84 protein-coding genes, 6 tRNA genes and 5 pseudogenes (2 of these 95 running past the window's edge) are annotated in these 115,343 nt (G+C 37.0%); 35 read left to right on the top strand and 60 right to left on the bottom strand.

All coding sequences use genetic code 11. The features are described 5' to 3' along the window. Positions 1 to 113: the beginning of a phosphatidylcholine synthase gene (gene pcsA, locus BN200_RS06680; RefSeq protein ID WP_034989224.1), read on the bottom strand. Its footprint begins 691 nt before the window's first position; only the first 113 of its 804 coding nucleotides appear in the window; the start codon lies at positions 111 to 113; the stop codon falls past the left edge of the window. 177 nt (positions 114 to 290) lie between these two features. Here pcsA and BN200_RS06675 point away from each other — a divergent pair, with 177 nt between their 5' ends. The 4 genes from BN200_RS06675 (at position 291) to sodC (ending at position 3,555) form a co-directional block, all read left to right on the top strand. Beyond that, a complete protein-coding gene (locus BN200_RS06675; protein WP_019221770.1) occupies positions 291 to 1,517 on the top strand; it encodes a UbiH/UbiF family hydroxylase in 1,227 nt (408 codons plus the stop codon). Positions 1,518 to 1,906: 389 nt separating this feature from the next. Further along, positions 1,907 to 2,251 carry a hypothetical protein gene (locus BN200_RS06670; protein ID WP_034989286.1) on the top strand — a complete coding sequence of 115 codons (345 nt, stop codon included), beginning with the start codon at positions 1,907 to 1,909 and terminating at the stop codon, positions 2,249 to 2,251. Then, positions 2,229 to 2,588 (top strand): hypothetical protein, encoded by a 360-nt coding sequence (locus tag BN200_RS06665; protein WP_019221768.1) that lies wholly within the window; start codon positions 2,229 to 2,231, stop codon positions 2,586 to 2,588. Before BN200_RS06670 ends, BN200_RS06665 begins: the two co-directional genes overlap by 23 nt. A gap of 439 nt (positions 2,589 to 3,027) precedes the next feature. Next, complete coding sequence (gene sodC, locus BN200_RS06660) at positions 3,028 to 3,555, top strand: superoxide dismutase family protein (protein WP_019221767.1); 528 nt, start codon at positions 3,028 to 3,030, stop codon at positions 3,553 to 3,555. Between the two features lie 332 nt (positions 3,556 to 3,887). Here sodC and BN200_RS09735 read toward each other — a convergent pair whose 3' ends face one another. The 11 genes and pseudogenes from BN200_RS09735 to BN200_RS06620 form a co-directional block, all read right to left on the bottom strand. Beyond that, positions 3,888 to 4,379: a hypothetical protein gene (locus BN200_RS09735; RefSeq protein ID WP_019221766.1), complete on the bottom strand. Its 492-nt coding sequence runs from the start codon at positions 4,377 to 4,379 to the stop codon at positions 3,888 to 3,890. Positions 4,380 to 4,557: 178 nt separating this feature from the next. Then, complete coding sequence (locus tag BN200_RS10010; protein WP_341871749.1) at positions 4,558 to 4,770, bottom strand: hypothetical protein; 213 nt, start codon at positions 4,768 to 4,770, stop codon at positions 4,558 to 4,560. A gap of 45 nt (positions 4,771 to 4,815) precedes the next feature. After that, positions 4,816 to 5,010, bottom strand: coding sequence for a hypothetical protein (locus BN200_RS10005; RefSeq protein WP_341871748.1), 195 nt, complete (start codon positions 5,008 to 5,010; stop codon positions 4,816 to 4,818). Beyond that, the gene (locus BN200_RS10000) at positions 4,979 to 5,722 is read right to left on the bottom strand and encodes a site-specific DNA-methyltransferase (RefSeq protein WP_341871747.1); all 744 of its coding nucleotides are present in this window, start codon (positions 5,720 to 5,722) and stop codon (positions 4,979 to 4,981) included. The genes BN200_RS10005 and BN200_RS10000 overlap by 32 nt, the downstream gene beginning before the upstream one ends. Then, a complete protein-coding gene (locus BN200_RS09995) occupies positions 5,691 to 6,038 on the bottom strand; it encodes a hypothetical protein (protein ID WP_341871746.1) in 348 nt (115 codons plus the stop codon). Before BN200_RS09995 ends, BN200_RS10000 begins: the two co-directional genes overlap by 32 nt. An 84-nt stretch (positions 6,039 to 6,122) precedes the next feature. Next, entirely contained in the window at positions 6,123 to 6,524 is a 402-nt protein-coding gene (locus tag BN200_RS06645) for an SUF system Fe-S cluster assembly protein (protein WP_019221765.1), read from the bottom strand. Continuing rightward, positions 6,517 to 7,761: a cysteine desulfurase gene (locus BN200_RS06640; RefSeq protein ID WP_034989282.1), complete on the bottom strand. Its 1,245-nt coding sequence runs from the start codon at positions 7,759 to 7,761 to the stop codon at positions 6,517 to 6,519. Before BN200_RS06640 ends, BN200_RS06645 begins: the two co-directional genes overlap by 8 nt. An 18-nt stretch (positions 7,762 to 7,779) precedes the next feature. Next, positions 7,780 to 9,039 (bottom strand): annotated as a pseudogene (gene sufD / locus BN200_RS06635) (Fe-S cluster assembly protein SufD); the annotation flags it as partial. 11 nt (positions 9,040 to 9,050) lie between these two features. After that, entirely contained in the window at positions 9,051 to 9,806 is a 756-nt protein-coding gene (gene sufC / locus BN200_RS06630) for a Fe-S cluster assembly ATPase SufC (RefSeq protein ID WP_019221763.1), read from the bottom strand. 56 nt (positions 9,807 to 9,862) lie between these two features. Beyond that, positions 9,863 to 11,374 carry a Fe-S cluster assembly protein SufB gene (gene sufB, locus BN200_RS06625; RefSeq protein WP_019221762.1) on the bottom strand — a complete coding sequence of 504 codons (1,512 nt, stop codon included), beginning with the start codon at positions 11,372 to 11,374 and terminating at the stop codon, positions 9,863 to 9,865. Between the two features lie 142 nt (positions 11,375 to 11,516). After that, the gene (locus tag BN200_RS06620) at positions 11,517 to 12,677 is read right to left on the bottom strand and encodes a cysteine desulfurase family protein (protein WP_019221761.1); all 1,161 of its coding nucleotides are present in this window, start codon (positions 12,675 to 12,677) and stop codon (positions 11,517 to 11,519) included. A 183-nt stretch (positions 12,678 to 12,860) separates the two neighbouring features. Here BN200_RS06620 and BN200_RS06615 point away from each other — a divergent pair, with 183 nt between their 5' ends. The 3 genes from BN200_RS06615 to BN200_RS06605 all read left to right on the top strand — a co-directional run bounded on the left by BN200_RS06615 (position 12,861) and on the right by BN200_RS06605 (position 15,813). Continuing rightward, positions 12,861 to 13,541, top strand: coding sequence for an alpha/beta hydrolase (locus BN200_RS06615; protein ID WP_019221760.1), 681 nt, complete (start codon positions 12,861 to 12,863; stop codon positions 13,539 to 13,541). Positions 13,542 to 13,808: 267 nt separating this feature from the next. Beyond that, on the top strand, positions 13,809 to 15,062 hold the full coding sequence (gene tyrS, locus BN200_RS06610) for a tyrosine--tRNA ligase (protein WP_019221759.1): 1,254 nt from the start codon (positions 13,809 to 13,811) through the stop codon (positions 15,060 to 15,062). 262 nt (positions 15,063 to 15,324) lie between these two features. Continuing rightward, complete coding sequence (locus BN200_RS06605) at positions 15,325 to 15,813, top strand: peroxiredoxin (protein ID WP_019221758.1); 489 nt, start codon at positions 15,325 to 15,327, stop codon at positions 15,811 to 15,813. A gap of 361 nt (positions 15,814 to 16,174) precedes the next feature. Here BN200_RS06605 and prfB read toward each other — a convergent pair. From prfB to BN200_RS06590, 3 genes are all read right to left on the bottom strand, one after another. After that, positions 16,175 to 17,303 (bottom strand): peptide chain release factor 2 gene (gene prfB, locus BN200_RS06600; RefSeq protein ID WP_154645984.1). Its coding sequence is split into 2 segments (ribosomal slippage): positions 16,175 to 17,233 and positions 17,235 to 17,303, totalling 1,128 coding nucleotides; the frame shifts between segments, so codons are not numbered across the junction. A 194-nt stretch (positions 17,304 to 17,497) separates the two neighbouring features. Beyond that, positions 17,498 to 19,963 (bottom strand): penicillin-binding protein 1A, encoded by a 2,466-nt coding sequence (locus BN200_RS06595; protein WP_034989279.1) that lies wholly within the window; start codon positions 19,961 to 19,963, stop codon positions 17,498 to 17,500. Positions 19,964 to 20,119: 156 nt separating this feature from the next. Next, positions 20,120 to 21,343 (bottom strand): N-acetylmuramoyl-L-alanine amidase, encoded by a 1,224-nt coding sequence (locus tag BN200_RS06590; protein ID WP_019221755.1) that lies wholly within the window; start codon positions 21,341 to 21,343, stop codon positions 20,120 to 20,122. A gap of 578 nt (positions 21,344 to 21,921) precedes the next feature. Between BN200_RS06590 and BN200_RS06585 the strand changes: the two genes are divergently transcribed. After that, entirely contained in the window at positions 21,922 to 24,567 is a 2,646-nt protein-coding gene (locus BN200_RS06585; protein ID WP_019221754.1) for an Rne/Rng family ribonuclease, read from the top strand. A 99-nt stretch (positions 24,568 to 24,666) separates the two neighbouring features. Here BN200_RS06585 and BN200_RS06580 read toward each other — a convergent pair whose 3' ends face one another. Beyond that, positions 24,667 to 25,284 (bottom strand): invasion associated locus B family protein, encoded by a 618-nt coding sequence (locus tag BN200_RS06580; RefSeq protein ID WP_019221753.1) that lies wholly within the window; start codon positions 25,282 to 25,284, stop codon positions 24,667 to 24,669. Between the two features lie 321 nt (positions 25,285 to 25,605). Here BN200_RS06580 and BN200_RS06575 point away from each other — a divergent pair, with 321 nt between their 5' ends. Then, the gene (locus tag BN200_RS06575; protein ID WP_019221752.1) at positions 25,606 to 27,417 is read left to right on the top strand and encodes an extracellular solute-binding protein; all 1,812 of its coding nucleotides are present in this window, start codon (positions 25,606 to 25,608) and stop codon (positions 27,415 to 27,417) included. A gap of 1,363 nt (positions 27,418 to 28,780) precedes the next feature. On the opposite strand, the gene mfd is transcribed toward BN200_RS06575, so the two are convergent. The 22 genes from mfd to BN200_RS06465 form a co-directional block, all read right to left on the bottom strand. Beyond that, positions 28,781 to 32,275, bottom strand: coding sequence for a transcription-repair coupling factor (gene mfd / locus BN200_RS06570; protein WP_034989221.1), 3,495 nt, complete (start codon positions 32,273 to 32,275; stop codon positions 28,781 to 28,783). 4 nt (positions 32,276 to 32,279) lie between these two features. Continuing rightward, positions 32,280 to 32,570 carry an FAD assembly factor SdhE gene (locus BN200_RS06565; protein ID WP_019221750.1) on the bottom strand — a complete coding sequence of 97 codons (291 nt, stop codon included), beginning with the start codon at positions 32,568 to 32,570 and terminating at the stop codon, positions 32,280 to 32,282. Between the two features lie 75 nt (positions 32,571 to 32,645). Beyond that, positions 32,646 to 33,326, bottom strand: a complete 681-nt coding sequence (locus tag BN200_RS06560; protein ID WP_019221749.1) for an ABC transporter ATP-binding protein — start codon at positions 33,324 to 33,326, stop codon at positions 32,646 to 32,648. Beyond that, on the bottom strand, positions 33,326 to 34,594 hold the full coding sequence (locus tag BN200_RS06555; protein WP_034989219.1) for a lipoprotein-releasing ABC transporter permease subunit: 1,269 nt from the start codon (positions 34,592 to 34,594) through the stop codon (positions 33,326 to 33,328). The genes BN200_RS06560 and BN200_RS06555 overlap by 1 nt, the downstream gene beginning before the upstream one ends. Positions 34,595 to 34,605: 11 nt before the next feature. Continuing rightward, a complete protein-coding gene (proS, locus tag BN200_RS06550) occupies positions 34,606 to 35,931 on the bottom strand; it encodes a proline--tRNA ligase (RefSeq protein WP_019221747.1) in 1,326 nt (441 codons plus the stop codon). A 220-nt stretch (positions 35,932 to 36,151) separates the two neighbouring features. After that, positions 36,152 to 37,828, bottom strand: coding sequence for a ribonuclease J (locus BN200_RS06545; RefSeq protein WP_019221746.1), 1,677 nt, complete (start codon positions 37,826 to 37,828; stop codon positions 36,152 to 36,154). 48 nt (positions 37,829 to 37,876) lie between these two features. Then, on the bottom strand, positions 37,877 to 38,686 hold the full coding sequence (locus tag BN200_RS06540) for a biotin--[acetyl-CoA-carboxylase] ligase (protein ID WP_019221745.1): 810 nt from the start codon (positions 38,684 to 38,686) through the stop codon (positions 37,877 to 37,879). Beyond that, complete coding sequence (nuoN, locus tag BN200_RS06535) at positions 38,686 to 40,140, bottom strand: NADH-quinone oxidoreductase subunit NuoN (protein WP_034989276.1); 1,455 nt, start codon at positions 40,138 to 40,140, stop codon at positions 38,686 to 38,688. Before nuoN ends, BN200_RS06540 begins: the two co-directional genes overlap by 1 nt. A gap of 18 nt (positions 40,141 to 40,158) precedes the next feature. After that, entirely contained in the window at positions 40,159 to 41,628 is a 1,470-nt protein-coding gene (locus tag BN200_RS06530; RefSeq protein WP_034989216.1) for an NADH-quinone oxidoreductase subunit M, read from the bottom strand. Then, positions 41,628 to 43,592: an NADH-quinone oxidoreductase subunit L gene (nuoL, locus tag BN200_RS06525; RefSeq protein WP_019221742.1), complete on the bottom strand. Its 1,965-nt coding sequence runs from the start codon at positions 43,590 to 43,592 to the stop codon at positions 41,628 to 41,630. Before nuoL ends, BN200_RS06530 begins: the two co-directional genes overlap by 1 nt. Positions 43,593 to 43,598: 6 nt before the next feature. After that, the gene (nuoK, locus tag BN200_RS06520) at positions 43,599 to 43,907 is read right to left on the bottom strand and encodes an NADH-quinone oxidoreductase subunit NuoK (RefSeq protein ID WP_019221741.1); all 309 of its coding nucleotides are present in this window, start codon (positions 43,905 to 43,907) and stop codon (positions 43,599 to 43,601) included. An 8-nt stretch (positions 43,908 to 43,915) separates the two neighbouring features. Next, positions 43,916 to 44,536 (bottom strand): NADH-quinone oxidoreductase subunit J, encoded by a 621-nt coding sequence (locus BN200_RS06515; protein ID WP_019221740.1) that lies wholly within the window; start codon positions 44,534 to 44,536, stop codon positions 43,916 to 43,918. 96 nt (positions 44,537 to 44,632) lie between these two features. After that, complete coding sequence (gene nuoI / locus BN200_RS06510; RefSeq protein WP_019221739.1) at positions 44,633 to 45,124, bottom strand: NADH-quinone oxidoreductase subunit NuoI; 492 nt, start codon at positions 45,122 to 45,124, stop codon at positions 44,633 to 44,635. A gap of 14 nt (positions 45,125 to 45,138) precedes the next feature. After that, positions 45,139 to 46,185: an NADH-quinone oxidoreductase subunit NuoH gene (gene nuoH, locus BN200_RS06505; RefSeq protein ID WP_034989273.1), complete on the bottom strand. Its 1,047-nt coding sequence runs from the start codon at positions 46,183 to 46,185 to the stop codon at positions 45,139 to 45,141. A gap of 22 nt (positions 46,186 to 46,207) precedes the next feature. Next, positions 46,208 to 48,277 carry an NADH-quinone oxidoreductase subunit NuoG gene (gene nuoG, locus BN200_RS06500; protein ID WP_034989214.1) on the bottom strand — a complete coding sequence of 690 codons (2,070 nt, stop codon included), beginning with the start codon at positions 48,275 to 48,277 and terminating at the stop codon, positions 46,208 to 46,210. Between the two features lie 65 nt (positions 48,278 to 48,342). After that, a complete protein-coding gene (gene nuoF / locus BN200_RS06495) occupies positions 48,343 to 49,650 on the bottom strand; it encodes an NADH-quinone oxidoreductase subunit NuoF (protein WP_019221736.1) in 1,308 nt (435 codons plus the stop codon). Between the two features lie 142 nt (positions 49,651 to 49,792). Next, positions 49,793 to 50,464, bottom strand: a complete 672-nt coding sequence (gene nuoE, locus BN200_RS06490) for an NADH-quinone oxidoreductase subunit NuoE (RefSeq protein WP_019221735.1) — start codon at positions 50,462 to 50,464, stop codon at positions 49,793 to 49,795. Next, the gene (locus BN200_RS06485) at positions 50,464 to 51,654 is read right to left on the bottom strand and encodes an NADH-quinone oxidoreductase subunit D (protein ID WP_019221734.1); all 1,191 of its coding nucleotides are present in this window, start codon (positions 51,652 to 51,654) and stop codon (positions 50,464 to 50,466) included. Before BN200_RS06485 ends, nuoE begins: the two co-directional genes overlap by 1 nt. 125 nt (positions 51,655 to 51,779) lie before the next feature. Beyond that, the gene (locus tag BN200_RS06480; RefSeq protein ID WP_081585552.1) at positions 51,780 to 52,388 is read right to left on the bottom strand and encodes an NADH-quinone oxidoreductase subunit C; all 609 of its coding nucleotides are present in this window, start codon (positions 52,386 to 52,388) and stop codon (positions 51,780 to 51,782) included. A 17-nt stretch (positions 52,389 to 52,405) separates the two neighbouring features. Continuing rightward, positions 52,406 to 52,987 (bottom strand): NuoB/complex I 20 kDa subunit family protein, encoded by a 582-nt coding sequence (locus tag BN200_RS06475; RefSeq protein WP_019221732.1) that lies wholly within the window; start codon positions 52,985 to 52,987, stop codon positions 52,406 to 52,408. Next, positions 52,978 to 53,343, bottom strand: a complete 366-nt coding sequence (locus BN200_RS06470; RefSeq protein WP_019221731.1) for an NADH-quinone oxidoreductase subunit A — start codon at positions 53,341 to 53,343, stop codon at positions 52,978 to 52,980. The genes BN200_RS06475 and BN200_RS06470 overlap by 10 nt, the downstream gene beginning before the upstream one ends. Before the next feature lie 311 nt (positions 53,344 to 53,654). Continuing rightward, positions 53,655 to 53,731, bottom strand: a tRNA-Asp gene (locus BN200_RS06465). A 174-nt stretch (positions 53,732 to 53,905) separates the two neighbouring features. On the opposite strand from BN200_RS06465, the gene BN200_RS06460 reads away from it, so the two are divergent. After that, positions 53,906 to 53,981 (top strand) — tRNA-Val (locus tag BN200_RS06460). A gap of 311 nt (positions 53,982 to 54,292) precedes the next feature. Continuing rightward, a pseudogene (locus BN200_RS09730) lies at positions 54,293 to 54,830 on the top strand (DNA adenine methylase); the annotation flags it as partial. Between the two features lie 119 nt (positions 54,831 to 54,949). Here the strand turns inward: BN200_RS09730 and BN200_RS06455 are convergent. After that, a tRNA-Ser gene (locus tag BN200_RS06455) sits at positions 54,950 to 55,039 on the bottom strand. Positions 55,040 to 55,395: 356 nt separating this feature from the next. Here BN200_RS06455 and BN200_RS08835 point away from each other — a divergent pair. Further along, positions 55,396 to 55,572 (top strand): hypothetical protein, encoded by a 177-nt coding sequence (locus BN200_RS08835; RefSeq protein ID WP_019221730.1) that lies wholly within the window; start codon positions 55,396 to 55,398, stop codon positions 55,570 to 55,572. Between the two features lie 851 nt (positions 55,573 to 56,423). Here BN200_RS08835 and BN200_RS09725 read toward each other — a convergent pair. From BN200_RS09725 to BN200_RS06425, 3 genes and pseudogenes are all read right to left on the bottom strand, one after another. After that, positions 56,424 to 56,612: a hypothetical protein gene (locus tag BN200_RS09725; RefSeq protein ID WP_244426891.1), complete on the bottom strand. Its 189-nt coding sequence runs from the start codon at positions 56,610 to 56,612 to the stop codon at positions 56,424 to 56,426. A 55-nt stretch (positions 56,613 to 56,667) separates the two neighbouring features. Further along, positions 56,668 to 57,464, bottom strand: a pseudogene (locus BN200_RS06440) (phage late control D family protein); the annotation flags it as partial. A 1,666-nt stretch (positions 57,465 to 59,130) separates the two neighbouring features. Next, the gene (locus BN200_RS06425) at positions 59,131 to 59,628 is read right to left on the bottom strand and encodes an Hsp20 family protein (protein ID WP_019221724.1); all 498 of its coding nucleotides are present in this window, start codon (positions 59,626 to 59,628) and stop codon (positions 59,131 to 59,133) included. Between the two features lie 284 nt (positions 59,629 to 59,912). Between BN200_RS06425 and BN200_RS06420 the strand changes: the two genes are divergently transcribed. From BN200_RS06420 to BN200_RS06410, 3 genes are all read left to right on the top strand, one after another. Beyond that, positions 59,913 to 60,815: a serine aminopeptidase domain-containing protein gene (locus BN200_RS06420; protein ID WP_019221723.1), complete on the top strand. Its 903-nt coding sequence runs from the start codon at positions 59,913 to 59,915 to the stop codon at positions 60,813 to 60,815. Between the two features lie 1,304 nt (positions 60,816 to 62,119). Further along, entirely contained in the window at positions 62,120 to 62,482 is a 363-nt protein-coding gene (gene cpdR, locus BN200_RS06415; RefSeq protein WP_019221722.1) for a cell cycle two-component system response regulator CpdR, read from the top strand. A gap of 98 nt (positions 62,483 to 62,580) precedes the next feature. Beyond that, positions 62,581 to 62,655: transfer RNA gene (locus tag BN200_RS06410), tRNA-Val, on the top strand. A 3,292-nt stretch (positions 62,656 to 65,947) separates the two neighbouring features. On the opposite strand, the gene BN200_RS06405 is transcribed toward BN200_RS06410, so the two are convergent. From BN200_RS06405 to BN200_RS06375, 5 genes are all read right to left on the bottom strand, one after another. Beyond that, positions 65,948 to 66,024 (bottom strand) — tRNA-Arg (locus BN200_RS06405). Between the two features lie 37 nt (positions 66,025 to 66,061). After that, complete coding sequence (locus BN200_RS06400) at positions 66,062 to 66,367, bottom strand: ETC complex I subunit (protein WP_019221720.1); 306 nt, start codon at positions 66,365 to 66,367, stop codon at positions 66,062 to 66,064. Between the two features lie 90 nt (positions 66,368 to 66,457). Beyond that, positions 66,458 to 66,534 (bottom strand) — tRNA-Pro (locus BN200_RS06395). 848 nt (positions 66,535 to 67,382) lie between these two features. Then, positions 67,383 to 68,072: a DnaA regulatory inactivator HdaA gene (gene hdaA, locus BN200_RS06380; RefSeq protein ID WP_019221717.1), complete on the bottom strand. Its 690-nt coding sequence runs from the start codon at positions 68,070 to 68,072 to the stop codon at positions 67,383 to 67,385. Continuing rightward, the gene (locus tag BN200_RS06375) at positions 68,069 to 69,280 is read right to left on the bottom strand and encodes an AI-2E family transporter (RefSeq protein ID WP_019221716.1); all 1,212 of its coding nucleotides are present in this window, start codon (positions 69,278 to 69,280) and stop codon (positions 68,069 to 68,071) included. Before BN200_RS06375 ends, hdaA begins: the two co-directional genes overlap by 4 nt. A gap of 156 nt (positions 69,281 to 69,436) precedes the next feature. Between BN200_RS06375 and purM the strand changes: the two genes are divergently transcribed. Both purM and purN read left to right on the top strand, forming a co-directional pair. Further along, a complete protein-coding gene (purM, locus tag BN200_RS06370; RefSeq protein ID WP_019221715.1) occupies positions 69,437 to 70,522 on the top strand; it encodes a phosphoribosylformylglycinamidine cyclo-ligase in 1,086 nt (361 codons plus the stop codon). Next, on the top strand, positions 70,519 to 71,130 hold the full coding sequence (purN, locus tag BN200_RS06365) for a phosphoribosylglycinamide formyltransferase (protein ID WP_019221714.1): 612 nt from the start codon (positions 70,519 to 70,521) through the stop codon (positions 71,128 to 71,130). Before purM ends, purN begins: the two co-directional genes overlap by 4 nt. A gap of 523 nt (positions 71,131 to 71,653) precedes the next feature. Here purN and BN200_RS06360 read toward each other — a convergent pair. After that, positions 71,654 to 74,190: pseudogene (locus BN200_RS06360) on the bottom strand (response regulator). A gap of 211 nt (positions 74,191 to 74,401) precedes the next feature. Between BN200_RS06360 and BN200_RS06355 the strand changes: the two are divergent. After that, complete coding sequence (locus BN200_RS06355) at positions 74,402 to 74,923, top strand: flagellar biosynthetic protein FliO (RefSeq protein ID WP_019221713.1); 522 nt, start codon at positions 74,402 to 74,404, stop codon at positions 74,921 to 74,923. Between the two features lie 53 nt (positions 74,924 to 74,976). On the opposite strand, the gene dksA is transcribed toward BN200_RS06355, so the two are convergent. After that, positions 74,977 to 75,393: an RNA polymerase-binding protein DksA gene (gene dksA, locus BN200_RS06350; RefSeq protein WP_019221712.1), complete on the bottom strand. Its 417-nt coding sequence runs from the start codon at positions 75,391 to 75,393 to the stop codon at positions 74,977 to 74,979. Positions 75,394 to 75,721: 328 nt separating this feature from the next. After that, positions 75,722 to 76,255: a flavin reductase gene (locus BN200_RS06345; RefSeq protein ID WP_034989200.1), complete on the bottom strand. Its 534-nt coding sequence runs from the start codon at positions 76,253 to 76,255 to the stop codon at positions 75,722 to 75,724. Between the two features lie 145 nt (positions 76,256 to 76,400). Here BN200_RS06345 and rpe point away from each other — a divergent pair, with 145 nt between their 5' ends. The 10 genes from rpe to BN200_RS06295 all read left to right on the top strand — a co-directional run bounded on the left by rpe (position 76,401) and on the right by BN200_RS06295 (position 85,540). Next, positions 76,401 to 77,075, top strand: a complete 675-nt coding sequence (gene rpe, locus BN200_RS06340; protein ID WP_019221710.1) for a ribulose-phosphate 3-epimerase — start codon at positions 76,401 to 76,403, stop codon at positions 77,073 to 77,075. Between the two features lie 11 nt (positions 77,076 to 77,086). Then, complete coding sequence (purB, locus tag BN200_RS06335) at positions 77,087 to 78,391, top strand: adenylosuccinate lyase (protein ID WP_019221709.1); 1,305 nt, start codon at positions 77,087 to 77,089, stop codon at positions 78,389 to 78,391. Positions 78,392 to 78,468: 77 nt separating this feature from the next. Next, positions 78,469 to 79,017 carry an RBBP9/YdeN family alpha/beta hydrolase gene (locus BN200_RS06330; protein WP_019221708.1) on the top strand — a complete coding sequence of 183 codons (549 nt, stop codon included), beginning with the start codon at positions 78,469 to 78,471 and terminating at the stop codon, positions 79,015 to 79,017. Between the two features lie 175 nt (positions 79,018 to 79,192). Further along, complete coding sequence (gene purC, locus BN200_RS06325) at positions 79,193 to 79,957, top strand: phosphoribosylaminoimidazolesuccinocarboxamide synthase (protein ID WP_019221707.1); 765 nt, start codon at positions 79,193 to 79,195, stop codon at positions 79,955 to 79,957. Between the two features lie 94 nt (positions 79,958 to 80,051). Continuing rightward, positions 80,052 to 80,291, top strand: a complete 240-nt coding sequence (gene purS, locus BN200_RS06320) for a phosphoribosylformylglycinamidine synthase subunit PurS (RefSeq protein ID WP_019221706.1) — start codon at positions 80,052 to 80,054, stop codon at positions 80,289 to 80,291. A gap of 11 nt (positions 80,292 to 80,302) precedes the next feature. Next, positions 80,303 to 80,974, top strand: a complete 672-nt coding sequence (gene purQ, locus BN200_RS06315; protein ID WP_019221705.1) for a phosphoribosylformylglycinamidine synthase subunit PurQ — start codon at positions 80,303 to 80,305, stop codon at positions 80,972 to 80,974. Between the two features lie 298 nt (positions 80,975 to 81,272). After that, entirely contained in the window at positions 81,273 to 83,483 is a 2,211-nt protein-coding gene (gene purL, locus BN200_RS06310; protein WP_019221704.1) for a phosphoribosylformylglycinamidine synthase subunit PurL, read from the top strand. Positions 83,484 to 83,549: 66 nt separating this feature from the next. Then, the gene (locus BN200_RS06305) at positions 83,550 to 83,783 is read left to right on the top strand and encodes a BolA/IbaG family iron-sulfur metabolism protein (RefSeq protein WP_019221703.1); all 234 of its coding nucleotides are present in this window, start codon (positions 83,550 to 83,552) and stop codon (positions 83,781 to 83,783) included. A 107-nt stretch (positions 83,784 to 83,890) separates the two neighbouring features. Further along, complete coding sequence (gene grxD, locus BN200_RS06300; protein WP_019221702.1) at positions 83,891 to 84,223, top strand: Grx4 family monothiol glutaredoxin; 333 nt, start codon at positions 83,891 to 83,893, stop codon at positions 84,221 to 84,223. Positions 84,224 to 84,292: 69 nt separating this feature from the next. Then, on the top strand, positions 84,293 to 85,540 hold the full coding sequence (locus BN200_RS06295; protein ID WP_019221701.1) for a multidrug effflux MFS transporter: 1,248 nt from the start codon (positions 84,293 to 84,295) through the stop codon (positions 85,538 to 85,540). Positions 85,541 to 86,522: 982 nt separating this feature from the next. On the opposite strand, the gene parC is transcribed toward BN200_RS06295, so the two are convergent. Then, positions 86,523 to 88,772: a DNA topoisomerase IV subunit A gene (gene parC / locus BN200_RS06290; RefSeq protein WP_019221700.1), complete on the bottom strand. Its 2,250-nt coding sequence runs from the start codon at positions 88,770 to 88,772 to the stop codon at positions 86,523 to 86,525. Positions 88,773 to 89,407: 635 nt separating this feature from the next. Beyond that, positions 89,408 to 91,198: an aspartate--tRNA ligase gene (aspS, locus tag BN200_RS06285; RefSeq protein ID WP_019221699.1), complete on the bottom strand. Its 1,791-nt coding sequence runs from the start codon at positions 91,196 to 91,198 to the stop codon at positions 89,408 to 89,410. A gap of 134 nt (positions 91,199 to 91,332) precedes the next feature. Here aspS and rnd point away from each other — a divergent pair, with 134 nt between their 5' ends. Next, positions 91,333 to 92,487 carry a ribonuclease D gene (rnd, locus tag BN200_RS06280; RefSeq protein ID WP_034989271.1) on the top strand — a complete coding sequence of 385 codons (1,155 nt, stop codon included), beginning with the start codon at positions 91,333 to 91,335 and terminating at the stop codon, positions 92,485 to 92,487. Between the two features lie 847 nt (positions 92,488 to 93,334). On the opposite strand, the gene ppx is transcribed toward rnd, so the two are convergent. Further along, positions 93,335 to 94,846 (bottom strand): exopolyphosphatase, encoded by a 1,512-nt coding sequence (gene ppx / locus BN200_RS06275; protein ID WP_019221697.1) that lies wholly within the window; start codon positions 94,844 to 94,846, stop codon positions 93,335 to 93,337. A gap of 6 nt (positions 94,847 to 94,852) precedes the next feature. Further along, positions 94,853 to 97,034: pseudogene (locus BN200_RS06270) on the bottom strand (RNA degradosome polyphosphate kinase). A gap of 274 nt (positions 97,035 to 97,308) precedes the next feature. Between BN200_RS06270 and BN200_RS06265 the strand changes: the two are divergent. Together BN200_RS06265 and BN200_RS06260 are read left to right on the top strand one after the other, a co-directional pair. Beyond that, positions 97,309 to 97,548, top strand: a complete 240-nt coding sequence (locus BN200_RS06265) for a zinc-finger domain-containing protein (protein ID WP_019221695.1) — start codon at positions 97,309 to 97,311, stop codon at positions 97,546 to 97,548. Positions 97,549 to 97,585: 37 nt separating this feature from the next. Continuing rightward, positions 97,586 to 98,818 (top strand): FAD-binding protein, encoded by a 1,233-nt coding sequence (locus BN200_RS06260; protein WP_019221694.1) that lies wholly within the window; start codon positions 97,586 to 97,588, stop codon positions 98,816 to 98,818. Positions 98,819 to 99,276: 458 nt separating this feature from the next. Here the strand turns inward: BN200_RS06260 and dnaE are convergent, their stop codons facing one another. Continuing rightward, positions 99,277 to 102,765 carry a DNA polymerase III subunit alpha gene (dnaE, locus tag BN200_RS06255; protein ID WP_019221693.1) on the bottom strand — a complete coding sequence of 1,163 codons (3,489 nt, stop codon included), beginning with the start codon at positions 102,763 to 102,765 and terminating at the stop codon, positions 99,277 to 99,279. Positions 102,766 to 103,177: 412 nt separating this feature from the next. On the opposite strand from dnaE, the gene recG reads away from it, so the two are divergent. After that, entirely contained in the window at positions 103,178 to 105,286 is a 2,109-nt protein-coding gene (gene recG / locus BN200_RS06250; protein ID WP_019221692.1) for an ATP-dependent DNA helicase RecG, read from the top strand. Positions 105,287 to 105,713: 427 nt separating this feature from the next. On the opposite strand, the gene glmS is transcribed toward recG, so the two are convergent. The 5 genes from glmS to BN200_RS06225 all read right to left on the bottom strand — a co-directional run bounded on the left by glmS (position 105,714) and on the right by BN200_RS06225 (position 111,263). Further along, the gene (gene glmS, locus BN200_RS06245; protein WP_019221691.1) at positions 105,714 to 107,537 is read right to left on the bottom strand and encodes a glutamine--fructose-6-phosphate transaminase (isomerizing); all 1,824 of its coding nucleotides are present in this window, start codon (positions 107,535 to 107,537) and stop codon (positions 105,714 to 105,716) included. Positions 107,538 to 107,709: 172 nt separating this feature from the next. After that, positions 107,710 to 109,056, bottom strand: a complete 1,347-nt coding sequence (glmU, locus tag BN200_RS06240) for a bifunctional UDP-N-acetylglucosamine diphosphorylase/glucosamine-1-phosphate N-acetyltransferase GlmU (RefSeq protein ID WP_019221690.1) — start codon at positions 109,054 to 109,056, stop codon at positions 107,710 to 107,712. Positions 109,057 to 109,072: 16 nt separating this feature from the next. Beyond that, on the bottom strand, positions 109,073 to 109,861 hold the full coding sequence (locus tag BN200_RS06235) for a cytochrome c biogenesis CcdA family protein (protein WP_019221689.1): 789 nt from the start codon (positions 109,859 to 109,861) through the stop codon (positions 109,073 to 109,075). Positions 109,862 to 109,907: 46 nt separating this feature from the next. Further along, a complete protein-coding gene (locus BN200_RS06230; RefSeq protein WP_019221688.1) occupies positions 109,908 to 110,927 on the bottom strand; it encodes a hypothetical protein in 1,020 nt (339 codons plus the stop codon). Positions 110,928 to 110,939: 12 nt separating this feature from the next. Further along, positions 110,940 to 111,263 (bottom strand): HesB/IscA family protein, encoded by a 324-nt coding sequence (locus tag BN200_RS06225; RefSeq protein ID WP_019221687.1) that lies wholly within the window; start codon positions 111,261 to 111,263, stop codon positions 110,940 to 110,942. Positions 111,264 to 111,376: 113 nt separating this feature from the next. Here BN200_RS06225 and BN200_RS06220 point away from each other — a divergent pair, with 113 nt between their 5' ends. From BN200_RS06220 to BN200_RS06210, 3 genes are all read left to right on the top strand, one after another. Continuing rightward, positions 111,377 to 112,579 (top strand): deoxyguanosinetriphosphate triphosphohydrolase, encoded by a 1,203-nt coding sequence (locus BN200_RS06220; RefSeq protein WP_019221686.1) that lies wholly within the window; start codon positions 111,377 to 111,379, stop codon positions 112,577 to 112,579. 30 nt (positions 112,580 to 112,609) lie between these two features. Then, positions 112,610 to 114,382: an arginine--tRNA ligase gene (locus tag BN200_RS06215; protein ID WP_019221685.1), complete on the top strand. Its 1,773-nt coding sequence runs from the start codon at positions 112,610 to 112,612 to the stop codon at positions 114,380 to 114,382. Positions 114,383 to 114,531: 149 nt separating this feature from the next. Next, positions 114,532 to 115,343: the 5' portion of an SPOR domain-containing protein gene (locus tag BN200_RS06210; protein ID WP_034989266.1), read on the top strand. Its footprint extends 1,711 nt past the window's final position; only the first 812 of its 2,523 coding nucleotides appear in the window; the start codon lies at positions 114,532 to 114,534; the stop codon falls past the right edge of the window.

Here is a 115,343-nt window from a genome sequence, read left to right as displayed (position 1 = left end):
GCTTGTGGCATTGTTACTTTTTTTTTACGCAAGAGATTTGCATTCGTTTTGATTTTTTTTGTTAGCTTCCGTTTCAAGGTTTTCTTATCCTCGTTTCTAAAATCTTCATTTATCTACCAACACGAGATTTTTCCATGGTACGATTCATCGTAAAAAAAAGCATAAAAAGGTTACTTTTTTATACTGCATTTTTTATTACATAATATAATAGGGAAATTTTATATAATAAAAAGGATTGTTCATTTAGAAACGTTAAAATATTTAGTAGATGAAAAAAGGCTTAATTAATTGTGATATTTGAAAAAAACGAGCATAAAAACATCGCTGTTATTGGAGCAGGCCCAGTTGGTATGCTAACAGCATTAAACCTTGCACATAAGGGCTATTCAGTTTGTCTTATTGGTCCGCATGTTGATAAAGACGAGTTGCGCACGACGGCCCTTATGATGCCAGCAATTCGTATGCTTCAAAAACTCAATATTTGGCATAGTGTCAAACCTCATGCAGCAGCTTTATCTTTCATTAGAATCATAGATATAACTTCTAGGATTGTGCGTGCTCCTACTGTAAATTTTTCTTCCGCTGAAATTGGTGAAGAGGCTTTTGGTTATAATATCCCTAATGTAGAATTAAACAATGCTTTAGTCGCTTCTGTCGCGCATACCCCTAATATCAAAAGATTTTTTTCTTCAGCACACTCTTTTCATCATCAACCAAATCATCTACACGTTACCCTTGCAGATGGTGGAGTTATTAAAGCATCACTTGTTGTTGCAGCTGATGGACGCGACTCTCAAACACGAGAAGCAGCAGGTATAAGTGTCAGAAAGTGGAATTATCCGCAAACAGCGCTTGTTCTCAATTTTTCTCATGATTTATCTCACCAAAATACATCGACTGAGTTTCATACAGAAAATGGTCCCTTTACACAGGTTCCACTCCCAGGACACAAATCTAGTCTTGTATGGGTTGTTAATCCTTCTCGTGCTGAAGAATTATTACATTTAAAATCAACAGAAATCGCCAAAGTGATAGAAGACCAGATGCACTCAATGCTTGGAAAGCTGACACTGGAAACACCAATTCAAGCATGGCCACTTTCAGGACTTATTTCTCATCGTTTTGCTGCCAATCGGACAATTTTAGTGGGGGAAGCAGCCCATGTCTTTCCTCCTATTGGAGCACAAGGATTAAATTTAGGGCTTCGCGATATTCAAACTTTGATTGATATTTTACCCAATAAAATATCCGATTCTAACTCTAAAATAATCGTTGCACATTATAACAAATGCCGAAAACCCGATATATTGATCCGAAGTGGATCTGTTCATATGCTCAATTCTGCTTTACTTTCTAATATGTTACCTGTTCATATCATGCGAAGCATTGGGCTTGGATTATTACGTAATTGCTCACCCTTACGCAATTTATTTACGAGAGAAGGAATGTATCCCGGATACGGATTAAAAGAAATAATGCAAACATTCCCAACCAAATCACCTAAGCATTTTCATTGATATTGTAGAGTGCGTTGTTGCACGTTACTACATTGATTTATCACATAAACAGATAAAACAGGAAAGTTCTGCTTTCATTCCATGACAAAGATTTGGACAGTGGAGTCATACAAAAGAGTAGCTCATTTTAAAAAATCTTTTTCCAAAGTTGCATTTATAAGAATCTTGCGAAAAATTTAGCAAAGAAAAAGACACGATCGTATAAAATAAGACAGATACTTTTTGCGTCTTCCTTTTTTACAAAAATAAAAAAGAAAAACGTTTTTAACTAATCACCATAAATTTTCAAAAATTTATGCCATTAAGTATAAACTAGAAAATAATCTCTTTCTGGAACCTGTTATCAATAAAAATGTTATTAAAGTATTGTTTTAAAAAATGGTAACATGATGAGATTAAGTAAAAAATTTAAATTAAGTATTATTTTTATGCTGGTTTTATGTATCTCGTCTATAGTTACAGTTTCAATAAGTGAAGTTTTCAATACTCCCTATTGTCAAATCTTTGCCTATGATTCCAAAACAGACATCAGTAAACCAGGACAAAATTCATTTACTGCTTCGCAAATTAAAAACTGCCTCATGCAAAATGGCTTTAAGGATATTAAACGATTGCGTTTAGATGACAAAGGTATTTGGCGTGCTTTAGTAGAATTTAAAAAGTGCCACTTTTTCGTATCTGTCGATTATTCTGGAACGGTTAGCATTCAAAATGAAAGACAAAAATGTGACTGATTTAAAAACTTATAGTGACGTTGCTTCTCATAGCCGTGAGAAAAGATTTTTTTTAAAAAAAATTTACCATTCTATTAAAGAGCCTGCTTTCATTGGAGGTTTAAATGGTAGCCTATCGGGAGCAATTGCAGCAATTCTAGCAGCCTATGGTTACATCGCTCTTCCAGGATTTGGTCCAATTATCGCCATGAGTATAAGTACAACACTTTCTACCGGAACGATAATTGGTGCAATAATAGGATCAATAACGGGTGTTTTTGTTGGTACATTTTGTATCTTATGGGAAACTTATATATATCACAATAATTATTTCTCTTACAAATTTCGTAATGAGTAAAAAATTTTTGTCACTTATTAGCTTGCCAAGAGACGGAAGTATTTTGTAAAAACAAAGATAATCAACAAGTTATATTTATGTATTTTAATTTTTATTAAATCAGCTATCTCAAGATGTTTAAAACGCTGATTAAGACTAAATTGTAAAAATTTTTTACCTGATTTTTCATTATATCTTAAAAAACTAATTTTCTAAGAGAATATCTTGAGGAAATATGAGTAAAATATAATTATCAATCTATAAAATCTGTATTGTCTGATAGAGAAGAGAAAGCATTTTAGCTTAAATTAATAGAAAAGTTATTACTTAAAATATAAAAATATTTTTAATTTTATTAAAATATTAATTTATAATTTTTATTTATAAAAATAATATTATTTAAATAATATTTTTCATTATATAAATATAAATTTTTAAAATAATAAGAGAAATGTGCATTATGAATAAACTTATATTTTTATTTTTAACTCAAATTGCATTTTTAAACTCTATACATAATGTATTAGCAGAATCTATGCAAGTAAAGATTTATGAACTAAAAGAAAAAAACATAAAGAGTCCTATTGGCACAATTAAAATTAAAGAAAATATATATGGTTTGATTTTTGCGCCAAATTTGTCTCATTTGCCAGAAGGTTTTCACGGTTTTCATATACATGTAAATCCTTCATGTGATACGAAAGATGGTGTAATTGGTGGAGCTGCAGGTGGACATTATGATCCTTACCATACTAACAAACATCTTGGACCTTACAATATCAACGGTCATCTTGGCGACTTACCAGCACTATATGTTGATAAGCAAGGAAGAGCGACGATGAGTGTTATTGCTCCACGTCTCAAAAAGCTTTCTGAAGTTAAAGGCCATTCAATAATAATTCATATAGGAGGAGATAATCAATCAGATAAGCCATCCCCCCTTGGCGGTGGTGGTGGACGTTTAGCATGTGGTATTATTGAAGAATAAGCCTACCCAAAACTATTTAAAGTCGTTGATATTTTTAAAGGATGAAAGAGCTTGTTTCTATTTCTGATATGTAAGAAATGAAGGTTTTTAATAATCCTCTGCTGTAAACAAAACATTTTCGGTAGTAAATTCAAAAGCTCTCCCCTTCTGATGTTAATTTTTTATTGCGCTAAAAAAACAATAAAATTTAGTAAAATTTTTTCTTTCAAGGGAGGTAAATAAAAACTTCTCAAAATGTAATTAGTAGCTTTAACGCTAATAATGTATTGCTTAAGAGCGATGAGAAATAAATTAAAAAGTTTGAAAATGATAGAAATCTGTAAGAGTAGTTCTTATGAGAAATTATTCCAATCAGACTGGCGAATCTCACCAGTTTGATAAAATTGGCGAATGAGTTTAATATAATGAAAAAAATCCTTGTTTGCCTCTAATAATCTATTAACGGTATCCCAATCAATTTCATTACGTTCTTTTGCTGGAATCATAATTTGACTCTCAGAAAAATTCTCCCTATCAAGTCTTATGAATCCAATTCCATGTAGGCTTGACAGCATTCGAAGCTCTTTTAATGTATCAACACCTGAAATTTCGCTAGCAACTAGATAACTAAAATTAGCCCATGAAGAATTGCTAACCGTTTGGAAAAATACTTGTCGTACATTTGAACGATTGATGAGGATTTTTACTTCAAAAGACCAAAGTTTTGTTTTTTTGTCAAAATAAAGCTTGATATTTTCTAAAATTCGCACCAAAATACTTAAGGCTTCATGTTGAGGATAACGGAACGATAAGCGCGCAGAAATCCTTTTTTCAACAGCGTTCATGAGAAACTCCACTTTTTACTATTCACCGAAATAAATCTAACTCTGCTTGTACAATATCTTTATCTCTTGAAGATTCTTTTACTACAGCCATTGGATTCAAGATTCGCTACATTTAAACTGTAATCATCCCTCCCCCATTCGCACTTTTCTAATACAGCACGAGGGATTTTGGTAAGTGTTAGATTTTCAAAAGATTCTGCTTTTGTATCAAAGGCTGCACAACAAATAAGCAAAGTACGATGAGGTCCAACCTCTCTTCACTGATAACACGTAGTTGTCCATGTGTCATAGCGTTTGTTGTCACATAAATATAATCTGCTTCGCTTGAATATCCTTGCATCCAATAATGATTATCATCAGGTGCATAGGTAAAGCCCATATGTTTGCACATAGCTTCTGAAAGCATAGCAGCATTATACTGGCGACTAATAATCCATTACTCCCATGGATCTTTTTGTAATAGAGAGGGCGCAAGGCGATAATAGCGAAATCCCCCACCACCTTGCCAATTGACATTTTTAGAAATACCTCCTTGATCAGTGCCATCGATCACCTGTTTCAAACGAGGAATAATATGGGTATGGCAATGCTCACCAAGTTCAATTGCGCCCCATTTTATGAGCAACGGCACCGGTAGTCCCAGAACCCGCGAAAGAATCCAATACAAGATCACCAGGATTGGTAGAAATAGTTAAAATTCTCTCTACTAACCGCTCCGGCTTAGGTGTTGAAAAAACATCTTCAGAGTTAAATTTTTTGACTTCTTGTTTTGCTTCTTGATTATGTCCGACTTTTTCTTTTAACCAAACCGTGATTGGTACTAAGCCATCTTGCACTTCTGTTTTAAAACGTTTATAGCGTGGGATGTTATCGCCATTCTGTCCAAAATAAATTCTGTTATCAGTAATTAATTCCTTCATTTTTTTCTTGCTAAAGCGCCAGCTAGTTCCAACTGGAGGCATTACTCTACGACCAGATGGAGTAATGATCTCATATATATCCTTTAGATTTGGAGTTTTAACATGACAGGGGCCTGATGCCCAAATGCCACGAGGATCATTATCAGGATTAGAATAATTTTTGCTGTTATTATCATTACGTGGAAGAAGATTTCTTTTCCAAAAATCTCTATTTTTAGCAAAAATTAATATATGATCATGGTTATCACTCAACCATCGACTATCATTAGAACGTGTATGCTTTTTTTGCCATATAACATTTGCGATAAAATTTTTACGCCCAAAAATTTCATCGCATATAACCTTAGCATAATGTGATTCACTATCGTCAAGATTAAGCCAAATACTCCCATCATCTGCAAGTAAACGATGGAGTAGTTCCAACCTGTCTCTCATAAATAAGGCTTAGCCATAAGGAATGTTCTAGACCATCTTCATAATGTTCAAATGCATTGCCTGTATTATAAGGTGGATCGATGTAGATACATTTTATCTTCCCTGTATATTCTTGTTCAAGAGATTTGAGAGCGAGTAAATTATCACCAAAAATGAGTTTATTATCAAAAATATCATCAACAGATATTTGATGCGGAGCGTGATAAGATTTTTCAAAATCTTCCAATAAAATATGGGGCTCAAGTTTTGGACGTCTTTCTTTTCCAATCCAAGTGAGTTCTAATTTTTGTTTATTATAACCCATTCAATGTCCTTAAATTTAAATGTTTACAGAAAGCCCATAAGCGCATTCATAGATTTGCTCAGTTAAACGACTTTAATAAATTATTTAATACCAGCCGACAGCAATTTGCGCTTCTTCTGACATACAATCAGGTGTCCATGGTGGATCAAATGTCATGATCACTTCAACATGCAAGACACCTTCAACGGCACTTACAGCATTTTCTACCCAACCCGGCATTTCACCGGCAACAGGACATCCAGGTGCCGTAAGCGTCATTTCAATTTTTACCGAACGATCATCTTCAATATCAATACGATAAATCAATCCTAACTCATAAATATCAGCAGGAATCTCCGGATCATAAACTGTTTTGAGAGCTGCGATAATGTCATTCGTCATACGATCAATTTCGTCTGCTGGAATTGCTGATATGTAAGATTTTTTATTTTCTCTTACAGTTTCCACAAGTTCTGTAGAATGACTCTGTTCAATTGATTCAGCCATTAAAAAATGTCCTTGTTTCCTTTAATGCCTCTACTAACTGATCAATATCTTCATAGGTATTATACATAGCTAATGATGCACGACAAACAGATGTTAAACCAAAGCGTTGTAATAAAGGCTGTGCACAATGCGTTCCTGCCCGGATAGCGACCCCTTTTCTATCTACAAACATTGCAATATCATGTGGATGAATACCTTCAATTGCAAATGATATAATAGCCCCTTTATCAGGAGAGTGACCATAAATACGTAATGAGTCAATGGTTTTCAGTTTTTCATGTGCATAAGTCAAAAGTTCCATTTCATGTGCATGAACTGTTTTTCGATCTTTCTTTTGCATATAATCAATAGCAGCAGCCAATCCAATAGCTTCAACTATAGGGGGAGTTCCCGCTTCAAAGCGGTAAGGAGGAGCATTATAAGAAACTTTATCAATTGTCACATCCTCGATCATTTCCCCGCCCCCTTGAAAAGGATGCATTTCCTCTAGCCTATGTTCCTTACCATAAAGAACACCAATACCCGTAGGACCATAAAGCTTATGACCGGTAAAAACATACCAATCACAATCAAGAGCTTGCACATCAACTGTTAAATGTATAGCTCCTTGGGAACCATCAACAAGAACAGGAATAGCATTTTGATGCGCTCGTTTAATAATTTCTTTAATAGGAGGTATAGTTCCCAATATATTGGACATATGAGTAAGAGTAACAAGCCGTGTTCTTTCGTTTAAAGCCTTTTCGAAATCTTCAATATGAAGAACACCATTTTCATCAACAGGGACAAAAACCAGCTTAACACCTTTTTGTTCACGAAGAAAATGCCAAGGAATAATATTTGAATGATGTTCCATGATAGTTAGAACAATTTCATCACCTTCCTTTAATTTCGGCATAGCCCAACCATAGGCAACAGTATTAATAGCTTCTGTTGCATTTTTTGTAAAAACAATTTCCCTAGCTGTTTGAGCATTTAAAAAAGTACGAACTGTTTCACGGGCATTTTCATAAGATTGTGTTGCTGCATTTGCTAAAAAATACATCCCTCTATGCACATTGGTGTAACTGTGTCGATAGCAATCATTCATTGCATCAAGCACTAATTGCGGTTTTTGTGCAGAAGCGCCACTGTCAAGATAAGCCAATCGTTTTCCATAAACATCACGATGCAAAAGGGGAAAATCACGTCGAATTTCTTCTACATTATAACTTAATGTCTGTACGTTATTTTCCATTTCCTCTACCTTAAACATTTTTTCTAACCATTTGCCAATGATCTTTCCCAAAACAGTCTGGATATTCTCCTGCTTTATGTCATCAATGAGCTCAGAAACAAATCCTCTAATTAAAAGACCACGAGCAGTTGTAAAAGGGATACCACGTGCCATGAGATAAAAAAGATGATCATAATTAATATTAGCAACCGTCGCGCCATGACCACATGCAACATCATCAGCGAAAATTTCTAGTTCAGGCTTTGCATTAAATTCTGCATCATCCGAAAGAATGAGACTATTACAAGCCATGCGAGCATCTGTTTTTTGAGCTTTTTGAGCAACACGTATTATCCCTTGAAACACACCAACGGCTTTATCCGTAACCACATTCCGTACAATTTCGGTTGAAGTTGATTTTTCTTCAACATGACGAACAGTCATCGTAAGATCGCTGTGTGTTTGTCCTGAGAGCAAATTGATGACCCGTAATTGAAAGTCAGACTCTTCTCCCTGTAATTCAACATCAATTTCCTGACGATTAAGTTGACTACCTATATTAATCACATAAAGCGATAATTTAGCACCTTGACTAAGGACAGCACGAAATTTACCAAACTGTGTAGAATCAAAGCCACGATTGCGAATGAGAATCCATGTAACATCACTATAAGCTGCAACATCTAATGAAAATATCGAACTGATAAAGGTCTCTTTATCATTGCCAATCTGATGTTCAACAAACACAGCTTGACTGTTTTTATCGACTTTTATATCGGAAAAGGTGTGAGATTGCCCACCCATTTGAATATTTTGTAATTCAATAGGAATATTTAATTTTGTATTTTCAGGAATATGAAAAAGCCAGCCATCCGTAACAAAAGCTGTATTTAATTGTCCAATAAAGTCTTCATCAGCAGTGACATCATCTATTTTTGCACAATTTCTTTCCAGCTCCTCTGCAAGACGTTTTACTGTAACACCTGATATGTCTGAGTATGTAAGTGTTTTACCGTTTTCAATGGAAAATACGTGACTTTCTGAAAGTAATCTGTCAACTAATTGCCCATTATTTTCTGGTGAAAAATGACTCACAGATTTTAATAATGTGCGCAAATTAGTATAGTGCCAATTTTCTATTTTACGTGAAGGAAGTCTTGAGGTCTGAAACAATTCAATAGCTTTTTTACGGACTTCTTGCACCGTCTTATCGCCAGGTAAATTGTTCACACACCGATTGAAATTACCAAGTATCTCTTCTTCAACCGTTAACAATTCTTGTTGCGAATTTACATTCATATTTGATGACCTCAAGCCGCTTGTCTGATAAGATCAGCATATCCGTTCTGTTCTAAATAAAGCGCTAATGATTTATCTCCGCTTTTAATAATGCGTCCTTTATAAAGAACATGCACTGTATCAGGAATAATATAATTAAGCAGCCGTTGATAATGCGTAATAACTAAAAATGAACGCTTTGGATCACGCAGCTTATTGACACCATCTGCAACAATTTTTAGTGCATCAATATCTAAACCAGAGTCCGTTTCATCTAAAATACAAAGTTTAGGTTCAAGAAGTGCCATTTGTAAAATTTCAGCTCGTTTTTTTTCTCCACCTGAAAAGCCTACATTTAACGGACGTTTGAGCATATCCATATCTATTTCAAGTTTGGAAGAAATTTCCTTAACACATTTTATAAATTCAGGAATTTTAAGCTCTTGGTCACCACGCGCTTTGCGTTGAGAATTCATTGCAACTTTTAAAAATTCCATCATTGCTACCCCAGGTATTTCCATTGGATATTGAAATGCAAGAAAAACACCATATGCGGCACGTTCTGCTGGATCCATTTCTAAAAGTGATTGTCCATTATAAAGGATATCGCCATCTATTACTTCATAATCATCACGACCAGCGAGCAAATAAGACAAGGTAGACTTTCCAGCCCCATTTTGCCCCATGATAGCAGCAACCTCACCATCTGCAACAGTCAAGTTTAAACCACGAATAACCTCTGTATCGGTCCCAACAATACGGGCACGTAAATCCTTTATCTCTAACATCATTTCATTCCTGTTCTGGCTGTTTCATGTCAAGTGTGTTTCTTTACTTAAAACAATTATCCCACACTACCCTCAAGACTGATCCCAATAAGCTTTTGTGCTTCGACAGCAAATTCCATAGGAAGTTTCTGAATAACTTCTTTTACAAAACCATTCACAATTAATGCGATTGCTTCTTCTTCTGGAATTCCCCGCTGCATAACATAAAAAAGCTGATCATCAGAAATTTTTGATGTTGTTGCTTCATGTTCAAATTGTGCTGTCGCATTTTTTGCTTCAATATAAGGTACCGTATGAGCACCACAATCATTGCCAATTAACAAACTATCACATTGCGTAAAATTACGCGCATTGTGTGCTTTTCGATGCGCGGTGACTTGTCCTCGATAAGTATTATTTGAAAAACCAGCAGAAATACCTTTGGAAACAATACGGCTGGATGTATTTTTTCCTAAGTGAATCATTTTTGTACCGGAATCGATTTGTTGATAACCATTTGCTACAGCAATAGAATAAAATTCCCCCCGTGAGTTGTCACCACGAAGGAGGCAAGAGGGATATTTCCAAGTAATTGCAGAACCAGTCTCGATCTGTGTCCATGAGATTTTCGAATTATCACCCCGACAATCTCCACGCTTTGTCACAAAATTATAAATACCACCATTGCCCTCTTTATCGCCAGGATACCAATTTTGTACTGTAGAATATTTGATTTCTGCATTTTTCAGCGCAACGAGCTCAACAACGGCAGCATGTAGTTGATTTTCATCACGTTGGGGTGCCGTACACCCTTCAAGATAGGAAACGTAAGAATCGTCATCGGCAATAATTAATGTTCTCTCAAATTGTCCTGTATTGCGTTCATTAATCCTAAAATAGGTTGAAAGTTCCATAGGACAACGAACCCCTTTGGGAATATAAACAAATGAACCATCTGTAAAAACAGCTGCATTTAAAGCTGCGTAATAATTATCTCCTACAGGTACAACTGTTCCTAAATATTGTTTAATAAGAGCAGAATGTTTTATAATTGCTTCTGAAATGGAGCAAAAAATAACACCAGCACGCGCTAATTCTTTTTTAAATGTCGTCACAACAGAAACGGAATCGAAGACTGCATCAACAGCTACCTGTCCTGACGCATAGACACTCTCATCAAAAGTAGAAGGATCAGATTGTTTTCTTACTCCTGCTAAAATTTCTTGCTCTTTAAGTGGAATGCCAAGTTTTTCATAAGTTGCCAACAACTCAGGATCCACTTCCTCCAAGGATTTTGGTCCTGTATGATTTTTAGGAGCGGCATAATAATGAAGTTCCTGAAAATTGATTTTAGGATATTCAATACGTGCCCAATCAGGCTCTTGCATTGTCAACCAACGGCGAAAAGCTTGTAAACGCCATTTTAGCATCCATTCAGGTTCACGCTTTTTAGCAGAAATAAATCTGATAATATCTTCACTTAAACCTTTTGGAGCTTTGTCTGTTTTAATTTTCGTTTCAAAGCCGTATTTATATTGATCAACATCTATTTCACGGACCTGACGTATTGTTTCTTGTACAGCCGGCATCAATTTTCTCCATTTGAAGGCGTCAAGAATTGGTGATTAAATGTCTTGTTTTTTTACAAGAGTGAAGCAAGCACTTCATTTTATAGGCTATATGCAAAGTGGAAAAATTTCAATCAAGCTTACTTCATTTTTTAAAATAATTCTAATTTTTATAAACTTCACCTTTTTTCTTATTTATAATTTGAGAAAAAAACAATAAAAAATCATCAATATCTTTGGAAGTTGTGCATCGTCCTATTGAAATGCGGATTGCACCATGTGGAACATGATATCCCATTGCCTCTAAGACGCGACTTTGTTTTACTTTTCCTGAAGAGCAAGCAGAGCCTGCTGATACGGAAAATCCTGCCAAATCGAAACTGATTTGCAAAGTTTCAGCTTTTATATCGGGCACAGTGAAATAAGTTGTGTTTGGTAAACGCTGAACTCTTTTGCCGAAAATTTCAATATCATGACATATTTTCCGTATTCCATCCTCTAATTTATGGCGTAAAGAGAGCAATTGCTTTATCTCTTCTTGGTTGTAGCAATCAGCTATTGCAGCCCCAAAAGCAGCAATAAGCGGCAATGCTTCTGTTCCTCCACGCAAACCTTTTTCTTGCCCTCCTCCAACAATAAGAGGATGTGGCATCAAAAGGTTCCCGGATGCAACAAAAGCACCAATTCCTTTAGGTCCGCCAATTTTATGTGCAGACAGTATAAAAAAATCTCCTCCCATCTGATGAATATCAACAAAATTTTTGTCTATATATTGTGTCAAATCAACAATAAGGATACCTCCAGAATCCCTCACAATAGCAGCTATTTCTTTTATGTGTTGCATAACACCTGTTTCACCATTTGCGGCTTGAATAGCAACAAGAGGAAGTCCCTTTGTTTTATTGTGAAGGCTTAAAAGAGAGACTAATTTATCTTGTTGAATAAGTCCATCTTGATCAACAGCAATTGTGCTCATGTATTCTTTTGGAAAACGTCCGCCTTCAGCAACAGATGGATGTTCAGTAGCTCCAATGTAAAGATGAGAAAATTGAATTTTAGAGCTTCCCATATTATAAAAGGGCGTTAATAAAGTCATGGCTGCTTCACTCGCACCAGACGTAAATACAACATGATCTGGATTTGTATTGAGACTTTTAGCGATTTGTCGACGTGCTTTTTGTAATAAAGCTTTAGCAGCACGTCCTTCGGTATGAACGGATGAGGGATTACCAAAGATCTCTAAAGATTCCAGTAATGCCAACTGCGCCGTCTTCTTAAGCGGTGTTGTCGCGTTATGATCAAAATATCGACGTTTTACAATCATTTTACATCGCAATCATTAATCTTTAAGAATTGATTTTTAAAAAGTAGTGCAATTTTCTTGAAAAATGCACCCAAAACAGAATATCTAAACGGTTCATGAAAATGAAATGATTATATAAAGTAGATAAAAAGTAATAATAAGCCAAGGTTAATGAAAGCTTTTATAGCATTTAAGGAGCATTTGATGCCAGAAATTATTTTTAATGGTCCCGCAGGTCGGCTTGAAGGACGTTATCAACCTTCACAACAAAAAAATGCACCAATTGCCATTATTTTGCACCCTCATCCTCAATTTGGTGGGACGATGAATAATAAAATTGTTTATGATCTCTTCTACATGTTTCAACAACGTGGTTTTACAACATTGCGTTTTAACTTTCGTGGTATTGGTCGTAGTCAGGGCGAATTTGATTATGGAATAGGAGAACTTTCAGATGCTGCTGCTGCACTCGATTGGGTGCAAACACAACATCCTGATTCTAAAAACTGCTGGGTTGCTGGATATTCATTTGGTGCTTGGATCGGTATGCAACTTTTAATGCGCAGACCAGAAATTGAAAGCTTTATATCTGTTGCTCCTCAACCTAATATTTATGACTTTTCATTTCTTGCTCCTTGTCCCTCCTCTGGGCTTATTATTCATGGTGACATTGATAAGGTCGCCCCTCCAAAAGATGTTCAAACGCTTGTCGATAAATTAAAAACCCAAAAAGGCATCACGATTACACAAGAAATACTGGAAGGTGCTAACCATTTTTTTAGCGGATGCAATCAGGAACTTATTGAACGCTGTGCACAATATTTGGATAATCATCTTGCAAGTGAGTTCCTCACTTCTCCACCTGAAATACTTTCACTTACTTAGGAAGTCTCGAAATCTATAAAAAATAAAAAACACTCTGATAGCGGGTATGTTCCTTATTTTTTATGTTTTTTTAACAGATTTCCTTTCAAAGAACGTGTCTTGCTCTCAGTAAAAAACGTTTCTCCCTAAAGCATAAAAGCAGAGTAACTTCTGTATCAAAGGCAATGTTTTTCATTCTCTTGTGAGATATGCGTTATCTATGTTAGAGAAACTGTATAAGCAATCTATTCTATAAACAAATGCAATATTTATCAGGAAATAAAATCTGTGTCTGCCTTTAAATCTGATTTTTTAAACATTATGAGCGAACGTGGTTTTATCCACCAAATTTCCGATGAAACGGGCTTAGATGCTCTTTTTTCAAAAGAAGTTGTTAGTGCCTATATTGGATTCGACCCTACAGCATCAAGCCTTCATGCTGGCAATCTTCTTCAAATTATGATGCTTTATTGGTTACAAAAAACTGGTCATCGCCCCATTACATTGATGGGTGGAGGAACTGGATTAATCGGTGATCCTTCTTTCAAGGATAAAGCGCGACGTCTTCTCACACAAGATGATATTGCTGCAAATATCGCTGGTATTAAAAAGGTATTTTCTCACTATTTAACATTCGGTGAGAGAGAAACCGATGCATGCATTGTCAATAATGCTGAATGGCTGTGCACTTTAAACTACTTAGAATTTTTGCGTGATGTAGGAAAACATTTTTCCGTTAACCGTATGTTGTCATTTGATTCTGTCAGACTGAGACTTGAACGCGAACATTCTTTATCCTTCTTAGAATTTAATTATATGATCCTACAAGCTTATGATTTTGTTGAACTTTATAAGCGTTATGGGCTCCGCATGCAAATGGGTGGCTCTGATCAATGGGGTAATATTGTCAATGGAATTGAGTTAGGACATCGCTTAGGAACACCACAGTTATATGCTCTCACTTCACCATTATTGACAACATCTTCCGGCGCAAAAATGGGTAAATCATTAAACGGAGCTGTCTGGCTTAATGCTGATATGCTATCACCTTATCAATTTTGGCAATATTGGCGGAACACAGAAGATGCTGATGTCATACGGTTTTTAAAACTTTATACTCCATTGCCAATGGATGAGATTCTTAAGCTTTCTGCGTTACAAGGCACTGAAATTAATGAAGCAAAGAAAATTCTTGCAACAGAAATTACAGCAATGTTACACGGACGCGATTTTGCAGATGCCGCAGCAGAAACTGCTCGTAAAACTTTTGAAGAAAAAACTCTCGGAGAAAATCTTCCAACTATTGAAATGAGTGCCTCAGATTTAAAAACGGGTACTGGATTGCTGATTCTTTTAGTACAAGCAGGACTCGCTAAATCGAATAGTGAAGCGCGCCGCCATATTCAAGGCGGAGGTGTTCGTGTCAATGATTACATTATTGAGGACGAAGCATACCTTATTCGCGAAGACGATATCAATGCACAAGGAATCATTAAACTTTCGTTCGGTAAGAAAAAACATGTTTTAATAAAACCGCTTTAATCCATTTATAATTTTTTATTCTTATTTTACAACTTTTTATAGTTTTTTATAGTGGAGTGATGTGCAAGATTTGCGCTTCTCATGCTCATCTTATTTTCTCAATTAATCGTTATCCTATAATTTGTTCTTTGATAAAAAGAGAGAACAATTCTTCAAAATAATTGTATTTTAGAGAGTTGAAGAATGATTTCTATGATTTATTCTCTTCATGGTCATATATATTCTCATATGCGCTCTTTACGCAAAAAAGAAAGGCACAACAATGACAAAACAAATGAAAGGTACTCACGCTCCTGATTTCAATTTGCCACGCGATGGTGGAGGTCAATTATCTCTCTCTGATCTTCAAGGAAAAATGATTGTTTTATATTTTTACCCGAAGGATGACACCAGTGGCTGCACAAGTGAAGCCCTTGATTTTACAAGACTAAAGGCAAAATTTGATGAAATCGGGGTTGTTATTATTGGGATGTCTCCGGACAATGTTAAAAAACATGATAAATTTAAGACAAAACACGCGCTTGATATCATCCTTGTTTCCGATGAAGAAAAAACAACGCTTGAAGCTTATGGTGTTTGGGTTGAAAAAAGCATGTATGGACGCAAATATATGGGCGTTGAACGAAGCACTTTTTTAATCGATTCAACTGGAATAATAGCAAAAGAATGGCGCAAAGTCAGCGTATCGGGACATGCCGAAAATGTTTTAACTGCTGCTACAGTTTTACATCATAATGGTTCGTCAATTTAGTCATGCAACGCCTCTATAAAAATGAAAGCCACCCTCCTCAATTGGCTTTTATCTTATAATGCTGTAAAATCCTGTCATTTATGGCAGTGATATGGACATGCTTCGTATACTCAGTATTTAGAGAGTATGATGAGTATTTATTGCAGAGCTTTCTCGTGGATTCTCTCAAGAAAATCATACAAATATCAGCAGTGGAAACCTACCCAGAGAAGCCGGAGTTTTTAAAAACCATCTGCTAGTAAGGATTTTTGTCCCTTAAAGCAAGAAGAAAATCAATTCACTAACTTGGTAAATCTGGTCTAGTGGAGTGAAAAACAAGTTAAGCAAGCATCCTAAAAAGTTGAAAAAGATTATACTTTAATTAATCAATATCCTCAACTTCTTGGTTTTTTCCGTAAACACGCCTAGCGAGTGCGGCTTCTATGAAGGAATCTAAATCGCCATTAAGTACGGACTGTGGATCAGTATTTTCAACACCTGTGCGCAAATCTTTAACAAGTTGATAGGGCTGAAGAACATAGGATCTAATTTGATGCCCCCACCCTATTTCCGTTTTAGAAGCTTCAACAGAATTTGTTTCTTCTTCTCTCTTTTTGAGTTCCTCTTCATAAAGTCTTGCACGCAACATAGACCAGGCTGTTGCTCGATTTTTATGCTGAGAACGCTCTGTCTGACATTGAACAACGATACCTGTTTTTATATGTGTAATACGAACTGCAGAATCTGTCGTATTAACATGTTGTCCTCCAGCGCCTGATGCACGATATGTATCAATACGAACATCTGCCTCTGAAACATCAACTTCAATATTCTCCTCAATAACTGGGTAGACCCAAATACTTGCGAAAGAGGTATGACGTTTTGCATTTGAATCAAACGGTGAAATGCGTACCAAACGATGTACACCTGACTCCGTCTTCAACAGACCATACGCATTATGCCCTTTTACGAGAAGAGTCGCTGATTTTATTCCGGCTTCTTCCCCATCGTGAATTTCTAAGATTTCAACCTTCATTTTATGCTGTTCAGCCCAACGCATATACATGCGTAACAGCATAGAAGCCCAATCTTGACTTTCCGTACCTCCAGCACCAGCATGCACTTCTAGATACGTATCATTCTGATCAGCTTCTCCTGAAAGAAGCACATCAATTTGTCTTCTATCTATTTCACTCTTAAGATTACGTATTAAATTTTCTGCATCAGTGATAATTTCAATATCACTTTCTTCCTCACCCATTGCGATTAATTCAATGCACTCTTCAAGTGTTTTTGTAAAGGATCGAATACCATTAATGGAATCATCAAGACGTTGGCGCTCACGCATCATATCCTGCGCTTGTTGCGCATTATTCCAAAGTGTTGGATCTTCTGCTTTTTGATTGAGATATTCGAGACGCTTGAGAGATTGGTCCCAGTCAAAGATGCCCCCTTAGCAACTGAATTGCTTGTTGGATTTCATCAACTAATGTTTCTATTTCCGCTCGCATAATTTAACACCAATCCTTTTTATTTTTTAAAATTCTTTTAGAGTTATGCATTTTAGCATTTTTATAAATTCAAGGGTCATATTAGAATCCAGCATAACTTCGATTCCTTAAGCTCTTTGACTGTAGCTATACTACAAAAAAACAGAGAAAAATCCTTTCTCTCTGCCAGTTATCTCAAAAAAGATTCTTATCGATTAATACAACCCACCCGTACCACTTTCAAGAGCCTTGTTGACTTGCGGAGAAGTCGTTATTACAGGAACGCCTTCTTGAAAAGAGTTTGTACTTCCAATGACTTGATATATATCAGCGGGTCCGGTTCCTGGTTTAAAGGCTTCTATAATAACATCTTGCTCTCCTCTTTCCGCAAGCATACCTGTCTTACGATTAATAGGCATTAAAATCATACCTTCTGGCATTTTAAATGGTACATCTGGCTTTCCTTTCAAAGCCGCTGCCATAAACTCACCAAAAATAGGCGCTGCCAATGAACTTCCCGTTCCATTATATCCTAAAGGTGCGGGTTGATCGTAACCAACAAAAATACCAACGACAAGATCAGGGGTAAATCCCATAAACCATACATCTTTAGAATCATTGGTTGTTCCTGTTTTAGCGGCAATATGTCGATTGAGATAACGTAAACGCGCAGCTGTACCGCGTTGAACAACCCCTTCCATCATTGAAGTAATCTGATAAGCTGTCATAGGATCAAGAACTTGATCTCGCTCATCAATCAGTGTGGGTTCACCTTGATTATCCCATGATTGAGCATTACAATTCTCACAAAGACGATCATCATGACGGTAAATCGTTTTCCCATAACGATCTTGAATTCGATCTATCAGAGAAGGATGAATAGAGCGCCCCCCATTGGCTATCACTGAATAAGCTGTAACCATCCTCAGAACTGTTGTTTCAGCGGCTCCTAAGGCCATGGGAAGATAAGGTTGCAATTTATCGACAACACCAAAACGCTCTGCATATTCAGCAACAAGAGGCATTCCCATATCGTTAGCAAGGCGTATTGTCATAAGATTACGAGAATGTTCAATGCCATAACGCAACGTCGAAGGTCCCGCAAAGGTGCCACCATAATTTTTGGGTTGCCAAATCTCACCATTATATTGGCGAATTTCTATAGGACCATCTAAAACAACGGATGCTGGTGTATATCCATTGTCAAGTGCAGCTGCATACACAAAAGGCTTGAAAGCAGAACCAGGCTGACGATAAGCTTGTGTTGCACGATTGAATTCAGAAGCTGCAAAAGAAAATCCTCCCACCATTGCAAGAACACGCCCTGTATGAGGTTCCATAGCAACAATTGCACCTTCAACCTTTGGAATTTGTTGTAAACGATACCTATTATCCGTATTTGATACTTTCTCAACAAAAACAACATCTCCAACTTGTAGAACATGCGACAAATTCTGAACAGTTCTTCGATAGCCATTTTCTTTCACAATATGTAATGCCCATTGTGAATCAGCTTCAGATAAAACAGCAATTTCCCGTTTTGTTGATAATAAACCTGAATCCTCGCGCTGTGGCTGTAAACCAATCTCTACTTTATGAGCATTAGAAGAAAGAACAACAGCTAACCGCCATTCAGGAACATCACTTAACCCTGCGATATTTGCAAGTTCTACACCCCAATCATCTTTCTTATCAATACGTCCGTAAGCTCCGCGCCATCCTTGTGAATGATCAAATTTAATGAGTCCATTGTGCAAAGCACGCCTAGCAATAAGTTGCAAATGAGGATCAAGCGTTGTACGAATTGAAAGTCCACCTTCATAAAGTGTTTTTGCTCCATAGCGATGCATTAGACGGCGCCGCACTTCTTCAGTAAAATAGTCAGCAGCAAAAACGTAGTTATCGCTCCCCCGTATCGTGACTCCTAGTGGTTTTGCTTTAGCTTCTTCACCTTGTTCACGTGTGACATATCCATTTGCAACCATCCGATCGATAACCCAATTGCGCCGATTAATAGCCCGTTGTGTATTTTTGAATGGATCATAATTTGCTGGACCTTTCGGAAGAGCAGCCAAATAAGCACACTGCTCTAAGGTCAAATCATTGACGGATTTATTGAAATAGGTCAAAGAGGCTGCTGCAATACCATAAGTACTCCGACCAAGATAAATTTCATTGAGATAAAGTTCAAGAATATGATCTTTCGAGTAGGTTTTCTCAATACGCATCGCTAGGATAGCTTCTTTTAATTTACGCTCCAACGTTGCGTCTGAACTTAAAAGAAAGTTTTTAGCAACTTGTTGTGTAATCGTTGAAGCCCCTTCCGGACGTTTTCCAGAACCAATATTACGGATATTATTGATTAAGGCTCTAGAAAGCCCTTCGGGATCTAAACCAAAATGATGATAAAAATTTTTATCTTCGGCCGAAATAAAAGCATCTTTAAGCTGTTTGGGTATTGATTGAATTGGTAAATAGAGGCGACGTTTTGTAGCAAATTCTGCCATAAGGCTCCCATCAGACGCATGGACACGCGTCATTACAGGTGGCTCATAGAGCGAAAGAACCTCGTAATCAGGAAGCGCATTGTCCTGACTTTTTGCTATTACTCTTTGCGCCCCCCCTCCCAACAAACCAATTGCACCAACAAAACTTAGAAGATATCTAAAAAAAATCATCATCAAAACGGCTATCGCTTTCTTTAGAATAAGCTTAAAAAAACACATTATCTTATCAAGAACAAGATGACATGCCACTCCATTGAGAGAAAGAACTGTTCTCCATCTCTTAAATATTTATATTAGAAATTCCTATTAATACTCTATTTCCTAACCTATTTAAAGAGGCTGCATAATTTTCTGTCTATACTCAGCGAATTGACGAATAGAATAAGCGATAGAGGTAGCCATTTTTTCTCTCCATTGGGGATTGTTTAATAATTTTTCATCCTCTTTATTTGATAAATAACCTATCTCTATCAAGACAGAAGGAATATCTGGAGCTCTTAAGACTTGAAAATCAGCATATCGATGAGGATTATTGATCAAATTGATATGACTCTTTGATAAATTTGAGACAACATTATTAGCAAAATTAATCGAAAATGCATGCGTTTCACGGCGAGTCAAATCGAGCAAAATATCTGTTACTTCAAGCAATTCCTCTGCAGGTAAACCATCAAGAAGATCCGCTTTATTTTCATTTTCAGCTAAGGATTTTGCAATTGCATCAGATGCTTTGTCCGATATGGTATAGACTGTAGCACCACGAAGAGAATGTACATCAATGGTATCTGCATGAATGGATATGAAAAGATCAGCATCAAATTCCTGTGCCTTTTTAACTCTTTCACTTAATCTTAAAAAGACATCAGAATCCCTTGTTAATGCAACAATGGTGTGTGGGCTTTTTTGTAATTCATCTCGCAATGCACGGGCAAAGGCTAGTGTTACATCTTTTTCTAAAATTCCACTAACTCCCCGTGCACCACCGTCAATACCCCCATGTCCAGGATCAAGAACAACACGAAAATTATGAGGAAAATCTCTCTGTATTTTTATATTGGGAGCAGTTTGTTGTTGTTTTTGCAATAACGCATCAAATTTTTTTTGTGTGCTTTGCGTAATATCAATCAAAAGTTGCCATGAGCCATTCTCTAATTTCTGTACTGTACTTTTTTCAACAACAAACGCTGTTTTACTTGTCAAAATAATGCGTGAAGTTTCTCTATCAGAAAAACTATAACGCACGTCTGAGAGCATATTTGATAATCTATTTTGGTCCTTTAAAGATGCGTTTTGCACTGAAAAATCAACAGTAGGTAAATTGATAACCAAGCGCGCAGGATTATCCAAAACCTGCAAAAAAACATTTGGTTCAGCATTAAAAACTGCAATAATACGCGTGCGCTTATTATCACCAATGGTTCGAAAATTGGCAAGTTTCAAGGAATCTGCAGCGTGGATATTTGTTTGGAATATTAAAAAACATAATACACAGTATATGAGGTGTAAAATAAGACGCCAATAGGCTGTCTTTTTGGTAGAAAACCCTCTTATCATAAGCAAAATACTCTACTCTACATTAAACAAACAACTCGTTTTAGTCATATCAACAGTAATACCAACGGACTTAAACTACGAACTTAAAATCAAGAACCCAAAAACTAAATTAAGGCAATAAGAACATTATAATGCCATATATTGATTATTGTTACTTGCCAAAAGTATGATATCAACATAAAAGAACATTTACGCTTTCTAGCCAATAAGAGCCATCTAAATTATCTGTAGTCCATATTAAGTTGTCTTTGAGAGAATCTGTTGCGTATTACAAATTTAGGCTTTTTATGGATGAAAAATCTTTATGTTCGCTAGAATTGCGTTATAAGATTCGCTGGTTCGGAGATCCGAACTTTTTTAAAGATTGTTTTGCTGGAGACTTACGAAAGTTATGAGTCATACAAAACAGATGGAAATGATGATGAAGAATACTTTCAGTGCAATCATGTATTTGCACCCCATTCCCCGTCCTGTTTTGCTAGCACCTCCCTTTCATGGCAGACAGCCCTTTATGTTTGCGAAGAGTGTGACTTTTCACTTTAATCAAATTGTGCATGTCGCCTTCAGGATTTTAAATTATGTCAAACAAAATGCTTATAGATGCCTCTCACCCGGAGGAAACACGTGTTGTCGTTGTTCATGGCAACAAAATTGAAGAACTTGATTTTGAATCGGAACATAAAAAGCAGCTCAAGGGGAATATTTATCTCGCACGCATTACGCGTGTAGAACCGTCTCTTCAAGCTGCTTTTGTCGAATATGGTGGCAACCGCCATGGTTTTTTGACATTTTCTGAAATTCATCCTGATTATTACCAGATTCCTCTTGCTGATCGCCTCGCTCTTCTTGAAGAAGAGGAAAAAGCTGCGGTGGGAGAAAGTCATGCAGAGGCTTTCATTGAAGAAACAAACAAAAATAAAAAACGCTCTAGAAAGACAAAAAAAGATAAAAAAAGTAGTATTATAGCAGCGGATGTTGAAAATGACATCACGTTTGATACAATCACAATTGATGATGCAGAAGAAGCATTTGATACAGATATTTCTCATAATGATATTGAAATGGTTGGGGAAGAAGATGTTCGCGAAGAACTCCCTACCTATCAGCGTAAACAGGGACGTCAGTATAAAATTCAAGAAGTAATTAAACGGCGTCAAATTTTGTTGGTACAAGTTATCAAAGAAGAGCGTGGGAATAAGGGTGCAGCCCTCACAACATATTTATCTCTAGCAGGTCGTTATTCTGTTTTAATGCCCAACACAGCACGCGGTGGTGGTATTTCACGGAAAATCACCAATGTACAGGATCGCAAGCGTCTTAAAGAAATTGTAAAAGGATTAGCAGTTCCAAAAGGTATGGGAGTTATCTTACGAACGGCTGGAGCCAATAGAACAAAAGCTGAGATTAAACGCGATTATGAATATCTTACAAGGTTATGGGATACTATTCGTACTTTAACACTCAAATCCACCGCCCCATGCCTTGTCCATGAGGAAAGTAATCTTATAAAGCGTTCTATACGCGATCTTTACAATAAGAATATCAATGAAATTCTTGTTTCCGGTGATCAAGGATATCGTGAAGCAAAAGATTTCATGCGTATGCTCATGCCAAGTCATGCAAAAGTTGTGCAACCTTATCGCGATCCTATCCCTATTTTTGCACGCAATAATATCGAAATTCAACTCGATAAAATGTTGCATCCGCAAGTTTCTTTAAAATCTGGTGGTTATCTTGTTATTAATCAAACAGAAGCACTTGTTGCTATTGATGTAAATTCTGGACGCTCAACCAAAGAACTCTCTGTCGAAAAAACAGCTTTACAAACCAATCTTGAGGCTGCCGAAGAAATAGCACGTCAATTACGTTTGCGTGATCTTGCTGGTTTGATTGTTATTGATTTTATCGATATGCTTGAAGATCGTAATATTAGAATGGTCGAAAAAAAGTTGAAAGATTGCTTAAAAAACGACCGTGCCCGTATTCAAGTTGGCCATATTTCACATTTTGGTCTTCTGGAAATGAGTCGTCAACGTATTCGCATATCGGTTTTAGAAAGTACAACACAACCCTGCCCGCATTGCTCTGGAACAGGAAATGTACGTTCCGAATCATCAATTGCTTTACATGTTATGCGCTCAATTGAGGAATATCTTCTTCACAATTCAAAACATAACATTATTGTGCGTACCCCTGTAGCAACAGCTCTTTATGTTTTAAACTACAAACGTAATATTCTTGTTAATTTAGAAGCACGTTTTAAGCTTAATATTAGTATTGAAGCAGATGATAGCATTGGAACACAACATCTCATCATTTCTAAGGGGACAATAGCAGGGACAATTTCTCAGCCTCCTTTGGTTTTTGAAGATGATCGTAAAGAAGAAGTCACTGAAAATACTCTCTTAAAAAAGAGTAGAGAGAGTAAATTTAATGAAGATAGTACACACGTTGAAACAAACCAAAAACGTCGAGGTAAAAATCGTCAAGATGAAAGTCATCAAAGCTCTTTATCCACCATTCATAAAAAAGATGATATAGTAAGTGAGGATTCCCGTCGTAGAGGGCGTCGTAGAGGACGTCGTGGTGGTCGCCGTAATCAGGAAAATAGTCTTTATCAGATGTACATTCCTTATGCAGAACCAGTTGGAGACTTTGCCAAACAGGCCTTGGCAGAAATTAAAGCTGATTACCGTCAACGCCACGCTCAAACTGCTAAGTCTGTGGAATTTGAGGAAGTAAAAAATGATGCACAGCACTTAACGATACAACAAGATGAATCTGTAAAAGTTGATACGGTTGCTAAACCTCAAAAACGTAAAGCACGTTCTTCAAAAACAGAGAAAAGTCAAAAAAATGCTGATAATGATCAAAATGTAATAATATCAGAAACTCTAGAAGAAAAGTCTCTAGAAAGTTCACAAGAGAAGGTTAAAACAAAAAAAATAGCTGAAGCTTTTCATGAGGTGACAGAAAAAACTCCTGCAAATAATAAAAAATCAGTACGAAAAACACGAAAAAAATTATCCTCTAAGGACTCACCGCAAATACAAATAGAGGAAACATCAAAACAGGAAACTATAAGAGAAGAAGTTATCGAGCCAACTTCCTCCAAAACTGAAGCAATAGCCAACCAACCCGTTGTTGTATCATCAATGCCTGAGGATGTTCCCAAAACTAAGCGGATTGGTTGGTGGAAACGCAGAACAATTTCCAAAAATTAAGTATAAAAAAACCGCTACAAATATTTTGTAGCGGTTTTAAAAGAAAGAAACAAAAAAGACTTTTAAAATACTCTTTTATTCTTCTACCTCATGTTCTTATCAATTTTGTTTGGCTTTGGCTTTTTCTTGTTCGGCCCGCATGCGATCTTCAATCTCTTTTTGCTTTGATTGAATAGCTTGTTGTAACTTTATTTGCTCTTGTTGAAAATCTTTTTCTTCCATACCAGGACCTGTGTATGCAGCTGTAAATCCGTTAAGAGAAAATTCAATGGGATTAGCTGAACCACGGAAATTAATTGTGGTTACAACCATTTTAGAACCACTTTTCATAGCAGCAATGAGTTTATCATCTAAGGCATCATTGGCAATACAACTTGGTCCATTGCAAATAATATAAGGGACTTTTTTAGAAAACTTATCTCCAATTTGAATATGCACCCCTTCTGGGAGAAAACGGCCTGTAGGCACTTGAATGCCTATACGTCTTTCATTTTGTTTCCCTTTTATTTCAACAAGATTAAAAGCCGTCAAAGGTTGTCCAGTATTAGATAAAACAGTGTTCATGGTATTACAAATATCAACATCATGCTGTTTACTGCAAACTTTATACCAACCTTGAGATAAAGTTTGTGCACTCGCAGGAGCATGAATTGTAATAAAAAGAGCAAGAGCTCCAGCTAATATTGAAACAGCAAAATAGGTATTTTTATGCGACATGATTAAGTTAATCCTTTCAATGCGCTTTTACAATAACCCCAACATTAGGAATAGTAAAATAATTTCAATCAAGTGTATTAAATTAAATCAATAAAATAACACCTCTTGTTAATACCTCTTACTTCAATACAAAGATAAAAGTCAAATTTGGAGAAATAAAACTACAAATAGCCAGTTAAATATCTTATGCACTCATGCAGTATCCCCACCTTTATCGCATTGGTTTTTTATGAAATTTATTCATAAAATATCTTAGTGCAATAAAATGATTTAAGATTGCATAAACGAATCAATATTGCAATAGGATTAAAGTAAACTTCTATGTTATTCTATAATTTTGGTGATCTTAGACTTTTCTTTACATTTGTAATTGTTCTTTTAAGTCATGGAGCGCTTGCAACTGGTATTGCAATGCATGGTGCTGCAAAATTGTCGGATCAATTTGATCATTTTCCTTATGCATCTCCCAATGCAAATCGAAATGGGAAAGTAACTTATGGTGTTGTTGGAACATTTGATGGATTAAACCCATTTGTAATCCGCAGCTTCCGAACAACTGCAAGAGGACTTTTCGCTGATGAACAATTCTCTAGTCTTGTTTATGAAACAATGATGGTGCGTTCTCGCGATGAAGCATTTACACTTTATAGTCTTCTAGCAGAAAAAGTTGAATTAAACAATGAGCGCACTGAAATTACCTTTTTTCTTAATCCAAAGGCGCGTTTTTCAGATGGACATCCTCTAACAATTGAAGATGTTTTATTCACAATAAACCTTCTTAAAGATAAAGGAAGACCCCCATTTGATCGTTATATAAAACGTATAGAGTCTGTCGAAAAAATCGGAGACCACGGTATTAAAATACGCTTTCCTCATTCAAAAGATCGCGAATTTCCACTTCTCTTAGCAAGTGCCATGCCGATATTACCAAAACACGCTATTAATGTTGATGATTTTGAAAAAAATGGGCTAAATAAAATTCCAGGTAGTGGCCCCTATATTATCGAACATGTAGATCTGGGTGAACGGATTATCTATAAACGCAATCCTTATTATTGGGGGCAAAATCTTCCGGTTAATAAAGGATTAAATAATTTTGATACTATCCAAATTGAATATTTTCGCAATGATACAGCGCGTTTTGAAGCCTTCAAAAAAGGCATAATTGATGTTTTTATTGAAACAAATTCAAATCGTTGGCAACATTCTTATAATTTTCCAGCTGTTCGCGACGGACGAATTATCAAAGAAAATTTTTCGAAAGGAACTCCCGCTGATATCATGGGTTTTGTTTTTAATACGCGTCGCACACTTTTTAAAGATAAAAGAGTAAGACAAGCGTTGTCGATACTCTTCGATTTTGAATGGGTCAATCATCATCTTTTTAATAATATATATACAAGGACACAAGGTTATTGGGATGGATCTATCCTTTCCTCTGTTGGAAAACCAGCAAGTGAAGAAGAAAAAGCACTTTTAGCACCTTATCCTGATGCGGTTCTCCCTGAAGTCATGGATGGAAGCTGGCGTATTTCCAAAACAGATGGATCGGGTATGGACCGATTAAACGCTCAAAAAGCTTGGAAACTGTTACAAGAAGCAGGCTTTACCAAAAGAAATAACAGGCTTATTGCTCCCAATGGTTTACCTTTTCAATTTGAAATTATGACTCAATCACTTGAAGAAGAAAAGGTTGCACTTGCATTTCAGAGTACTTTGTCACGTCTTGGTATTGATGCTGAAATAAGAACCGTTGATGATAGCCAATATCAAAATCGCTTAGGAATGTTTGATTATGATATGATTATAGGAAAATTAAAAAATTCTCTATCACCTGGAAATGAGCAAATAAATCGTTGGAGTTCAGCTTCTCGGAATTTGAAAGGGAGTTTTAATTTTGCTGGAGCTGCTGATCCTGCTATAGATGCGATGATAAAAGCGATACTGGATGCACATTCAGATGTTGATTTCATTGCAGCAGTTCGTGCTTTGGATAGAATTCTTATTTCTGGAAGTTACTATATCCCTTTGTATCATTTACCTGAACAGTGGATAGCGCATTGGTCATATATTAAACACCCTGCTTATACCCCCCTATACGGATATCGCCTTCAAGCTTGGTGGCGTGAATAAAAAATAATTTAACAAAAATCATTTTAAGTTTTTCTTAATTTTAAATAATGTTATCTAAAATAATAAATATTCATGAAATAGAGATTTATTTTTAGAAATATAAAATAAATAAGTTATTATAATTACTATTTAAATTTTAGATTTGTTTAATAAATTTACTATATTATACTTATATAAAAATGACTATAATAAATATAAAATGGATTTATAAAAATATAGATTTATTTATAATAATAAAATTATTTTTATAATTTAATCAATAATATTAATTTAAATAAAATAATATAAATAGAATCTATTAAAATATAGCGATTATAAAATAATTATTATATATAAAAAATAAAAATTCTTTCTACTTGAATATATTCAAAAATATGAAACAATTAATTTTGAGTGAACCACTCTTCAATACGAGAAACTTTACGATTTATAATATTCTTTCGCTTATTTGGAAGCATTATATTATGTAATTCTCTCATCGACTTACACAACAAAGGAGAACTTTTTACATTTGAAGGATGACGCGTTATCATATATACCTTATATCATTGATGATTTTTTTTCAAAATCAGAAACACTAATCACCATCATTTCTTTAAAATGCTTCATTAAATCTGGATCTATTAAATTAATCGCATCTTTTGCCCAACTAAAATTTTTTTCTTTCCAACCAAAGTCTTTATTTCATCAATATCTCGATCGTTAATAGCCTCTTCACTACTCAATCCTAATTCATAAGCGCTTCGAGATTTCAGATATCTTCTTACTTTATTTATTTTCTCTTCATACTCCCCTACTCCATATTCCTTTGCTCTATGAGCTCTATATGCAAACTCTTTTTTTCTTTCGCTAAATCACCTAGTTTTGAATTAAGTTCATAACGCTCCGTATCAAGATCCTGCTATTCTTGTATAAGTTTATCATGCTCTGTATTATGGATACGTATTTGCGAAGGAGTTAAATCAGCAAATATTATTTTCAATAAATTTTATCCTTTCTTCAATAGCCTGCAATCTTTTTTTAAGACGCTTGCATTTTTCATCAAATGTTAAATAAGAAAGATGATGACTCTGTTAAAAAAGCTTCAGCATAAGCGTGCTTTACGCGATATATTCTACTGGTGAATAAAAAGACTATAAAGAATAATTTTGCAATGAAGAAACCATTTCATTCTTTTTTAAGAAAAATCATACGAATCTATCACATCTAGCATTTTATGGCTATTGTTGTTTAAGATAATTTTTATTATATCAACATGTGTTAATCTAAAATTATTTTGGATAATATAAAGACCTTTTATATAATAATTTTAAGAAGTAAGCGGATAATTATCACAAAAATAGAAAATCTTCTAAACAGGGTGTTATTCTGCCATTTCTACAAGCTGTGTCATAATGGTTGCTGTCCCAACAAGTCTTTCCTCCACTGTAGCCCACTCACGAATAAGAGCAATAGTTTGGTCTGGTCGAATTTTAGCCATAGCACCTTGTTTTCCAACCCACTGAACAAGAGCAACACTATTTGCAAAATAATTATTACGAAATTGTATAACAACCCCTTTAGGTCCTGTATCCAATTTTTCTACATGTGCTTTTCGGCATAATATTTTGATATAAAAGACTTTAAGAAGATGTTGAACTTCAAGTGGCAAAGCACCAAAACGATCAATTAATTCCGCTGCAAATTCATCAATTTGCTCTAAACCGTCAAGTTCTGTCAAACGACGATAAAGCCCCATACGTAAGGATAAATCAGGTACAAAACTTTCAGGTATCATTATTGTTATACCAAGTGAAATTTGAGGAGACCATTGTTTATCCTCACTCTGCTTACCATCTTTTAATTCAGCAACGGCATCTTCAAGCATTTTTTGATAGAGCTCAAATCCAACTTCTTTGATATGCCCCGATTGCTCTTCACCTAAAAAATTGCCCGAACCGCGAATATCCATATCGTGGCTTGCCAATTGAAAACCAGCTCCCAAGCTATCGAGAGATTGTAAAACTTTAAGACGACGATCAGCAGCAGGAGTTAAAACTTTACCAGAAGGAAATGTAAAGAGTGCGTAAGCACGTTGTTTTGAACGCCCTACCCTACCACGCAGTTGGTAGAGAGCAGCAAGGCCAAACATCTCAGCGCGATGCACGATTAATGTATTGGCTGTTGGAATATCAAGACCTGATTCAATGATGGTTGTTGACAACAGAACATCATATTGCCCCTCATAAAAGGCATTCATAATATCATCAAGTTGTCCAGCTGGCATTTGCCCATGAGCCACAACGAATTTGAGTTCAGGAACATGCGTTTTGAGATATTCTTCTACAAAACCAAGATCAGAAACACGAGGACATACATAAAAACTTTGCCCACCACGGTAATATTCTCGAAGCAATGTCTCGCGTATAACAAGTGAATCAAATGGTGCAATAAAGGTACGGACCGCCATTCTATCAATAGGAGGAGTTGTGATCAATGAAAGTTCACGAACCCCTGATAAAGCAAGTCCTAAAGTGCGTGGTATCGGTGTTGCTGAAAGTGTAAGAACATGAATATCACTTTTAAGTTCTTTTAACCGCTCTTTGTGTTTTACACCAAAATGTTGCTCTTCATCAATGATAAGAAGCCCTAAACGTAAAAAATTCACTGTACCGCTTAAGAGTGCATGTGTTCCAATGACAATATCAATCGTACCATCTGCAAGACCCTTTTTAACTTTTGCGAGTTCCTTAGTTTTTACAAGCCTAGAAGCATGAGCAATTTTAACCGGTAAGCCTTGAAAACGTGAAATAAAAGTTTTGTAATGTTGCCGTGAAAGCAAAGTCGTTGGTACAACAACAGCAACCTGATATCCATTTAATGCTGCAACAAAAGCGCTTCGAATAGCAACTTCTGTTTTTCCAAAGCCAACGTCACCACATATTAAACGATCCATCGGTTTACCCGATGCTAAATCGTCTAAAACCGCATCAATGGCATTCATTTGATCTTCTGTCTCTTCGTAAGGAAAACATGCAACAAACTCATCAAATGGTCCAATTGGCGGAACCAAAGCAGGTGCAGAACGCATGGCACGCTCTGCAGCTATACGAATTAATTGGCCAGCCATGTTCAATAAATGTTTTTTAAGTCGTGTTTTTCTTGCTTGCCAAGCAACTCCACCTAACTTATCTAACGTAACCTCTGTTCCCTCCGATCCATAACGTGAAAGAAGTTCAATATTTTCAACAGGTAAAAAGAGACGGTCACCACCAGCATAGTTAATTTGAAGACAATCTCTTAAAATTCCAGTTGTCGTGATGGTTTTAAGACCAACAAATTGTCCAATACCATGATCGATATGCACAACGATATCACCAGAATTTAAAGCTGCAATTTCAGAAATAAAATTCTTATTGTGTGTACGCTTTTTGGGCGATCTTATGAATCGGTCACCAAGGATATCTTGCTCTGTTATGATAGAAAAATCTTCGACTTCAAACCCGTGCTCTATCCTTATCACAGCTGCTGTTATATGATCACGTGGTGTTGCTCTCACCGTTTGTAATGATTTTACAACATCTATTTTTTTCAATTCATGCTCATCAAGAACCTGGAGCAAACGCGTAAGAGACCCTTCACTCCACCCCGCTAAAAGCACCTTTTTACCAGCAGCACGCAATGAAGCAATATGATGAACAACACTTGAAAAAACATTTTTCTCTTGAGCATTACGCTCTTTTACAAAATCATATCCAGCTTTAATATTCGCATGAACAACAGTTTGTTCCAAAGTCTGTGGAACATGAAAAGGTGTGAAATCAATCCGTTGTCTCGATTGTTGTGCGATTTCTAAAACACGCTCTGGTGTTAAATAGAGAAGGCTAGGCTCTATTGGATGATAAGAAGTAGGATTTTGTTTCTCATTTTCATGCTCTTTCTCTTTGCGCGCATCATAATAATCTTCAATAAGGCGATAGCGCTCGGTGAGCACTTCTTCTATGAGATGCTCAAAAACTATTGGTACAGTGCCACAATGATCAAAAAAAGTATCAAGCCTTTCATAAAAAAATGGAAGCCAATGTTCCATACCAGCAAAGCGTCGCCCTTGAGAAAGAGCTTCATAGAGCATATTATTTTTTTGTGATACACCAAATGTACGGATATAATTGCTTTTAAATCTGCTAATACGCTCAGCTGTAAGAACGACTTCACTCATTGAGTGTAAGAAAAGTTCTGTTTTTTTATTTGTGGTTCTTTGTGTTTCTGCATCAAATACACGAATAGTTTCTAGGATATCCCCAAAAAAATCAAGTCGTAAAGGTTCTGTACCAACAGGAGAAAAGATATCAAGTATTCCTCCTCTCACAGCAAATTCACCAACATCACGGACAACCGTAACACGCTCAAAACCATTGATTTCTAAAAATTGAATTAAATGCTCCATGCTCGTAGGCTGTCCAACACGGGCATGAAACACCTGTGTCTCAACCATTTCATGAGGAGGCAATTTTTGCATAATCGCATTTGCTGTTGTTAATATAATTGCAGCACGTGGATTTTGACGCAAATTCGCTATATGCACCAAAGCTGAGAGCCGGCGTGCCATAACAGCAATTCCAGGGGATACACGGTCATAGGGTAAGCAATCCCATGCAGGAAATTGAAGGACAGGCAAATTGGGCTCAATAAAATTTAAAACCTGCTGTAAATGCGTGAGTTTTGTGCTATCACGAACAACATAGACGAGTGGTTTGTCTTGTGCAATTGTTGAACTCAATTGAGCAAGAGCAAAAGCTTCAAATCCATCAGTAATTCCATCAAAAACCATGTGAGCAGAAATATTCTGAGGAATGACAATTTTTTTAAATATCGGCATGGGATCAATGTAGATTTACGCAAACATGGTAGTTTACAATGTCACGAAAAAGCGGACCATCAACTTCAGATGGTGGTGAAATTTCTCCTGTAATCCATGTCAGTAAATCACGATCTTCAAAAGACATAATATACTCAAGTTCGGAAACCTTTTTATCACTCATTCCCCCGATATGCGCATCCACATACCGCCCCAAAATGAGATCCATTTCACGAATACCTCGATGCCATGCACGAAAAATCAATCGGCGACGACGCACATCCAATTGATTTTCGTCAACGACAACAATTGTCATAAAAGTCTCCTTGAATTAAGTAGAAAGTAGTATGAATAGAATAGGCAATTTTTAGAAATATTTTTTACATTACCTCTAAGGAAGTTCAACAATCTTTTGTTCCTTAAGTGTAATACGACGATGCATTTGTTTAGCCAAAGCGTAATTATGTGTTGCAATAAGAGCAGAAAGACCAGCTTGACGAACAAGTGCAGATAAAGCTTGGAAGACATAAGCGGAAGTTACAGGATCGAGATTCCCTGTAGGCTCATCCGCTAAAAGAACCGAAGGACCATTTGCCACTGCACGCGCAATAGCAACACGTTGTTGCTCACCACCGGATAATTCAGAGGGACGATGATTAGCGCGATGAGAAACACGCAGATATGTTAATAATTTAAGTGCACGATCTCTTGCTATGGATTTTTTAAATCCTGCTATCATTTGCGGTATCATAACATTTTCTAAAGCTGTAAATTCTGGAAGCAAATGATGAAACTGATAGACAAAACCAATGTCATTGCGTCTTATAGCCGTTCTCTCATTATCAGAGCGTTTTGCACAAGAAACACCCCGTAAAACCACATCACCAGCAGTTGGTTTTTCCAATAATCCAGCAATATGAAGAAGTGTTGATTTTCCAGCACCAGAGGGTGCTACAAGTGCTACAAGTTCCCCACGATTAAGGACAAAATTCGCTTTATCCAAAATAATAAGAGGTTTATTTCCCCCCAAAAAATGGCGTTCAATCTCTACAAGCTCTAAAATAGCTGTCATTATTCATACCTCAAAGCTTGTACGGGATCTAGCTTGGCAGCGCGCCACGCCGGAATAAGAGCAGCAAGGAATGACAACAATAAAGCCATTACAGCAACCATAAAGGTCTGCCCCCACTCAATTTGTGCAGGCAATTTTGTTAAAAAATAAAGTTGAGGATTAAAAACATCGACATTAAATAACCAAGATATAAAATCTTGAATATGATTGATATTCGCGGTCGCTATAACACCCAAAATTAAGCCCAAGAGTGTTCCAATCAATCCAATCATCATACCAGTGACGATAAATATGCGCAGAATCGCATTTTTTTGTGCACCCATCGTACGCAAAATTGCGATATCATGGCTTTTATCTTTTACAAGCATAATCAGTCCGGAAATAATATTCAAAGCAGCAACAAGGACAATAAGAGAAAGAATGAAAAACATAACATTCCGTTCAATCTGTAAGGCTGAAAAAAAAGCCTGATTGCGTGTACGCCAATCAATTAAATAGACCTGTTGATCAATAGCTTTCTCTACGATTGGTTTTATTCGATCAACGCCATCAGGATCATTCAGAAATAACTCTAAAGACTGAACCTTATTTCCCAAATTAAAAAACATTTGTGCTTCATGAAGAGGCATAAAAACGAATATTGAATCATATTCAGACATACCAACTTCAAAAATAGCAACCACTTTATAAGCTTTAACACGTGGTGTAACTCCAAAAGGGGTCGCATCACCATCTGGAGTAATGATACGAAGATCATTCCCAATTGTAAGACCTAATTTTTCTGCCAAACCACTTCCAATTGCTATACCTTCTTCTTGATCAAACTGAGCAAGCGATCCTAATTTAATATTTTCCGAAACTGTTTTAAGCTTTTCTAAATCTTGTTTGCGCATACCGCGCACTAAAGCACCAGATCCTCCCTGAAGTTCACCCTGCACAAGCGCTTGCCCCTCAATAACAGGCAATGCAAATTTAACACCATTGACAGATTCTATAGAAGGAATAAGAGTATTATAATTGGGAAAACCAGAATTAATTGTTTGAACAATAAGGTGCCCATTCATACCAAGAATACGGTTGAGAAGCTCTATACGAAAACCATTCATGACTGCCATAACAACAACAAGAGCAAAAACCCCTAACATAATTCCCACCAGAGAAATAATTGAAATAACAGAGGCAACGACGTGTTTTTTATTAGGAATCATATAACGAAAAGCAATCATCCATTCATAAGACGAAAACCACTTACTCCCCAACCACTTCATAACACTGCCTATCAAATTACAGAAAATTGGTTGAGTACATTTTCAACCGTTAGAAATTTTTTAACATCCGTTTTTCGATCTTTAACTTCAACCTCATTTTGTGCAAGACTTTTAGGTCCAACAATGATTTGTGTCGGCAAGCCAATCAAATCCATAGTTGCAAATTTTGATCCAGGACGTTCATTTCTGTCATCTAATAATGGATCAAAACCAGCATTTTTAAAGCCCTTATAAAGAATCTCACAGGTTTGCGTACATTTTTCATCATCCGGTTTCATATTGATAATACCAAAATCGAACGGTGCTATCGACTTTGGCCAAATAATACCATTTTCATCATGAGAAGCTTCAATAATTGCGGCCACAAGACGCGAAGGACCAATACCATAAGATCCCATAGACACCACATGCTCTTTTCCATCTTGTCCCATAACTTTTGCTCCCATTGGTGCAGAATATTTTGTCCCAAAGTGGAAAATATGTCCTACTTCAATGCCACGGGCTGATAGACGATTATGAGCAGAAACCTGAACCCACTCTTCCTCATCGTGCATTTCCTCTGTTGCTGCATAGAAAGAGGTCCACTGTTTAACGATATTGGCTAAAACAGCTTTATCACTAAAATTGATTGAACTGTCTGGAACCGTAAGTTCAAGAAATTGTCTATCACAGAATAGAGTGCTCTCTCCTGTTTCAGCCAAAATAATAAATTCATGACTGAGTTCACCACCAATTGGACCTGTATCAGCACGCATAGGTATTGCTTTTAAACCAAGACAAGAAAAAGTGCGTAAATAAGCAACAAACATACGATTATAAGATATTTTAGAGCCTTCATAATCAAGATCGAAAGAATAAGCATCTTTCATTAAAAATTCGCGTGAGCGCATTACACCAAAACGTGGACGGATTTCATCACGAAACTTCCATTGAATTTGGTACAAATTAAGCGGAAGATCTTTATAAGAATGAATATAGGAACGGAAAATATCTGTTACCATCTCTTCGTTGGTTGGACCATAAAGTAAATCGCGTTTTTGACGATCTTTAATGCGGAGCATTTCCAAACCATAATCATCATAACGACCACTTTCACGCCACAAATCTGCAGATTGAATTGTAGGCATTAATATTTCTATAGCACCGGCGCGTTCTTGCTCCTCACGAATAATTTTACAAACTTTATCAAGCACTTTTTTACCCAAAGGAAGCCAAGAATAAATCCCTGATGTTTGCTGACGAATCATACCTGCACGTAACATGAGGCGATGAGAAACAATCTCTGCTTCCTTAGGATTTTCTTTTAAAACTGGAAGGAAATATTGAGAAAGACGCATTAATAATTTAACTCCTCATTAAGCCTATTATATTGGAACAACTTTAATATACCCTACACTCATCTATAGCTATATTCTGAATGCTTGCAAACATAACGATCTTGTTATTAAAAAATTTATGTGTTGTCGTTTTATCTGATTTATTTTGAGCGATAAAATGCTGTGATAATTTTCTTCTTTGTTTTTTTCATTAAAAAGAAATACGTAATATTAAAATATTTTATTTTGACCGATGTAAAAAAACTGTACAGAGAGGCTTTTTTTGCCAAGCCTCATTAACGGCTGCTCTTACTGCGCGCCGTGTTGCTTCCCGAATGAGTTCATTATCCTTTCGTTTAACACGTGGAATATTATAGATAGTATTTTCGACCACATCTAAAAGAATATCTTTTAAGCTTTCTCCCTTTCCATTAATTTCAGGTAAACCGGATGTTGTCAAACCAATATCACCCTGTAAATCATGTTTACTATTCATTTGGAGAGAAACAGCAACATAACCCGCATAACTTAATTTGCGACGCTCCCGAATCCCTAACTCATCTTCATCACCAATAAGGCAACCATCTTTATAAATCCGACCAACAGGAACTTGATCAATAACTTCTACAGGTTTTGGCGCAAGGCGCAGCATATGACCATTTCTAATATCGGCGACCATCTTTATACCTGCTTGACATGCTAAATCTGCTTGAGCAACAAGGTGCATTGCCTCACCATGTACAGGAACAAGTATCTGTGGTTTTACCCAATCATACATCTGTAAAAGTTCTAAACGACGAGGATGACCTGAAACATGAACAAGAGCATCTTCATTCGTAATTGTTTTAATTCCCATATCAATGAAACGATTTTGTATCTCAAGAATAGATTTTTCATTTCCTGGAATATTGCGTGAAGAATAAATAACGGTATCACCAGCAGAAAGTTGAAGATTTCTCATTTCATTTCGCGAAAGTTTAGCCAAAGCAGCACGAGACTCGCCTTGGCTACCTGTTACAATTAAAACAATTTCTTTTCGCGGGATGTAACAATAATCATCTTCCGAAACAAATGGCGCCAAACCATCCATATAACCAAGCTCCCTTGCAACCATAACACTCCGCTTAAGAGAGCGCCCAACGACAAGAACTTGGCGCCCAACAGATTCAGCTGCAAGAGCAATTGAACGTATCCGACCAACATTAGATGCAAAAGTTGCAAGTGCAACCCGCCCTTCAGCTTTTGCCATAATTTCAGAGAGGTTTTTCTGAACTTGCTGCTCTGATGCTGATATACCATCTCGACAAGCATTCGTAGAATCACAAAGCAGCGCTAAGACACCTTTTTTTCCTAAAGCACGAAAGCGTTTCTCATCCGTTACAGCCCCAAATGAGGGGGTAGGATCAATTTTCCAATCGCCAGTATGAATCACAGTGCCTAAGGATGTTGTAATTGCCAAGGATACAGATTCAGGAATTGAATGATTAACGGCTATCGCTTCTATTGCAAAAGAACCAACTTGAAAACAATCACCAACTTGAAAAATATTGCATGAAATTTGATGAGAACCAAAATCTGCTTGCTTTTTACTCTCCAATAACCCTGCTGTAAAAGGTGTACAGTAAAGTGGAACATTAAGTTTTGGCCATAAATCAAGAACAGCACCATAATGGTCTTCATGAGCATGTGTCAAAACAAGACCACGCACATTATGCTTTTCACTTTCTAGAAAACGAATATCAGGCAGAATAAGATCTGCTCCTGGTAATTCAGGACCAGCAAAACTAACTCCCATATCAACAAGCAACCATTCACGAAGATTTTGGGGACCAAATCCATAAGCAGCAAGATTCATCCCTATTTCACCTACCCCTCCTAAAGGTAAAAAAACAAACTCACCTTTGTTGGCTGCAACCATAAACATCTCCTTTTAAAACAATCTGATAGTGAAAGAAAGTTTTATCAATTAAGAACAACCTGCATTTATAGAAGCAGTCGAATCAAAATGAACATCTCCAGCTGTTATAATTGCTTGCTGACCATTTTTTTGTTTTATGATGCAATTAAAATCATTATCAAGACCATCAAAAATACCTTCGATGATTTTTTCATCATTGACTATTTTGACATGCTGTCCAAGATGAGCGGAATATAAAAGCCACTTTTCACGGATTTTATCACATCCCCCTGGTTGTTTCCAAAGAAGATAATTTTTAGAAAAATACTCTGTCAAAACTGTAAATAACTGCTCTGTTTCAACATCAAAACCAACATCTTTTAAACTTGAAGTAGGGTACGGCGCATCTTTATAGTGATATGTTACATTGATCCCAATTCCTATAACCAATGCATATTGTTGTGATGGCAATTTAAAAATCTCGAGCAGAATTCCAGCACTTTTAGCACCTCTTAGTAAAATATCGTTTGGCCATTTTAAGCGAACGATATCATTCATTTGCTTTTCATCTTTTATAAATTGTTTTACTGTCTCTACCACACTTACCCCAGCAACAAAACCAAGCTGAGCAGCCGTTTTATGAAAAATATCCTTAATTAACAAAAGACTAGAATAAAGGTTCCCTTTAGGACTAGACCATGTCCTCCCTCTTCTTGCTCTTCCCTGTGATTGCTCTTTTGCAACAACCCAAAGATAACCATGATGACCAGCTTGAGCTTTTTGCTGTGCAATACAATTTGTTGAATCAACAATTTCGTACGATTCAACAGTGTATCCTTGTTTTTGTGCAAAATCGGATAAGATATAGCTCATTTTCATTAAAACAACGCAGTAGCAGCTCGTTCTGCCAAGTCAGCAAACCAAACTCCAAAGAGTATGTAAGATAAAATGAAGAATGCAGAAAGACTAAGACAAAATTGAAGCTCATTCGATAAAACAATAAAATGCGTTTTTGCCTCGTCAAACCACATAATTTTAATGAGGCGCAAATAATAAAAAGCACCAATAACAGAAGCTATCATACCAACAAGAGCAAGTGGGGTAAGTCCAGCATGAACAGCGGCAGAAAATGTATACCACTTTCCAAAAAAGCCAGCCATAGGTGGTATACTTGCTAAAGAGAAAAGTTGTATTGTCATTGTAATAGCCATAAATGGATTTGTCTTTACCAATCCTGAAAGATCATAAATGTTTTCAACATTTCCCTCATGAGAGCGCATTGCAAGAATAAAAGCAAAGGAACCAATTGTCATACTAAGATAAATCGTCATATAAAGAATAACGCTTTTTACCCCTAGCATATCTCCAGAAGCTAATCCAACCAGTGCATATCCCATATGACTGATCGACGAATAAGCCATTAAACGCTTAATATTGCTCTGGCCAATTGCCGCAAATGCACCAAGTATCATTGAGGCAATCGCCATGAACACCAAAATTTGCTGCCATGCAGGCATAGAGCTCTCAGCACTTTCCAATGGAATAAAAGCTGTAGCAATAATCCGAACTATTAAGGCCATTGCCGCAACTTTAGGAGCACCAGCAAAAAAAGCTGTAATTGGCGTTGGTGCTCCTTCGTACACATCAGGGGTCCACATATGAAATGGAACAGCAGAAATTTTAAAAGCCAAACCAGCTAAGATAAAGACAATTCCAAAGATAACGCCTAAGGGTAAGTTTTCACCCTTTAACGCAATAGCAATTTCGCGAAAACCAATTTGACCGGTAAAACCATAAAGCAGAGAAATTCCATAAAGCAAAAGCCCTGAAGATAATGCCCCTAAAACAAAATACTTTATACCCGCTTCAGAAGACTTTACATTATTACGATTAATAGCAGCCAGAACATATAAAGCCAAAGATTGTAGTTCTAACCCCATATAAAGTGAGAGCATATTACCGGCTGAAATCATCAACATCATACCAAGAGTGGCTAAAAGAACGAGTACCGGAAATTCAAATATATCAAACTTATGCGTACTGGTAAAACCTACAGACATAATAAGAGCAAAGAGTGCCCCTATAAGCGTTAAAATTTTCATATAGCGGCCAAAAGAATCGATAATAAGCGCATTGGTCTGAAATAAGCCACTTTTGGGAAAAATAATGATAATGACAATGGTTGCAACGAAAAGAGCAATGGCCAAACCAGTCACAGTTAAGAAGGAACTTGATTTGGAATAAACGCCAAACAGAAGTAATGCGAGTGCCCCAAAAGCTAGTAAAATCTCTGGAAAAATTAACACTAATTGAGTGATTATTTCAGTGTTCATAAGCATTTTTCTCTTAATCTAGTGCAGTTTATGGATGAGAGCTTCTACGGAGAACGCCGTTGCTTTAAGAATAGGCGTTGGATAAATACCAAAAAATATTGTAAGAATAACCATCGGATAAAGAATAAATTTCTCCCTTGAAGAGAGATCAAGAAGGACTTTTAAATTCTCTTTATCCAAAGAACCAAAAACCACACGCCGATAAAGATAAAGTGCATAAGCAGCCGATAAAATAACACCAGTTGTAGCAAAAATAACCACCAATTTATTCACTTGAAAAACGCCTATTAAGGTTAAAAACTCACCTAAAAATCCTGAACTTCCGGGCAAACCGACATTTGCCATAGTGAAGATCAAGAAAACAACGGCATATTTAGGCATATTGTTCACTAGACCACCAAAAGCTGAAATTTCACGCGTATGCAAGCGATCGTAGATAACCCCAACACAAAGAAATAAAGCTGCTGAAACAATTCCATGCGATAGCATTTGATAAATAGCACCTTGAATAGCTTGTTCATTTGCAGCAAAAATGCCCATCGTCACATATCCCATATGCGCTATTGAGGAATAAGCAATAAGTTTTTTTATATCATTTTGAACAAGTGCAACCAATGATGTATAAAGAATAGCGATAAGCGATAAAGTAAAAACAAAAGGCGCAAAATCAGCTGAAGCAAGAGGAAACATTGGTAAAGAAAAACGAAGGAAACCATACCCTCCCAATTTGAGTAAAACACCAGCTAAAATAACGGAACCAGCTGTTGGCGCTTCTACGTGAGCATCAGGAAGCCATGTATGGACTGGCCACATTGGCATTTTAACAGCAAAAGACGCAAAAAATGCAAGCCATAACCACATTTGCATATGTGCTGGAAATTGATAATTGAGTAAAGTAGGTATATCAAGAGTACCTGTTTCCCAATACATAACCATAATAGCAACCAGCATAAGCACTGACCCAAGTAAAGTGTAAAGAAAAAACTTCATACTTGCATAAACACGACGTGCACCACCCCAAACGCCTATAATAATAAACATCGGAATAAGACTACCTTCAAAAAAAACATAGAACAATATTGCATCAAGAGCACAAAAAACACCAATAATTGCAACTTCAAGAAGGAGAAAAGCAATCATATAAGCTTTTAATCTATCTTTAATATTCTCCCAACTTGCTAAAATACAAAAAGGCAAAAGAAAGGCAGACAAAACAATAAAAAGAATGGAAATACCATCAACCCCCATATGATAGCTAATGCCACCCCCTAACCAATTGGACTTTTCAACCATTTGAAAATGAGCATCTGTATGATCAAAACCAGCCCAAATAATTAAAGAAATAATAAAAACAAACGCAGTCGTAAAAAATGCTACATTGCGTATATTATGTCGTGCTGCCTCACTATCATCTTTGATAAAGAGAATCAAAATGATACCAACAAGCGGCAAAAATGTAACCGTAGAAAGAATAGGCCAATCAGTCATCAATTTACGCCCCCGATCATCATCCATGTGATCAGCGATGCAATGCCTATAAGCATTACAAATGCATAATGATAAAGATAGCCTGTCTGCAATCGAACAACTCTATTTGTAATATTAACAACACGTGCAGCAATACCATTTGGACCTAAACCATCAATAATCTTACCATCCCCTACTTTCCAAAGAAAAGAACCAATTCTTAAAGCGGAACGAACAAACAGAGCATTGTACAATTCATCAAAATACCATTTATGGAAAAGAAAATGGTAGAGTGCAGGCATCAATTTAGCAATTTTCTTCGGGATAGAAGGAATAGAAATATAAAATAAATAGGCTAATATAAATCCCAAAAGCATTGCTATAAACGGCGACCACTTTACCCAAGTGAAGACATTGTGAGAATCATGAAGGATGTGATTGTGACTATTTGTAAATAATGCTCCCTTCCAAAAACCATCATACAGATCACCAAAAAAGTAAGGCTGGAAAACAACACCAGCAAACATTGCTCCAATAGATAAAATAAAAAGTGGAATCAGCATAACTGGAGAAGATTCATGAACATGATGCATAACATCAACAGTCGCTCGTGGTTTACCATGAAATGTCATAAATATAAGCCGCCATGAGTAAAAGCTCGTTAATAAAGCTGAAAAAACAAGAAGCCCGAAAGCATATCCCGAAGCAATATTATGGGATGCAAAAGAAGCCTCTATAATTGCATCTTTTGAGAAAAAACCTGCTGTGCCGAAAGCGGTCCCAGGAATTCCAACACCAGTCAATGCGATAGTCCCGATAATCATCATCCAATAAGTTGCTTTTATATGTCTACGCAACCCCCCCATTTTTCGCATATCCTGTTCATCAGATACAGCATGTATCACAGAACCTGCCCCAAGAAATAATAAAGCCTTAAAAAAAGCATGCGTAAAGAGATGAAAAACAGCCGCGCCATAGGCTCCAACACCTAATGCTACAAACATATAACCAAGCTGTGAACATGTAGAATAAGCGATAACACGCTTGATGTCGTTTTGCACCAACCCAACAGTTGCTGCAAAAAATGCAGTTGTGGCTCCAACAATAATAATCACTGTCAACGCAGTCGAAGAAAGTTCGAAAATCGGTGACATCCGTGCAACCATAAAAACGCCAGCCGTTACCATCGTTGCTGCATGAATAAGTGCCGACACGGGGGTTGGTCCCTCCATTGCATCAGGAAGCCATGTATGTAAAAGAAATTGTGCAGATTTTCCCATAGCACCAATAAATAACAAAAGGCATGTAAGAGTTATTGCTGTTTGTCCATTAAGATGCCAATTCCCAAAAGTCATATTTTTCACAAAATTATCGTCTGCAGCTTTTGCAAAAATAGATGTAAAATCAACTGATTGGAATAAAACAAAAATACTAAAAATTCCCAAGAGAAAACCAAAATCTCCAACACGATTAACTACAAAAGCTTTCATTGCAGCCCTATTTGCAGAATCTCGCTGAAACCAAAAACCAATGAGCAAATAAGAAGCAAGGCCCACACCTTCCCACCCAAAAAACATCTGAAGCAAATTATTGGATGTCACCAACATAAGCATCATAAATGTAAACAAAGAAAGATAAGCAAAAAAACGCGACCTTGAAGGATCATGGTGCATATAACCAATTGAATAAATATGCACTAACGCCGAAACACTGTTAACAACAATAAGCATGACAGCTGTTAATGTATCAACATGCAAAGCCCAATCAAAAACTAATCCATCGACATTAAGCCAATGTAACACTAAGACATCAATCGCTGGAGAATGACCAAGCGCAATATTTAAAAAAGCTATCCAGGATAATAGGGCCACAATCACTATAAAACTACATGTGACCAGTTCACTTGCCCGGTCTCCTATAGTTTTTCCACCTATAGCGGCAATTAAAAAACCCAAAAGTGGAAGAAAGACGATCGTATAATACATCACTGGTCAGCCTTTCATTACATTAACATCTTCAACCGCGATAGAACCACGATTGCGGAAAAAAACCACCAGAATTGCTAAACCAATTGCAGCTTCAGCAGCCGCTACTGTTAAGATAAATAAAGCAAATATCTGACCAACGAGATCGTGAAGAAACGCTGAAAATGCAACAAAATTGAGATTAACCGAAAGTAAGATAAGCTCAATGGACATCAAAATAATAATCACATTCTTTCTGTTAAGAAAAATGCCTGCGATACCAATCGTAAACATAAGAGCCGAAACAATCAGATAATGCGTAACATCAATATGCATAGCCCCCCCTAAATACCCTTACCTGATTCAACTTGTTTAATTTCAATTGCATTTTCTACTGTTCTAGAAACTTGCACCGCTATAGATTGCCGCTTTACACCCGATTTATGACGAAGTGTTAAAATAATAGCACCAATCATTGCAACCAATAAAATAATCCCAGCAATTTGAAAGTAGAAAACATAATCCGTATAGAGAACGTCACCTAATGCTTGCGTATTGGTTCGCAGCACTAAATCTGGCAGTGGTTGCGTAATATGTGTTTTAAGAACTGGAGAAAAGTGGCTCCCTAAAAAAACAACAATTAACTCTACAGCAACAATACCTCCAACAAAAGCCCCAACAGGAGCATACCGAAGTGCACCACTTTTTAACTCAGCGAAATCAACATCAAGCATCATCACCACAAATAAAAACAAAACAGCGACAGCCCCAACATAGACAACCAGCAGAATAAGCCCCAAAAACTCTGCTCCTGCAAGCAAAAACAAAGCCGCAGCATTAAAAAATGCTAATATTAAAAATAAAACGGAATGCACAGGATTACGCGCTGTAATAACAATAACCGCACTCGCAAGCATAATAAAAGCAAATAAATAGAAAAATGCCGCCGCTAGATCCGTTAGCATAGGCTTCTCCTCAATTAACAAAACAATTGGTATAACACTTTATACCAAATTACAATCTATCGGAAAAATTATCCGACTACTCATTCAAAGATACACTTAACGATAAGGTGCATCCATCAATATATTCCGAGCGATTTCTCGTTCCCAACGATCTCCATTCATTAAAAGCTTTTCTTTATCATAATAAAGTTCCTCACGCGTTTCTGTTGCGAACTCAAAATTAGGACCCTCGACAATAGCTTCAACTGGACAAGCTTCTTGACAAAAACCACAATAAATACATTTAACCATATCTATATCATAACGAACAGTTCTACGTGTACCATCATTGCGCCGTGGTCCTGCTTCAATTGTAATTGCTTGCGCAGGACAAATCGCTTCACACAATTTACAGGCAATACAGCGTTCTTCACCATTTGGATAACGACGAAGCGCATGTTCACCACGGAAACGCTCAGAAACAAAACCCTTCTCATAAGGATAATTAATTGTAGGCTTTGGCGCAAAAAACTGACGCATTGCCAAGAAAAAAGCACTCACAAATTCCAATAAAAGGAGTGATTTTGCTGCCTGAATAAGACCTGACATCTTGAAACCTCCTCTTAAGCGAAACCACTATATTTTAAAAAAGCAGCAGTTATTACAACCATTGCTAGCGAGAGAGGAAGGAACACCTTCCAACCAAGGCGCATAAGTTGATCATAGCGATAACGCGGAACAAATGCTTTAACCATAGCAAACCAAAAAAATACAAAACAAACTTTTAAAACAAACCAAATGACACCAGGAATCCAATTCAGCCACCAAACATCCAAAGGAGATAACCAGCCACCTAAAAATAAAATGGTCGTTAACGCACACATTAAAACAATCGCAACATACTCACCAAGGAAAAAAAGCATATAAGGTGTTGAAGAATATTCAACCATGTGACCAGCAACAAGTTCAGATTCTGCTTCAACCAAATCAAAGGGTGGACGATTTGTCTCTGCAAGTGCAGAAATAAAAAATATAATAAACATTGGGAAAAGAATGAGCCAATTCCAATCAAGAAAACTGTTAAAAGGAAGACCAAGAGTCGTGCCAATTCCATGACTTTGCTTCTGAACAATTGTTGTAAGATCCAAGGAACCACTTACTAAAATGACGGTTACAAGCACAAAACCAATGGAAACCTCATAAGAAACCATCTGAGCTGCCGAACGAAGAGCTCCTAAAAAAGGATATTTTGAATTTGACGCCCACCCACCCATAATAACGCCGTAAACTTCAAGAGATGAAATAGCTAAGATATAAAGCAAACCAACATTAATATTCGCAACTGCCCAACCTTCATTGACAGGGATAACAGCCCATGTTGATAAAGCAAGCGTCGCAGAAACAAAGGGTGCCAAAAGAAAAACCCCCTTATTTGCGCCAGCAGGAATAATAGGCTCCTTGACAACAAATTTAATTAAATCTGCAAAAGACTGTAATAATCCCCATGGACCAACAACGTTTGGACCACGTCGCAACTGTACTGCCGCCCAAATCTTTCTATCTGCGTAAAGGAGATAAGCAACAAGGACCAAAAGAACAACCAAAAGAAGAAGCGTTTTTCCAACTATAATAAGCAACGGGAATAACCAGGTTATGAAGAAATCATATATCATTATTTCTTTTCCTCTCCCCTTACTCTGCAGCTTGTAGAGCACGATTCTTTGCCAGAGAGGAACATTCAGCCATAACAGCAGAAGCACGCGCTATCGGATTTGTTAAATAAAAGTCTTTGAACATAGAAGTAAATGTTTGTCTTTCCAAAACAACTATTTGTGAAGCAAGAGCTTTAAGATCACCTATATCAGAAGGAATGATATCATCAATGGCACAAAGATGTGGATAATCATTGAACAAACTCTGTCTTAATTGAGAAAGCGAATCAAAAGGAAGCTTTTGCCCTAAAATATCCGACAAAGCCCGTAAAATAGCCCAGTCTTCTTTTGCTTCACCTGGAGCAAAACCAGCCCGATTTGTCATTTGAACACGTCCTTCTGTATTCACATAAAGTCCTGATTTTTCAGTATAAGCTGATGCTGGTAAAATAACGTCAGCAGCATGTGCACCATTATCACCGTGGCTACCAATATAAATTATAAAAGCTTTTGTATCCGCTAATTCTATTTCATCAGCACCAAGCAAAAATAAAACTTCACAGCTTTTAAGAATATTTGCAACCCCAAGCTTAGAAGTAAAACCAATATCCAATCCGCCAACAGTCGATGCTGCATTGTGAAGAACACCAAACCCATTCCATTCTTCACTAAGTGCTCCAATACTATCAGCTAATTTCGCAAGGTTTTTTAAAACAGATAAGCCTTCTCTCCCTGAAACAGCTCCCTCTCCAATAAGAATAAGTGGCTTCTTGGCTTTTTTTAATATATTGAAAAATGCACCCTCTCCACGAATAAGTACATCCAATGCATCCGTATCAGCTCCAAGATAAGAATAAGGATAACGTAAATCGACCTTCTCTCCAATTAATGCGATGGGAAACTTTCCTATTCGTTGGCGCTTTAAAATACGTGCATTTAAAACAGCTGCTTCATAGCGAGGATTAGACCCTACGATAAGCAATGCATCAGCCTGTTCAATACCTGCAATCGTTGGATTAAAAATATAACTCGAGCGCCCTAATTCAGAAGATAAAGCCATTCCTCTTTGACGACAATCAAAAATCTTTGACCCCAATGAAATCAGTAATTTTTTCAGTGCATACATTTCTTCAATGGATGCAAGATCTCCTGCAATTGCCCCTATTTTTTCTGGCAAGGTTTTAGAAATAACCATTTTAATTTTTTCAAAAGCTTCTGTCCAACTTACAGGTTGAAGCTTTCCTTCTTTACGCACATAGGGCCTATCAAGCCGCTGAGTACGTAACCCATCCCAAATAAAACGCGTCTTGTCAGAAATCCACTCCTCATTTATATCTTGATTAGTACGCGGCATAATGCGCATAACCTCACGACCACGGCTATCAATGCGAATAGCACTACCAAGCGCATCCATGACATCAATTGATTCCGTTTTAAGTAACTCCCATGGACGTGCATGAAAGGCATAAGGTTTTGAAGTTAAAGCCCCCACTGGACAAAGATCAATAACATTACCCTGTAATTCTGATGTCATTGCTTTTTCAAGATATGTGGTAATTTCAGCATCCTCACCACGACCTATTAAACCAAGCTCCGAAATACCTGCCACTTCTGTCGTAAAACGAACACAACGTGTGCAATGAATACAGCGTGTCATAACAGTTTTTACCAGTGGCCCAATATATTTATCTTCTACAGCACGCTTATTTTCTGTATAACGCGAACAATCACGTCCATAAAGCATTGCCTGATCTTGAAGATCACACTCTCCCCCTTGATCACACACAGGACAATCTAAAGGGTGATTGATGAGAAGAAATTCCATCACACCTTCACGGGCTTTTTTAACCATTGCCGTGTTGGTAAAAATTTCAGGAACTTCACCGTTAGGTCCTAAACGTAAATCACGAACCCCCATAGCACAGGAAGCCTGGGGTTTTGGAGGTCCACCTTTGACTTCAACCAAGCACATCCTGCAATTTCCAGCAACTGATAAAGATTCATGAAAACAAAAACGCGGCACCTCAGCACCCGCGGCCTCGGCAGCCTGAAGCAACGTATAGTAATCAGGAACTTCAATCTCTTTACCATCAACTTTGATATTTATCATCATTCATCCAGCCTACGGATAACCCACTTAAAACTTGCATTCTGTTGCTCTTAAAGCAAAATCCTCTATCCTACTGCTTCCAAAGCACTATTTTTTCTTTGAACGACATTGCGCGTATAATCATCAATTCTACGCTCAATTTCTGGACGAAAATTACGTATCAACCCCTGTACAGGCCACGCAGCAGCATCACCAAGTGCACAAATAGTATGCCCTTCAACTTGTTTAGAAACTTCAAACAAAAGATCAATTTCGCGTTTTTGCGCTCTTCCCTCAACCATACGTCCTAAAAGACGCATCATCCAACCCGTTCCTTCACGACACGGTGTACACTGACCACAGCTCTCATGCTTGAAAAAAGCCGCTATACGCCAAATTGCCTTGATAATATCAGTTGATTTATCCATAACAATCACACCCCCTGTGCCAAAAGAAGATCCAACATCACGCATCCCATCAAAATCCATGATCGCATCAACCATATCCTCACCACGAACGACTGGACAAGAAGCTCCCCCTGGAATAACTGCTAAAAGATTATCCCATCCACCACGAATACCACCGGTATGTTTTTCAATCAATTCACGAAAGGAAACTCCAAGAGCTTCTTCAAATGTACAAGGTGCATTCACATGTCCAGAAACCATAAACAATTTAGTTCCAACATTATTTGCACGCCCAATCGATGAAAACCATGAAGCACCGCGACGTAAAATCGTTGGGACAACAGCAATAGACTCTACATTATTGACTGTGGTTGGACAGCCATAAATCCCCATATTTGCAGGGAATGGCGGTTTAAGCCGAGGTTGTCCTTTTTTTCCTTCAAGACTTTCAAGAAGAGCTGTTTCTTCCCCACAAATATAAGCACCAGCACCATGATGAATAATAATGTCACAAGCATGCCCATATTTTGTTTTTTTGCCAAGCAAACCAGCCTCATAACATTCATCAACGGCAGCTTGAAGCGCTTCACGTTCACGAATATATTCACCACGAATATAAATAAATGCGACATTTGCCCCCATCGCAAAAGTAGCAATTGCACATCCTTCAATCAAAGTATGGGGGTCATGTCGCAAAATATCGCGATCTTTACAGGTTCCAGGCTCTGATTCATCTGCATTTACAACCAAATAATGAGGACGACCATCGCTCTGTTTTGGCATAAAAGACCACTTCATTCCAGTAGGAAAACCAGCACCACCACGGCCACGCAACCCCGATGCCTTCACCTCATCAATAATCCAATCACGACCCTTGTCGATAATTGCCCTGGTACCATCCCAATGTCCACGTAATATTGCAGCCTTTAATGATTTATCTTTTAAACCATAAAGATTGGTGAAAATGCGATCTTTATCAGCCAGCATACCCCACCTTTTTTCCTATTGCCTTTAGCATTCTTAGCTTTCCCTCAAATGCAAATTCTAAATATCTTTTTCAAAATATTTACTTCTAGCTAAACCTTAACAGAATGGATAAAATAGCAAAATATTTTTCCAAGAAAAATATTCACTCCACACCCATTTCTTTTTTATCCTTTTTCTTTAAAAACTGAAGCAACTTCTCTTCTTTTGCATCAATAAGAGAAGTTAAACCGCTAATCGGTTCTGATGATTTGCGACTATTTTGCGGACCAACAGCTATCTCAGAACCTTTCCCGGCTTCAAATGCATCAATAATTTCTTCAAGACGCTCTGCTGTAAGATCTTCATAAGTATCTTTAAAAATCATAACCATAGGAGCATTGACACAAGCACCAAGACACTCCACCTCTTCCCATGATAAGGTTCCCTCTTGATTGGTCACAAAAGGTTGATGATGAATTTTTTTCTGACAAACTTTAATCAATTCATCAGATCCACGTAACATACAAGGAGTTGTACCACAGACTTGAATATGTGCCTTTGTTCCAACTGGCTGAAGCTGAAACTGAGTATAAAAAGTTGCAACCTCTAACACACGGATATAGGCCATGGAAAGAATCTGGGCGATATGCTCAATCGCAGCACGTGTTACCCAACCATCTTGCTCTTGAGCACGCATTAATAGCGGAATGACCGCAGATTGTTCACGCCCTACAGGATATTTTTCTATAGTACTTTTTACCCAGATCTGATTTTCTTTTGTAAAAGAAAATTCTGCAGGCTGGTAGACATCATCTGCAAGACGGCGCACAGACATTAGCGATCAACCTCCCCAAAAACAATATCAATCGAACCCAAAATAGCGGTAGCATCCGCTAACATATGACCTCGGGTTAAAAAATCCATGGCTTGAAGATGAGCAAAGCCAGGAGCACGCAACTTAACACGATAAGGCTTATTTGTTCCATCAGAAACAAGATAAACTCCAAACTCACCCTTCGGAGCTTCTACAGCAACATATACCTCACCAGGAGGTGTATGAAAACCTTCCGTATAAAGTTTAAAATGATGAATAAGCGCTTCCATTGAACTTTTCATTTCGCTCCGCTTTGGAGGCACGATTTTTCGATCTAAACTGGAAACTGGTCCATTTTTTTCAGTACTAAGCAAACGATCCACGCATTGGCGCATAATTTTTGCTGATTGACGCATCTCCTCCATACGAATGAGATAACGATCATAACAATCACTGTTTTTCCCTACAGGAATATCAAATTCCATTTCCTCATAACATTCATAAGGTTGGCTTTTACGCAAATCCCATGGCACACCCGCTCCACGAATCATAACTCCAGAAAAACCACGTGCCCAAGCCTCATCAATACTAACCACACCAATATCCACATTACGCTGCTTAAAAATCCGATTTGGCGTTATAAGCGCATCAAGTTTCCCAAGAGCAATAAGAAACGGATCAATAAAATTACCAATATCCTCAATTAAAGATTCCGGTAAGTCTTGATGTACACCACCGGGGCGAAAATAATTGGCATGAAGACGCGCTCCACAGGCACGCTCATAAAAAATCATTAATCTTTCACGCTGTTCGAATCCCCAAAGTGGTGGCGTCAAAGCACCAACATCCATTGCCTGCGTTGTTACATTAAGCAAATGATTAAGAATACGCCCAATTTCTGAAAATAAAACACGTATTAACTGTCCTCGTTTAGGAACCTCAACACCCAATAATTTCTCAATGGCAAGCACAAAAGCATGCTCCTGATTCATAGGAGCAACATAATCCAAGCGATCTAAATAAGGGCCAGCTTGAAGGTAGGTTTTTGTTTCCATTAATTTTTCGGTACCGCGATGTAAGAGTCCAATATGCGGATCTACACGCTCAACAACTTCACCGTCCAATTCCAGAACCATGCGCAAAACCCCATGCGCTGCCGGATGTTGCGGACCAAAATTGATATTAAAGTTTCGAACATTGACCTCAGCCACAATTAACCCCTTGCTTTTTAAAACAAACTTTATATCAAATTTTAAGAAAAATTCTCATGATATTGAAAATATTCAGTTCTTTGAGAATCTTACAACTCTAATTCTATACCTTATCAGCTCCAATATTATTTTTCACCCTCTGTTTTTTCATCACATGGCAAAACATATTGTGCTCCCTCCCAAGGAGAAAGGAAATCAAAATTTCGCATTTCCTGTCGCAAAACAACAGGCTCATAAATTACCCTCTTTGCTTCATTATCATAACGGCACTCCACAAATCCCGTTACTGGAAAATCTTTGCGCAGAGGATGCCCTTCAAATCCATAATCAGTTAAGATTCGTCTTAAATCTGGATGCCCTGAAAATAAAATCCCATACATATCGTACGTCTCACGTTCATACCATTCTGCTCCAGGATACACCGAGCAAGCAGAAGAAACGGGAGTGTGTTCATCAGTACGTACCTTAACACGCAACCGTAAATTATGACGAGGAGATAAGAGTTGATAAGAGACATCAAATCGTTTATCACGATAAGGATAATCAACACCACTAATGTCTGTAATATTGATAAACTGGCAACGGGAATCATCACGAACAAACATCAAAACATCTGTAATTGCATCAAGACGCGATATAATAGTTAACTCGCCAAATGCAAGAACAGTTTCTTCAAGCTTATCTCCTAATTTACTTTTTAAATAGGATGCAAGTTCGACCAATGATTCATTCATCATGATAATGAAGCCCCCTATCGTTCTATGGAACCAGTACGACGAATTTTTTTCTGCAACAACAATATACCGTATAGCAATGCTTCTGCTGTAGGAGGACATCCTGGAACATAGATATCCACAGGCACAATACGGTCACATCCACGAACAACCGAATAAGAATAATGATAATATCCACCACCATTTGCACAGGATCCCATAGAGATCACATAACGCGGCTCAGGCATCTGATCATAAACCTTCCTTAAAGCAGGTGCCATTTTATTCGTGAGAGTTCCCGCCACTACCATAACATCTGACTGACGAGGTGAAGCGCGTGGTGCATATCCAAAACGCTCATTATCATAATGGGGCATTGAACACTGCATCATTTCGACAGCACAACACGCTAAACCAAAACTCATCCACATAAGAGAACCGGTGCGTGCCCAAGTAATCAAAGCATCTGCTGAGGTAACTAAAAAGCCTTTCTCCGATAATTCAGCATGAACATCGCGGAAGAATCTATCGTCAGACCCCATCAACTCACCCGTATTAGGATCAATAATTCCTTTTGGTTTTTGAGCAGTAATTATTGAATTGCCAGAGACTAATCCCATTCAAGAGCTCCTTTTTTCCATTCATATATAAATCCGACAGTTAAAAGCGTTAAGAATAGAATCATCGACCAAAAACCGAACAGACCTATTGCATCAAATGAAACTGCCCAAGGAAAAAGAAAAGCAACTTCAAGGTCAAAAATAATAAACAAAATTGATACCAAATAAAAACGAATATCAAACTTCATGCGTGCATCGTCAAACGAATTAAACCCGCACTCATAAGCAGATAATTTTTCGGGATCGGGGGAACGATAAGCCACGATATAAGGCATAACTAAAAGAACGCCTGCAATAACGGCTGAGACAATCATAAAAATTAAGACCGGCAAATAAGAGCTTAATAAATCAGTCATAACCCTCTCCCACTTTAGTGAAATATTTGAATAAAGCAATCACTCAAAATCCTTAAATAAAACAGACAAATTGTAATTAACCGTTTTGTTGATTCCACTTGCACTGCTTTAAGGACATGTCTGGAAATATTTCTCTTAATGGCATAGGTAACGCAGAGCAAAGAAAGACGCAAGCCCTATTCTTATAAACCACGTAAAAAGAAAGAAAAGTTATACTTTATGAAAAACCCTAAAGCCTATATTCTAAAGATTTCTCACTCTATTTAATCGTACTTTAATCAAAAAGAAAAAATTCATCAAAGATTTCAAAATGGCGCGAGTGACGGGGCTCGAACCCGCGACCTCCGGCGTGACAGGCCAGCACTCTAACCAACTGAGCTACACCCGCGCATTCTTTGAACCAATTTACCAATTGGCATAATGGCTCGTGTAAGGGGTTCATTCGTTTATGTCAAGCGGGCTTATGCATTTTTTCAAAAAAATCATTAAACAACATCTTTATTCTTGCGTTTAGAAAAATTTTTCCTTAAACAGTGCACATTCAGTTGTTGATCATTGCATTGGGCGATTAGCTCAGCTGGTAGAGCGCCTCGTTTACACCGAGGATGTCGGGAGTTCGAGTCTCTCATCGCCCACCATTGCATTTCATATTACAAATAAGTTGTTGATTTATAATATCTTTTTTAAGGGTGAGGGGAACTGAAATAAAGGTGCGGGAATAGGTTTTTCTAACATCCCTCTAAAAAGCATGTTTTGCACAACGTTTCTAATGTTTCTTTAAAGTCTGCTAAAGCCTCTTTCTTGGTCTAACCCATCTAAAAGTCTCATAAACATAACAACAGTTTCGTGTTGCAACGGAATAGAGGGTTTGATTGTGAAATTATGAAGCTTTTTCGACAAGCATAGGCTTCTTTTTTAAGAGAGAAGTCGTGAAACGTTTCAATAATGACGTACTCAAGATCCAGAAACTCTCACGGATTTAGAGCGAGTCTCAAGGTTTTTATATTTGCAGTGGTTAAGCTTTAGCGGGAAGATAGTCAATCGTACGTTTGGAGTTAAAAAAGACTGTATTAATCCTTTGAAACTTGAAAGCCTATTAAAACTCATAAGACTACCACTTAGCGGGTATTATCATTGAACATTTAGATTGGTCTGATTTTATTGTGCGTTATGACCAGCAAAACACTTTATTTTATCTATAGATTCGCCTTATTGGGGCATTGAGGATTGCTACGAAAAGGACTTCTTTAAGCGGGAGGATTACCAGACGATATCTGCGCTGCTTGTGCAATTAAAGGAAAAGTTTCTTCTCTCTCAATGATGTGCCAGAGATACGAAAAACTTTCAGTCAATTTACCCTAAAAGAGGTGAGAACAATTTATTCCTGTAACTCTTCAAATAGTGCGATTCTGGCAAAGGAATTGATCATTACCAATTGCGACCTTTTAAGAGAAGAGAAAAAGATTCATGAAATGGTCTTTAAATGACCTTTGAAGATCCTTTGAGAATCCCTTAAAAACCCTTTGAAAAAAATAAATTGCTATAAAACCTGCTGACAAGCTACACACATATAAAACCAATAAGTTATAGCATGATAAAAGTGCTGTGGCGGAGGGGGTGGGATTCGAACCCACGGTACAGTCTCCTGCACGCCGGTTTTCAAGACCGGTGCCTTAAACCGCTCGACCACCCCTCCAAACTCATTACGTCTTTTTACAAAGTTCGTGCAAAAGGTCAATCATTTAAATGAATTTCTAAACATTTTTAATAAAACTGTTTGAATGCCAATCAAAATAATTTCTAAGATATAGTTCTTTTTAAGGATTCTTCTAAATTAGTAATTTCATCTTAGGTGAATCACTTGTTAAAAGAAGTCAAATGGCAATATAGCATCCGTAATAAAATCTTACATTCCATTACCTCTTGAAACAGTTAATCTTTGAATAGCTTCCCTTTTGCTCTTAAAACAGTTTTTAGTAAAATTTTATACAAATTTTACATTGATAATTGAGAGTTTTTTTAGACCTTTTTCAAAGGTTAGGCGTATCAGTAGTGTTTTTGTCTTCCTTAGAAATTGGCAAGAAATCTGTTCCAGTAGGAATGGAAGATGCAGTTATAGAGCTCTATGATTTAGATAAAGCTATGGTTGTTTATCTGAAATTGCAAAAGATCTATAAAAAGGATGATAATAGCGTTGCAACACCCGAAGAAAATTCATACATACCCTGAACAATCATTGATGATTTCAGCAGGGGAAATCAATTTCCTCCTAAAGAATGTCCCTCCATGCTAACAAAAGGCTCAACATAAGTGCGATGGGTGATAGCTTCAATGATTCTGATACAAATACTGATTCACTGGCCATGCAATAATGCCGACTGATCCCACAGCCAATTAGACCGCCTTTGGGAACAGGCAAGTTGTGAAGTTGAAAGTAATGGAACAGTACCGAACAGATAAGCCACGCGTCGTAAATAAGCCTCTAGCGTACATAGCTTGTAGGTTTTGGAAACAGACAATTCTTATAATTCTGGCGATTAAAAGGCTTTTTAATTCAGTGGACAAACACGAATAACATGGCCATCGGGATCTTTGATGAGGAAGGTACGTCCAAATACGGTTCCTTCAAGACATTTATCTCAACGGTGGTTTGCTCTTTCCATTCCGCATAGAGTTTATCTACATCTTCTTCTGTAGGCAACATAATGCCGATTTCTGAAAAACGAGGCACATTTTCCCCAGGTACTCGCCCCTAGGCCAGAGTGCAAAGAGTGCATCACCTGAAGAAGCAAATGCAACATAGCGTGAAGAGATGAATACAGGCTCTTTCTTGAAGATGAATTTGTAAAAAGCGGTAGAATACTCTGACATTTGATACGTATACCAACTGTAGGTTTGGGGTGATAGAATAAGTAGGGATATTACTCACGAATTCCTCCTACTTTAGTCGTGATCTTCCGACACTTTATATCTATTGTAGAGAATATTTCAACAAGAGTTTGTGCTTCTTCCGTTCACGGTGTACTTATTTATATGTTTTTACTCGCTTATTGCTATATGCTAAAATATCGAAACCACTACTACATAGTCTTCACCAACCTGATTTTTCCCCCAGTATAAGCAGCAGCTGGTGAGAGGGGATCAACGGATTTTAATTTTTCAGCATAAAGTGTATCCACCATTTTTAAACATTCTTTCATCTCTATATTAGCCCTCTTTTCATTACTTTCAGTGATAAGAAGTGGCTGCGATGTTGAGTTTAATTGCATCGAACGGGTTGTTAGCAAACCTAAGTCCCGTTGGCTGAGCAACCAAGCCCAGCCTCTATTCTTTGTTGCTTTCCCTTCCCTTTTTTGGCGCTTTTAGGGTAATTTCTGTTGTATATCCGCTTGCCTTCTCATAACGGTGGATCACGGTTGCTGCTTGCCATGGACCATTAATCTCTCCACGAAATCCTTGGAGGAGAAGGAGTTGACCTGCCATGATTTCAGGACGTCCCTCGAGGCTCAAAGAACCATTGCCCATAGCACGGCAAAGCCTGTCGGATTCTGAGGCGCAAGCAGCTTGTGCTTCCTCCTTACATGAATAACAATTGTGCAAACAGCGCACTGGACTACTAAAACCTGTGTGATATTTGACGAGATGTTGTTGCCCTTGGCTGCGCTCAAAATAACAGACTTCAATAGTGCCGTATTGCGTGCGCGGCTCGAGACTAAATTCCCACATGTTGATGGGTTTCCTGAAGGGGCAGAGTGTTGCCACTTAAAAATAAAAACTTATTGTCTTTGATCAAAAAACACGCCTGCATTCGGTCAGCAAAGCGGGTTAAAAAATCAATTGCCGACTGATCCATGCAACACCACATAAGGAGAGTTTGTTTGATGAATTGTGGGCTCACCTTTGCTTGATAACCATGGCGTTTGGCGGGTGTCTCGACAATCTCGCAAATGGTTTTGTGGTCAAAATGTCACTGGCTTGTTCTTTGATCTCCCCACGCATCGAGGTGCTTTGCCACAAAGGCGCAAAATCTCTCCCTCACTGCCCCCACAACTGACAACCGATTCGACAACAAAACGCCCCATAAAGGCACGGATGCTTCCCTCATAACCAAAAGTAACTTGGAATCATAGGAAATACGTGCCATACACACTCAGATTCTCGCAACGCAGTTCAAACAGCGTTATTATGCTGGTAGGAAAGAGATAAAAAAATCTTTATTGATGTATTTTACTGCTTTGAAAATGCGACTGCAGCTTTTGGGGCAAAAGTCGGCAAGAACTAGCTTGACGGGCAAGCCAATAAAATTGACAATGGCATATTTAGCTTTTTCATTCGACCGCGTCCAAATGTTTTTGAAACCGCGTAAAAAAAGGTATCTGATAAGCTTTTGTGAACTCCATCAAGGTCATACATATTACGACGGCGTAACTCGGCTAAAATACTAGGACAACCCCATTTTATGTGATAGTCATAACTTTTACCCCTACTTCAAACGGATGCTGCAATCATCCGTTTTTTGTGGAGTTAAATGCATAGTAACTACCCAACATAACTGGTAGTAATAAGAGGTATATTCATTTCCATGAATTACTCAACCTAAATATGAATTATGAGCTTTTGGGGGAACGTCCTAAAAAAGAACCTAAAACAAAGTCTACGTAAAGTATGCTTTGCTCTTAGTTTTGTGAAACGCAAACAATTTGCTGACCATATTGCAGTACCTGAAAATACTATGAGTAACTACGAAACCGGATTACGCAAACAACCTCTATTAATATTGATAATTTACAAAAATATTTGCGGTGTATCTGTGGATAGCTAGCTAAAGGTGAAGGTGAAATGTTTATAGATGTTGCAAAAACAAAAGCAGAATATTTTAAACGCCTACCATTCTTACTGAACTGATAAAAAAAGCTTGATTGCATAGCTTATACAATCTATCGCGATGCAAAAATAAAACTTCCACTCCTCTCCAAAATACAGAGGAACTCGCTGCAAAACTTTATAGAAAACTGCAAGAGTTGGTTTAAAACATCAAAGATAGCGAAGAAATCGAGCTTACTTTGTCTCTTTTAAAATTGCATTTAAAACGTCAAGTGAAAGCTAAAAATAACATTCAACAGCCACAAAAAATTCAGCGTAATGCCTCTCTAAAATGAAAAATCGATATGGAAATCTTTTCACATTAAGTATTTAACATAACATATTGATAAGTAATATTCCTTATTCTAATTTCTGATATTTTCACGCATATATGGAAATCTTTTTTGCTTTTTGGATCATTTTTGACTGATTTCGGAGTGAGCTTCACAATTTATCGAATTTTTTTCAATGAGTCTGCAAAGGCAGCTTTCTGGGATTTTACAGAATTTTTAAAAATCTTCAAAATATTTTTAAAAACCTTTCAAAGCCTTTTCTCTTATTTTTACACTCAAATTCCGATTTTTGTTATTTTTTACTGTTTTTTTACAATCTTAGCTGCCAAAATCCAATTTAACAAATTCTCATTTAATGGTACAAAAATATTCATAAAAACAATGAAGCATCACGTATTCCCATCTCTTCCCACTTAGTATAAAAGTAGCATACTTGTCTTTTAAAAATGAAATAATATTACGGTATACGCAAAACATTTTAAAATTAAATGCATTTTTCTCAATTTAAAAGCCATACTAAGAAGTTTGAGAGAAATAGCTTTTATTCAAACAGCTTGTTTTTTATTTTTAACACAGCATAAAAACGCGAGATACTTGTCTCGCGTTACTTTATTCTTTAAGAAGTTTTTAATTATTCAGTTCTCTCATCTTTTAAGCTTATTTTACCAATACCATGATTGTTACCATTTTTTTCAGCAGCTGATGACGCCTGTACAACTATCTTTTTGGGCTTTAGTTCAGCCGGCATTTCTCTTTTAAGCTGAATATGAAGAAGTCCATCACCAAGTTCTGCTCCAATAACTTTAACATGATCAGCCAAATGAAAACGCCGTTCAAAAGCACGCGAAGCGATACCTCTGTAAAGAAATTCTCGTTCTTCATCGTCATTTTCAGGTTTTCTCTCACCCCTAACGATTAGCTGATTGCAATGCGTTTCGATATCAATCTCATCCTGAGAAAAACCAGCAACAGCCATAGAAATTCTATAAGAATCCTCAGTTAAACGTTCAATATTGTAAGGTGGATAAGAAGAAACATCATCAGGTTGTGTTCTAGAATCAAACCAATTAAAAAGGTGATCAAAACCCACAGTTGAACGATAAAATGGTGAAAAATCTACTTGACGCATAATATTGCCCTCCTTTAGAGCGACTATGATTGACTCACTAAGTTCCCAAATGGCAAACCTGCCCGTGAACCAACGGCCCCAGAGTGGCGACCGCATCATTTATCTGGTAATTGTTCCATTCTATTTCAACTCTTTTAAGCTTCAATTCGTAAAAATATGCAAAAAAAACATAACTATTTCTTAACGCTTCATCATCATTATATTAAAGTACTAAAGATATGAGTTTTTTCTCATCTCGCCTTGCCTTGTCGTAGATTGCAAAAATAAACTATAAAGGATGTCAATTGGAAAGAGCTCTTCATTCTACAGACTTGAGAGTTCCTCCTGCCAATATCCATAATGGTCATCTCAAAATAGCCACTGATCGCAAAATTCGTTTTGCGACAACACATCCTGAAATGAAAAAAGCCAAAGGAACAATTGTTATTCTTGAAAGTCATGCAAATGCTCTAGAAGAATATTTTTTACCAATGAAGGAAATTTCCAACCGCGGTTTTTACACAGCAATATTTGATTGGTTTGGTCGAGAAAAATTGCAACCCAATAAACAAAAAAAGAATAGACATAATTGTTTTAATATTAACAATGATATTAATGATTTAAATGAATTTCTTAAAAATGTTGTTTATCCTAATTGTCCACCCCCTTACTACATGCTAACCTATGGCATAGGTGGACTGATAGCACTCAATGGACTGGCTCTCATTAATCATAAGTTTAATAGAATGCTCTGCGTTTCTCCCCTTTTTGCTCCATTTGGGAATAAAACAAATGGCTTTCAGCATAAATTCACACAACTTCTTTCTGATATAGGTCTTGGATTTTTACCAGCGAAAGGTGGAAAAAAATTAAAACAAAAAAATATGCAATTTTTGCGTTTCAATGAAGTAGCTTCATCCACTGTTTCTCTTATAAAACGTCCGACATCTCGATGGATGGCATCAGTACTCAATGCAATTGACAGCATGAAAAAAAACATCCTTAATGGGTCTTTACAAATTCCAACATTGTTTATTCTTGCCAACCAAAACAATATTGCTAACAACATTGAAGTACGACAGTTATGCCAACATACCCATCTAACAGACAGTGTTACAATTACGGGTGCTGAACTCGATACCATCATGCATGAAGAAAGTTACCAAAAACAATTTTGGGCTGCATTTGATGCATTTATTCCTGGGTGAAATGCACACAAGATCGCATCTTTAACAAGATTATAATCTAGGATTACAAATAAAATAAAAAAAGACAGAGAAAAAATCTTAAATAAGCACTATAACTCTATTCATTATAAAAAGACGTTATGTGGAGATCATACTCCCAGAAAACCTCAGCAAAAAATCAGACATAAAATATGATTGCGGTAAGAAGAGTTTTTTTAGAATCTGCAATACCAACTCTTCATGATAGTGCCCCCCAATTCAACATCTAAGCTTCACTACATATATCCTTACTGAATCTTAAAAGTTAAGACGATTTTCTATGATAAAAAAGGAAAATTTCGGTAAAAATTTAAAGCAAAAAACGTCTCTTTTATCAGCCTAACGCTGTCATTCCTCAATAAAATATCGAGAAGTGCTTAAATAAGTTTTTATAGAGAAAAAGTGAGAGTAACCTAAGTGCTTAATTAGAATTTTATGTTAATTATGAAATATGAAATAAGAATCCTGATATTTTATTTACCTTTGCATAATAATGTAAAACTCTTTACGAATATAAAACGAATGGCTAACCTAAATTTAAAATAAAAATATACATACAATCTTTTCTTTAATAGAAGTTGTGCGAATCTTACGTCTATGAAAAATCTTTTCAGCAAACTTCAATCTTAAAAAAATCAACCGATTATCAAATGTAGAACGCTCATATAATCATTCAATAAGTTAATCTCAATTTGCAAAAATAACAATGATCGATAGAAAAATCTTAAAACAACATAACATAGCCAGAGAAATCAAAAGAGAAAAACTCTATTCCTAATCTATGATAAAAAATGATATCATCTTATAGAACAACACATTTTAACAGAATCGGATCTCTAAAAATAAATCTATTACATTCACAACATAAATTGGTGAAAACATACAGCAAATGAGCGGCTACAAAAACTCTGTTTTGCATACTAACTTCTTAAAAGCAGTAAAATCAATACAACACCCTCACCCTCCCATTCTTCATAGAGACAAACTCTAAAACGAATATTTCTAAAAACTGTTTCGTAGAGTGCTGACTAAAATGAGTTTAATCTAAAAGAAACAGAAACGAACATTAAAATGCCCGCACACTCCTCTTTCTTTCAATATCATATACATTTCGAATTTAACCAATAAACAACTAATAGTGTATATTATGAGACCAATAGATAAGAATTAACCATTTTGCTATTCATTCCAATTATGAGCATTTTATCACTTTTTTTATAAATACTCTATATTGTATAATTAATGAAGCAAAAAACTCTGACCAATGGAGTAATTGGAACATAATCATGAAACGAATCCTGCTTGCAGAAGATGATAACGATATGCGCCGCTTTCTAGCAAAGGCTCTAGAGCGTGCAGGCTATGAAGTTGCCGATTTTGATAATGGTGCTAGCGCATATGAACGTTTACAAGAAGAACCATTTTCTCTTCTCCTTACTGATATTGTAATGCCAGAAATGGATGGGATCGAACTAGCACGACGCGCTACTGAAATAGATCCTGATTTACGTGTGATGTTTATTACAGGCTTTGCAGCAGTTGCACTCAATTCAAATAGTGATGCCCCTCCTGATGCAAAAGTACTTTCTAAGCCATTTCACCTGCGCGATCTCGTGAATGAGGTTGAAAAAATACTTATTGCTGCTTAAAGGCGGTTTTTGCCAAATTATTCGTGATTGGTTAAAGAAAAAATTAAATTAGGCATTGACGTTTGTAATTCTATGTGGTGTATGCAACGTTAGTAAGTGGGCGTGTAGCTCAGCGGGAGAGCACTACGTTGACATCGTAGGGGTCACAGGTTCAATCCCTGTCACGCCCACCATGTGATTTTATATAACAAATAACTTATGATTTATTATACCTTTTTTAAGGGTTAGGGGAGCTAAAATAAAGGTTAGGGAATAGGATTTTCTAACATGCCTAAAAGGCACATGTTTTTTTGCCAAATTTTTCTAACAATTTTTCAATTCTGCTAAGTCTTGTTGTGACAAACTCTGCAAAATTTTAACAAACATACCAAAAATTTCATCCTCAAATAAATCAGAACATTTTGTTGTAAAGATTTTCCTAAAAAGCGTTTTATTCTCTTCTCAAAAATGCTGTTGTCTCTTGATAAAAATTAACTCTCTTCTTCAGAGGAAATCTTTTTTTATTTTTACCAAAGAAAACTTTTTGTCAAAACAATTGAACACAAGACAACAATGCAGATTCCTTCCCAATAGAGGTTAGATGCAATTATGGAATTTTTTCTGCATCACATATATTGCTTCAAAATTATGCCTTTGGATTGTCCATTTCTTAGCTTTATCAATAGTTCTTACCCATAGCAGCCGTTATGTATGATGGTATTTCATATGTATTTAAGAGAATAAAAAATCACGATGTAAGCTGATTTTTGGGTTCGAACTTGCATTTTCCTACCAAAATAAGAAAAAGCAAAATCAACTTAGAACATAATTAATAAAATCCCATTCACGTTATTTTTACCTCTAGCTGAAAATAAAGTGTGTCTGCCTTTTAGTATTAAAATGTCCAGCAGGATTCTTTGAAAAAGGATAAAGCAACCAAGGAATAAGAACAAATATTTGTGACATGCACAACATATATTCTGTTTAAGAACCTATAAAGCGTCTGATTTACTTCACTCCTAGTTCATTCAGAAAAATTCAAACTAAATTTTACAAGCTATAAAAATGCAGCAAAATATGGAATAAGCTCTATAAGCCATTGAATCTGCGAATTGAAGAAAAACTATTCGCTAACCATTATTATAATCACACACTTCAAAGCGACTTGGGCAAATCGCCACAACAAGAACTTCGAACAAGATTAACCGCTGACTTATCAAAGCAAAAGAGAAAAATTGGTAGTCTTAATTTGCATTAGGAACACATGCTGAACTTTTAAAGCATGAACATAGAAAAATCTAAACAAATATTAATTCTTCATAAGCCCCTACTTTAAAGACGAAAAGAAACTTTTTAGAGCATTGATGAATCATCTAATAAATTCTGGCAAATCCAAATTCATAAAAAAGTGGTTTGCAGATTATTGCTACTCTTTAATAAACAGTAAACACATTTATAATTGGATCAGCCAACATTTCGCATCCCATAAAATGTAAACTTATCAAAAACTGTAAAAACAGCCCTCTCGACATTTAAAGCCAATCAGAAAGAGCTAACCATCAAAACCAATTTGAGAGAAGCCATCTATCATCAAAAACAAAAAACGCATCACACTCAAGATACTGTATAGCTTCAGCACTCCTTTTCCTACACTTGTACTGTGTTATTTTGAAACTGAAAATAATCTTAAATCTAGAGATAAAAAATTAGCATAAAATGCAAAAAGATAATCGTATTTGTTGTTTCTATTATGTACCCCCTCCTACAAAGACTCATAGTCTACAAAATCTTGATAATGACAATTCTTCTTACCAACTATCCCTATGTATTGCATATTCAAACTTAACCAATGTACACGATGAATGATCCTAGAATTCTATCAAACAGATAAATCCAGCTAAAGTTTGATCAAACCTGCTTTTGGAGGATTACAATCTAAGTTTTTAAACTGCTGCGAACTATAAAAACTGCAGTTTATCATTTTTGTTTACCGCAATTAATGGATCTTGCTAAACAAGAAGGATTATCTGTTTTCTTTATTTTCTGGTACGATAAACTACTCGTTTGCAGATTCAGCGTTGCTGTTGAGAACAAAAAACTTTACCCTACATACCCATGCATGTCTTTCCAGTCGATGGATATTATCCTATTATGCGAAATGTCATAGCTATTTCTGCTATGTTTGTGGATAAATTTTGAGGAACAATAACTTTTAGAACCAGCAATAAAGCGCAAGATCATCGTAGGATATGAACAATAAACCTTATATTGATAATCAGCAAACGCGTAAATGGAATAATAGGATTTGGAAATTGAAAAAATATCATTAGAAATCCATCATAACTATTGCAATCACGTTATAGTCCTGTGAAATTTCTGCATGCAATTCATGCAACTATTTTCTTGAAAATCGTTATAAGCAATAGCAGCACAAGTAAGATTCTTCAGGATATTTTATGAATATCTATATTGATTCAGTGCGTTGATCAGATCAAATCCATTCATAGGTTTTTTTGATATTCTCAAGCTTTTTCTAAACACATGAGAGAGAATGATTTAGAACGCTATAAACAGAACTAAGTGTTGGATAAAAAGATAATTTCCTATCAAAAACACCGTAACAAACTAAAAATCGGTATATTTCTGTAACAAAAACGATTTTAAAACAAGAAGGGAATCTCTGTTCCAATTCAAACTTATGATGCCAATCAGAAAAAAGAAAACATTTTTGATTGTAACAAACATCATTCAATATTGAGTTGTGTCAGAAAGCATTCATACACACCATATCTTTCCTAGAAGAGTATATTTTTTAAGGTTTTAAATAACCTTCATAATTAAGTAGTTGAGAAAACCTTTAGAAAAAGAAATTCTGCTTTTAAAATAAAATTGCTAAAATCCTTTAAGGAAAAAACAACCATGCCATTGATGAAAAAAAGACATGAAAAAACACTCTCAGCTATCCAATAAAAATAGCATTAACAATGATACATTTCCTCTCTATAAACTCTTGCATCATGATGATGCTATTTAAATCTATTGGAAAGACATCAAAGATATTATTATCCATCTCAAAACAAACAAGAACCAATTTAAAATAGATGTTTTTCCCTTTGCCTGACTTATAAGAAACTCTTTAAATTGGTCTTATTGAAAGTTGAAACATTCATTTGCGATAAAACGGAAAAAACTTGCTAAAGAAAGTTTTGGCAACCTATTTCGTAAAGCATGTCACGTAGCGAATATTTAAAAGTTAATACATCGACAAAAAAACAATAGCAACACGTTCAGCTAAATGCAGGTGCTACAGTTTTATAAATGTAAGCGATTGTTCGGCTTAAACCAAAAATAAAATATTTCCCTTTATACCAAAACAACAGATAAAATACCTCCCTTTACAGCAAAACAACAAATAAAAAATAAGTGAAAAAACCAATGGAAAGAAAATTCTCAAACTTCTTATACCCTATTGATTCCACTTAAACATGGTGATCCCGACAGGATTCGAACCTGTGACCCACGGCTTAGAAGGCCGTTGCTCTATCCAGCTGAGCTACGGGACCAACTGATCATTTTGCAAGAGAAAACAACATCCTTAACTCAATGCGTCCAAGGTTGCTGCCTATCACTGCGAAAATTATCAGAATAAGAAACAGCACGCCGAATCGGCTTATGTGTTTTCTCTACACGATAAGGAATACCATTCTTACGCGCAAAAGCAACCGCCTCTTCCTTCCTCTTAAACCTAACCCTTACCTGATTATTCATATCGGATGTAGCAGTATACCCCATAAGAGGTTCAAGCATCTTCGCTTTCATAGGCTCATACTGTAGTATCCAAAAACCAGTATTGCCTCTACCTGACTGCATAGCTGTCTTCGCAGGACTATAAATACGTGCGATCATGGTTCTTTTCCCTCAAATTAGAAAACGCTTGAATGATAATTTCTCACCACACGCACCCAATTGGGCCATTCTCTCACATCAAGCAAAAGATGGTCGGAGCGATAGGATTCGAACCTACGACCCCCTGATCCCAAATCAGGTGCGCTACCAGGCTGCGCTACGCTCCGCCATTTACATTCACTTGATGCATATTCACTAAAATTTTCACAACAGAAGTGCAAGAGAAAAACACATTTTTTTTTAAATTTTGTTGCATTTCTTTACAAGAAAGAGCTTTTTAAAATTTTTCTTTGTGAAGAAAGAACTGACAGAAACAGAAAAAACGCATCCACGAAAGAAAAAACTCACTCCTTGTAAACAAAATAACGGAATTCTTCATAAAATCCACGAACTTTCCTATTGTTTTATGAGAATTTCAATCACATCAGCAAAATCTAGAAGATATAATTGCGAGCCCAAAAGCAACTTGAATATCATAAAAAATTCGAAAAGAGCATAAAATTGCAAAACCACTCCTTTACGATACAAAATCTAGCACGCACCGTAAAAAAACCGACTGTTATTGATTCTCTGATACTGACAACTATTGTTATTTTTTGAAATTTTTTATACTCTTCTAGTCCTCCTCCACCAGTAGATACATTTAAAAAACAAACCTTTTTAGATTCAAGCCATAAAAATCTCGTTACAGAAAAAAGCAAGAACTCTTTCTCAGTCGAATTCAAATCACTTTGCAAAGCTTAATAACGAACCTTTTATAAGAACTATAGAGAAAGCATAATTTCTGTGAGTAAAAAAAGCTTAATAGCTATGCAAACAATGCATAATGCCACACTGAGCGCATTAAAAAAAACACCCTTACGTAAAAATAAGCAAACGAAATATCCCTTTTTGTTCCCTTGCAACAGATATAGCAAAAACAGAAAACTTAAATAGAGAGCTTCCCCGCACACATTGGAATAATAATAAAACACAAGTGCTTTTTTAACAACTGAAAACACGCTAAAAACAGCTTTCACTGGACTTGCATATTAAGGACTTCACCAATGACGGCACGTGTTATTTTGCTTTTTCTTTGTAATGCCAAACGATCAACACAATCAATAACACGCCTCAATGAAAACAAAGAGCGCTCACAACGATTTACAAGATAATAAACAGTCTCCGGATGAACAGTAATCTGCCTATCAGAAAAAAGTTTAAAAGCAACAGCTGTTAACAATGCATCATCAGGCTGATTGATTGCAACTAACATAACTGAATTAAGGCGACTCTTGAGATCATTTAATTTTAAATTCCATGCTGAGGGTACTGTGCGTGCTGTCATCAATAACGTCGCTTGACAGGTATCAAGATTTGCTTGTTTAATGCTATTAATTAAGTGAAAAAGTCCCGTCTCACTAATTTCACCCGAATCAACATCCTCGATTAAAAATGATCTGCCTGAAGAAGCAAAAGCAACAGCTTGATCAATCTCACTGTGATGAAATCTTAAAGCATCCGCTTTTTCAGCCCATACGCTAGAGAAGTGGGTTTTCCCAGACCCTTCTTTTCCAACCAAAACTGCAATAGGTAAAATCCAATTCGGCCAATGCTCAATAAGCTGAAAAGCCATACGATTACTCTCTGTTATCACCAGGTCATCAAATCGAAAAATCGGATTATAAGAAAAATTTAAAGGCAATTGCATTTCATGCTTCTTCATTCTAGCTGCTCCGAATTTCCACTTCGCGAATACATCTGAGAATTAAGATAAGTATGAAGAGCAAACCGAACCAAAACGCCAACAGCCGCCGCCGCAGGAACAGCAATAAGCATACCAGTAAAACCAAAGAGTGAAGAAAAAGCAAAAAGTGCAAACATCAACCACACCGGATGCAATCCCACTGACGAACCAACAAGCTTTGGTTGCAGGATGTAGCCTTCAATGAATTGACCAATTAAAAATATAACCATAACAACAATGATCCACCCCCAATTATCCGGATAGAACTGGACCCACGCAACACCAACAGAAAGTACAAAACCACTCATTGTACCGATATAAGGAACGAAACTAATAAGGCCAATAAACATACCAATTAAAAGACCAAAATTAAGCCCTGTGATAGTCAAACCAATAGCATAATACCCCCCCAATATTAAACAAGCCGTTCCTTGACCACGAACAAAACCAGCGATAGCCCTATCCATTTCGTAAAAAATACTGCGAACAGTTTTAAGATGATCCCGTGGTATCAGCGCATCAATTGCTTGAACCATACGCGGCCAATCCAATAACATATAAAATGCCACCACAGGTGCCACGAAAAAAATACTGACGATATTTACAAGAGATTTTCCTGATTTCAAAAGTGAATTCAAAAGCGATGTAATAAAATCAGAGCTTTGTCCTAAAAGACCTTTAATATTACTCTGTAGTTCATTTGGATCACTTCCAAAATAGCGCCTGACCCAATCAAAATCATGTTCAACAAAAAAAGTTTGAATACGATTAATGTAAACGGGAAGCCCATTGTACATAAATTGCTGTATTTGCCAACTGATAATAGGAATTAAAATGATTAAAGCCGCAATAAAAACCACAACAATAAACAAAGTGATGAGGATAGTAGCAAAAACGCGACGAATACCAAATTTTTCAAATAGTTGAACAATCGGATTAAGAAAGTAAGCCAACACAATGCCTACTACGAAAGGAAGCAAAACTGATCCAAAAACAAGCATAAAAAGAATGAAAAAAACCAGCGCACCAAGCCAGAAAAAAATTTGCTTTTTCATATTATTTGGTAAAGGCACTTGAGTATAAGCCGGCACATAACTCTGATGAATATCACGTGATCCATTCTCACGAATCCTCTTCTTCATAAGTGGCAAAGCAGAATGATCGTGGTTATCTGATATCTTACTCATAAAATATCCTAAAAAAACTCTTCACAAAAATTATAAACTTCTTTTACATAGGTCACAAGCAAAGTTGTTTATTTTTTTATCAATATCTCTTGCAGAGATGCCTCTATCATGGCATTGCATAATTCCAAAATCTGATTTCCCATAAGGAAAGTTCCAATGAGCAGTCAAGATCTCAGAAATAATAAATCTAAGAATGGTCTTACCTATGCAGAAGCCGGTGTAAATATCGATATGGGTAATGCCATGGTGGAAAAAATTAAACCCTTTATACGCGCTACAAAACGAGCTGGAGCAGATGCAGAAATTGGTGGTTTTGGTGGACTTTTTGATTTAAAAGCAGCAGGCTTTACCGATCCGATCCTCGTAGCAGCCAATGACGGCGTTGGAACAAAACTAAAAATTGCTATTGAAATAGGTATTCATGATACCATCGGTATTGATCTGGTAGCTATGTGCGTCAATGATTTACTCGTACAAGGTGCTGAACCTCTCTTTTTTCTCGATTATTTTGCAACAGGAAAACTTGATCCTGAACAAGGTGCTGCTATCGTTTCTGGTATTGCAATGGGATGTCAACAAGCAGGTGCAGCTCTTATTGGTGGAGAAACTGCAGAAATGCCTGGTCTGTACGCGAAAGGAGATTATGACTTAGCGGGCTTTGCTGTAGGAGCCACTGAACGAAGTGCATTATTGCCTTCCAAAGACCTTGCAGAGGGAGATATTATTTTAGGTCTTAGCTCCTCTGGAATTCATTCCAACGGTTTCTCTCTCGTCAGACAAATCGTTCAACAAAGTGGTCTAAAATGGGATGATTATGCCCCTTTTAATCCCCAAATGAATCTTGGTACAGCGCTTCTCACACCAACACGCATTTATGTAAAATCTCTCTTGCCCATTATAAAAAATTACAAAGGCATTAAAGCTCTTGCTCATATTACAGGGGGAGGTTTTCCTGAAAATATTCCTCGTGTCCTTCCCTCCTCTCTGTGTGTTGAAATCAATCTTTCTGCCATTCATGTTCCATCAGTTTTTTCATGGATTGCTAAACAAGGAAAAATAGAACAAACGGAAATGTTAAGAACATTTAATTGTGGTATTGGTATGGTCATGATCGTAGCACAAGATGAGGTTGAAAAAATTATCCAAGAACTTGAAAGACAAGGAGAAACTGTTACCTCACTTGGAACTTTAACAAAATGTCAGGCTAAAAGAATACTCTATAAAGGTGTACTCCATTTATGAAAAAACAAATTATCGTTTTTATTTCCGGCAACGGATCAAATATGGTAGCCCTCGCTAAAGCAACCCAACAAAAGGAATATCCGGCTGAAATTGTTGCAGTTATTTGCGATAATCCTAATGCCTCCGGCATTGAAAAAGCACGTGACCATAACTTACCTATTCACGTTGTTAACCGCAAAAATTATCCAACTAAAGAAGCACATGAAGAGTCTATCTTCACAATTTTAGAGCAATATAAGCCGGATCTTCTCTGCTTTGCTGGCTATATGCGTCTCATCTCCCCGCGTTTTGTAGAGCTCTATGATGAGCGAATTTTAAACATCCATCCTTCTCTTTTACCTTCATTTAAAGGTTTAAATACGCATGAAAGAGCTTTACAAGCAGGTGTTAAAATTGCTGGCTGCACAGTCCATCTTGTTACAAACGATATGGATGCAGGAAGGATTATTGCTCAAGCTGCCGTTCCAGTATGCCCCAATGACACCGCTGAAAGCTTAGCACAAAGAGTGCTTAAAGCTGAACATAAACTTTATCCAGAAGCCTTAAAAAGATTCATTGAGAAAAACAGTAAAACAACAGACGAGCAAAAGCAACTTTTGTCCTTTTGAATATGCCGTTTAGTATTTTCCAATATTGCAGTTGAAATCTGCTTTCAATTCGAATTATTTTGAATTTCACAAATTTTAACATAAAAGAATCCATTATCTCCACAAATAATTTTATGCGAGATTTGTGATTTTTTTTAATTGCTAAGATCACCAAATCACTTTCACTTATTTGATACAGTAATTTTGCATATTACTCTGTTATCTTTTCAGGATACTCTCAATTTCTGCCTAAAGAGTCTTAAAGAATCTATCCCCTCCCCCTCTAAAGAACGCTGATTCCAAGCCTCGACACTCTATAAATAACTACATCTTTTTCGCGTGTTGCCAAAATTGACAATTTTATATGCTTTATTTCATAAATATTATGGACAATACCTTATCCTAAATATTCACTCTTTATAACTAACAAAAAGCTCTAATATACAAATTTTACGTACCTTATTCTATTATATCATCACTCTAAACAACACAGTTTTATATATACCGCATAATAGAATAATTTCTTTGTTGCATAATTTTCATTTTATTGTGCAAGTGTTTCTTTAACAGCTAAAGTTAACTGTTTGAGTGTAAAAGGTTTAGATAAAAAACCAAAAACAGCATCTTGTGGAAGATTTTTAGTGAAAGCATCTTTTGCGTATCCAGAAACAAAAATAAATTTGATATCCGGATAACTTTTGCGCACTTCTCTAAGCAAAGTTGGACCATCCATTTCTGGCATTACCACATCGGAAACAATAATATCAATAGCCCCCTTATTTTCTTTAAGAATAGCAAGCGCTTCCACCCCGCTTGCAGCTTCCAAAACAGTATATCCTCTCATTTGAAGGGCTCTTACCCCACCTATTCTGACAGCATCTTCATCTTCAACAAGCAAAACAGTTGCAGATCCGGTTAAGTCGGTATTTTTTTCCTGCTCTTCATCTTTTTCAATCTGTTGAGCAATCTCACCACCAATACTAGGAATAGAACGGGGAAGAAAGATATGAAATGTTGTCCCTTCTCCTTCTCGGCTATCACAGTAAATGTACCCACCTGTCTGTTTAATAATTCCATAAACCATTGATAAACCAAGCCCGGTTCCTTTTCCAACTTCTTTTGTTGTAAAAAATGGCTCAAACATTTTTTCTTGTACTGCAGCTGATATACCAGTTCCTGTATCTGAAATAGCCAACTGTACATACTCACCAATTCCAAAACCAACATAATCAAAATCAGCACTCTGTTGTTTTGTAATATTGTTGGTTGTAATTGTCACAAGACCACCATTAGGCATAGCATCACGTGCGTTAATAACTAAATTCATAATAACACGCTGGAAAGATGCTTGATCAACTTCAACGTTCCACAAATCTCTCCCATGAATAATTTTCAATTGAATATTATTGCCTAAAAGAGGTAAAATAAGATTGCGAATATCTGACAAAAGTTCTGTAAAATCAACTTTTTCTGGTCGAAGTGTTTGTTTTCTAGAAAAAGCGAGTAATTGCTGTACAAGTGCAGCCGCACGGTTAGCATTATTTTTGATATTAATAAGATCAGCATAGGCTGGATCAAAACTGCGATGCGTATTTAAAAGAAGATCACACGACATCAAAATTGCTGTTAAAACATTATTAAAATCATGCGCAATCCCACCAGCCAATTGCCCAACAGCTTGCATTTTCTGACTTTGCATTATTTTATCTTCAAATGTTTTTTGTTCTGTTGTTTCTATAACAGAGATAATGATGAAATCTCGCAATCCATCATCATGATACGGCGTTATAGGCATAACATGGAGACGCAAATGGCGTTCTTCACTATTTTCTAGAACTGTTTCTAACGAAACAGAATAATTTTTATTTGTCGTAATTTTTAAAAATGCGCGCTCTAACTGCACACGATCACGGTGGGATATAACATCATAAAGATTAGCATTTCCGGTACATCCCATGAGTGATGAAAAGGCATTATTTATATGAAGAAATTGTCCTTTCTGATCCACTACCGCTATTGCAAATGGACTTGCATCAAAATACTCTCTTAAGGTACTAGGCAATTTCAATTGATCATCGTTCTCTTGCTTTTGTAGTTGCTGTGGGATTACCACAATACGATAAATAGCTTCATCTTCTAAGAGAGAAGAAGCACACATAAAACAATTCAGGGTTTTCACACCGGTCTCTAAATTTACACACAATGAAAACCTATAAGGTAAAGAATATCCTGAACTTTGATATTTGTTATTTTGCAAACAAATATCACTCCATGAGCTATTGGCTCCAAGGCTATCAAATAATTGATCAAAACTATATTTTCCAATAGTAAAATTTGCCAAATCAATTGAAAACCATTGAGCAAAAATCGCATTTGTATAAAGAATCGTTCCCTGTGTATTAACAGATAAAAAACCAACAGGTGCTTGATCTAAATGGTTGATAGCTTCTTGGAGATTTGAGAAAAAAACCTCACGACACTCTTGCAAATGCGAAATATCGGCAATCCGCCAAAATAAAAGCTTTTTTCCTCGCTTTGTCATTGGTTGAACAGAGATATTATACCAAAAAGATTTTTTTGCGATGAATGAACAAAAATCGGCTGTTCCATCCTTAATTGTTCTTGTGCGGCAAGATCATTCCATGCTGCAACCTTTAAGCGATACGCCAACGCACCTGCTCCTGGAAGATCAGCAATGACAGCATAACAGGAGGATTGAGGCTTATAGGTAAAGATTTTTTGATAATTTTGATTAGAATAATAAACAAAACCACATAAATCAGAGATAATAATTGCATCATTGGTATTCTGAAAGATGCTAAAATCAAAGTCTTCATATAGCTGTGCTGCCTTATATCTCAAAATACCTATTGCACTCAGAACAAGTGCAGCAACCCCTACAATTGCTAAGATTAAAAAAGCGATCATTCCAATCTTTTGTAAAAAGCCCTGTGGATAAAAAAAACCTAGAAGACCTATCATGAAGAGAAAAGCTATTATAAAAACACTTCTGAGAATCAGACCTTCTCGATATACAAAAGAAGGAGATAATCTCTCACTATTCTTAAAACTTTTATCCATCTCACTTTGCCTTGATTATAGACATTTCTTATGCCACAAGTTCCCCCCATAATCATTGTTATGAAGTCTGTACTAGAATATATCCACCGAAGAAAAATCACTCAATGTTTAAAAGACCTTGTTTTCTGTTACAAGTGAACTTTTCAAGTATATCTTTACAAACCTATCTTAATAAAAAATAATGTTTCCATTCTAAAATGGGAGAGAATTTATGTATGTATGGTTATCAAGCCAAATAGGCACATCAGCAGCGAATATAATCACAAGCCTTGTATTTTTTATCATAACAATTGCTGCTATTGCCGCAATTATTTTGTTTTTACGCCGTTTAAATACAAAAGGATTTGGTCTCAATAGAAAAAAACATCCATCGAGATTAACCTTATGTGATACCATTGCTATTGATCGCACACGCCGTCTTATTTTGATACGTTGTGATAATAGAGAGCATTTGCTCCTTATTGGTGGATTAACGGATATTGTTGTAGAATCTCATATTATCAATACACCCATCATGCAAAAGAAAAAGATTCAGCAAACATTAACAACAACAGAAAGCAATCCAAATCCTCACATTATAGAAAAAGGATCTTTTTCTGTAAGTGAGAAAGAACACACACAAGACGAAGTCTCCGCTCATTTGATGAATCAATACGTAGAAGATTCAGCAATTAGCGCCGAAATTGAAGGACGGCAAGAACCCTCTTTATTTATTCCTGTTCCCAAAAAATAAAACACTTAAACTCTAGTACCATACACTCCATTTGTTCACCATCGAAAGCGCTTTTAATCGTCACGATAAACTCTTTCTCGCCGTTCATGGCGCTCTTGCGCCTCCAATGATAAGACCGCTATTGGTCGAGCTTCAAGGCGCTTTATACTAATAGGTTCGCCAGTTTCCTCACAAAAACCGTAAGTCCCGTTATCAATACGTTCCAAAGCAGCATCTATTTTTGAAATGAGTTTTCTCTGACGATCACGAGCACGTAATTCGATTGTACGATCAGTTTCGCAAGACGCTCTATCCGTTAAATCGGGTTGACCAGCATTCTCTTCCTGCAAATTTTCCAAAGTTCCACGGGCTTCTCTTAAAATATCATTTCTCCAAGAAACCAATTTAGCACGAAAATACGCCTTTTGCCGTTCATTCATAAAAGGCTCATCTTCACTAGGACGATATTGACCATCAATCTCTTCGCTCATGCCATAAAAACCTCCATATATGGTATGTGCGGTCTATATATTGTTCAATATCGATCAACACAAGTGTAAAATGCTTTTTTATAACACCCTAAAAATGTGTTTAAAGACACTTTTGAAGTTTTCAGCCATTTTTCTGTATAAAATATCCTCTTTTAAGAGAATGACTGGGTAGGTATTTTCTATACATCCCGTTTCAAGACATACTTCAAAACCTATAAAATAAAAAAATGCAAATATTGGAAATCAGGTGAATAATTTTATTCCTTCATTGAACTAAAATTCAAACATATCCAGAACCAGTCATCTCAATATTGAGAAATAAAAATCTTTATAAAGGCAGAGTATGATATCCACGATTCAAATACATCAAAGCATCTTTCTCTTGATTACGGTTAATTGCAACAACTTCACCAATCAAAACGCAATGGGTTGCATGCTCATGCCAGCAAATCAGTCGACAATCAAACGACGCTAACGCATCTGAAAGACTGGGAGCACCAGTCTGCAAAGTTCGCCACCGCGCTCTATCAAAACATTCAATTTCTGTATAATTGCAACGCCTAGAAAAAATATCCGCTAGTGGACGATGCTTTCCAGCCAAACTATTCACACAAAAGTTGCCATTTTCCATAAATAACTGATTTTTGAGATTATGGCGCATGAGGCAAACGAGAAGTGTAGGAGGGTTATCAGATAAAGAACAACATGCTGAAACTGTCACTCCACGCTTTCCCTTAATACCACTTGTTGTCACAATATGCACGGCTCCTGCAAAATGACTCATCGCGTCTCGATATTCTTGTGAAGAAACAGTAATATTATGTTGAACTTTAGGCATTAAATGTGTCGTATGATTTGACATCTCTTTCACTTACACAGCTTAAAAATTTCAAATGATATTTCTATAAAAAGATCTACTACTAAAGACTCTTTCTTTCACGTCATAACACAAATAATATTTTAGTCTACAGAACACCATGCTAAAAAAGCCAATCAAGGAGATCTTAATGCCTCGCTCTCATCTTATTTCACCTTCACTCCTGGCTTCTGATTTTTCCAAACTTGGCCAAGAAGTCTTAGATGTTGTTGATGCTGGTGCAGACTGGCTTCATCTTGATATTATGGATGGTCACTTTGTTCCCAATATCACTTTTGGTCCTGATATCGTCAAGGCACTACGTCCATTAACCAAAGCAATATTTGACGTTCATCTTATGATTGCACCAGCAGATCCTTATTTAGAATCCTTTGCAAAAGCGGGTGCAGATATCATAACCATTCATGCCGAAGCAGTCCCTCATCTTCATCGTTCACTCCAAAAAATTAAAGAAATGGGGAAAAAAGCAGGAATTGCAATCAATCCAAGCACACCAGAATATGTGCTTGAATATTTGCTTGATCAATTAGATCTTATCCTCATCATGACAGTTAATCCTGGTTTTGGCGGACAAAGTTTTATTCCAGGAATAAAAGATAAAATCAAACGAGTCAAAAGCATGATTGCAAACAGGCCTATTGATCTTGAAGTTGATGGTGGTATCACTGTTGATACAATCGGAATAACTGCAAAAGCTGGTGCAAATGTCTTTGTCGCAGGCTCTGCAATTTATAAAGATGGAAACAAAGAGCTTTACAAGACACGCATTAACGCATTGCGCCAAGCTGCAACCCTCTCACAATAAGGAAAAAAATTATGATAGCACGTTATTCTCGTCCTGAAATGGTAACGATTTGGTCGCCTGAAACGAAATACCGCATTTGGTTTGAAATCGAAGCGCATGCCTGTGACGCCCTCGCTCAACTAGGGATTATTCCAAAAGAATCAGCAAAGATAATTTGGGAAAAAGGAAAAGCAGCAGAATTTGATGTCAATCGCATTAATGAGATTGAAGAAATCACCAAGCATGATGTTATAGCATTTCTAACCCACTTAGCTGAATTTATTGGACCAGAAGCACGTTTTGTCCACCAAGGTATGACATCATCAGATGTCTTAGATACAACACTGAATATTCAGTTGATGCGTGCCAGTGATATTCTGCTAAAAGACATAGATCAACTTTTGCAAGCATTAAAGAAACGTGCTTTTGAACATAAAGAGACAATTACCATCGGGCGGAGTCATGGCATTCATGCTGAACCAACAACATTTGGAGTCAAGTTTGCTCTTGCATATGCTGAATTTTCAAGATGTCGCAAACGTCTTCTTGCTGCACGGGAAGAAATTTCTACTTGTGCTATTTCAGGAGCTGTAGGAACTTTTGCAAATATTGACCCACGCGTTGAAGAACATGTAGCAAAAGCATTGGGATTGCGTGCTGAACCGGTTTCTACTCAAGTGATACCACGTGATCGTCATGCCATGTTCTTTGCAACGCTTGGTGTTATTGCTTCATCTATTGAAAGATTAGCTATAGAAATACGCCATCTACAACGCACAGAAGTTTTAGAAGCAGAAGAGCATTTTTCACCAGGGCAAAAAGGCTCCTCCGCTATGCCCCATAAACGGAATCCCGTTTTAACAGAAAATTTAACAGGATTAGCACGTATGGTGCGTGCATTTGCAATACCCGCCATGGAAAATGTAGCACTTTGGCATGAACGTGATATTTCTCATTCCTCTGTTGAGCGTTATATTGGTCCTGATGCCACCATTACACTTGATTTTGCTCTTTCTAGACTAACATCCGTCATTGAAAATTTAATTGTCTATCCAGAAAATATGCAAAAAAATCTCAATAAGTTTCGGGGACTTGTTCATTCACAACGAGTACTTTTAGCACTTACACAAGCAGGAATAAGTCGTGAAGAATCTTATCGCATTGTACAACGGAATGCGATGAAAGTTTGGGAACAAGGAAAAGATTTTTTAGAAGAATTGCTCCACGACACAGATGTTACAAAAGTATTAAGTGAAACAGAACTTCGCGAAAAATTTGATCTTTCTTACCACACCAAACATATCAACACAATTTTTAAACGTGTTTTTGGAAAGTGACGAAAATCGCATAAAAAGGGATAGGCACATTGTTTTGCCCTATGAGACAGAATCTATTGTAATGAAGGGAACAATTTATGAAAGCAAATCAACTCGATATTCTTATTGTTCCTGGCTACAAAGGATCGGGTCCTGACCACTGGCAAACACGATGGGAGAAAAAATTATCTACAGCCCGCCGTGTTAAACAAACCCATTGGTCAAAGCCCGTTTGTGAAGAATGGGTTAATGAGGTTAAAAGCGCCATTGCGCGGGCTCAAAAACCCGTTGTAATTATTGCCCATTCATTGGGAGTTCCGACAGCTATTCATGCAACGCTACAAAACGCAGAAAAGGTTTGTGGTGCTTTTTTTGTTGCCCCTCCAGATGTCAGCAATGAAAAAATACGCCCCAAACATTTAAGAACATTTGGTCCCTATCATTGCAAAAGATTATCTTTCCCCTCTGTAGTCATAGCCAGTCGCAATGATGAATTTTGCCAATTCTCAGTCGCAGAAAAACTTGCTGGTGATTGGGGATCACTTTTTGTTGATGCTGGGCAGTCTGGACATATTAATGTAGAATCTGGGCATGGACCTTGGCCTGAAGGATTGATGGTTTTCTGCCATTTTCTTGCAAAAATTTGACCCAATAGGAATAATGTTCTTGACTGTGTCTGTTTAGTCTTATTCTCTTTTAAATTAACAGCGTAGTAACAAAAATTTTACGAAGTATTGTAGCAATCATTGAGAATTTATGCCAATTAGGATAATATCATTCATCAAGGCTATTCAAAGCCTCTCAAAATAATAGAGAATTATAATGAATCGTCGCCACCGTGTTTATGAAGGCAAGGCCAAAATTCTATATGAAGGACCTGAACCGGGTACCTATATTCAATTTTTTAAAGATGATGCAACTGCTTTTAATGCAAAAAAGCATGAGATCATTGATGGAAAAGGAGTTTTGAATAACCGTATTTCAGAACATATCTTCAGCCATCTTGGTCGTTTAGGCATCCCAACACATTTTATCAAGCGTATAAATATGCGTGAACAACTCATTAAAGCTGTTGAAATTATTCCATTGGAAGTGGTTGTTCGTAACGTTGCCGCGGGTTCTCTTTCTAAGCGTTTGGGATTGGAAGAAGGAACCCCTCTTTCGCAATCCATTATTGAATTTTACTATAAGAACGATTCTCTTGATGATCCCATGGTTACCGAAGAACATATCACTGCTTTTGGGTGGGCTGTTCCACAAGAAATAGAAGACATTATGCAACTTTCAATTCGTATTAATGATTTTCTTTCTGGACTTTTTGCAGGGATTAACATTCAACTCATTGATTTTAAAATGGAATTTGGCAGACTATGGGAAGATGAAGCGATGCGCATTGTTCTTGCTGATGAAATATCGCCTGATTCTGCCCGGTTATGGGATATGCAGACAGGGGAAAAAATGGATAAAGATCGTTTCCGGCGTGATATGGGAGGACTAATTAACGCTTACCAAGAAGTAGCAAAGCGTCTTGGTATCATCAATGAAAATGAACCTCCACGACCAAGCGGTCCAGTTTTAGTGAAATAAAAAACAAGGGAACATGAATGTCACCTTCCTTTATTTTCACTATTGTAAGTATACCTCTCTAAAGAGCGGCGCTCCTAACAACAGGAAATAAAAAATGAAAGCACGCGTTACAGTTACTCTCAAAAGCAGTGTTCTTGATCCGCAAGGGGAAGCAATTGTCGGTGCTTTAAAGAGTTTATCTTTCACAGGCATTCACTCTCTTCGTCAAGGAAAAGTTTTTGATATTGTGCTCGATGATCAACCTGCTGAAAATGCCAAGAAGAGACTTGAACAAATGTGTGAAGAGCTCCTTGCAAATACTGTCATTGAAAATTATACAATAGAACTTCTTTAAGTGGAATTCCCATGAGAACTGCCGTCATTCAATTACCGGGATTAAATCGCGATCGGGATATGATTGCAGCACTCCGTGATATAACAGGAATTGAGCCATTAAAAATTTGGCAAACAGAATCAACAATTCCAGATGTAGATGTCATTGTCATTCCTGGTGGTTTTTCTTATGGTGACTACTTAAGATGTGGTGCTATTGGCGCGAGAACACCTGTTTTACAAGCTGTCCGTGAGAAAGCACAAAAAGGTGTCACGATAATTGGCATATGCAATGGATTTCAAATTTTGTTGGAAGCTGGTTTGTTACCCGGTACTTTAATGCGTAACACTTCATTAAAATTTGTTTGTCGTGAAATAAAGCTTGAAGTCGTGAACGCTAACACAAAATTTTCTTGCTATTATTCTAAAGGACAAATTATTCGTTGTCCTGTTGCGCATCACGATGGAAATTACTTTGCTGATAGTGAAACATTAAAACAAATGGAAGAGAATGAGCAAATTGTTTTTCGCTATGCAGAAAATACAAACCCTAACGGTTCGGTGAATAATATTGCTGGTATTATCAATAAAGCTGGTAATATCCTTGGTATGATGCCTCATCCTGAAAATTTCATTGAACCTGCTCACGGTGGTACCGATGGTCGTCTACTTTTTCAAAGTGTTTTAGAATTGGCAAAGGGATAATGACAAAGAAGATTTTATGCTATCTTACTGTTTTAAAGTTAAAAATCTGTATTATCTCTTGCGCTGTGAATTTACGAATTAAAAATTTTATAAATACAATGGAGTGGATTTTTCTAAACACACAAAATTTATTCAAAAGCCATTTCTGCTCTTTGAATCGCAAAGAACGCAATCAGCATCTCCAGTGATGGCTTATGGAGTGCTGTCTATCAAACAACTCAATCACTGATGATCTAAGCTGCTAGATTTAAAACAATAAAAATGCTAAATTTCGATTAATTTGACGGATAACGTACTCATGAATCCTTGCAATAACACCGCTATTACACCAGAATTAATTGCACAACACGGCTTAAAAGAGGATGAATATCAACATATCCTAACCTTAATTGGAAGAGAGCCAACATTTACTGAGCTAGGAATTTTTTCTGCAATGTGGAACGAGCACTGTTCCTATAAATCATCTAAAAAATGGCTAAAGACTCTCCCAACAGAAGGAAAATGTGTCATTCAAGGTCCCGGTGAAAATGCTGGTGTTGTTGATATTGGTGAGGGACAATGCGTGGTTTTCAAAATGGAAAGTCATAACCATCCTTCTTACATTGAACCTTATCAAGGTGCAGCAACAGGTGTTGGTGGTATTTTGCGGGATGTCTTTACAATGGGAGCCCGTCCTGTTGCAGCAATGAATGCCTTGCGATTTGGCTCCCCTGATCATACCCGAACACGCCATCTTGTTTCTGGTGTTGTTTCTGGAATCGGTGGTTATAGTAATGCTTTTGGTGTTCCAACCGTTGGTGGAGAAATAAATTTTGATGAGCGTTATAATGGTAATATCCTTGTGAACGCTTTTGTCGCTGGTATTGCAAAGACAGATTGTCTTTTTTATTCTAAAGCGCAAGGAATCGGGCTTCCTGTTGTTTATCTTGGTGCCAAAACAGGGCGTGATGGTGTCGGTGGCGCGACAATGGCTTCTGCCGAATTTGATGATTCAATCAGTGAAAAACGCCCAACTGTTCAAGTGGGGGATCCTTTTACCGAAAAATGTCTTCTTGAAGCTTGCTTAGAACTCATGGAGCTAGGAGCTGTAGTGGCTATTCAAGATATGGGCGCAGCAGGTTTAACATCTTCTGCAGTTGAAATGGGAGCAAAAGGAGATTTAGGAATAAAACTTAATCTTGATAAAGTTCCCGTTCGTGAAGAAAATATGACAGCCTATGAAATGATGCTTTCTGAAAGTCAAGAACGTATGCTCATGGTGCTGAAACCAGAATTAGAAAAACAAGCAGCAGCAATTTTTCATAAATGGGGACTTCATTTTTCCGTTATTGGACAAACAACAGATGATTTACGTTTTCGTGTGTTACATCAAGGGGAAGAAGTCGTCAATCTTCCCATCAAAGAACTAGGGAGCGAAGCCCCTGTTTACGATCGCCCTTGGAGGGAGCCTACCCCACAACCTGTTCTTAAAGTGGAAGAAGTTAAAAAAGTTGAAAATCTTGGTGATGCCCTCCTGACATTATTAAACTCTGCGCATCAAAGTTCACGCAGATGGGTGTATGAACAATATGACACAATCATCCAAGGAAATACTCTTGTTTGCCCAGGAGGAGATGCAGGAATTATCCGTATAAGCAGTAATGATAAACGTGCTCTTGCTTTTTCTTCGGATGTGACGCCTCGCTATTGTGAGGCAGATCCTTATGAGGGAGGAAAACAAGCCGTCGCAGAGTGCTGGCGAAATATCAGCGCAACAGGTGCAATGCCATTAGCAGCCACAGATAATCTTAATTTTGGTAATCCTGAAAAACCTGAAATTATGGGACAATTGGTGTTCGCCATTAAAGGTATAGGTGAAGCTTGTAGGATTCTCGATTTCCCTATCGTTTCAGGGAATGTCTCTCTTTATAATGAAACCAATGGAGAAGCAATTCTTCCCACGCCAACAATTGCTGGCGTTGGTCTTCTTGACGACTGGTCTAAAATGGTAACAATCAGTGGTATGCAAAATGGAGATAGTATTGTTTTAATTGGAAATTGCGGATCTCATTTAGGGCAATCAACCTACGCACGCAACATTTTGAATATTGATACAGGTGCCCCACCTCATGTAGATTTACAGCTTGAAAAAAAACATGGACAATTTGTTCGAAATGTCATTCATCGTGGTTTTGTTCATGCCGCTCATGATATTTCTGACGGAGGACTAGCCGTTGCACTTGCAGAAATGGTTATTAAAGCAGAGAAAGGAATTCAAGCCCAATTAAGTAACAAATTACCATCTCATGCGGAGCTTTTTGGAGAAGATCAAGGACGTTACCTCTTAAGCATCAAACCTCATGCCCTCAATCACCTGAAAGAACTTGCACAGATTAACGCGGTTTCTTTAACAGAAATTGGTAAAGTTGAAGGTAGTTCTCTCGATATAGAGGGGATATTAACACTTTCGGTAGAGGAACTCACACAAGCCTATGAAAGTTGGTTTCCAAGGTTTATGGGCGAGGAATAAAAAGTTATGCGTCTCTCTTGAGAGGGTGCTATTTTTGCAAAAATAAACAAATAGAGGAGAATAGTCATGGCAATGAGTACCCGTGAAATCGAAACACTTATTCGCGAAGGCATTCCTGATGCAACAGTAACAATTCGCGATCTTGCCGGTGATGGAGAACACTACGCTGCAGAAGTAGTTTCCGAAAGTTTTCGTGGTAAAAGCCGCGTTCAACAACATAAAATGGTCTATGATGCCCTTAAAGGCAATATGGGAAATGACCTTCATGCTTTAATGTTGCAAACGAATATTCCAAAATAATTTAAAATTTCTTCTTGCATTCATTCACTCAATACGATTAGAAGAAAATGAGATCGTGAATGTATGCTTATAGATTATAGAAAAATCTGCAATATCGAGGAATAAAGATGACCACTGTTCGTGATTTTATTGACAGAGAAATTAAAGAAAATGATGTCATTTTATTCATGAAAGGAACACCTGATGCTCCACAATGCGGATTTTCAGGACAAGTTGTTCAAATCCTTGAGTATTTAGGGGTGAGTTATAAGGGGATTAATATTTTAACGTCTGATGAATTGCGTCAAGGGGTCAAAGACTATTCAAATTGGCCCACAATTCCACAACTTTATGTCAAAGGTGAGTTTATTGGTGGTTGTGATATTGTTAAAGAAATGTTCCAAAGTAATGAATTACAGGAACTGTTAAAAGAAAAAGATATTCCCTGCAATAAAGCATAGGTATCTGTCATTTTATTCAAACTCTTAGAGAGTTGTGTTTAGTCGAAATTTTTATTTCAAGGATACCGTATGTCATATTCAATCGACGAACAAACGCATAGGAATGCGATTCAAAAAAAGATTGGTTATAAAGAATTTGTTATTCTCATTGGCGCGCTTATGGCCATCAATTCTATAGCTGTTGACATTATGCTTCCAGCTATGCCTGATATTCTGGAAAGCTTAAATGTTATCAATGAAAATGATCAACATTATATCATTTCTGGTTATCTTATGAGTTATGGCATTACACAGATATTTTTTGGTCCGATAAGTGATCGTTATGGACGACGTAAACCTATTCTCATTGGGCTTGCATTTTATTCATTTGCATCGATTGCTTGTGCCTTTGTATCTAATTTTTCTCTATTACTCATTTTACGAATCTTGCAAGGTATAGGAGGTGCCGCTATGCGCGTCCTTACTGTTTCCGTTGTACGTGATCTTTATAGTGGTCGGAAAATGGCAGAAGTTATGTCTATCGTCATGATGATCTTTCTGATTGCGCCAATGATTGGCCCTGCAACAGGACAACTCATTCTATTGTTTGGAAACTGGCAAGTTATTTTTATCTTCATGGCAATTATTGGTTTTGGACTGATGATTTGGATTCAACTGCGCTTGCCTGAGACTCTTTATGCACAACGCTCTCTTTCTTTTTCTTCAATCAGACATAATTTATGGATTGTTATAACCAATCGCACAACACTTTGCTACACACTAGCAACTTCTATTATTCTGGCTTGTATTTTTACCGCTGTTAATACGGCACAACAAACATATGAAGGGATTTATAATCTAGGACTCTGGTTTCCCGTTGCGTTTGCCATCGGTGCAGCTTTTCAAGCTCTATCATCATTCTTTAATTCTCAACTTGTTGGACGCCTTGGAATGCGACGTATCGCACATACTATGCTTTTGCTTTTTTGTTTTACTGCATGCATCTTGTTTACAGGATCCATTTTAACAGGCGGCATTATCCCTTTTCCTTTATACATGCTATTATTCTGTATACTGATGTTTGCCTGCGGCGGCATTATGGCCAATTTTAATACACTCGCTCTTGAATCCGTAGGAGAAATTGCTGGAACAGCATCTTCTGTATCTGGCTTTCTTCAAACATCGATCGGCACAGGACTAAGCTTTTTCATTGCACAACAATTTAATGAAACAACCACCCCCAATTCGGCAGGATTTTTCTTTTTGAGCCTCATTGCGATACTTCTTGTGTTATGGGCAGAACGTGGGCATCTTTTTAGGCAATATAATACTCAATAAACGCAAATTATAAAAAGTTGAAAATATTTGTTTATGATACCGTATAAAAAGCAGAATCTATAAAGTCTGAGTTATGTGCACAGAATTCTTTCTAAACTGGAAAAAATTAAAACGGTAGTCAGAAACATCACAAAAGAAAAAATTTTTTATCAACTCAGCAGAAAACAAGTCTGAAATATTTAATTTCATTGAAAATGCTATTCGCTAAAACGGCGTTCTTTATAAAAATATTTATCATCATTCTGCGATTATTTTACCAACGATTCATCTTATGCTAACTTTTCTCAGTTGAGCAGAAGAAAAAACAGGAATGGAGTTCTGCCACTTCATCATTTTTCTTTGTACCTCTAAACATAAACTCTCTCAGCAATAGTTTGTGTAGATTCATTCTCTCCAATAAGTTAGAATGCTTGAAGCATATTATTGCTGTTTCTAAAAGTGAGAGGATGAAACCAAAATTGGTCCAAAATATCAATCGATAGCATGATTTTAGAAGGAAAATTTTCAAGTTCGCCTTTTTACCAGCACTTCATATCAATGCTAAATTTTTTCTATAGTCTACTTTATGCCCCATCTACATCCGCAATAGAGTGTCCAGCCCCGCAAAGCTATAAATTGATTCTCACAGAGAGACCATTATTACCTATAGTCCTTGATATATTTTCTTTCACACAGAATTGAGGCTGTAAAAGATACTAAACGATTACATGATTATAAGAGCAAGACTTGCACCCTTGAGCCCTCATTTAAAATAAAACGAACAATCTTTTAATTAAAATAACAGAGGATTTTTCAGTCCTTAGGCGAATATTAGAACTCATCCTCTCTAAACGTTCAATCCTTTACCGATTTCTGCACTAAATATCATCATTTCCATAATAAAATTACTGTTTTTTATAAATGGAGCTTTATCACCACTCCATCTTTTTTTTCAAATCTTGATTGAAAATATAAGACTTAAAAATTAGATATAGAGCATAATTTAATTGGTAAATTTTCCTGATTTTGGAAAGCCTTTCGGCACTACACGCCCTACTCCAGCACGAGTGCCCATCCACTCAACAAGATCACTGGCTTGGCGATTAAAGCAACGTTCAGCTGTATCTTGCCAACTTAAACCTTCTGATAAATTAAAAGTTTTAGCATCAACAACACCCCCTTGTTTGTAACGTTGTAAACGAACACCTTTACCACGACTCATTTCTGGTATTTGTTCAACAGCAAAAATAAGCATTTTACGGTTTTCACCAACCATTGCAACATGATCACCTTTTACTGGCACACAAAGCTTTAACTGATCAGGAAATTTCACATTCATAACTTGCTTGCCTTTTCGTGTATTAGCAATCACTTCGGTTGCAGGTACAATAAAACCATTTCCATGCAATGAAACTAAGAGAAGTTTTTCCTGTGTATGATGCACAAAAGCTGTTAGAATATCATGCTCATCATCCATATCAACTAAAATACGAATAGGCTCACCGTGCCCCCGTCCTCCCGGTAGAATGTTCGCAGCGATAGCAAAAAACTTTCCGCCAGTACTGATTACTACAATTTTATCTGTAGTAAATGCTGGAAATGCCAATTTTAAACAATCTCCTTCTTTGAAAGAAAGCACATTGTAATCACTCAAATGCCCCTTTAACGCACGCATCCAGCCCTTTTCAGAAATAACAATAGTAACAGGTTCTTTTTCGATCATTGCCTGATGAATATCATCAAGATCATGTCTTGGTGCTTCTTCAAATGTTGTACGTCTTTTTCCTAAGAGAGTATCAGGACCAAAAGCTTTACGAACTTTTATGATTTCCTCTGAGATTATTTTCCATTGCTTTGTCCGAGAATCTAACAAATTTTGCAATTTTTCTTTTTCCGTTCTCAAGGTTTCAAATTCCTTACGAATTTCAAATTCTTCAAGTTTACGTAAAGAACGCAAGCGCATATTAAGAATGGCTTCAGCTTGATTTTCTGTTAATTGAAAATGATCGATGAGCTTTTTTTTCGGTTCATCCTCTTCCCGAATAATCTGGATTACCTCATCAAGATTCAAATATGCGATAAGATATCCATGGAGAATTTCCAACCGACGTTCAATTTCATCAAGCCGATAACGAGAACGGCGAATAAGCACCTCTTGACGATGTTCAAGCCATTGTTGCAAGCTTTCCCGCAAAGAAAGAACATTCGGTCTTTTTCCCAAAGATAAAACATTAAGATTGAGAGGAAATCTTATTTCAAAATCAGTCAATTTAAAAAGAGACTCCATAAGAATCTCAGGTTCAACTGTACGATTTTTAGGAATGAGTACAATACGGATATCTTCTGCCGACTCATCACGAATATCTTCAAGCATGGGTAAGCGTCTTGCAAGCAGTAATTCTGCTGTTTTTTCAATAAGACGTGACTTTTGAACTTGATAGGGAATTTCAGTTACAACAAGCACATAAGAACCACGACTACCAGACTCCTGATACCAACGCGAACGCAATCGAAAAGAACCACGCCCAACACGATAAGATTCCTCAATACTCTTTTTAGGCTCAACTAAAATACCACCTGTTGGAAAATCAGGTCCAAGCACAAAGTGATTTAATTCCTCATCATCGGTATTGGGATGCGCAATTAAATGAAGCGCTGCATCACAAAGTTCAGCAACATTATGGGGTGGAATAGATGTCGCCATACCAACAGCAATACCTGATGAACCATTTGCTAAAAGATTAGGAAAAGCTCCAGGTAAAACAACTGGTTCTTCATCTTCTTCATTATAGGTTAAACGAAAATCAATAGCGTTTTCATTAATCCCCTCAAGCAGCAATGCAGCCACTTCAGTCATGCGTGCTTCTGTATAACGCATAGCAGCAGCGTTATCACCATCAATATTGCCAAAATTCCCTTGTCCATCAACCAAGGGATAACGAACAGCAAAATTTTGAGCCAAGCGCACTAATGCATCATAAATAGATGCATCACCATGTGGATGAAATTTTCCCATGACATCGCCAACAATCCGTGCGCATTTCGCATAAGACTGTCCTGGATTAAGTTTGAGTAAACGCATAGCGTGAATAATACGCCTATGCACAGGTTTCAAACCATCACGCACATCAGGCAACGCACGGTGCGTAATAGTAGAAAGCGCATAAGCCAAATAACGTTCTTGCAAAGCAGAACGTAATTCTATTGGCTCAATATGTTCTGTATCAAAAGGTAAATTCATTTTATCAGACATAATATTAGGACAACAATTCCCAAAAGAATAAGCAATTATTTCATAAGATTTTTTCAGCGTGAGCTTTTATAAATCAACTATTTTTATTAAAAACTGATTATACAAAAGTAAGCGCTATAATTAAAACATGAACAGAAAATTATAGCAATTTTAAAAATTTAACCGCGTATTTTATATTTTATCTAAATAAAAAAATAGAAATACCTTAATATTAAATAACTAATCTTAAAAATATATAAATAATTTCTTTTAAGAAATTAATATAAATAAGTAAAAATATTTATTTACAATTTATGTATATTATAAAAAATCATAATATTTTAAATATCATCTAAAATTTAAATTAAAGAATAATATAAAAACAAATGTAAAATTAATAGTTATATCTTAAGATAAAAATATATGAGAATATATATTTAATATTATTATAATATTTTACATAAAGTACAATTATTAACATAAATATTAATGCATATATTTATAAATATATGCATTAATATTATAAAAATGAAATATAGTCTCTTTTTTTATTATTAAATAACATTAAAAATGAAATAATTTTAAATCATTAAAATTTACAAAACGCAGCAAAATAAAGAAAGCAGTCATAATACTAAGACTCATAAGCAACTTTACTAACAATTTTTTGCAATAGGAGCCATTCGTATCCCTAAATCACGCAATTGCGCAGAAGAAACGTTAGAAGGAGCACTCATCAAAAGATCAAGCGCTTGCTGATTCATAGGGAATAAGGCAACCTCACGTAAATTTTTAACACCCTGTAAAAGCATAATAATACGATCAACCCCCGCAGCCATACCACCATGCGGTGGAGCTCCATAATGGAATGCACGATAAAGACCACCAAAACGATCCTCTACCACCTCTTTAGAAAGACCAGCAAGATTAAAAACCTTGAGCATCATTTCTGGAGAATGATTACGAATTCCACCCGAAGCAATCTCATAACCATTGCAAACAAGATCATACTGAAAAGCCTTGAGAGTAAGAGGATCTTGACACTCAAGAGCATCTTTTCCACCTTGAGGCATTGAAAAAGGATTATGTGCAAAATCAAGCTTTTTCTCATCTTCATTCCATTCAAAAAACGGAAAATCAACAATCCACGCCAAAGAGAAACAATCTCGATCAACAAGATTTAATTCTTCCCCTACTCGAGTACGTGCAGTTCCGGCAAAAGATGAAAATTTCTTTGGGTCTCCCGCAACAAAAAAACAGGCATCACCACTCTCAAGTCCAAGCTGCATACGAAGTGCTTCAGTCCTTTGTTCACCGATATTTTTGGCAATAGGACCAGCTCCTTCAAACTTTCCTTGTTCTTCACGCCAGAAAATATAACCAAGTCCTGGTTGTCCTTCACTTTGTGCCCATCCATTCATACGATCACAAAAAGCACGACTTCCACCCGTTTTAGCTGGAATAGCCCATACCTGAGCTTTCTCATCATTCGCTAAAATTTGAGCAAAAACTTTAAAACCAGAATCATAAAAATGCTGAGAGACATCTTCCATAATGATAGGGTTACGTAAATCAGGCTTATCCGAGCCATATTTTTGCATTGCTTCCTCATAGGAAAGACGAGGAAAGCTTTGTGTTACAGGCTTTCCATTTGCAAACTTTTCAAAAAGAGAACGCATAATGGGTTCCATCGTTACAAAAACATCTTCCTGTTCAACAAAACTCATTTCAACATCTAATTGATAAAACTCCCCTGGAAGACGATCAGCTCGCGGATCTTCATCTCTAAAACAGGGAGCAATTTGAAAATAACGATCAAAGCCTGACATCATCAACAATTGTTTGTATTGCTGAGGCGCTTGTGGCAAGGCGTAAAATTTTCCCTGATGAATACGACTTGGAACCAAAAAGTCACGTGCCCCTTCTGGTGATGAAGCTGTCAAAAGCGGTGTCGTAAATTCTGTAAAACCATTCTCTTGCATAGAGCGTCTGATAGCAGCAATAATTTCAGTACGGCGCATAATATTCTTGTGCATAGTTTCACGACGTAAATCAAGAAAACGATACTTCAATCGAATATCTTCTGGATAATCAGGTTCGCCAAAAACTGGTAAAGGAAGCTCATCAGACTTTGAAAGAATTTCTACGTCTTTCGCAAAAATCTCAATCTCACCTGTTGGAAGAGATGTATTAATAACTTCATCAGAACGCGCACGCACTTCCCCATCTACACGAATGACCCATTCAGAACGCACTTTCTCGATAATTTTAAAAGCTGGAGAAGCAGGATCAGCAACAATTTGTGTGATTCCAAAATGATCACGCAAATCTATAAAAAGGATTCCGCCATGATCACGAACACGATGAACCCATCCTGAAAGACGCGCTTTTATTCCTACATCACATTTACGAAGAGCAGCGCAATGATGACTGCGATAACGGTGCATAGTTTTTGCCTTTGATTATAATAACTCACATGCGCTACAAACGCTTTTTAACAACCATTTGTCAAGATATGAGGACAAAGACTTTAAAAAAAAGTCAAGAAAAGACAAATTTAAATTTATCTGGTTATAATAGAATGATGAAACTTATTACACAAACAACAGATCTTGAAATTGCACTTGCTACTTTACGCAGTTCCGATTTTGTAACAGTAGATACCGAATTTATCCGCGAAACAACTTTTTGGCCTCAACTGTGTTTAATCCAGCTTGCATCACCAGACGCGACAGTTCTGATTGATCCAATATCACAAGATATTGATCTAAAACCTTTTTTTGATCTCATGACAGATAAAAAAATTGTTAAAGTTTTTCACGCTGCACGCCAAGATATTGAAACGATTTATCATCTTGGAGGTGTCATTCCCTCTCCTCTTTTTGATACTCAAATAGCAGGATCAATCTGCGGGTTTGGCGATTCTATCTCTTATGATCAAATCGTACAACGCTGCACGGGGCATCAACTTGATAAATCATCCCGTTTTACAGATTGGAGCTGTCGACCTCTTTCTGAAAAACAATTGCTCTATGCACTTGCGGATGTGACCTATCTAAGAGATGTTTACCTTTTATTGAAAAAACAACTCGCAAAAAATAAACGTACCCACTGGATGGATGATGAAATAGCTATCCTTTTAGCACCTAAAACCTACGATATGCCAGAAGATGAAGCATGGAAAAAAGTGAAAGGAAAAATTAAAAAACCACGTGAACTTGCCGTATTACAAAAAATAGCAGCTTGGCGTGAACGTAAAGCACGACACTATAATATTCCACGTCGCCATCTCATAAAAGATGAATGTCTCATCGAAATCGCAACCCAACAACCCAAAAATGAAGCTGACTTAAAACGTTTGCGCAGTCTGAACAAAAATTGGGATAAATTCTCAATTGCACACACATTAATCAAAGCTGTCCACGAAGGCTTAGAGGTTGATCTTGCGACTTTACCTGCTCTTCCTAAATATAATCCACTTAATGAAACATCATCTGCCGTTCTTGATCTGCTCAAAGTGTTATTAAAACTTGTTGCGAACGAAAATGGCATCGCACCGAAAATTATCGCAACTTCCAATGACTTAGAAAAAATCGCAAATGGATGTATAAAAAAAAATATTCCCGCTATGAATGGTTGGCGCTATGAAATATTTGGTCAAAAAGCTGAACAAATGCTAAAGGGTAAGATAGGATTTTATCTGAGCAATGGAAAAATAAACACCAAACATCTTTAATTTATAAAGAAAATTGCCTCTGTTTATCTTTTGATAATTGATGCAATAAAATTCTTCTAAAGAGGTCCATTTTTCTTTTTCACTATAAAATTGGCTCCAGCTTAAACGAGCAAGACTTTGCGCTTTCATCTGCAAAATGAATCACTGCTCTTTAAAAGATACAGAAGAGTTTAAAAAAATCGAGCACTCTCATGTTAGAAAATATGCCATTCATTTTTCTACATCAATTGGGAGTGCACGTAAAAATTGATAAAAGTCATATAAAGAAGATAAATAACAGTTGAATATTTTAACATTCAATCAATTATTCAAGAATGACAAATAAATGTTAGTCAAATCAGAAGACTAACCTTAGTAAAGAACAGAAATCTAGAAAAATAAAAAGCTTTTAATTTTAAAATAAAAATGAGAAAAAAATTTATAAAATAGTTTACCCTATCATAAAAAAACAGCCGCTTGGTGTGAAAACAAAGCATGAAAATATAAAATGGCAAGATATTGATTTATAAGGATAATCCATTGTTATGTTGAAGTAAGAGTCTTAAATATCATAAGGATTATCTCATTTCAAATCTGTATGTATTCAATCAATGAAGATCACTTGGTTTGCGCGCCACAAATAGAGCTTAGCGTGTAAAAGAAAAACACTAAAAAAAAGATAAAAATGGTTTTTATGAAGTATCTCACTGTAAGAGTTGTAGCAACATTCCACATCACCATATCTGAAAGATAAATGCCCCCTCAAAATTGCAACAAAACCACCACAAAATGAATTTGCAGAATAACGAAAATACAGGAGCAAGAGAGGTATACCATTATAGGAGAGACTCATTTGAGGAAAAAAGAATCAGAAAGTCTCAAAAGCAAGAGGCTGCTTTATTATTTTTGACAACTTTTTCAACCGTGTGAGAGGACGTTCTCCCAATAAATCAGCGTAACACACTGGAATATGTAGCACAACATGATCTCTTTTTTTATGCCACGATAAGTGTGGGAGAACTCCTATGGTAGAAGCGCTAAAAAGATGAGCAATACGCATAACTTCACCAAGAATACGTGCTTTTTCGATTATATTTTTGCTTGCGAGTTGAAGAATAGGAAGAGATTTTTTATCAATAAGTGAGCTGGTATTGCGAAAAAAAACAGCAAGTGCAGCGTAAGCACGCCCCTCATGAGAAATTCCTGGATAAGATCCCAGTGCTATCTGATGGGCCACCTCATTGCCTCGATAATCGGGATGAATACGCCAACCAATATCGGCAAGAAGACAGGCTGCTTTACGGTAACGACATTCATTTTCAGTTTCTGAAATTCCAAAAACTTCAAAGGCATTGGTTGTGAAATCAATCAGTTCTTCTGCCTGTTTTGGTGAACGTGCTCGTAGAATAGCCATTTTTGTACATGCTGCAATGAGAGGATCAGAAACACGAATTTCTTGCGGTAATCTTGAATAAAGAAAACCTTCACGGACCCCAGCTCCAGAAAAGATTATTTTTCCAAACCCGATACAGCGAATAAGTTCAATAAGAACAATTGCCCCATAAGACAAAAGTTGACGACGGTTTTTTGAAACAGCTGAAATTCCTTTAATATTATCAATATTGCCGCTTAAGACAAAACGCAAGAAATCTTCCATTTCACCTGCATCAACTTCATAGCCATGCATAACCGGTAGCCGATAATGTTTGGTTGCCATATGGAGTTTTGCCAAATTACGCCAAGTTCCTCCAACTGCATAAAAACAATGTGCCATGCTTTTACGAACAACAGCAGATTTACCAAACCACTCATGAGCAATTTTTGCAGCAACAGCAATATCATTATTCGACATATACTGTAGACGTAATCCTCCTAATGGTAAAGTTATCCCCTCACCGACATCAGCATTATCAATATCAACAAGTTCGAGACTCCCCCCCCCAAGATCACCGGAAATACCCTTTGGTTGATAAAAAGTCGAAATAACACCATAAGCAGAATAAACAGCCTCCTCACTCCCCGAAAGAAGATGTATTTTATTTTGTAAGATATTTTCAGCATTCTGAATAAAAACTAACCCGTTTTTTGCTTCTCGCGCTGCTGCTGTTGCAAGAACATAAACTTCATCTGCTCCAATCTGTCGACAAAGTGCACGAAACCGTTTCAGTGTCTGCAGCGCCATATTCATCGAATTTTCTTCTAAAAATCCAGTTTCTGCAACGCCTTGACCAAGTCCACAGAGAATTTTTTCATTAAATAAAACCGTTGGTGAACGAACAAGCCCCTCATAAATAACAAGCCGAACAGAATTTGACCCAATATCAATAACAGCGATAGGCTTACACCCTTTTAGCCGACCTTGAGCGTTGATATATGTCATTGAATTTCAGTCTTTATATAGTTCGACTTTTCTGCTGATACAACGCAACCAAACGTGAAGCAGAAGACTTAAAAGACCTTTCGCTTCTTGAAAGACCTGATTCGATCATAAAATACTCCTGCGCATCAAATGGGCTTTCACCCTTTTGCGGTATTATACGTTTTGATGTTCCATCACTTAATATATCAAAGCTTTGTTGATTATCAATGATATTCGCGAGCATAATTTGTAAAAGAATTTGTTGACGAATCGTTTTATCAAAAACTGGAACCAATATTTCAACACGGTAATCGAGATTGCGAGGCATCATATCAGCGGATCCGAAATAAACAACGGCATTCTCACTGGGTAAATCTGCACCATTGCCAAAACAAAAAATGCGACTATGTTCAAGAAAACGCCCTACAATTGACTTCACACGAATATTATCAGAAATGCCTGGAATACCAGGACGCAAACAACATATGCCCCGCACCACTAAATCAATCTGCACACCCGCTTGACTAGCACGATATAAAGCATCAATAATTTCAGGATCAACCAATGCATTGACTTTTATCCAAATAGCAGCAAGCCGTCCTTGGCGCGCATTGTTAATTTCTTCTTCAATATGCTGCAAAATACGACCACGCAATGTTAAGGGTGAAAAAGCAATCTTCATGGCTTCACTTGGGCGCACATATTCAGCAATATAATTGAACAACAATGCAACATCATGAGCAATATCATCATCATTGGTAAAAAAGGAAAGATCAGTATAAACTTTAGCATTAATGGGATGGTAATTTCCCGTTCCAAGATGAACGTAAGAGCAAAGGCGTTTTCCTTCACGCCGCACAACGAGAGACATTTTAGCATGTGTTTTTAAAGCAATAAAACCAAAAAAAACTTGAACGCCTGCACGCTCAAGATCACGTGCCCAACGAATATTGGCTTCCTCATCAAAACGTGCTTTAAGTTCTACCAAAGCGGTCACTGACTTACCCTGTTCAGCAGCCTCAATCAAAGCACCAACAATAGGGCTATCATTTGACGTACGATAAAGCGTTTGTTTAATTTCTATAACATCAGAATCACGAGCAGCTTGACGTAAAAACTCTACAACAACATCAAAGGATTCATAAGGATGGTGAATCACGATATCATTTTGACGAATAGCTGCAAAACAATCGCCCTTATGCTGACGAATACATTCAGAAACACGAGGATGATAAGGAGCAAACTTTAGGTCATTGCGTGGAATAGAAACAATTTCTGAAAGCATATTAAGGGCCAAAAATCCATCAAGAACATTGATATAATGATCAGGAACAGCAAGACCCTTGGTGATAAATTGGCGCAAATGCATTGGCATTTTTGCCTCAAATTCAATCCGAATAACCTGCCCACGACGCCGCCTTTTAAGTGCAGTTTCAAAAAAATGAACAAGATCTTCAGCCTCTTCTTCTACTGCAATATCACTATTACGAATCACCCTAAATGTACCAATTCCCTCAATTTCATAATCAGGAAATATACGAGGTATAAAAAGGCTTATAACATCTTCACAAGCAATAAAACGAAGACGATTGTTCTCTTGAGGAAGAAGAACAAAACGCCTCAAGACCGTTGGGAGTGGCAACAACGCTATAAAAGAGTTTTGATCAGCACAGCGAGATAATTGAACAGCAATGGAAAACCCTAAATTAGGAATAAATGGAAAAGGGCAAGCAGGATCAACAAACAAAGGTTTTAAAAGAGGAGAAATTTTATCAAGAAAATATTTTTCAATCCATGATTTTTCAACTTCTGAAAGCCCAGCAGAACAAATAATTTCAATATCATTTTGTTTTAATTCATGCCGTAAAACACTCAATTCTCGTAGTTGGTTATCCTGCAAACGCGAAATTTCAGCTAATACAAAATCAAGCTGCTCCTGCGGTGTACGACCATCTGCACTGCGTGTTGTAACTCCAGCGCGAATTTGAGTAGCAAGTCCAGCAACACGAACCATAAAAAACTCATCAAGATTTGTTGCTGAAATTGAAAGAAACTGTAGTCGCTCTAATAAAGGATTCTTTAAATGAGCAGCTTCCATTAAAACACGATTATTAAATTGTAGCCATGAAAATTCTCGGTTAATAAACCGCGCCGGATTCTTCATTGTGACATCCGATAAAGAAATCTGATCTGCAATCGTTTTTTCCATATATTCTAGATATTTTTCCTTGTATATTCTCCAAAATTTTGATGAAGAAATATATCATATAACGCTTTACGATATGTTACCGTAATCACAAAGTTCCAATTCTCCTCATGATATTTATTTTCACATTTTAAAACTTTTGCACTTATTTTACTCCTATAGACCAATATCCTAAAAAGCTCCTTGCATTATTATACGCTTTATCACAAACTAATGGATATAAAATAGATAGTCCAAATCATGCCTTATTAGGCAATTTATCCGGAGTTTGTACAGCATGGCTGATCATAATATCCCCCATTTCCAAAATGATCTTGGATATAAAATAATCGAAATTGGTGTAAAAGAGTTTATGTGTGTAGGTGCTACACAACCATTCGACCATCCCCACATCTTTATTGACATGGGATCAGCTGATGAAAAAATTTGCCCTTATTGTTCAACGCTTTATCGTTATGATCCCTTGCTATCATACGATCAAACAAAGCCTAAGGGATGTTTATATAACCCTAAATAATGTCTGCTCTTCTTTTTCAAATGCAAGAAAGTAACTCATGGACCAATCACCAATCATCGTTGGAGGTGGTATTGCTGGTTTAAGCTCTGCCTTGGCACTTTCTTATAAAGGAATAGCAAGCACCATTATTGAAAAACGTACACAGCTTGAGAGTGTAGGTGCGGGTATTCAGCTTACTCCAAATGCGACGCACATTTTTGCACGTTGGGGCATTCTGAGCAAACTCACAGAAATGGGTATAACCCCACAATTTCTTCAATTAAGAGATGGAGTCTCTTTAAAAACACATCTGCACGTTGATCTTCTTAATTTATCAGAAAAAAATTGGAAATCCCCTTACCTTATGATTCATCGAGCGGATTTACAAAAAGTTTTACACAAAGCTGTTATAGAAAATCCTCTTATCAAATACAAAACAGGTGAAGCTGTTGTAGCGTCTACACAAACTACAAACAGCATTCACATAAAAACAATAAAAAAAGACGCAGCAACGAAAACAGAACACCACCAGTCTTATTCAACATCTCTTCTAATTGGATGCGATGGAGTTTGGTCAACATTACGACAATTGGCTCCTTTTCATGAAAAAGCAAGTTTTAGTGGCTTTATTGCTTGGCGTGCAACAACAGAATTTGAAAATCTTCCCAAAAGCTTTCGTTCTGTATTACAAAATAGAAAGACAGTTACTGCTTGGATGGGACCTAAAAATCACCTTATCATCTATCCCATTCACGCATCAGAAAGACTTTTTAATTTTGTAGCCATTACACATGGAAAAAATGTAAAAGAAGGATGGGCACATAAAGGAAAAAAAGAAGAGCTTAAATCTTTATTTAAAGGTTGGAATCAGAAAATTTTGCAAATCTTTGACCCTATAGATGAATGGAGCTATTGGCCGCTATTTCAAATGAAACACAATCGTTTTTTAGGTTTAGAACGACAAGTCTTTGTTGGTGATTGTGCACACGCAGCCCTTCCTTTTGCAGCGCAAGGTGCAGCTATGGCAATAGAAGATGCCGCAACATTAGCAGAAGTCCTTTCTCTTAAAGATTTACCCTTAATGAAAGCCATTTCGCTATACGAAAAAATACGCAGGCCTCGCATTACAGCAGTCAAAAAACGGGGAGATTTTAACAGAATAGCCTACCATGCAACTGGTCCCCTAGCGATTGCACGTAATTTTATCATGAAAATTCGTACAGCAGAAAACATTATGTCGAGTCTGGATTGGCTTTATACCTATGATGCGATGCGCCTAACAAAAAAGTGAAAAAAATATATGGTCAAAAAATGATAAAATTTAAAATTCTAAATTGCTTTTGGTTCTTACGAGCGATGTCTTGAATTTCTTAAATGTACACTCATAACATCTATAAACAAATGCCAACCTTGTATTTAAAAACATCTACCATTGCCTCTACTCTGATACGAAAACAATTGATAATTTTTATATTCACTCCCCCTATTGGTCAAACCAAGATCATACAATTTTTTTATAATAGAATAAGAGTGCATGAGACAGAAAAACATTGTGAGATCAGACTGCTTGAGATTGCATGGATGTCGATAATACAAAATTAATAATTAAGAGGACACAAGTTGCTCCTCACTGATCTCAAATAAAAGAAAGATTTTTTTAAAATCGACAGGCTAATTCAAAGCTAAATTTTAAATCACCAATGCAACAAAAATGCTCCTTAAATAAGCAGTTACTTCAGAGCTCTTGATTTAAGTTAACTCCACATCAACAACACCCTGAATTGATTTCAGAGTATTTGCCACACGCGAGTTTACTTTGTATCGCTTTGAAAGCGCAATTTCGACTTCTCGTAATCCATCTTCTTGAATCAGAATAAGCGCTACTTCTCCATTTCCACCAAGGTTTAAATTTTGTTCAATTTGTGGAAGCATATCAACTGTTTTGATAAAAAGACGCATCATTTTATGATGCTGTGCAGCTTCCTTTTCCAAAGATTGAGCCGTCTCAAGTCGCAAACTAATCCCCTCAGAGCGATTTTCTGCACTCACCGTAATGATAAAAGATTTCCCGAGTTCCAGTATCTCCTCATAATCCGAAAGCGCCTCCGAAAAAAGAACTGTCTCATACTGTCCGCTCGTATCAGAAAAATGAATAATGCCCATTTTCTTACCAGATTTTGTTTTACGCACTTGTTTTGCCACAACAGTTCCAGCTAACCTCGCAGCAGTTGCACCAGCTTTAACGGCATCAGCAAAATTAACCCAACTCTGAATACGTTTTTTAACAAGAATAGCTTGATATTCATCGAGAGGATGAGCAGAAAAGTAAAAACCTATTGCTTGAAATTCTCGATGAAGTTTTTCAGCTAGTGACCAAGGAGAGGCTTGTGATAGAATCAAAGGCTCTTTTAATACACTGGTTATTCCAAATATATCAGTCTGTCCGCTAGAATTATTCTCGAGAATGCGAAGTGCACGCGCATGAAGAGTTCCAAGACTTGCCAATAAAACCTCACGTGCAATATTAAAACAATCAAAAGCACCAGCACAAACCAAACTTTCCATTGCACGCTTATTAACAATACGCGGATCAATACGCTCACAAAAATCTTCTAGATCCTTAAAAACCTTATTTCCACGACAAGCGACAATATGATCAACAACCGCTTCTCCCACACCTTTAATGGCAGCAAGAGAATAATAAATACAATTATCACCAACCTCAAAAACACGATGTGATGTTTGTACACAAGGTGCAACAACTTCAATACCCAACCTTAATGCCTCACGCCGAAAATCATTTAATTTTTCGGTATTCATCATATCATAGGTCATGGAAGCGGCTAAAAACTCAACGGGATGGTGTGCTTTCATATAAGCTGTTTGATAAGAAATAATCGCATAAGCAGCAGCGTGCGATTTATTAAAACCATAATCGGCAAACTTTGCTAAAAGGTCAAAGATAACATCAGCCTGATCCTTATCAACACCACCAGCAACAGCTCCATTCACAAAGCGTGTACGCTGTTTTTGCATTTCTGCGTGGATTTTTTTCCCCATAGCCCGACGCAATAAATCCGCTTCTCCAAGCGAATAACCAGCAAGCACTTGAGCAATCTGCATCACCTGTTCTTGATAGACAATAACGCCTTGTGTTTCTTTAATCAAATGATCTATTTTAGGATGAATAGAAGCAATTTCCTCTTCCCCGTGTTTGCGTGCATTATAGGTTGGGATATTCTCCATCGGACCAGGACGATAAAGCGCAACAAGAGCAATAATATCTTCAATACGATCTGGTTTCATGCCAATAAGCGCCTTACGCATACCAGAACTTTCAACCTGAAACACGCCAACCGTTTCACCACGTGCCATCATGGCGTAAGTCGCTTCATCATTGAGAGGGATATTTGATAGATCTATTGTGATACCTTTTCGTGCAACAAAATCTACCGCCATCTTCAAAACAGTCAGCGTTTTTAATCCAAGAAAATCAAATTTTACCAGCCCAGCCTGTTCAACATATTTCATATTAAATTGTGTCACAGGCATATCGGAACGAGGATCACGATACATTGGGATAAGCTCTGAGAGTGGCCGATCACCGATAACAATGCCTGCCGCATGGGTTGATGCATGACGATAAAGTCCCTCCAACTGAAGCGCTATATCTAATGTGCGTCCAACAGCGGGATCCTTTTTCTTTTCTTCTTCAAATTTTGGTTCATCCTTAATAGCATCAGCCAATTCAACTTGGCTTCCAGGCGCAGCAGGAACCAGCTTTGTAAGATAATCCACTTGACGATAAGGTACTTCTAAAACACGCCCAACATCACGCAATACCGCACGTGCCTGCAATTTACCAAAGGTAATAATTTGTGCGACTTGATCACGACCATATTTTTTTTGAACATAACGAATAACTTCTTCGCGCCGTTCTTGACAAAAGTCGATATCAAAATCTGGCATAGAAACACGATCTGGATTGAGAAATCTTTCAAAGAGAAGAGAAAAACGCAATGGATCAACATCGGTAATCATCAATGCATAAGCAACAAGCGAACCAGCACCAGAGCCACGTCCTGGACCAACCGGAATATCATGGACTTTTGCCCATTTTATAAAATCCGAAACAATAAGAAAGTAGCCAGAAAATTGCATACGCGTAATAACTGAAATTTCATAATCAAGCCGCTGCTCATAATCTGTAATTGCGTATCCTTCAGCTAATCCAATTGTTTTAAGTCGCGTTTTTAAACCAGCTTTAGCCTGATTTAACAGTTCTCTATCTTCTTCTTCTAAACTAAATTTTGCATCAACAGATTGCTCTATAAAACGAGGCAAAATTGGTTTTCGAGTTGGCGTAGCAGTATGACAACGCAAGGCAATCTCAACGCTGTTTTCTAAAGCTTCTGGAAGATCAGAAAACAGTGCAACCATTTCATCTTGTGACTTTAAATAATGATCTGGTGTCACACGTTTGCGATCTGGATTAGAAACAATTTGCCCTTCTGCAACTGCCATCAGTGCATCATGGGCTTCATACCCTTCCCTATTCAGAAAAAAAGCTTCATTTGTTGCAACAAGAGGAATTTCATGTGCATAAGCCAGCTCAATAAGTGCAGCTTCTATTTTTTGATCAAAAGAGCCATGCCGCTGTAATTCCACATAAAGGCGATCAGCAAAAATCTTTTTCAAATAAGTTAAGCGTTCAACAGCACGCTCATTTCTCTCTTCTGCCAAAGAAAGATTAATAGGCCCCCCTTTCCCGCCAGTCAAAGCAATGATTCCTTCATTCTGCGATAACAGCCAATTGGCTTTGATATGGGGAGGATCAGTATCGCATTTATCAAGATAAGCACGACTAACAAGACGAACCAAATGAGCATAACCGATTTCACTAGCAGCCAACAAAATAAGAGAGCAAAAATCGGAAGGATGACGCCATTTAACTAAACGCGGATTATCATTTCCATCTCCAAAGTCAATTGTAAGCTGACAACCTATAATAGGTTGAATCCCATGCGAAAAACAATATTGCGAAAATTCTAAAGCACCAAATAAATTATTCGTATCCGTAATCGCAACCGCTGGTGTACGATCTGAAATAGCATGTTGAATAATTTGTGGAATTTTTAAAGCCCCTTCAAGCAATGAATAAGCTGAGTGTACCCTCAAATGAATAAAGCGAGGAAAAGATTGTTTTTCATCCCGTATTTTATTTTTATCTTCTGACACTCTGAAAATTTCCCACTACAAAATAGATGCCAAATAACAGCTCTCCTCCTTCTCACAAGAGAGAACATTTTTACCCATCATATTCAACTTAAGACTTCCGCTCCTGAGAAAGGCAAGACATTTCAATTTTATTTATATTGCATATTAGACATCCATCAAGAAAATATCTAAAATCATAACAAAGAAACGCACAAAAATAAAAAGGAGAAAATTTTATAGAATAAATAAAATAGTACGAATACGAGCACTTTTCCTTTTATAGTGTTACTGTATCCATTCTTTAAAGCTTCACTTTTATGCTTAAAACTCAAACTATCAATAAAGCAACTTCCCCTATGATATTCAGTGTGTTATCCTCAAAAAACTCTTTTAAAACACTGGAAAAAACAAAAAGAGCCGGCTAAATTTGCTTATGATTCCAGACCTTATTCGTCCTCTTTTTACCTCTGTACGCACTCTGCCAAGAATAAGCCCCAAGATATGTGGCTTACTTGCCAAAGTCTTAAACATTAGCGCTACACAAGGTGAACCAACCATTCTTGACCTTCTTCAGTTAATGCCTCATTCCGTTATAGACCGTAGAATGCGGCCCAATATTGCTTTTGCACAAGAAGGGAACACCGTAACTCTTGAAATTATTGTTGATCAACATCATCCACCTCCCATTGGCCGTAACCGATTACCATACCGTGTTAGCGCTCATGATCAAACAGGAAAAATAAATTTGGTGTTTTTTCATGCCCAGTCCGTTTGGCTAAAAAAACAACTCCCAGAAGGAAAAAAAGTTATTGTATCCGGTAAAGTTGAACGATTTAACGGACAACTTTCTATGGTACACCCCGATCATATCGCTCCAACTGAGCAATCAAACCAGATGCCCTTGATCGAACCTATCTACCCTTCTACTGCTGGACTATCAGCAAAAACGCTAAGGCGTACAATACAAAACGCCCTTGAATATGTTCCTCTCTTACCAGAATGGATAGGGGAAAGCGTCAAAAAACAGCAAAATTTTTCTTCTTTTTCTGTTGCTTTACGTCGCATCCATGCCCCCATTGATCCCGATGATTTAATTTTAGAAAGTACAGCACGCAAACGTCTTGCCTATGATGAATTGCTCGCTTGTCAATTAGCTCTTGGGCTCGTGCGTTTGAAAACTAAATCTCTTGTAGGAACCTCTCGACCACCAACAGGAACTTACACTGAAAAATTGTTAAAAACTCTCCCTTTCGAACTTACAAAGGAACAAACAAAAGCAATAGAAGATATTGCCAACGATCTTGCTTCACCAGAACCAATGTTAAGGCTTCTACAAGGTGATGTAGGGGCAGGCAAAACCATTGTTGCATTCATGGCAATGCTACAAATTGCTGAAAATAGAGGACAGTCAGCTTTAATGACCCCCACAGAAGTTCTTGCCAGGCAACATTTCGCAACAATTGCACCTCTTGCTGAAAAGATCGGATTGCAAACAATTCTTTTAACCGGACGAGAAAAAGGCAAATTGCGTACAAAGATCTTGAACGATATTTTATCAGGCCAGGCCTCTCTTATTATCGGAACCCATGCCCTCATACAAGATAATGTCACTTATCATAATCTTGCTTTAGCCATTATTGATGAACAACATCGTTTTGGGGTACATCAACGCCTTGCTCTTACAGCAAAAGGTCATAAACCGGATATGCTGGTAATGACCGCCACTCCAATTCCACGTACATTAGTCTTGACAGCTTTTGGTGATATGGATGTTTCCAAAATTACTGAAAAACCAATAGGACGACAACCAATTACAACAGCAATACTTTCTTTAAAACGTATTGACGAACTCATAGAACGAATTGCTATTGCCTTAGAAAAAGGTGAAAAGCTCTATTGGATTTGTCCTTTAGTAGAAGAATCGACAACTCTTGAACTCACTTCCATTGAAAGTCGTTTTGCTATGCTCCAAGAGCGATTTGGAATCTCTGTTGGTATGATACATGGAAAAATGTCGACGGATGAAAAAGAAGCAGCTATGGCATCTTTTAAATGCGGTAACATACGTATTTTAGTTGCAACTACGGTCATTGAAGTAGGAGTAGATATTCCAGATGCCTCGATCATCATCATCGAACATGCAGAACATTTTGGGCTTTCACAACTGCACCAATTGCGTGGACGTGTTGGACGAGGAGAAAAAAAATCCTCCTGTATTTTGCTCTACAAAGATCCATTGACAAAAATGGCTGCAACACGCCTTAATATTATACGGAGTACAGAAGATGGTTTTAAAATTGCAGAAGAAGACTGGCGTTTGCGAGGAGAAGGAGAGCTTTTAGGAACACGACAATCTGGTATGCCTGAATTCCGCATAGCAAACCTTGCAGTCCATAGTGATCTTTTATCACTTGCAAGAAGAGAAGCACGTTTATTTTTACAACGCGATCCTCACCTTTCTTCAGAACAAGGACAAGCTTTACGTTTGCTCCTTTATCTTTTCGACCACGACGACGCTATGCGCCTACTACGAGCAGGATAACAAAAAAACAATTCGATAGAAATTAAAACCTTAAATATTTACAATAGAACATTGATTATAAAGATAATTTATCATTTTTCCTATTAGATTCTCTCCGAATATTCTAAGATTTTTCCATCTCAAATCCCCTTATATTAAATCAATAAAATTCACTCAACCGCACATCATAAACAGAGTTGGCATGTGAAAAAAAATATTTAAAATAAAGAGTAAAGAGATCTTTTATAAATTGTTGCCTCTTCACGCATTCCCTCTCTTTTGTGACATGCACAAAAAAACATCTTTTAATTCTAAAACAGGAAGGGAAAAATAGGAAAATGTTCCTGTCTTTAATGTCCTCATTCAAGAAGGAAAGAAATAAATCATCATTAATCAATTAATTTTTTATCTTCTTAATCATTTTCCCAAAGTTCCAAAATACCTCTTTTCACTCAACAGTGACTGATTTTGCTAAATTACGCGGTTGATCAACATCGGTTCCTAGTAAAACAGCTGTGTGATAAGCAATTAACTGAATGGGTAAAGCATAAATAATAGGCGCAATAAATTCTGGAATATTCGGCAAAACAATCGTTGACAAAGTATCAAGATGAACTGCCTCTGCCCCTCTTTTATCAGTTATCAAAATAATACGACCATTGCGCGCTGCTACTTCTTGCATATTAGAACAAGTCTTTTCAAACCACCGATCATAAGGTGCTACAACAATAACAGGTAGTGCATCATCCACCAATGCAATCGGCCCATGTTTTAACTCACCCGCTGCATAACCTTCTGCATGAATATAAGAAAGCTCCTTCAGTTTAAGCGCGCCTTCTAACGCAATTGGATAAGAAGTACCACGCCCTAGATAAAGAACACCTTTTACATTTACTAAATTGCGACAAATCTGTTCAATTTTATTATCTAGCTTTAAAACCTCATTGAACATCCTAGGAACTTCTGCCAATTGCTGAACAAACTGATGTTCTGATTGCTCTGAAAGGGATCCACGTTGCTTAGCAGCATCAAGCGCCATTGCAGCAAGGGTAGCCAATTGACAAGTAAAAGCTTTTGTTGAAGCCACACCAATTTCTGGACCTGCTCGTGTTGGTAAAACAAAATCAGCCTCCCTTGCCATTGTTGATTGCTCAACATTGACAATTGTTGCTGTTTTGACACCATGTTCGCGACAATAACGCAAAGACGCCAATGTATCAGCTGTTTCACCAGATTGAGAGACAAACACCGACAAAACATCAGAATTGATAGGAGGTTCACGATAACGAAATTCTGAAGCAACATCATTATCAACACTTAAAGCAGCAAAACTCTCAAACCAATAGCGTGCAACTAAAGTTGAATAATAAGCTGTTCCACAACTCGCAAAGAGTATCCTCTTAATTTTCTTCCAATCAATCAATTTTTGAAACGAGCGAACCGTATAATTGCCAAGATCAAGGTAATGCGCCAAATTATGAGAAATAACTTCAGGCTGTTCAAACATTTCCTTGTGCATGAAATGGCGATGATTTCCCTTAGAAACCAATAAAGCCCCTTCAAATAAGGGTGTAATAGAGCGTTTTACCGGTTGATTGTCTGCATCGTAAATTGTTACACTTTCCCGTGTTAGAACGGCCCAATCCCCATCTTCCATATAGCTGACGCGATCTACAAATGGAGCCAACGCAATTGCATCAGATCCGACAAAAAACGCATCTTTTCCATAGCCAATTGCCAGCGGAGGACCAGAACGAGCAGCAATCATAAGATTGTCTTCACCTTCAAAAATAACAACAATAGCAAAAGCCCCCCGCAATCGTTTCCAACTTGTGCGTATTGCTTCTTGCGGAGAAAGACCTTTTTTCAACGCGCGCGTAATTAAATGAGCAATGACCTCTGTATCCGTCTCTGTTTCAAAGCTATAACCATCCTCAATGAGTTCTTTTTGCAATTCTACAAAATTTTCAATAATACCATTATGAACAATCGCAAGCCGTTCCGTTACATGAGGATGAGCATTCCGCTCCACAGCAACTCCATGCGTAGCCCAACGCGTATGACCAATCCCTAAATTTCCTTTTAAAGGCGTTTTCTGTAATTTTTCTTCTAAATGAACAAGCTTCCCTTCAGCCCGTACACGATAAAGACGCCCATTATGAACTGTTGCGATACCAGATGAATCATACCCTCTATACTCAAGGCGCTTTAACCCCTCAACCAAAGAGGATGTAACACATTTTTTTCCAAGAATTCCGATAATCCCACACATTAAAAAGCTCCAACTTATATCTGAGATTTATATCATCTCATAAAACAATTAATTATCTTCCTTCAAAACTCTCAGATATCAAATAAATCATATAGATATGCAGGGAATATCTAAAAAGCCCCTTACAAAATTTTAGATCACCATAAAACAAAGAAAAATAGCGTAAAAATGATCACTTTTTCTGTTGATTTTCTGATAAACGTGCACGCAATTTCGTTGCATAATCCCTTTTCGTCACTTGTCGTGCACGCCCCAAAGCTATACTGTTCACAGGAACATCCTCAGTGATCACACTGCCTGAAGCGATATAAGAGCCATCTCCTATCATTAATGGAGAAACAAGTGCGGAATTAGATCCGATGAAAGTGTGATTACCAATCATAATTTTATGTTTATGAAATCCGTCATAATTGCAAGTAATAGTTCCAGCTCCAACATTGACCTGTGCTCCGATTTCTGCATCGCCAATATAACTCAAATGATTAATCTTGGAGCCTTTTCCTATTTTAGCTTTTTTGACTTCACAAAAGTTTCCAATCTTTACCGATCCTGCCAACTCTGTTCCAGGTCGCAGACGTGCATAGGGTCCAATTCGCGCATCTGTACCAACCACAGCACCCTCTAGATAACTAAATGCATGAATAACTGCACCAGAGTGTACTCTCACCCCTAATCCAAAATAAACATTTGGCTCAATTATAACACCAGGTTCAATCTCTGTATCATAAGAAAAATAAACCGTCTCTGGTTTAAGAATTGTCACACCAGCCAACATTAAATCGCGCACTTTCCGTTTTTGCCACAAAGCATCAGCTTCAGAAAGTTCAAAACAATTATTAATCCCAACAATATTTTCAAAAGGCACTTCAACAATACGAATATCTAATCCTTCACATGCTGCAAGAGAAACAATATCTGTGAGATAATATTCTTGCTTCGCATTGTTATTACCAACCTTCTCTAAAAGAGAAAGTGCATGCTTTCCTTGAAGAGCCAATATCCCACCATTACAAAAAGAGAGCTTTTTTTCTTCATCGCTCGCATCTTTTTCTTCTACAATTGCAATAAGTTTACCATTTTTCTCAAGCAGACGCCCATAACCGGTTGGATTTTGAGCCCGAAAACCAGCAACAACCACATCTGCTCCAGTAGCAAGTTGTGCACGAATTTTCAGCAATGAATCTTGCTCAATCAAAGGAGTATCACCAAAAACAATAAGCACATCATCCACCCCTTTTTGCAGAGCTGCGCGAGCAGATAAAACAGCATGTGCCGTTCCTAAACGCTCTTTTTGTTCAAAAATCATTGTATTTTTTACAAATGACTGAACAATTTCAGTGACATCCTTAGCCCCACACCCCACAACGACTGCTAATTGTGAAGCACCGGCGAATTCTATTTGTTTTATGACGTGGCAGATAAGCGGCAATCCAGCAATTTTATGAAGCACTTTAGGAAGCGAGGATTTCATACGCGTCCCCTCACCTGCTGCAAGAACAATAGAAAGACAACTTCTCATCACAAAATTCACCAAACTAACGAGAAAATCCTAAAAAACTCATAATATCATGCCAATGAACAGCTTCAATCTTATTCAACGAAGGATAATGTTCCAAAAGCCAAAATGAAAAATCCTGCATAGAACCTGTTAAAAATAAAACACCCGTAACAATCAAAAAAATACCAATAATTTTTTCAACTTTCCCTAAATGAATACGAAAAGCTCCTAAAAATCTCATAAAGCTGCTTGAGAATAAAGCTGCCATCAAAAAAGGTACACCAAGACCTAAAGCATAAACCCCTAAAAGAACAGCTCCCTCACCCACGGTTTCTTTTGTTCCAGCAAGTGTGATAACGGGTCCTAAAATCGGACCAATACAAGGTGTCCAACCAAATGCAAAAGCTAAACCAATAATGTAAGCGCCTAAAGGACCAGAAGGCGTTTTGAGCGTTTGAAAACGTGCTTCACGAAATAAAAAAGCAATTTTTAAAAGACCCAAAAAGTTCAAACCAAAAATAACAATAACAATTCCAGCAGCGAGTGCAAACCAATCACGATAATAAGTAAGAAACTTTCCAATTGTGCTTGCACTAGCACCTAAAGCAACAAAAACGGTTGTAAACCCCAGCACAAAGGTAAGAACAGAAGATAACAGCGCCCACCGTATAAACACTCTCCCCTTAGGGTTTTCTGAACGAAAATCATCAATACCAATACCTGCCATATAGCACAAATAAGGAGGAACTAACGGCAAAACACACGGTGATAAAAAAGAGAGTGCACCAGCAAAAAATACACCAATTGTCGAAATTTCTACAACCAAAACTCTCTATCCGCTTTCCATAATAGTTTATGCACATGCACAAGCATTAATCGATTTCTTCATTAATTTGTTGCATATTTTGTGCTTTCGCCACCACATTTATATCTTCATCACGGCCAGAAACAACCGAAAAAACCTTTTGATAAATTTGATCTTTATTTTTAGCAACTGCAATATACTCCCCCTCAGCTAACACCAGCGAAACATAAGCACCAACTGTTTCGTAAATGATATCACCAGAATCATTGGTGATAGACCAACTTGTATCGGCAAGCGCTTCTCCTCCTTCTTGCCGTACCAATCTTAAAACGATTTGAGCTGCCTGATGTTCAAGAGTGACTTCCGTAATTTTACCGGCATCCACTTGGATATCCGAACGAACAACAGCATTAATGGAACCATAATGGGAAGCAACATGATAGCGACCAGCTTTCAAACGTACAATAGAATGAGGTTTAATATTTGATAGAATCACACCCGTATCATCGTTTTCTTTCTCATCCTCATAGATGGTAAAGCGTAACTCCTTTTCATTAACTGCACCATTTAATAATGTAGCATTTAAAATAATACCACCAGCATCAAGATTAAAATTTTGAACAAGGCTCTTTCCATTTTCTAAGTTTACATGGCGCAACGCACTTGCATGACCAAAGGAAACATGAACAAGATAACTTCCTGGTTCTAAATCAAAACGTGCGCTCCCCCCCTCATAAGTTGCAATCAGTGGTAATTTATTATCAACCCCTAGGATAGGAGCATACACCCGCCATACAAGTCCTTTTACAATATTTTCACTGCTATTTGTTAACCGAGCATGCAATATGAGTTGGGTCTGAGAAACTAAATTTTCTTTTTCAGTGTTTTGAGATTTTAAAATAAAACTTCTTGATTGTTCTTGTTGACGCTTCTGCTCTCCCCCTTCCTGAGAAAAAGCATGATGACTCCAAATCACTGAAAGAATAAATGTCACGCCTAACCACAAACATCGGCGCCATATTTTTGTAAGAATAGCCATTTCTGCATTGTTGACCAAAGCGATAATCTTTTCAAGAAACAATACCACAAAGTCACCATTCTAAATCGAAAAACTTACACCGCAACCGCATGATGAAACAGCATTGGGATTATGAATTTGAAAAGACTGCCCCATAAGATCATCAACAAAATCAATCTCAGCCCCTTCCATGAAGGGAAGCGAGAGTAAATCAATAAGGACAATCGCCCCATCTTTTTTCAAAACAAAATCATCTTCACCTGTTTCAGAAACCAAATTATATTTATAAGAAAAACCGGAACACCCACCACCTTCAACGGAAATCCGTAATCCTATTTTATCCGGTTCACTAGAAAGTATCTGTGCAATCCGTTTAGCAGCTGCATCTGAAATATTCACGCCCATTTTATATATCCTTGCATTAAACTATCAAGAAAGAGTATTCTCAATAAAAAGGAATTTATTCATAATAAAAAGCAATCTCAATTTAAATTTAGGATGAGAATGGATAGCTTGCAATGGATAGAAGCAAGATCAATTTCAATTACCAATCTCGAGCACTCTATAGTGCCAACCCACAGACAAGCCGTGGCAGATTATTCTATGAAACCACGAATACTCTACGATCACCTTTTCAACGCGATAGAGATCGTATTATTCATTCTAACGCATTTCGACGTCTGAAACATAAAACCCAAGTGTTTATTGCTGATGAGAGTGATCATTATCGTACGCGACTAACACATTCAATAGAGGTTTCTCAAATTGCACGAACATTAGCTCGTGCACTTTGTCTTGATGAAGATCTTGCCGAAGCCATTGCCCTTGTTCATGACTTTGGACATACACCTTTTGGCCACGCAGGAGAAGACGCCCTTAACGAAGCAATGGCACCTTATGGCGGCTTTGATCATAATGCACAAGCGTTACGCATTGTTACAAAACTAGAACAGCGCTATGCCAATTTTGATGGACTTAACCTGACTTGGGAAACACTTGAAGGACTTGTGAAACATAACGGGCCCCTTTTAGGTCCTTATGCGAACAACAAAGATGTTCCTATCGATATTCTACAATATAATGCAAAGCAGGATCTTCAGCTCAATTGTTTCGCTGGACTAGAAGCGCAATGTGCTGCAATTGCTGATGATATTGCTTACAATGCACATGATATTGATGATGGATTACGATCACAATTTTTAACACTTGATCAGTTCGAACAAGTTTCACTCACTGCGGCATTGTTGAACGATATAAGAAAAGCGCATCCACAACTCGATCAAACTCGGCGTGGCTACGAACTCGTGCGCCGACAAATAACAACCATGGTTGAAGATGTTATCAAACAATCACAAGAAAACTTGGCATATATCAAACCAACAAGCATAAACGATGTTTACCAAGCAAAACAAACCATTGTGACCTTTTCTCCTACGATGGCTGCTTACGAAAAAGAACTAAAAGACTTTCTATTTAAAAACCTTTATTACCATGATCAAGTTCTCTATCGTCGCAATGCAGCAAAACGCATTGTGCAAAAATTATTCGAATGTTATTATAAAAATCCAAATGTCATGCCTGAAAATTGGCACAACAAAGCAGCTCATTTAACAAATCAAGAGTTAGCGCGTCTCATTGCTGACTTTCTGTCAGGTATGACCGATCACTATGCTCTACGTGAATATCAGCGTTTATTTGACTGCACAGATAATTTCGTTTAATCGCTTTTGAATACATAATGGAAGTTGAATATGAATGTCTTTAAAAACTTCGAGAATAAAATTAAAAAATCATTAGAATTATCTGATATAAAAGGAAAAAATCGAGAAGATTTAGATTTATCAAAAATCACCATTGACCCTCCGCGCGATTCTTCACATGGACATTTATCAACCAACGCTGCCATGGTGCTTGCGAAAGCTACTGGGTTAAATCCACGTGCACTTGCAGGAAAAATCATGGAACTTCTCAAAAATGATCCCTCTATCGAGAGTATTGATGTTGCTGGCCCTGGATTTATCAATATTAAGCTTACGAAATCATTTTGGCAAGATGCAATAAAATCCATGCTTGAAAAAGGTATATCTTATGGTCGTATCCCCATGGGACAGGGAAAGCGCATCAATGTTGAATATGTATCAGCAAATCCAACCGGCCCGATGCATGTAGGGCATTGCCGTGGTGCTGTTGTGGGAGATGTTCTTTCTAACTTGCTGCAATTTGTTGGCTATAACATTACAAAAGAATATTACATCAATGATGCTGGTAAACAAATCGAAGTCCTTGCCCACTCCGTATTGTTACGTTACCGTGAAGCTCTTGGACAAAAAATCGATGAAATTCCAGAAGGGCTGTATCCTGGTGAATATTTGATACCATTGGGTCAATCGCTTGCTCAAGAATTTGGCGATAAATTACTCACCATGGATAAAGAAGAAGCTCTCTCTATCGTGAAAGAGCGTGCGATTCATGCAATGATGTCAATGATTCGTAAAGATTTAGCTGCCCTTAATATTTATCATGATATCTTTTTCTCTGAGCGGATGCTTTATGCCGATAATGCGCGCGCTATTCGTAATACGATTAATGACCTTACTTTAAAGGGATATATCTACAAAGGAAAGCTCCCACCACCAAAAGGACAAAACCCAAAAGAACAAAACATTGAAGACTGGGAGCCATGTGAACAAACTTTGTTCCGTTCAACGGATGTTGGAGATGATCAAGACCGTGTTTTAATGAAATCTGATGGTTCTTACACCTATTTTGCTGCCGATGTTGCTTATTTTCATGATAAATTCAATCGTCGTTTTGACGAAATGATTTATATTTTAGGGGCAGATCATGCAGGTTACGTAAAGCGATTAGAAGCAATGGCAAAAGCCATTTCTAATGATAAAGCGAAGTTGAGTGTTTTCTTATGTCAATTGGTAAAACTGTTTCGCAACGGTCATCCTGTACGCATGTCGAAAAGAGCAGGATCATTTGTCACTTTACGAGATGTTGTAGAAGAAGTCGGGAGTGATCCGGTACGTTTTATGATGCTATACCGTAAGTGTGAAGCACCTCTTGATTTTGATTTTGCAAAAGTGACAGAACAATCAAAAGATAACCCTATTTTTTACGTACAATATGCAAGTGCACGTTGCCATTCAGTTTTTCGTCAAGCGCAAGAAACCCTCCAGATTGAAAATGTTTCAAATGACAAAATGATTGCACATCTTAACCGATTAACAGACGATCATGAAATATTTTTAATACGCAAACTTTCTGAATATCCACGCATCATTGAACAAGCCGTGGTCCATAAAGAACCGCACCGATTGGCATTTTATCTCTATGATCTTGCTTCCAGCTTTCATGCCCATTGGAACAAAGGAAGTGATAATCTCGATTTACGTTTTATTCAGCCTGATGATAAGGAACTCTCCTTTGCCAGATTGGGCTTGATAAAAGCTATCATGAATATTTTATCATCAGGACTTGCAATTGTGGGAATCAAAGCTGCAACAGAAATGCGTTGAAAAAGTTGTACAAATGCGTAAAATGAGTGCTTTATTGATAAATTTTTCGTGTACCCTTTTAGGAGTGGTGAGGTTTATATTTAAGAATATAAACAATCAGAATTAACTATTTGTTGCACGCAGATGCAGAGCGTTATGTGAGAAAAGCTATGAGCGATAACAATCGCAAAAATCCGCATGAAATGAAACAGGATGATGAATATCATAATCCTCTGGAGAGATTTACGCAAATTTTTGCTTCAAATAAAAAGAGCGAAAATCAAAAAGACCCCTCTTCTTTACAAAATGACCAGTCGAGAACTAAGCCCTCTAACACTTCATTTCATGATGATGATTTTGATTTGTCCTTTTTAGAAGCAGAATTCGAAAATAATTTAACCAGTGACTTACCACTTAATAAGCAAGAAAAACAGTATAATTTACATAAAACCAGCAATAAAACAACTTCAGATACTACATTAAATTCTTCTTTTAAAAATCAAGAAAAAAACAGTTTTTTGTCTAAAGAAGAACACTCTTTACCTTCGTCCCATGATGAAGAGCAAATTTTAGACGCGCTTTCTCCCTTACCCATTCAGAAGAATCTGTCATCTCAAAATAAGACAGCATGGGCTCCTGCTCGTTCCTCTTTTGAAAAAAACAAACTCGATGCACCATCAAAAAATTTCTTTTTTGATGGAACTGAAAGACCCGTTAAGAGTGGAGCTCCTCCAGAACGAGGTGAACAAGAGAGCCATTTTTCACAAAAAATTGTGCCGCAACAAAATCATGATGACAATCAAAACCTCCATAGCGCTTCTATAAACCATCCCTATGAAGTTTCAGCTGACCAAGAAAATTGGATTGAAGAATATTATACCAATGCTCCAACTCCTTCTATGAAAGCAAACGCTGATTTTGCATCTGCCAACCTTATTTCGGAGAAAAAAGACTCTGCAAGAAATGAAACAACAAGTGACTT

The sequence above is a fragment of the Bartonella senegalensis OS02 genome (assembly GCF_000312545.1).
Classification (GTDB): domain Bacteria; phylum Pseudomonadota; class Alphaproteobacteria; order Rhizobiales; family Rhizobiaceae; genus Bartonella; species Bartonella senegalensis.
The sequence above is the reverse complement of the archived record's forward strand: the minus strand, read 5'-3'. Positions and strand labels throughout refer to the sequence as shown.

What these genes read in the sequence shown, in the direction of transcription:
- BN200_RS06670 (WP_034989286.1), top strand. Translation starts at nt 1,907, where the DNA reads ATGAGATTAAGTAAAAAATTTAAATTAAGTATTATTTTTATGCTGGTT.
- BN200_RS06665 (WP_019221768.1), top strand. Translation starts at nt 2,229, where the DNA reads ATGAAAGACAAAAATGTGACTGATTTAAAAACTTATAGTGACGTTGCT.
- sodC (WP_019221767.1), top strand. Translation starts at nt 3,028, where the DNA reads ATGAATAAACTTATATTTTTATTTTTAACTCAAATTGCATTTTTAAAC.
- BN200_RS09735 (WP_019221766.1), bottom strand. Translation starts at nt 4,379, where the DNA reads ATGAACGCTGTTGAAAAAAGGATTTCTGCGCGCTTATCGTTCCGTTAT.
- BN200_RS10010 (WP_341871749.1), bottom strand. Translation starts at nt 4,770, where the DNA reads ATGTGCAAACATATGGGCTTTACCTATGCACCTGATGATAATCATTAT.
- BN200_RS09995 (WP_341871746.1), bottom strand. Translation starts at nt 6,038, where the DNA reads ATGGGTTATAATAAACAAAAATTAGAACTCACTTGGATTGGAAAAGAA.
- BN200_RS06645 (WP_019221765.1), bottom strand. Translation starts at nt 6,524, where the DNA reads ATGGCTGAATCAATTGAACAGAGTCATTCTACAGAACTTGTGGAAACT.
- BN200_RS06640 (WP_034989282.1), bottom strand. Translation starts at nt 7,761, where the DNA reads ATGGAAAATAACGTACAGACATTAAGTTATAATGTAGAAGAAATTCGA.
- sufC (WP_019221763.1), bottom strand. Translation starts at nt 9,806, where the DNA reads ATGTTAGAGATAAAGGATTTACGTGCCCGTATTGTTGGGACCGATACA.
- sufB (WP_019221762.1), bottom strand. Translation starts at nt 11,374, where the DNA reads ATGCCGGCTGTACAAGAAACAATACGTCAGGTCCGTGAAATAGATGTT.
- BN200_RS06620 (WP_019221761.1), bottom strand. Translation starts at nt 12,677, where the DNA reads ATGATTGTAAAACGTCGATATTTTGATCATAACGCGACAACACCGCTT.
- BN200_RS06615 (WP_019221760.1), top strand. Translation starts at nt 12,861, where the DNA reads ATGCCAGAAATTATTTTTAATGGTCCCGCAGGTCGGCTTGAAGGACGT.
- BN200_RS06605 (WP_019221758.1), top strand. Translation starts at nt 15,325, where the DNA reads ATGACAAAACAAATGAAAGGTACTCACGCTCCTGATTTCAATTTGCCA.
- BN200_RS06595 (WP_034989279.1), bottom strand. Translation starts at nt 19,963, where the DNA reads ATGATGATTTTTTTTAGATATCTTCTAAGTTTTGTTGGTGCAATTGGT.
- BN200_RS06590 (WP_019221755.1), bottom strand. Translation starts at nt 21,343, where the DNA reads ATGATAAGAGGGTTTTCTACCAAAAAGACAGCCTATTGGCGTCTTATT.
- BN200_RS06585 (WP_019221754.1), top strand. Translation starts at nt 21,922, where the DNA reads ATGTCAAACAAAATGCTTATAGATGCCTCTCACCCGGAGGAAACACGT.
- BN200_RS06580 (WP_019221753.1), bottom strand. Translation starts at nt 25,284, where the DNA reads ATGTCGCATAAAAATACCTATTTTGCTGTTTCAATATTAGCTGGAGCT.
- BN200_RS06575 (WP_019221752.1), top strand. Translation starts at nt 25,606, where the DNA reads ATGTTATTCTATAATTTTGGTGATCTTAGACTTTTCTTTACATTTGTA.
- mfd (WP_034989221.1), bottom strand. Translation starts at nt 32,275, where the DNA reads ATGCCGATATTTAAAAAAATTGTCATTCCTCAGAATATTTCTGCTCAC.
- BN200_RS06565 (WP_019221750.1), bottom strand. Translation starts at nt 32,570, where the DNA reads ATGACAATTGTTGTCGTTGACGAAAATCAATTGGATGTGCGTCGTCGC.
- BN200_RS06560 (WP_019221749.1), bottom strand. Translation starts at nt 33,326, where the DNA reads ATGACAGCTATTTTAGAGCTTGTAGAGATTGAACGCCATTTTTTGGGG.
- BN200_RS06555 (WP_034989219.1), bottom strand. Translation starts at nt 34,594, where the DNA reads ATGAAGTGGTTGGGGAGTAAGTGGTTTTCGTCTTATGAATGGATGATT.
- proS (WP_019221747.1), bottom strand. Translation starts at nt 35,931, where the DNA reads ATGCGTCTTTCTCAATATTTCCTTCCAGTTTTAAAAGAAAATCCTAAG.
- BN200_RS06545 (WP_019221746.1), bottom strand. Translation starts at nt 37,828, where the DNA reads ATGGTTGCAGCCAACAAAGGTGAGTTTGTTTTTTTACCTTTAGGAGGG.
- BN200_RS06540 (WP_019221745.1), bottom strand. Translation starts at nt 38,686, where the DNA reads ATGAAAATGAGCTATATCTTATCCGATTTTGCACAAAAACAAGGATAC.
- nuoN (WP_034989276.1), bottom strand. Translation starts at nt 40,140, where the DNA reads ATGAACACTGAAATAATCACTCAATTAGTGTTAATTTTTCCAGAGATT.
- BN200_RS06530 (WP_034989216.1), bottom strand. Translation starts at nt 41,628, where the DNA reads ATGACTGATTGGCCTATTCTTTCTACGGTTACATTTTTGCCGCTTGTT.
- nuoL (WP_019221742.1), bottom strand. Translation starts at nt 43,592, where the DNA reads ATGTATTATACGATCGTCTTTCTTCCACTTTTGGGTTTTTTAATTGCC.
- nuoK (WP_019221741.1), bottom strand. Translation starts at nt 43,907, where the DNA reads ATGCATATTGATGTTACGCATTATCTGATTGTTTCGGCTCTTATGTTT.
- BN200_RS06515 (WP_019221740.1), bottom strand. Translation starts at nt 44,536, where the DNA reads ATGCTAACGGATCTAGCGGCGGCATTTTTCTATTTATTTGCTTTTATT.
- nuoI (WP_019221739.1), bottom strand. Translation starts at nt 45,124, where the DNA reads ATGTCAGGTCTTATTCAGGCAGCAAAATCACTCCTTTTATTGGAATTT.
- nuoG (WP_034989214.1), bottom strand. Translation starts at nt 48,277, where the DNA reads ATGATAAATATCAAAGTTGATGGTAAAGAGATTGAAGTTCCTGATTAC.
- nuoF (WP_019221736.1), bottom strand. Translation starts at nt 49,650, where the DNA reads ATGCTGGCTGATAAAGATCGCATTTTCACCAATCTTTATGGTTTAAAA.
- nuoE (WP_019221735.1), bottom strand. Translation starts at nt 50,464, where the DNA reads ATGTCTGTGCGCCGTCTTGCAGATGATGTCTACCAGCCTGCAGAATTT.
- BN200_RS06480 (WP_081585552.1), bottom strand. Translation starts at nt 52,388, where the DNA reads ATGAATGAATCATTGGTCGAACTTGCATCCTATTTAAAAAGTAAATTA.
- BN200_RS06475 (WP_019221732.1), bottom strand. Translation starts at nt 52,987, where the DNA reads ATGGGATTAGTCTCTGGCAATTCAATAATTACTGCTCAAAAACCAAAA.
- BN200_RS06470 (WP_019221731.1), bottom strand. Translation starts at nt 53,343, where the DNA reads ATGACTGATTTATTAAGCTCTTATTTGCCGGTCTTAATTTTTATGATT.
- BN200_RS09725 (WP_244426891.1), bottom strand. Translation starts at nt 56,612, where the DNA reads ATGCAATTAAACTCAACATCGCAGCCACTTCTTATCACTGAAAGTAAT.
- BN200_RS06425 (WP_019221724.1), bottom strand. Translation starts at nt 59,628, where the DNA reads ATGCGTCAAGTAGATTTTTCACCATTTTATCGTTCAACTGTGGGTTTT.
- cpdR (WP_019221722.1), top strand. Translation starts at nt 62,120, where the DNA reads ATGAAACGAATCCTGCTTGCAGAAGATGATAACGATATGCGCCGCTTT.
- BN200_RS06400 (WP_019221720.1), bottom strand. Translation starts at nt 66,367, where the DNA reads ATGATCGCACGTATTTATAGTCCTGCGAAGACAGCTATGCAGTCAGGT.
- hdaA (WP_019221717.1), bottom strand. Translation starts at nt 68,072, where the DNA reads ATGAAGAAGCATGAAATGCAATTGCCTTTAAATTTTTCTTATAATCCG.
- BN200_RS06375 (WP_019221716.1), bottom strand. Translation starts at nt 69,280, where the DNA reads ATGAGTAAGATATCAGATAACCACGATCATTCTGCTTTGCCACTTATG.
- purM (WP_019221715.1), top strand. Translation starts at nt 69,437, where the DNA reads ATGAGCAGTCAAGATCTCAGAAATAATAAATCTAAGAATGGTCTTACC.
- purN (WP_019221714.1), top strand. Translation starts at nt 70,519, where the DNA reads ATGAAAAAACAAATTATCGTTTTTATTTCCGGCAACGGATCAAATATG.
- BN200_RS06355 (WP_019221713.1), top strand. Translation starts at nt 74,402, where the DNA reads ATGTATGTATGGTTATCAAGCCAAATAGGCACATCAGCAGCGAATATA.
- dksA (WP_019221712.1), bottom strand. Translation starts at nt 75,393, where the DNA reads ATGAGCGAAGAGATTGATGGTCAATATCGTCCTAGTGAAGATGAGCCT.
- BN200_RS06345 (WP_034989200.1), bottom strand. Translation starts at nt 76,255, where the DNA reads ATGTCAAATCATACGACACATTTAATGCCTAAAGTTCAACATAATATT.
- rpe (WP_019221710.1), top strand. Translation starts at nt 76,401, where the DNA reads ATGCCTCGCTCTCATCTTATTTCACCTTCACTCCTGGCTTCTGATTTT.
- purB (WP_019221709.1), top strand. Translation starts at nt 77,087, where the DNA reads ATGATAGCACGTTATTCTCGTCCTGAAATGGTAACGATTTGGTCGCCT.
- BN200_RS06330 (WP_019221708.1), top strand. Translation starts at nt 78,469, where the DNA reads ATGAAAGCAAATCAACTCGATATTCTTATTGTTCCTGGCTACAAAGGA.
- purC (WP_019221707.1), top strand. Translation starts at nt 79,193, where the DNA reads ATGAATCGTCGCCACCGTGTTTATGAAGGCAAGGCCAAAATTCTATAT.
- purS (WP_019221706.1), top strand. Translation starts at nt 80,052, where the DNA reads ATGAAAGCACGCGTTACAGTTACTCTCAAAAGCAGTGTTCTTGATCCG.
- purQ (WP_019221705.1), top strand. Translation starts at nt 80,303, where the DNA reads ATGAGAACTGCCGTCATTCAATTACCGGGATTAAATCGCGATCGGGAT.
- purL (WP_019221704.1), top strand. Translation starts at nt 81,273, where the DNA reads ATGAATCCTTGCAATAACACCGCTATTACACCAGAATTAATTGCACAA.
- BN200_RS06305 (WP_019221703.1), top strand. Translation starts at nt 83,550, where the DNA reads ATGGCAATGAGTACCCGTGAAATCGAAACACTTATTCGCGAAGGCATT.
- grxD (WP_019221702.1), top strand. Translation starts at nt 83,891, where the DNA reads ATGACCACTGTTCGTGATTTTATTGACAGAGAAATTAAAGAAAATGAT.
- BN200_RS06295 (WP_019221701.1), top strand. Translation starts at nt 84,293, where the DNA reads ATGTCATATTCAATCGACGAACAAACGCATAGGAATGCGATTCAAAAA.
- parC (WP_019221700.1), bottom strand. Translation starts at nt 88,772, where the DNA reads ATGTCTGATAAAATGAATTTACCTTTTGATACAGAACATATTGAGCCA.
- aspS (WP_019221699.1), bottom strand. Translation starts at nt 91,198, where the DNA reads ATGCACCGTTATCGCAGTCATCATTGCGCTGCTCTTCGTAAATGTGAT.
- rnd (WP_034989271.1), top strand. Translation starts at nt 91,333, where the DNA reads ATGATGAAACTTATTACACAAACAACAGATCTTGAAATTGCACTTGCT.
- ppx (WP_019221697.1), bottom strand. Translation starts at nt 94,846, where the DNA reads ATGACATATATCAACGCTCAAGGTCGGCTAAAAGGGTGTAAGCCTATC.
- BN200_RS06265 (WP_019221695.1), top strand. Translation starts at nt 97,309, where the DNA reads ATGGCTGATCATAATATCCCCCATTTCCAAAATGATCTTGGATATAAA.
- BN200_RS06260 (WP_019221694.1), top strand. Translation starts at nt 97,586, where the DNA reads ATGGACCAATCACCAATCATCGTTGGAGGTGGTATTGCTGGTTTAAGC.
- recG (WP_019221692.1), top strand. Translation starts at nt 103,178, where the DNA reads ATGATTCCAGACCTTATTCGTCCTCTTTTTACCTCTGTACGCACTCTG.
- glmS (WP_019221691.1), bottom strand. Translation starts at nt 107,537, where the DNA reads ATGTGTGGGATTATCGGAATTCTTGGAAAAAAATGTGTTACATCCTCT.
- glmU (WP_019221690.1), bottom strand. Translation starts at nt 109,056, where the DNA reads ATGAGAAGTTGTCTTTCTATTGTTCTTGCAGCAGGTGAGGGGACGCGT.
- BN200_RS06225 (WP_019221687.1), bottom strand. Translation starts at nt 111,263, where the DNA reads ATGGGCGTGAATATTTCAGATGCAGCTGCTAAACGGATTGCACAGATA.
- BN200_RS06220 (WP_019221686.1), top strand. Translation starts at nt 111,377, where the DNA reads ATGGATAGAAGCAAGATCAATTTCAATTACCAATCTCGAGCACTCTAT.
- BN200_RS06215 (WP_019221685.1), top strand. Translation starts at nt 112,610, where the DNA reads ATGAATGTCTTTAAAAACTTCGAGAATAAAATTAAAAAATCATTAGAA.